86 protein-coding genes, 2 tRNA genes, 1 other RNA gene and 2 pseudogenes are annotated in these 107748 nt (G+C 55.7%); 34 read left to right on the top strand and 57 right to left on the bottom strand.

What is annotated here, in order from left to right; all coding sequences use genetic code 11:
* Positions 1 to 186 precede the first annotated feature (186 nt).
* The 9 genes from msrQ to mrcB form a co-directional block, all read right to left on the bottom strand.
* Entirely contained in the window at positions 187 to 801 is a 615-nt protein-coding gene (msrQ, locus tag GHN86_RS11275) for a protein-methionine-sulfoxide reductase heme-binding subunit MsrQ (RefSeq protein WP_153379523.1), read from the bottom strand.
* Positions 801 to 1814, bottom strand: coding sequence for a protein-methionine-sulfoxide reductase catalytic subunit MsrP (msrP, locus tag GHN86_RS11270; protein ID WP_153379525.1), 1014 nt, complete (start codon positions 1812 to 1814; stop codon positions 801 to 803). The genes msrQ and msrP overlap by 1 nt, the downstream gene beginning before the upstream one ends.
* A 63-nt stretch (positions 1815 to 1877) precedes the next feature.
* Complete coding sequence (pssA, locus tag GHN86_RS11265) at positions 1878 to 2735, bottom strand: CDP-diacylglycerol--serine O-phosphatidyltransferase (protein WP_153379527.1); 858 nt, start codon at positions 2733 to 2735, stop codon at positions 1878 to 1880.
* A gap of 142 nt (positions 2736 to 2877) precedes the next feature.
* Positions 2878 to 3894, bottom strand: coding sequence for a ketol-acid reductoisomerase (gene ilvC / locus GHN86_RS11260; protein WP_122783674.1), 1017 nt, complete (start codon positions 3892 to 3894; stop codon positions 2878 to 2880).
* 51 nt (positions 3895 to 3945) lie between these two features.
* Positions 3946 to 4437 (bottom strand): acetolactate synthase small subunit, encoded by a 492-nt coding sequence (ilvN, locus tag GHN86_RS11255; protein ID WP_019410366.1) that lies wholly within the window; start codon positions 4435 to 4437, stop codon positions 3946 to 3948.
* Positions 4438 to 4439: 2 nt separating this feature from the next.
* Positions 4440 to 6164, bottom strand: a complete 1725-nt coding sequence (locus GHN86_RS11250; protein ID WP_323369373.1) for an acetolactate synthase 3 large subunit — start codon at positions 6162 to 6164, stop codon at positions 4440 to 4442.
* A gap of 432 nt (positions 6165 to 6596) precedes the next feature.
* Positions 6597 to 6926: a YqcC family protein gene (locus GHN86_RS11245; protein ID WP_153379529.1), complete on the bottom strand. Its 330-nt coding sequence runs from the start codon at positions 6924 to 6926 to the stop codon at positions 6597 to 6599.
* Positions 6926 to 7663: a tetratricopeptide repeat protein gene (locus GHN86_RS11240; protein WP_323369374.1), complete on the bottom strand. Its 738-nt coding sequence runs from the start codon at positions 7661 to 7663 to the stop codon at positions 6926 to 6928. The genes GHN86_RS11245 and GHN86_RS11240 overlap by 1 nt, the downstream gene beginning before the upstream one ends.
* Positions 7664 to 7679: 16 nt before the next feature.
* Positions 7680 to 10004: a penicillin-binding protein 1B gene (gene mrcB / locus GHN86_RS11235; protein ID WP_153386603.1), complete on the bottom strand. Its 2325-nt coding sequence runs from the start codon at positions 10002 to 10004 to the stop codon at positions 7680 to 7682.
* 117 nt (positions 10005 to 10121) lie between these two features.
* On the opposite strand from mrcB, the gene GHN86_RS11230 reads away from it, so the two are divergent.
* From GHN86_RS11230 to GHN86_RS11220, 3 genes are all read left to right on the top strand, one after another.
* The gene (locus GHN86_RS11230) at positions 10122 to 11678 is read left to right on the top strand and encodes an AAA family ATPase (RefSeq protein ID WP_323369967.1); all 1557 of its coding nucleotides are present in this window, start codon (positions 10122 to 10124) and stop codon (positions 11676 to 11678) included.
* Positions 11679 to 11768: 90 nt separating this feature from the next.
* Positions 11769 to 12110, top strand: coding sequence for a pentapeptide repeat-containing protein (locus GHN86_RS11225; RefSeq protein ID WP_153379536.1), 342 nt, complete (start codon positions 11769 to 11771; stop codon positions 12108 to 12110).
* 250 nt (positions 12111 to 12360) lie between these two features.
* The gene (locus tag GHN86_RS11220) at positions 12361 to 12633 is read left to right on the top strand and encodes a TfoX/Sxy family protein (RefSeq protein ID WP_153379538.1); all 273 of its coding nucleotides are present in this window, start codon (positions 12361 to 12363) and stop codon (positions 12631 to 12633) included.
* Positions 12634 to 12864: 231 nt separating this feature from the next.
* Here the strand turns inward: GHN86_RS11220 and GHN86_RS11215 are convergent.
* From GHN86_RS11215 to GHN86_RS11205, 3 genes and pseudogenes are all read right to left on the bottom strand, one after another.
* A pseudogene (locus GHN86_RS11215) lies at positions 12865 to 13584 on the bottom strand (heme ABC transporter ATP-binding protein); the annotation flags it as partial.
* A gap of 47 nt (positions 13585 to 13631) precedes the next feature.
* A complete protein-coding gene (locus tag GHN86_RS11210) occupies positions 13632 to 14615 on the bottom strand; it encodes a FecCD family ABC transporter permease (RefSeq protein WP_194286235.1) in 984 nt (327 codons plus the stop codon).
* Between the two features lie 50 nt (positions 14616 to 14665).
* Positions 14666 to 15541, bottom strand: a complete 876-nt coding sequence (locus tag GHN86_RS11205) for a heme/hemin ABC transporter substrate-binding protein (RefSeq protein WP_153386597.1) — start codon at positions 15539 to 15541, stop codon at positions 14666 to 14668.
* 164 nt (positions 15542 to 15705) lie between these two features.
* Between GHN86_RS11205 and GHN86_RS11200 the strand changes: the two genes are divergently transcribed.
* Positions 15706 to 16044, top strand: a complete 339-nt coding sequence (locus GHN86_RS11200) for a Rieske (2Fe-2S) protein (protein WP_153386595.1) — start codon at positions 15706 to 15708, stop codon at positions 16042 to 16044.
* Here GHN86_RS11200 and sfsA read toward each other — a convergent pair.
* Positions 16027 to 16734: a DNA/RNA nuclease SfsA gene (gene sfsA / locus GHN86_RS11195; RefSeq protein WP_153386593.1), complete on the bottom strand. Its 708-nt coding sequence runs from the start codon at positions 16732 to 16734 to the stop codon at positions 16027 to 16029. The two genes, GHN86_RS11200 and sfsA, sit on opposite strands and share 18 nt — an antisense overlap.
* Positions 16734 to 17906 carry a pyridoxal phosphate-dependent aminotransferase gene (locus GHN86_RS11190; RefSeq protein ID WP_153386591.1) on the bottom strand — a complete coding sequence of 391 codons (1173 nt, stop codon included), beginning with the start codon at positions 17904 to 17906 and terminating at the stop codon, positions 16734 to 16736. Before GHN86_RS11190 ends, sfsA begins: the two co-directional genes overlap by 1 nt.
* Positions 17907 to 18229: 323 nt before the next feature.
* Here GHN86_RS11190 and dksA point away from each other — a divergent pair, with 323 nt between their 5' ends.
* From dksA to GHN86_RS11120, 14 genes are all read left to right on the top strand, one after another.
* Positions 18230 to 18670, top strand: coding sequence for an RNA polymerase-binding protein DksA (gene dksA / locus GHN86_RS11185; protein WP_153386589.1), 441 nt, complete (start codon positions 18230 to 18232; stop codon positions 18668 to 18670).
* Between the two features lie 171 nt (positions 18671 to 18841).
* Complete coding sequence (gene gluQRS, locus GHN86_RS11180; protein WP_153386587.1) at positions 18842 to 19729, top strand: tRNA glutamyl-Q(34) synthetase GluQRS; 888 nt, start codon at positions 18842 to 18844, stop codon at positions 19727 to 19729.
* A 76-nt stretch (positions 19730 to 19805) separates the two neighbouring features.
* Positions 19806 to 19982 (top strand): hypothetical protein, encoded by a 177-nt coding sequence (locus GHN86_RS11175; RefSeq protein ID WP_003176118.1) that lies wholly within the window; start codon positions 19806 to 19808, stop codon positions 19980 to 19982.
* Positions 19966 to 22920, top strand: coding sequence for a sensor histidine kinase (locus GHN86_RS11170; protein ID WP_194286233.1), 2955 nt, complete (start codon positions 19966 to 19968; stop codon positions 22918 to 22920). The genes GHN86_RS11175 and GHN86_RS11170 overlap by 17 nt, the downstream gene beginning before the upstream one ends.
* A 22-nt stretch (positions 22921 to 22942) precedes the next feature.
* Positions 22943 to 24376, top strand: a complete 1434-nt coding sequence (locus GHN86_RS11165) for a sigma-54-dependent transcriptional regulator (RefSeq protein WP_153379559.1) — start codon at positions 22943 to 22945, stop codon at positions 24374 to 24376.
* 743 nt (positions 24377 to 25119) lie between these two features.
* A complete protein-coding gene (locus tag GHN86_RS11160) occupies positions 25120 to 26514 on the top strand; it encodes a polynucleotide adenylyltransferase PcnB (protein ID WP_153386585.1) in 1395 nt (464 codons plus the stop codon).
* A gap of 3 nt (positions 26515 to 26517) precedes the next feature.
* Positions 26518 to 27000 carry a 2-amino-4-hydroxy-6-hydroxymethyldihydropteridine diphosphokinase gene (gene folK, locus GHN86_RS11155; RefSeq protein WP_153379563.1) on the top strand — a complete coding sequence of 161 codons (483 nt, stop codon included), beginning with the start codon at positions 26518 to 26520 and terminating at the stop codon, positions 26998 to 27000.
* 224 nt (positions 27001 to 27224) lie between these two features.
* Positions 27225 to 28025, top strand: coding sequence for a 3-methyl-2-oxobutanoate hydroxymethyltransferase (gene panB / locus GHN86_RS11150; RefSeq protein ID WP_153386583.1), 801 nt, complete (start codon positions 27225 to 27227; stop codon positions 28023 to 28025).
* Entirely contained in the window at positions 28022 to 28882 is an 861-nt protein-coding gene (panC, locus tag GHN86_RS11145; protein ID WP_153386580.1) for a pantoate--beta-alanine ligase, read from the top strand. Before panB ends, panC begins: the two co-directional genes overlap by 4 nt.
* 254 nt (positions 28883 to 29136) lie before the next feature.
* Positions 29137 to 30801 carry a glucose-6-phosphate isomerase gene (gene pgi / locus GHN86_RS11140; RefSeq protein ID WP_153379569.1) on the top strand — a complete coding sequence of 555 codons (1665 nt, stop codon included), beginning with the start codon at positions 29137 to 29139 and terminating at the stop codon, positions 30799 to 30801.
* Between the two features lie 53 nt (positions 30802 to 30854).
* Positions 30855 to 31724 (top strand): oxygenase MpaB family protein, encoded by an 870-nt coding sequence (locus tag GHN86_RS11135; protein ID WP_153379571.1) that lies wholly within the window; start codon positions 30855 to 30857, stop codon positions 31722 to 31724.
* Positions 31725 to 31803: 79 nt separating this feature from the next.
* A complete protein-coding gene (locus GHN86_RS11130) occupies positions 31804 to 32985 on the top strand; it encodes an acetyl-CoA C-acetyltransferase (protein WP_153386578.1) in 1182 nt (393 codons plus the stop codon).
* A 135-nt stretch (positions 32986 to 33120) separates the two neighbouring features.
* Positions 33121 to 34134 (top strand): class I SAM-dependent rRNA methyltransferase, encoded by a 1014-nt coding sequence (locus tag GHN86_RS11125; protein ID WP_153386576.1) that lies wholly within the window; start codon positions 33121 to 33123, stop codon positions 34132 to 34134.
* Positions 34135 to 34243: 109 nt separating this feature from the next.
* Positions 34244 to 37180, top strand: a complete 2937-nt coding sequence (locus tag GHN86_RS11120) for a DUF748 domain-containing protein (protein ID WP_153386574.1) — start codon at positions 34244 to 34246, stop codon at positions 37178 to 37180.
* Positions 37181 to 37433: 253 nt separating this feature from the next.
* On the opposite strand, the gene GHN86_RS11115 is transcribed toward GHN86_RS11120, so the two are convergent.
* From GHN86_RS11115 to rlmE, 16 genes are all read right to left on the bottom strand, one after another.
* A complete protein-coding gene (locus GHN86_RS11115; RefSeq protein ID WP_153379579.1) occupies positions 37434 to 37787 on the bottom strand; it encodes a BON domain-containing protein in 354 nt (117 codons plus the stop codon).
* 289 nt (positions 37788 to 38076) lie between these two features.
* On the bottom strand, positions 38077 to 40182 hold the full coding sequence (gene pnp / locus GHN86_RS11110) for a polyribonucleotide nucleotidyltransferase (protein ID WP_323369378.1): 2106 nt from the start codon (positions 40180 to 40182) through the stop codon (positions 38077 to 38079).
* A gap of 224 nt (positions 40183 to 40406) precedes the next feature.
* A complete protein-coding gene (gene rpsO / locus GHN86_RS11105; protein WP_122783702.1) occupies positions 40407 to 40676 on the bottom strand; it encodes a 30S ribosomal protein S15 in 270 nt (89 codons plus the stop codon).
* Positions 40677 to 40839: 163 nt separating this feature from the next.
* Positions 40840 to 41757 carry a tRNA pseudouridine(55) synthase TruB gene (gene truB, locus GHN86_RS11100; RefSeq protein ID WP_016783434.1) on the bottom strand — a complete coding sequence of 306 codons (918 nt, stop codon included), beginning with the start codon at positions 41755 to 41757 and terminating at the stop codon, positions 40840 to 40842.
* Positions 41758 to 41760: 3 nt separating this feature from the next.
* On the bottom strand, positions 41761 to 42162 hold the full coding sequence (rbfA, locus tag GHN86_RS11095; protein WP_048383699.1) for a 30S ribosome-binding factor RbfA: 402 nt from the start codon (positions 42160 to 42162) through the stop codon (positions 41761 to 41763).
* A gap of 158 nt (positions 42163 to 42320) precedes the next feature.
* Positions 42321 to 44825, bottom strand: a complete 2505-nt coding sequence (infB, locus tag GHN86_RS11090) for a translation initiation factor IF-2 (RefSeq protein ID WP_122783703.1) — start codon at positions 44823 to 44825, stop codon at positions 42321 to 42323.
* A 27-nt stretch (positions 44826 to 44852) separates the two neighbouring features.
* The gene (nusA, locus tag GHN86_RS11085) at positions 44853 to 46334 is read right to left on the bottom strand and encodes a transcription termination factor NusA (RefSeq protein ID WP_003439619.1); all 1482 of its coding nucleotides are present in this window, start codon (positions 46332 to 46334) and stop codon (positions 44853 to 44855) included.
* A gap of 47 nt (positions 46335 to 46381) precedes the next feature.
* Positions 46382 to 46840: a ribosome maturation factor RimP gene (rimP, locus tag GHN86_RS11080; protein WP_122783704.1), complete on the bottom strand. Its 459-nt coding sequence runs from the start codon at positions 46838 to 46840 to the stop codon at positions 46382 to 46384.
* Between the two features lie 141 nt (positions 46841 to 46981).
* Positions 46982 to 47058 (bottom strand) — tRNA-Met (locus GHN86_RS11075).
* A 96-nt stretch (positions 47059 to 47154) separates the two neighbouring features.
* Positions 47155 to 47240, bottom strand: a tRNA-Leu gene (locus GHN86_RS11070).
* A 29-nt stretch (positions 47241 to 47269) separates the two neighbouring features.
* On the bottom strand, positions 47270 to 47653 hold the full coding sequence (secG, locus tag GHN86_RS11065; protein ID WP_122783705.1) for a preprotein translocase subunit SecG: 384 nt from the start codon (positions 47651 to 47653) through the stop codon (positions 47270 to 47272).
* A 3-nt stretch (positions 47654 to 47656) separates the two neighbouring features.
* Positions 47657 to 48412 carry a triose-phosphate isomerase gene (gene tpiA, locus GHN86_RS11060; protein WP_153379581.1) on the bottom strand — a complete coding sequence of 252 codons (756 nt, stop codon included), beginning with the start codon at positions 48410 to 48412 and terminating at the stop codon, positions 47657 to 47659.
* Between the two features lie 66 nt (positions 48413 to 48478).
* A complete protein-coding gene (glmM, locus tag GHN86_RS11055) occupies positions 48479 to 49816 on the bottom strand; it encodes a phosphoglucosamine mutase (RefSeq protein WP_153379583.1) in 1338 nt (445 codons plus the stop codon).
* Between the two features lie 16 nt (positions 49817 to 49832).
* Complete coding sequence (gene folP, locus GHN86_RS11050) at positions 49833 to 50684, bottom strand: dihydropteroate synthase (RefSeq protein ID WP_153379585.1); 852 nt, start codon at positions 50682 to 50684, stop codon at positions 49833 to 49835.
* Between the two features lie 8 nt (positions 50685 to 50692).
* On the bottom strand, positions 50693 to 52600 hold the full coding sequence (ftsH, locus tag GHN86_RS11045) for an ATP-dependent zinc metalloprotease FtsH (RefSeq protein WP_153379587.1): 1908 nt from the start codon (positions 52598 to 52600) through the stop codon (positions 50693 to 50695).
* A gap of 190 nt (positions 52601 to 52790) precedes the next feature.
* Positions 52791 to 53441 (bottom strand): 23S rRNA (uridine(2552)-2'-O)-methyltransferase RlmE, encoded by a 651-nt coding sequence (gene rlmE / locus GHN86_RS11040; RefSeq protein WP_019410404.1) that lies wholly within the window; start codon positions 53439 to 53441, stop codon positions 52791 to 52793.
* 107 nt (positions 53442 to 53548) lie between these two features.
* On the opposite strand from rlmE, the gene yhbY reads away from it, so the two are divergent.
* Positions 53549 to 53857 (top strand): ribosome assembly RNA-binding protein YhbY, encoded by a 309-nt coding sequence (yhbY, locus tag GHN86_RS11035; RefSeq protein ID WP_153379589.1) that lies wholly within the window; start codon positions 53549 to 53551, stop codon positions 53855 to 53857.
* A 289-nt stretch (positions 53858 to 54146) separates the two neighbouring features.
* On the opposite strand, the gene greA is transcribed toward yhbY, so the two are convergent.
* The 7 genes from greA to grpE form a co-directional block, all read right to left on the bottom strand.
* Positions 54147 to 54623, bottom strand: coding sequence for a transcription elongation factor GreA (gene greA / locus GHN86_RS11030; RefSeq protein WP_153379591.1), 477 nt, complete (start codon positions 54621 to 54623; stop codon positions 54147 to 54149).
* Positions 54620 to 57841, bottom strand: a complete 3222-nt coding sequence (carB, locus tag GHN86_RS11025; protein WP_153379592.1) for a carbamoyl-phosphate synthase large subunit — start codon at positions 57839 to 57841, stop codon at positions 54620 to 54622. Before carB ends, greA begins: the two co-directional genes overlap by 4 nt.
* Positions 57842 to 57953: 112 nt before the next feature.
* Complete coding sequence (gene carA / locus GHN86_RS11020; protein WP_153379594.1) at positions 57954 to 59090, bottom strand: glutamine-hydrolyzing carbamoyl-phosphate synthase small subunit; 1137 nt, start codon at positions 59088 to 59090, stop codon at positions 57954 to 57956.
* 257 nt (positions 59091 to 59347) lie between these two features.
* A complete protein-coding gene (gene dapB / locus GHN86_RS11015) occupies positions 59348 to 60154 on the bottom strand; it encodes a 4-hydroxy-tetrahydrodipicolinate reductase (RefSeq protein WP_153386572.1) in 807 nt (268 codons plus the stop codon).
* Between the two features lie 10 nt (positions 60155 to 60164).
* The gene (gene dnaJ / locus GHN86_RS11010) at positions 60165 to 61289 is read right to left on the bottom strand and encodes a molecular chaperone DnaJ (RefSeq protein ID WP_153379599.1); all 1125 of its coding nucleotides are present in this window, start codon (positions 61287 to 61289) and stop codon (positions 60165 to 60167) included.
* Positions 61290 to 61611: 322 nt separating this feature from the next.
* The gene (dnaK, locus tag GHN86_RS11005) at positions 61612 to 63528 is read right to left on the bottom strand and encodes a molecular chaperone DnaK (RefSeq protein WP_153379601.1); all 1917 of its coding nucleotides are present in this window, start codon (positions 63526 to 63528) and stop codon (positions 61612 to 61614) included.
* Positions 63529 to 63628: 100 nt separating this feature from the next.
* Positions 63629 to 64195: a nucleotide exchange factor GrpE gene (grpE, locus tag GHN86_RS11000; RefSeq protein ID WP_153379603.1), complete on the bottom strand. Its 567-nt coding sequence runs from the start codon at positions 64193 to 64195 to the stop codon at positions 63629 to 63631.
* 252 nt (positions 64196 to 64447) lie between these two features.
* Between grpE and recN the strand changes: the two genes are divergently transcribed.
* The gene (recN, locus tag GHN86_RS10995; RefSeq protein ID WP_153379606.1) at positions 64448 to 66130 is read left to right on the top strand and encodes a DNA repair protein RecN; all 1683 of its coding nucleotides are present in this window, start codon (positions 64448 to 64450) and stop codon (positions 66128 to 66130) included.
* Between the two features lie 95 nt (positions 66131 to 66225).
* Here the strand turns inward: recN and fur are convergent, their stop codons facing one another.
* The gene (gene fur, locus GHN86_RS10990; protein ID WP_153379608.1) at positions 66226 to 66639 is read right to left on the bottom strand and encodes a ferric iron uptake transcriptional regulator; all 414 of its coding nucleotides are present in this window, start codon (positions 66637 to 66639) and stop codon (positions 66226 to 66228) included.
* Positions 66640 to 66737: 98 nt separating this feature from the next.
* Here fur and GHN86_RS10985 point away from each other — a divergent pair, with 98 nt between their 5' ends.
* Complete coding sequence (locus tag GHN86_RS10985) at positions 66738 to 67268, top strand: outer membrane protein assembly factor BamE (protein WP_153386570.1); 531 nt, start codon at positions 66738 to 66740, stop codon at positions 67266 to 67268.
* A 60-nt stretch (positions 67269 to 67328) separates the two neighbouring features.
* Here the strand turns inward: GHN86_RS10985 and GHN86_RS10980 are convergent, their stop codons facing one another.
* The 3 genes from GHN86_RS10980 to GHN86_RS10970 are packed head-to-tail and all read right to left on the bottom strand — an operon-like array spanning position 67329 to position 69484.
* A complete protein-coding gene (locus tag GHN86_RS10980; RefSeq protein ID WP_153379613.1) occupies positions 67329 to 67646 on the bottom strand; it encodes an RnfH family protein in 318 nt (105 codons plus the stop codon).
* Positions 67639 to 68073, bottom strand: a complete 435-nt coding sequence (locus GHN86_RS10975; protein WP_122783722.1) for a type II toxin-antitoxin system RatA family toxin — start codon at positions 68071 to 68073, stop codon at positions 67639 to 67641. Before GHN86_RS10975 ends, GHN86_RS10980 begins: the two co-directional genes overlap by 8 nt.
* A 7-nt stretch (positions 68074 to 68080) precedes the next feature.
* Entirely contained in the window at positions 68081 to 69484 is a 1404-nt protein-coding gene (locus tag GHN86_RS10970; RefSeq protein WP_153386568.1) for a sodium-dependent transporter, read from the bottom strand.
* Positions 69485 to 69624: 140 nt separating this feature from the next.
* Here GHN86_RS10970 and smpB point away from each other — a divergent pair, with 140 nt between their 5' ends.
* A complete protein-coding gene (gene smpB / locus GHN86_RS10965) occupies positions 69625 to 70107 on the top strand; it encodes an SsrA-binding protein SmpB (protein WP_016783457.1) in 483 nt (160 codons plus the stop codon).
* A 168-nt stretch (positions 70108 to 70275) separates the two neighbouring features.
* On the opposite strand, the gene GHN86_RS10960 is transcribed toward smpB, so the two are convergent.
* Entirely contained in the window at positions 70276 to 71043 is a 768-nt protein-coding gene (locus tag GHN86_RS10960; protein ID WP_153379617.1) for a GntR family transcriptional regulator, read from the bottom strand.
* 261 nt (positions 71044 to 71304) lie between these two features.
* On the opposite strand from GHN86_RS10960, the gene GHN86_RS10955 reads away from it, so the two are divergent.
* From GHN86_RS10955 to GHN86_RS10935, 5 genes are all read left to right on the top strand, one after another.
* The gene (locus GHN86_RS10955; protein ID WP_153379619.1) at positions 71305 to 72999 is read left to right on the top strand and encodes a lactate permease LctP family transporter; all 1695 of its coding nucleotides are present in this window, start codon (positions 71305 to 71307) and stop codon (positions 72997 to 72999) included.
* Between the two features lie 112 nt (positions 73000 to 73111).
* Positions 73112 to 73936 (top strand): (Fe-S)-binding protein, encoded by an 825-nt coding sequence (locus GHN86_RS10950; protein WP_153386566.1) that lies wholly within the window; start codon positions 73112 to 73114, stop codon positions 73934 to 73936.
* Complete coding sequence (locus tag GHN86_RS10945; RefSeq protein ID WP_153386564.1) at positions 73933 to 75393, top strand: LutB/LldF family L-lactate oxidation iron-sulfur protein; 1461 nt, start codon at positions 73933 to 73935, stop codon at positions 75391 to 75393. The genes GHN86_RS10950 and GHN86_RS10945 overlap by 4 nt, the downstream gene beginning before the upstream one ends.
* The gene (locus tag GHN86_RS10940) at positions 75390 to 76061 is read left to right on the top strand and encodes a LutC/YkgG family protein (protein ID WP_153379625.1); all 672 of its coding nucleotides are present in this window, start codon (positions 75390 to 75392) and stop codon (positions 76059 to 76061) included. The genes GHN86_RS10945 and GHN86_RS10940 overlap by 4 nt, the downstream gene beginning before the upstream one ends.
* Complete coding sequence (locus GHN86_RS10935; RefSeq protein ID WP_153386562.1) at positions 76058 to 78856, top strand: FAD-binding and (Fe-S)-binding domain-containing protein; 2799 nt, start codon at positions 76058 to 76060, stop codon at positions 78854 to 78856. Before GHN86_RS10940 ends, GHN86_RS10935 begins: the two co-directional genes overlap by 4 nt.
* A 56-nt stretch (positions 78857 to 78912) precedes the next feature.
* Here the strand turns inward: GHN86_RS10935 and GHN86_RS10930 are convergent, their stop codons facing one another.
* Positions 78913 to 79263 (bottom strand): DUF6124 family protein, encoded by a 351-nt coding sequence (locus GHN86_RS10930; protein WP_153379629.1) that lies wholly within the window; start codon positions 79261 to 79263, stop codon positions 78913 to 78915.
* A gap of 546 nt (positions 79264 to 79809) precedes the next feature.
* Between GHN86_RS10930 and GHN86_RS10925 the strand changes: the two genes are divergently transcribed.
* Together GHN86_RS10925 and ssrA are read left to right on the top strand one after the other, a co-directional pair.
* Positions 79810 to 80103 (top strand): hypothetical protein, encoded by a 294-nt coding sequence (locus GHN86_RS10925; RefSeq protein WP_153379631.1) that lies wholly within the window; start codon positions 79810 to 79812, stop codon positions 80101 to 80103.
* A gap of 76 nt (positions 80104 to 80179) precedes the next feature.
* Positions 80180 to 80571, top strand: a transfer-messenger RNA (tmRNA) gene (gene ssrA, locus GHN86_RS10920).
* 239 nt (positions 80572 to 80810) lie between these two features.
* Here ssrA and GHN86_RS10915 read toward each other — a convergent pair.
* The 9 genes and pseudogenes from GHN86_RS10915 to GHN86_RS10875 all read right to left on the bottom strand — a co-directional run bounded on the left by GHN86_RS10915 (position 80811) and on the right by GHN86_RS10875 (position 95972).
* Positions 80811 to 82496: an alpha-keto acid decarboxylase family protein gene (locus GHN86_RS10915; RefSeq protein ID WP_153386560.1), complete on the bottom strand. Its 1686-nt coding sequence runs from the start codon at positions 82494 to 82496 to the stop codon at positions 80811 to 80813.
* A 339-nt stretch (positions 82497 to 82835) separates the two neighbouring features.
* Complete coding sequence (pelG, locus tag GHN86_RS10910; RefSeq protein ID WP_153382470.1) at positions 82836 to 84209, bottom strand: exopolysaccharide Pel transporter PelG; 1374 nt, start codon at positions 84207 to 84209, stop codon at positions 82836 to 82838.
* Positions 84210 to 85724 (bottom strand): GT4 family glycosyltransferase PelF, encoded by a 1515-nt coding sequence (gene pelF / locus GHN86_RS10905; RefSeq protein WP_153386558.1) that lies wholly within the window; start codon positions 85722 to 85724, stop codon positions 84210 to 84212.
* Positions 85721 to 86710 carry a HEAT repeat domain-containing protein gene (locus GHN86_RS10900; protein ID WP_153382474.1) on the bottom strand — a complete coding sequence of 330 codons (990 nt, stop codon included), beginning with the start codon at positions 86708 to 86710 and terminating at the stop codon, positions 85721 to 85723. The genes pelF and GHN86_RS10900 overlap by 4 nt, the downstream gene beginning before the upstream one ends.
* Positions 86688 to 88055: a PelD GGDEF domain-containing protein gene (locus GHN86_RS10895; RefSeq protein WP_228389612.1), complete on the bottom strand. Its 1368-nt coding sequence runs from the start codon at positions 88053 to 88055 to the stop codon at positions 86688 to 86690. The genes GHN86_RS10900 and GHN86_RS10895 overlap by 23 nt, the downstream gene beginning before the upstream one ends.
* A 5-nt stretch (positions 88056 to 88060) precedes the next feature.
* Positions 88061 to 88579: a penicillin-binding protein activator LpoB gene (locus GHN86_RS10890; RefSeq protein ID WP_153382476.1), complete on the bottom strand. Its 519-nt coding sequence runs from the start codon at positions 88577 to 88579 to the stop codon at positions 88061 to 88063.
* A 28-nt stretch (positions 88580 to 88607) separates the two neighbouring features.
* Positions 88608 to 92185: pseudogene (locus GHN86_RS10885) on the bottom strand (tetratricopeptide repeat protein).
* Positions 92163 to 94976 (bottom strand): bifunctional glycoside hydrolase 114/ polysaccharide deacetylase family protein, encoded by a 2814-nt coding sequence (locus tag GHN86_RS10880; protein ID WP_153386556.1) that lies wholly within the window; start codon positions 94974 to 94976, stop codon positions 92163 to 92165. The pseudogene GHN86_RS10885 and the gene GHN86_RS10880 overlap by 23 nt, the downstream one beginning before the upstream one ends.
* A gap of 63 nt (positions 94977 to 95039) precedes the next feature.
* Positions 95040 to 95972, bottom strand: coding sequence for an NAD-dependent epimerase/dehydratase family protein (locus GHN86_RS10875; RefSeq protein ID WP_153386554.1), 933 nt, complete (start codon positions 95970 to 95972; stop codon positions 95040 to 95042).
* Positions 95973 to 96867: 895 nt separating this feature from the next.
* Between GHN86_RS10875 and GHN86_RS10870 the strand changes: the two genes are divergently transcribed.
* The 4 genes from GHN86_RS10870 to GHN86_RS10855 all read left to right on the top strand — a co-directional run bounded on the left by GHN86_RS10870 (position 96868) and on the right by GHN86_RS10855 (position 100524).
* Positions 96868 to 97341: a hypothetical protein gene (locus GHN86_RS10870; protein ID WP_153382484.1), complete on the top strand. Its 474-nt coding sequence runs from the start codon at positions 96868 to 96870 to the stop codon at positions 97339 to 97341.
* A gap of 96 nt (positions 97342 to 97437) precedes the next feature.
* On the top strand, positions 97438 to 98517 hold the full coding sequence (locus tag GHN86_RS10865) for a chemotaxis protein (protein WP_153386552.1): 1080 nt from the start codon (positions 97438 to 97440) through the stop codon (positions 98515 to 98517).
* Between the two features lie 76 nt (positions 98518 to 98593).
* Complete coding sequence (locus GHN86_RS10860; protein WP_153386550.1) at positions 98594 to 100216, top strand: hypothetical protein; 1623 nt, start codon at positions 98594 to 98596, stop codon at positions 100214 to 100216.
* Complete coding sequence (locus tag GHN86_RS10855; protein ID WP_153386547.1) at positions 100195 to 100524, top strand: YkgJ family cysteine cluster protein; 330 nt, start codon at positions 100195 to 100197, stop codon at positions 100522 to 100524. Before GHN86_RS10860 ends, GHN86_RS10855 begins: the two co-directional genes overlap by 22 nt.
* Positions 100525 to 100546: 22 nt before the next feature.
* On the opposite strand, the gene GHN86_RS10850 is transcribed toward GHN86_RS10855, so the two are convergent.
* Positions 100547 to 101422 (bottom strand): helix-turn-helix transcriptional regulator, encoded by an 876-nt coding sequence (locus GHN86_RS10850; protein WP_153386544.1) that lies wholly within the window; start codon positions 101420 to 101422, stop codon positions 100547 to 100549.
* A gap of 118 nt (positions 101423 to 101540) precedes the next feature.
* Between GHN86_RS10850 and GHN86_RS10845 the strand changes: the two genes are divergently transcribed.
* Positions 101541 to 101792: a hypothetical protein gene (locus GHN86_RS10845; protein ID WP_153383049.1), complete on the top strand. Its 252-nt coding sequence runs from the start codon at positions 101541 to 101543 to the stop codon at positions 101790 to 101792.
* Positions 101793 to 101965: 173 nt separating this feature from the next.
* Here GHN86_RS10845 and GHN86_RS10840 read toward each other — a convergent pair whose 3' ends face one another.
* From GHN86_RS10840 to GHN86_RS23410, 4 genes are all read right to left on the bottom strand, one after another.
* Positions 101966 to 102877, bottom strand: coding sequence for a transporter (locus tag GHN86_RS10840; protein ID WP_153386542.1), 912 nt, complete (start codon positions 102875 to 102877; stop codon positions 101966 to 101968).
* A gap of 64 nt (positions 102878 to 102941) precedes the next feature.
* The gene (locus GHN86_RS10835; protein ID WP_153386533.1) at positions 102942 to 104909 is read right to left on the bottom strand and encodes an alkyl/aryl-sulfatase; all 1968 of its coding nucleotides are present in this window, start codon (positions 104907 to 104909) and stop codon (positions 102942 to 102944) included.
* Positions 104910 to 105098: 189 nt separating this feature from the next.
* Complete coding sequence (locus tag GHN86_RS10830) at positions 105099 to 106313, bottom strand: hypothetical protein (protein ID WP_153386532.1); 1215 nt, start codon at positions 106311 to 106313, stop codon at positions 105099 to 105101.
* A partial coding sequence (locus GHN86_RS23410) for a hypothetical protein (protein WP_194286547.1) occupies positions 106310 to 107748 on the bottom strand: 1439 nt, incomplete at its 5' end. The genes GHN86_RS23410 and GHN86_RS10830, both read right to left, overlap by 4 nt.

The raw sequence follows: 107748 nt of genomic DNA, 5'->3' as shown, positions 1-107748 counted from the left end.
CGGGAGGCGAATTCTACAGCGTTACACGCTGCTGTCAACACCTCATTTCCTGCTTCGATGACTTGAAGCTGACACCGTCGAAAACCGTACAACTCATTGAATATCAAGGAGTTTTCCGTTTCGACTGCGCCGGAAGTGGGGCGAATTATAGGCCTTTATAATTCCGGGTCAAGCAGTAATCGCTGGTTAAGCTGCTGAATATGGTTTTTTCTTAAATACGCGCGGAATACGGCGCTTCACCGCAGGTATTCGCAAAGCTAGAAGACTGGTCCCTATAAATGCATAGATCGCCCACTCCTTGAGGTCAGCCCGCACAATCCAAAGCATATGCAACAAGCCCAACCCTAAAACCAAGTACACCAAACGATGCAGCTTTTTCCAACGCACGCCTAAACGTTTTTGACTGTAACGATTGGACGTTACAGCCAGTGCCAGCAGACAGAGGAACCCCAAGCTACCGACGATAATGTAGGGACGCTTGCTTAACTCCACACCTAGCTGCGACCAATCAAGCCCAAGAACAAAAAATAGGTAGGCACACAGATGCAGTACAACGTAAGCAAAGCACCACAAGCCAAGCTGTCGCCGAACAGCAATCCACCCTGTCCAGCCAGTAAGCTTATGCAAGGGTGTCATGCTTAAGGTCACCAGCAACAAGATCAGTGCGCCAAGCCCCAGTCGATCTACCAGCACCTTTCCTGGATCTGGCCCCAAGGCAAAACTCCAGGCCTCATACAACCAATACAAAGGCCAGATGCAAACAGTCATGAAAACGCAAAGCCGCCAGAGCAAAAGTCGCATCAATAGTTCTTCCGCAAATCTAATCCACTATATATAGAAGCGACTTCATCAGCGTAACCGTTGAACATTTGGGTATCACGCACGTTGGGACTGAAAAGGCTGCTCGGCAAACGCCGCTCACGCGCCTGCGTCCAACGCGGGTGGTCGACCTGAGGGTTTACGTTGGCATAAAAACCGTACTCATCCGCCGCGATACTCTGCCATGTGGTTTTCGGCTGCTCCTCAACCAGACTGATTCGCACAATCGATTTAACGCTTTTAAACCCATACTTCCAGGGCACGACCAAACGCAGAGGGGCTCCATTCTGATTGGGTAACTCTCGCCCATACATCCCCACCGCCAGAATTGCCAATGGATTCATGGCCTCGTCCAGTCGCAGCCCCTCCACATAAGGCCAGTCGATCAACGCAAAACCCGAGCGCTGACCTGGCATTATCTTGGGATCCTGCAACGTTTCAAAACGGATGTATTTTGCTTTGGATGTGGGCTCAACCTGTTTTAGCAAGGCCGATAACGGAAAGCCCATCCACGGAATCACCATTGACCACGCCTCCACGCAGCGCAATCGATAAATTCGCTCTTCCAACTGATAGGGCTTCATGAAGTCTTCCAGTGCGTACCGACCAGGCTTGCCGACCTCTCCATCCACTACCACCGTCCAAGGCTCCGTTTTCAGCGCCCCCGCATTTTGAGCAGGATCCCCTTTGTCGGTGCCAAATTCGTAAAAGTTGTTGTAGTGCGTGGCGTCCTTATAAGGAGTAATTGCTTCATCTTTTACCGTAACGGCCTGCCATTTGGTTTGAGCAAGCTTTTGGACAAACCAGCTGGGCGCTTTGCCCGGCTCGACATCAGCATATCTGACGGCCTCGTCAGCACTGGACCAACGTGGAAGTACGCCCACAGCCAAGCCTGCAAGCGAACTGCCCAATAATGAACGACGGGATAGATAGAAGGATTCAGGCGTTACGTCCGACTCTTTACTGTCGGACGCTTTAGGCAGCTTGATTAGCATGACAACTCCGTAGTATTGGAGGGCTGATGCACCAATAGACTACGGAGTATGGGAGAAATTACATCACCCGCGGCTTTTGTTACGACGTAAATGCAGCAAGTATTGAATAGGACCCGAAGCGGCATACGCCAAAAAAGCGATCAGCAGAATACGCGGGGGATCGCTAAACACAACGGCAAAGACCAACACCACCGCAAGGATGGCTACAAACGGAACTCGCCCCTTCAAGTCCAGCTCTTTAAAGCTGTTGTACTTGATATTGCTGACCATCAACATGCCAGCAGCTGCAACCAACAGGGCCACCAGGAAGGACATCTTGGACCCCTGGATTCCATAATCACTGAATGCCCAGACGATTCCAGCAACAACACCTGCGGCGGCCGGGCTCGCCAAGCCAATAAAATAGCGTTTATCGGCCGTGCCAACCTGGGTATTGAAACGCGCCAGACGCAAAGCGGCACCCGCGACATAGATAAAGGCAACCATCCAGCCCACCTTGCCCATATCACCCAATGCCCAGCCAAAAGCCAGCAATGCAGGAGCGACGCCAAAAGCGACCATATCGGACAAGGAATCATATTCAGCGCCAAAAGCGCTTTCAGTATTGGTCATACGAGCCACACGACCATCAAGGCCGTCCAACACCATCGCGACAAAAATAGCGATGGCAGCAAATGCAAAATACTTGCTTGCACCAGCAGCATCACCAGCGCTCATAGCACTTTGTGCGCTCATTGAGTTGATGATGGAGTAAAAACCAGCGAACAAGTTCGCCGTAGTGAAAAGGTTTGGCAGCAGATAGATACCACGATGCCGGACCTTACGGCCCTCAGCGTCATGCCCTTCTTCGACATGCTCATCGACAGGCAGCAGGCTATCGGCGTCTGAAGCCGCTTTTGGCTCTTCGGGACGTTCGCTCATGGACATTACCTTGCAACGATATGAAAAGTTTCGATAGAGGCTTGCGGCCAAGACTCACCCGCAAACGATCCTGCTTTATACCAGAAGCGGCCGCTGAAACGAAAAAACGCGGCCGAAGCCGCGTTCTCTTTACGCTTGAAACTTAGTTTTTTGCTTTATCTACGATCTTGTTCGCGCCGATCCAAGGCATCATCGAGCGCAGTTGCTCGCCGATAACCTCGATACCGTGGGCGGCGTTATTGCGACGCTTGGCGGTCATCGATGGATAGCCCGTAGCACCTTCAGAGATGAACATCTTCGCGTATTCACCATCTTGAATGCGCTTCAGTGCATTACGCATGGCTTGACGGGATTCAGCATTGATCACTTCTGGCCCGGTCACGTACTCACCGTACTCAGCGTTGTTGGAGATCGAGTAGTTCATGTTGGCGATACCGCCTTCGTACATGAGATCAACGATCAACTTCAACTCGTGAAGGCACTCGAAGTAAGCCATTTCTGGCGCGTAACCGGCTTCAACCAGAGTTTCAAAGCCTGCTTTAACCAGCTCAACAGTACCGCCACAAAGGACAGCCTGCTCACCGAACAAGTCAGTTTCAGTCTCATCCTTGAACGTCGTTTCGATAATGCCGGTGCGACCACCACCCACGCCCGAAGCGTAAGACAGTGCAACGTTCTTGGCATTGCCCGACGCATCCTGGTAGATAGCGATCAGATCTGGAATACCGCCGCCTTTTACGAACTCGGAACGAACGGTGTGACCGGGCGCTTTCGGCGCGATCATGATCACGTCGAGGTCGGCACGCGGAACAACTTGGTTGTAATGGATCGCAAAGCCGTGAGAGAAGGCCAGTGTCGCGCCTTGCTTGATGTTCGGCTCGATTTCATTCTTGTACAGCGAAGACTGGAACTCGTCCGGGGTCAGGATCATCACGATATCGGCAGCGGCAACAGCACTGGCAACGTCAGACACTTTCAGACCGTGAGCTTCGGCTTTGGCGACAGTCGGCGAACCTTTACGCAGACCAACAGTAACGTCCACGCCGGAATCTTTCAGGTTGCAGGCTTGAGCGTGACCCTGGGAGCCGTAACCAATGATGGCTACTTTTTTGCCCTGGATGATCGAAAGGTCGCAGTCTTTGTCGTAATAAACTTTCATGATTTTCCCTTATATATCCAGGCCATTCGGCCATGTACTACTTAATTAGAGTTAGATGCTGAGTACTTTGTCGCCACGAGCAATACCAGTGACGCCGCTACGCACGGTTTCCAGGATCGATGCAGTGCCAATCGACTGAATGAAACTGTCGAGCTTGTCGCTGGTACCTGTCAACTGCACTGTGTAAACACTGGCGCTTACGTCAACGATCTGTCCACGAAAAATATCCGTGGTGCGCTTGATCTCTGCACGCTGAGCGCCCGTCGCCTTGACCTTGACCAACATCAGTTCACGCTCGATGTGAGCACTCTCTGACAGGTCCACCAGCTTGACCACTTCAATCAGCTTGTTCAGGTTTTTAGTGATCTGCTCAATAACTTCGTCATGCCCCACCGTAGTCAGCGTCAGACGCGACAAAGTCGGGTCTTCCGTCGGCGCTACGGTCAAGCTTTCGATGTTGTAGTTACGCTGGGAGAACAACCCGACAACGCGAGACAGAGCACCGGGTTCATTTTCAAGAAGCAAAGAAATAATGTGCCGCATGATTAAGTACGCTCCGTCTTGCTGAGCCACATGTCGCGCATGGAGCCATCTTTGATCTGCATCGGATATACGTGCTCACTGGTATCAACCTGAATATCCAGGAACACCAGGCGATCTTTCATGGCGAAGGCTTCTTCCATCTTCGGCTTAAGGTCTTTCAGATCGGTGATCCGAATACCCACATGCCCATAGGCCTCAGCCAGCTTGACGAAGTCAGGCAGCGACTCCATATAAGAGTGCGAGTGACGGCTGCCGTAGTTCATGTCCTGCCACTGACGAACCATGCCTAGCACGCCGTTGTTCAAGCTGATAATTTTTACCGGCAGGTCATATTGCAGACACGTGGACAGTTCCTGAATATTCATTTGAATACTGCCCTCGCCCGTCACACACGCAACGTCAGCATCAGGGAAGTTCAGCTTCACACCCATCGCAGCCGGGAAACCAAAGCCCATCGTGCCCAGACCGCCTGAGTTGATCCAGCGATTAGGCTTGTTGAAACGGTAGTACTGAGCCGCAAACATCTGATGCTGCCCTACATCGGAAGTGACATACGCATCGCCTTTTGTCACTTCGCAGAGCATTTCGATCACAGCTTGAGGCTTGATCTTGCTGCCGTCACCTTTGTCATAAGGGAACAGGCCGCGATCACCGCGCCACTCATCAATCTGTTTCCACCAGTGGGCAACTGCCTCAGGATCAGGTTTTTCACCGATGTCCTTAAGGATGGCAACCATTTCGGTCATCACACTCTCTACAGGCCCAACAATGGGCACATCGGCCTTGATGGTTTTGGAGATGGATGCCGGATCAATATCGACATGAATAATTTTGGCATTCGGACAGAATTTGGACGGGCCATTGATAACACGGTCATCAAAGCGCGCACCGACTGCCAAAATGACATCAGCGTTATGCATGGTCATGTTGGCAGTAAAGCTGCCATGCATCCCCAGCATGCCAATGAACTGGCGGTCAGTGCCTGGGTAGGCACCCAACCCCATCAGCGTATTAGTCACTGGCACGTTGAGCATTTTTGCCAGCTCGGTCAGCGGCTCAGAACCGCCACCCAGGATAACGCCGCCCCCCGCGTAGAGAACCGGACGTTTGGCTGCCAAAAGCATTTCAACGGCTTTGCGGATTTGCCCCGAATGCCCACGAACCGCCGGACTGTAAGAGCGCAACTTGGCTTTCTTCGGGAAGACGTACTCGAACTTCTCAGCCGGGTTGGTCATATCTTTAGGGATATCGACAACCACCGGGCCGGGACGACCGGATTGCGCGAGATAGAAAGCTTTTTTCATCACCTCCGGGATTTCGGAGGCATGCTTGATCATAAAGCTGTGCTTCACGATCGGCCGGGAGATACCGATCATGTCGGTCTCTTGAAACGCATCGGTCCCGACCATGGTGCTAGGCACCTGACCGGAAATGATCACCATCGGAATGGAGTCCATATAGGCCGTAGCGATACCGGTAATGGCATTGGTTGCACCCGGCCCGGACGTGACCAGTACGACCCCGGCTTTACCGGTGGCACGGGCATAACCGTCAGCCATATGGGTTGCAGCCTGTTCGTGGCGAACCAGGATGTGGGTCACTTCCGGTTCTTTGAACAGCGCATCGTAAACATGAAGGAGAGCACCACCTGGGTACCCGTAGATATGTTTGACACCTTCGTCGCGCAAAAAGCGGACGAGCATCTCACCGCCAGATAAAAGCTCCACGTTGTTCACCTCTAAAACGCCAGAATACCGCTCACAAAAATACGAACGGGTCTTAATAGGTTTACTTCTCAGCAGAGCATGAGCGACGGTAGTCGCCGACTACGTCAGCACTGACTGAGCAAGTATTGGGAACTCCCCAAGTGTTGCGGGGTTTTCCCACCCAGCGCGAGGTAACGCGTTGCGGGTGTAACAAGTCGGCGCGGGTGTGCGCCTCATGGTCTGCTGAGAGGGTCTGCTTCTGGCAGTCCCTGTACAGCGGTCGTTGGATTCTTGTGTTTCAGCCTCTGCAAGTCAAGCAATAATTGCGCTTTTTTCCAACAAAGCGCATGAGAACTCATAAGAAGCGGGCTTGATGAGGGATAAAACGCGCGCGAATGGCGCAAAGCGGTAGAAATATGCGCTCGACTGCCGGAAAAACCGGCAGCCAGGCAATTAACGAGCGTCGACGATCAGTTGGTCGAACTTTTTCAGCGCAGTGCGCAACCCAAGGCTCTCGAGCGGGCGTTCGGCATACACCATTTCGGCCATTTCGAGGATCCCGGATGCATTGGGCAAAGGGAGATTGTGCTCAAGAATTTGCTTCATTCTGGTTAGAAAAATCCACTGCAGCCATTGGTGGAAATCCAGCGTGTCCACTGAAAAAGGCTCAACACTGCTCAAAGCTTCGGCACTGGGGGCAACATCATCCCACCAGCCCTGCACGCGCAATTCGCGCTCAATCAACAATAACTGGTCGGCAAGGGCCGCTATACGATCGTCCATCAGAGGCTTACCTTGGCTTTTTGACGCGCAGATGCAGCGCCGGCTGCATCACCTTGCTTTTCACGGGCCTGGGCAATCAAACCCCATAGACTCGCCTGCAGGTCGGGACGGCCACTGGCGAAGGTCAGACCGCGGCGGGCAAATTGCTCCGCCTGTGCAGCATCCCCTTGAGCCATGCGCACCTGAGCCAAACGATAAAGCACCTGCGGCTCACGAGGCGCTACTCGCTGAGCCCGCTCAAGGCTCGAAGAAGCGCCGTTCAAATCGCCACTGGATTGCTGTTGTTGCGCAGTTGTCAGCAGCGCCAGCACCGGCCCGTCCAATTGCTCATCGGCTGCCAGAGCACCACTGCTGGATGGGATTCCGCTGGGGCTTACAGGCGCCGGGGCCGTATAGGTCGTGCTCGGTGTGTAACTCCCCGTGCTGATCGGCGCGGAGGCCGGCCCAGGGGTAATCGGCCCCGGCGTAAAAGGTGCGCTGCTTATGGGAGTCGAAACAGCCGCCCCGCCCCCTGGGATCATCACAACGACTCCTGAGTCCTGAGGAATCGCTTGAGCCTGGGCGGCGCGAGTAGCCGTCGCCTGCGGATAATTACTGGCTGTGCGCTGAGCCGATACACGCTCATTGTTTGACACCGGCACACCCGAGTCGACCACAGGGATTGAACCCTGCGGCACACTCGCACAGCCATTAAGCAAAGCAAAGGCTGAAACAGCCGGAATCCACCACTTGTTCACGTCTAATCCTCTTTGCTTAATTCAACCAGCCCTTGACCCAATCCATCACAGCTTCACCCGGCGCAGGTTCCTGCGCGCCACAACTGGCACCAGCTGGCGGCTCACTGCCGCGAATATACGGCATCTGCACCGCACCCGGGCAGTTGGCATCAGAACCTTGACCTGTATGCGGATCAATCCAGGCTTGCACAATGTTATCCGGCTGCGGCATATCCAGAGGTAATGGGTCCGCTTTTTTCATAAAGCTGGTCCATACCTGCAAAGCACCGGTTGCCCCGGTAAACGGCGTTTTGCCGTTATCGTCGCGGCCCAGCCAGACAACGGCCAGCACATCCTGACTAAACCCGGCGAACCAGCTGTCCCGTGAGTCATTACTGGTACCTGTCTTACCTGCCACCGTGAGGCTTCTTGGCAGGACGTTATAGACCGAGCGCCCAGTACCCTCTCGCATCACATGCTGCATGGCATTCTGAATCAGAAAGATTGAAGCCGGGTCAAAACGCTGTTGGATCTGGAATGGATAGCGCTTGAGCGGCTCGCCTTCTGCCGTCAACACACTGCGAATACCGCGCATTGGTGTGTTGAAACCACCGTTGGCCAGCGTCTGATACATAGTCGCCACTTCAATAGGACTCAATGCACCAGCACCCAGCAACATGGAAGGAAACGCAGGAAACTCACGTTCAACGCCCAGCCGCGCCAGCGTTTTAAGCACATTGGGAACGCCGACTTCCTGCCCCAATCGAACGGTGCCCAAGTTGTAGGAGTTCATCATCGACTGGTACAGGAAAACTGTACCGTGCGAGCGGCGGTCATAATTCTGAGGTTTCCAGATTTGACCATCAGCACCTTTAACCGACAGGGGCTCATCTGACAGCCAACTGGTCAATGTGTACTGACTTGGACGCTCTAGAGCGGTCAAATAAACAGCCGGTTTGATCAACGAACCAATTGGACGCACGGCATCCAGCGCGCGGTTGAAGCCCGCATAGCCTTGCATGCGGCTTCCTATCAGTGCTTGAACCTCACCTGTTTCAGGATTGGTCACCACCATTGCAGCTTCAACTTCGTCCGAACCTTTGCGCCCGGACAAACGCTTAAAGGTTTCCCCTACGGCCGCTTCTGCCTTCATTTGCAGGATCGGGTCGAAACTGGTGAAGATTCGCAACCCTTCTTCAGTCAAGTCTTCGTCGCGATAATCCTCACGTAACTGGCGCTTGACCAAATCGAGGAAACCCGGGAATGAGCTGTCAGCCAAGCTGCCCCGCTTGGTCACGCCCAAAGGCATTTTCTTGGCGGCAGCGACTTGCTCCGCCGTAGCAACACCCTGCTGCTCCAGCAAGTCGAGCACCAGGTTACGACGTTCCAGAGCACGCTCCGGATAGCGACGAGGGTTGTAGGCCGAGGGACCTTTTACCATCCCTACCAATAAAGCCACTTGATGCAACTTGAGCTCAGCGAGTGGCTGGCTAAAGAAGAACTGGCTGGCCAGACCAAAACCATGAACTGCACGTTGACCGTCCTGACCAACGAACACTTCGTTCAGATATGCCTCAAGAATCTCACGCTTGTCGTAATGCAACTCAAGCAACAACGCCATCATTGCCTCGGTCAACTTGCGACTCAGGCTACGTTCATTTGTCAGGTAAAAGTTTTTGACCAACTGCTGAGTCAAGGTACTGCCGCCCTGGCGCATTTGCCCGGATGACGTATTGACCCACATGGCCCGGATGATCGACTTCGGCGACACACCAAAGTGGTGGTAGAAATCACGATCCTCAACGGTTACCAGCGTTTCAAGCAGGAATGGAGGCACTTGATCAATATTGATCAAAATGCGGTCTTCAAGGTTTTTAGGGTAAAGACCGCCTACCAGCAAAGGCTCAAGACGGACCACGGGCAGTTTTGTCCCGTTGGTCGACGACAGTTCTGCAACATAATCACCCGAGAATCGCACCCGTACAGGCTGTGCTTTTTCGGCCCCCTCATAAAACTGAAAACCACGGGTATTGAGATCAACTGTGTTGCCATTAACTGCTGCAACCCCGGGGCCATTGACTACGCTTTCGCGGCGATAGCCAAGCGCATCAAGCTCAGTCAGAAAGTCATTTTTGGCCAGTTTTTGGCCGACGAACAGCTCCAGCGGGCGCGCGTAAACCTTGGCAGGAATGGTCCAGCGCTTGCCAGAGAACTTTTCCTGAACAATGGCATCGAGGTACATGGCAAAACCTGCCAGTACAACCAGGCCTACCAGACTGAGCTTAAGAGCCCAGCCCAGCCAGCGCCGAGGGCTACCGGAAGGACGTTTGGAACGGGTGCGAGAAGATCGGGTTCGAGTCATGGCGCGAGATTATACGCACTTTGTTCATGTTCATCATGCGCAGCCCGGCGGTTTGCAGTACCGCTATCAGCAGCCATAATGGCGACCATTATTTTTCTAAACCTTGAAGGATCAACCGTGAGCCAGAACTTGATTACCGCCCTGAAAAACCCGGATCTCTACCCACACGAAGTCGATGGATTTCAGGTAATCGAGACGCACATTTCCTGGGTCATCCTCACCGGCTCCTATGCCTACAAGATGAAAAAACCGGTTAACTTCGGGTTTCTGGACTTCACCGATCTCACTGCTCGCGAGCATTTCTGCAAAGAAGAGCTACGCCTGAACCAGCGCTTGACCGAAGGCCTGTACCTTGAGGTATTGCCAATTACGGGTACAACCGAGGCACCTGTTTTGGGCGGCGAAGGAGCCGCCATTGAATACGTGTTGAAAATGCGTCAATTCCCGCAAAGCCAACTGCTGAGTACGCTGCAAGCCAACGGCGAACTAAATGCCGCTCATATTGATGAGATGGCCCAGCAGATTGCTCGCTTCCACGCTCATGCGCCTCATGTCCCTCTGGAACATTATCAAGGCACTCCTGAAGCTGTAATGGACCCTGTGCTGCAGAATTTCGAGCAAATTCGCCCGTTTCTTTCGGACAAAGCTGACCTGCAACAACTGGATGCACTCCAGGCCTGGGCACAAACGAGCTTTGAACGTCTAAAGCCGCTGCTAAAGAAGCGTAAGGCTGAAGGTTTTATCCGCGAATGCCATGGTGATATTCACTTGGGCAACGCCACCCTGATTGATGGCAAGGTGGTTATTTTCGACTGCATTGAATTCAATGAACCCTTCCGCTTCACCGACGTGTATGCCGACACAGCTTTTCTGGCCATGGACCTTGAGGATCGTGGTCTGAAATCCTTGGCCCGTCGGTTCGTCAGCCAGTACCTGGAACTGACCGAAGATTATGAAGGACTGGAGCTGCTGAACTTCTACAAAGCCTACCGCGCGCTGGTGCGCGCCAAAGTCAGCCTGTTCAGCATGCCTGCAGAAGCTAGCCCTGTTCAACGGGCCGCCACTCTTCGCCAATACCGCAACTATGCCAACTTGGCGGAGAGTTACAGCACCATCCCTTCCCGCTTTCTTGCAATTACCCACGGGGTGTCTGCTGTCGGCAAAAGTTCCGTATCCATGCGTCTTGTCGAGTCGTTGGGAGCGATCCGTATACGTTCTGATGTAGTTCGCAAGAAGCTGTTTGGTAATCAAGAGTCTGAAAATGCTGTAGGTGCAGGTATTTATAACGCTGAGGCTAGCGCTGTTACCTACACTAAACTTCACGAACTGGCTGGGATCGTCCTCCGTGCAGGTTTCCCGGTCGTACTCGATGCTACCTATCTCAAACGTGCGCAACGTGATGCCGCTGCGAAAGTAGCGGAAGCAACGGGGGTCCCTTGCCTGATACTGGACTGCACCGCCCCCGATGCCGTCATTGAAGGCTGGCTGGCCCATCGCAGAGCCATTGGCAATGATCCGTCCGATGCAACACTGGAAGTGGTCAAGGCTCAGCAGGCTAGCCGGGAACCGCTTGGGGCAGATGAAATCTTGCACAGCAAACGTGTTGAAACCCACAACAGTAAAAGCCTCGACAACCTGATTGCTGACATCCGTCAGCGCTTGCCAGGCCTGTAAGTGCGCGGGAGCGCCGTTAAACACTGCGATTTAACGGCGCTCTAAAAGCGATACTATAATGCCAGTATTGGCCACGTTGGAGTCTCCCTCATGAGTCACCCCTCATTACTGGCGTCAGCGCTTTACACACTGCTGCATGAAGACAACATCAGCGGGTTTAACCAACAGCGCCCTGATGGGCCAGTCGATATGCGCGGGGGAGATTTTCGAGGACTGGATCTGCGTGAGCTTAATGCGAACGCCATCGATTTTACTGATGGCTATTTCCGCTCAGCCGATCTGCGCGGTCTGGACTTACGCTCTGCCTGCATCGAAGGCGCCAGCCTGGCGCATGCACAAATCTCGGGCACATACTTTCCAGTGGAACTGACAGCCGATGAAATCCTCATGTCTGTTAATTTCGGGACACGTTTGCGCTACCGCACCCGGTAAGACAAATACGACACTTCGCCGCTTAAGCACATTCCGGATGGAAGTGCGTAAGCATGTTCGACGCAAGCCCTCTGCCTTCTACTTCCTTAGCGGGGCGCGACCTGTTATTTAGGTCAAAATTCATCTTATAACCCCACTCGCTTGTTCCAAAAACGACTAATAAGAAGCGTTATTCCTACCTGCCGCTACACTTCAGTAAAAATCGTTTCGCCCCGTAAACGCTGAGCTCACGCCGTCGCAAGGAGAGCTGATGAACGATGAACTTCAGCATTTGAAGAATCTTGGTAAAACGTCAGCGCAATGGCTTCACGCTGTAGGCATTCACAGCGCATCGGACTTGAAACGTCTGGGTGCCGTGGATGCTTACCGGGCGGTCAAGGCTCGAGGCTTCAGAGCCTCCAAGGTTTTACTGTATGCCATTGAGGGCGCATTGCTGGATGTGCACTGGAACGACATCCCCGCCGAGCGCAAAGAAGCGCTCAATCGGCAAGTCGATCATTTATCCACATTGCGAAAAGGCTGAACCAACTGTTTACAAGTTAGTGGAAGAAGCTAAAAACAGTTGTTGACATGGAAATGAGAATTGTTATGATTACGCCATCTGGTCGCGAGACCAGCCGATCTTCTGAAAGGCCCTTGGTTCGGACTCTCAGAAAATCTCCTCATCAGGCTAATCACGGTTATTTGACCCGGCTCTTGCCGGGTCTTTTTTTGCCTGTGACAAGAGCGCCCGCTCATCACTAAAGATTTTGCTTCAGCGCGCAATAATCAGCGGGTGGCCCAACTCAGGGTGCGGTTGTACCAGTACATCCAGTCCGAAGACGGCTTTGAGCAAGTCGGGTTGCAACACTGCCTGTGGGTTACCCAGTGCACAGGGGCGCCCCGCTTCCAGCAGTAACAAGCGATCGCAGTAACGCGCCGCCAGATTCAAGTCATGCAGAATGATCAGCACGGCCGCACCGCGATCAGCGAATGCTCGAATGGCTTTTAACGTCGTATGTTGATGCAAAGGGTCCAGCATGGAGGTTGGCTCATCCAGCAACAACGTTTGACCGCTCTGCCCGGGCCATAATTGCGCTAGCACGCGCGCCAAGTGAACCCGCTGACGTTCGCCACCTGATAACGCCAAATAGCTGCGACCCGCTAAATGCCCAACATCCGCAGTCTCCAGTGCGTCATGGATAATTTGTGCATCGCGCACCCGTCCTGTCTGATGAGGCAAGCGCCCCATACCCACCACCTCCTCCACTCGAAACGCAAAATCCAGCGTCGACGTTTGCGGTAAAACGGCCAATCGCTGTGCACGCTCAGGCCCTTTCCACAGATTCAGAGGTTGATCATCCAGCAACACCAGACCCTCTGTGGGAGCCAGCTCCCCGCACAAGGCCGCCAACAGTGTACTTTTACCCGCGCCGTTGGGTCCCAGCACCCCGAGGACCTCGCCCGCCCGCACCTCAAGGCAGACATCTGCCAACACAATTTTTTCACCGCGTCGGATTTGCAATTTGTCTGTGCGCAGCATCAGTGACGGCCTCGCAGCAGTAAATAGAGAAAAAAGGGCGCGCCCAGGAATGCAGTAACGATACCAATCGGCAATTCCGCCGGCGCTAAAGCCAGTCGTGCAATCAGGTCGGCACACAGCAACAGGGTTGCGCCCGCCAATACAGAAGCAGGCAGCAGCACTCGATGGTCAGGTCCTGCCAGCAGTCGTACCAGATGGGGCACTACCAACCCGATAAAGCTAATCATCCCGGCCGCAGCCACTGCTGCGCCGACCCCAAGTGCCGTACACAACACCAGTTCGCGCTTTAGCCCTTCCACATTGATCCCCAGATGACCAGCTTCGGACTCACCCAACAACAACGCATTCAGCGCCTTGGCGCGGCGCGGCAACCACAAGGCAACACCCGCAGTGACAACCAGCAATGGCCATAACCGCGCATAGCTGGCGCCATTAAGGCTTCCCAGGTTCCAAAATGTCAGCGTGCGCAGTGTCGCATCATCAGCCAGATAGGTGAAAAACCCTACAATAGAGCCCGCAAGCGCGGTTAGTGCGATCCCCGCCAGCAACATCACGCCTACATGGGTCTGACCATTACGACGACCGACGCGATACACCAGTGCGGTGACCGCCAGCCCCCCGACAAACGCACAAAACGACAGTAAGTAAGGGCCTAAAAATTCAGGCAGACCGCCCAGAGCGACGCCTCCTACAATCGCTATGGCCGCACCTAAAGAGGCACCGCTGGACACGCCTACCAAGGCCGGATCTGCCAATGGGTTGCGAAACAGTCCCTGCATGGCCACCCCTGACAGCGCCAGCACGCCGCCAACCGCCAGTCCCAGCAATGTCCGCGGCAAACGGATTTGCCCCAGTATCAACTCGGCCTGTTCCAACCCTTGGCCATGAATGGGCACTCCCATCAAACGCAGTGCCGCACGCAACGTATCAAATAAAGGCAAACTCACCGGCCCTAATGCCAGTGACAACCAAATGGTCAGCAAACACAGAGCACCCAACCCAATAAATAGCGAGCGAGGCTTAACCAATGTTCTCATGGGCTTGCCGGCGCCTTGGGATAAAACTCACCAGTCAACTGCTTCAAACTGCCCGGAAGGCGCGGACCTAACCCCCCGACCAGCAACGTGGGATCAAGCTCATAAATACGCCCTTCCTTGGCGGCCTTAAGCGACGCCAGAATCGGGTTTTCTTTCATCAATGCCTTTCTCGCGGGTTCGCCTGTGAGTGCGCGATCAGCAAACACCAGCACCTCAGGGTTCAGCCCTACCAGCGCCTCAACAGAAAACGGCTTATAGCCCGAATGCGTCGCCAAGTTGTGCCCACCGGCTTGGGTCAACAACCAGTCCGCTGCAGTGTCCTTGCCCGCGATCATCGGTTTACCGCCCGCATGGCCCAACAGCAACAGCACCCCGGGCGCGTCCTGATCGGCCTGAGCTAACTTGACCTGCTGCTGATGCAATTGCAGTTGCTGTTGGTAATCCGTAAACAGTTGTGCGGCGTGCGCCTCATCACCCAGCAGACGCCCTAAATGGGTGAGTGTCGCCTCAAGGCTTGCCAGATCAGGCTGAGCCGAGAACATCTCAACGGGAACCCCAGCTCCACGAATCTGCTCCAACACCGGCGGCGGCCCCATTTCATCCGTGCCTATCAAGACATCGGGTCTCAAGCTCAAGATGCCCTCTGCCGAAAGCTGGCGCTGGTAACCCACACTGGGTAGAGACTTCAGTGATTCAGGATGTTGGCTGGTAGTATCGACGCCAACCAATTTAGACTCCGCACCCAACGCACTGACCCACTCCGATAGTGCACCTCCTACACTGACCCAGCGTTGCGGTAAATCGTTAGCCAAACTCGCATGACTGATCACAAGGCCAGTACAAAGGGCAATCAGGTGGGTACTCAAGCGCATACAGAGATGATCCTTGATAAAGAGGGCACAACGGGCAAGGGGCGTGTCAGGCAACCAAACAGAACCTCGCAGAGCGAAGCGCTATTTGATAATTGTTTGCATTTGCACGTCAACCTATTAACCCGCCCCAATGTTAGCCACGGGTAAATTCATAGGGGACTGCAATGATTTTTTTATGCCTTTCAGAAGCACTGCGTGAAGGCACTGCCCGAGGTTTTGAACACAATGGCGTGCGCGTGCTGGCAGTGCGGCGCGAGGGGCAGGTGTATGTTTACAAAAATCGCTGCCCGCATCGTGGTGTTCCACTGGAGTGGCAACCGGATCAGTTTCTCGATCCCAGCGCCAGCTTGATCCAGTGCGCGACTCATGCCGCTTTATTTTTGATTGAGACCGGCGAGTGCGTTGCCGGCCCTTGCGCCGGGCAGTCTCTAACTGCCCTTGAATGCCGCGAGGATACACAAGGCATATGGGTTATAGACCCAGTTTCAGAGGAGAACGTCTAAGCGGCGATCAACCACAATTGCTTCCGGCGTCAAGCTGACCCCATACGCCAACACCTCTACTCCAGAGGCAATAGCCTCTCGCAGTGCGGCTGCATAGCCAGGGTCTATTTCTTCGGCCGGGCGTACTGCGTCGATACCGGTAAGATTGACGCAGTACAATTGCACCGCTCGCACACCTTGCCGGGCCAAACTGGCCAGTTCCCGCAAGTGCTTGGCGCCGCGCTGCGTTACGGCATCCGGGAATGCGGCTATGCGCGAGTTATCGAACCCTAGCGTCACGCTTTTTACCTCGACATAGGCAAAACCTTGCGGATACTCCAGGCGAAAATCAATCCGGCTATTTTCTTGCCCATAGGAAACTTCGCGCTTAAGTGCCGTAAACCCCTTAAGTTCGGTGATAACACCCGCCAGTAACGCCTCCTCAATCAAGCGATTGGCACGCCCGGTGTTGACGCAAGCAAGCCTTCCTTGTGGTGTTTCGCTGATTTCCCAGGTACCTGGAAGCTTGCGTTTAGGATCATTAGAGCGGCTGAACCAGACCTGCCCGCCTTCGACCATGCAATTGAACATCGACCCCGTATTAGGGCAATGAATGGTCATCAACTCGCCTTCAACTGTCTCGATATCCGCCAAAAATCGTTTATAACGTTTAAGCAAGCGACCCTCTTCCAAACCGGGAGAAAAGTGCATCAGCCCCTCCAGCTTTTCAAGCCACGGGCGATCCGCTCAACCGCTTCCTGAAGACGGTCCAGATTTTGCGTATATGCAAAACGTACGTGATGCCCAGATTGATAGCGCCCAAAATCCAGCCCCGGCGTAATGGCTACATGCTCTGTTTCAAGGAAATGCCGGCAAAAAGCAAACGCATCTCCGCCAAACGCGCTGATATCGGCATAGAGATAAAATGCCCCTTCAGGCTCTACCGCAATGCCAAAACCCAACTCGCGCAACGCGGGTAACAGAAAGTCGCGCCGACGACCGAACTCGGCCCTGCGCGCTTCAAGAATGGTCAATGTCTGCGGTTCAAAGCAGGCCAGCGCCGCGTACTGCGCCATGCTTGGCGCACTGATGTAGAGGTTTTGTGCGAGCTTTTCCAGATCAGCTACCGCCTCAGGTGGTGCGACCAGCCAGCCCAGCCTCCAGCCAGTCATGCCGAAATACTTGGAGAAGCTGTTGAGTACAAACGCGCTGTCATCCACCTCAAGCACGCTTGTAGCGTCACAACCGTACGTCAAGCCGTGATAGATCTCATCCACCACCAAATGCCCGTTACGAGCCTTGATAGCAGCCGATAACGAAGACAGCTCTTCAAGATTTAAAACAGTGCCGGTCGGGTTGGCCGGTGATGCGACCAATGCCCCTACACTGTCTTGATCCCAATAACGCTCGACCAGATCAGCCGTGAGTTGATAGCGCACATCAGGCCCTACCGGAACGAGCTGTGCGGCACCCTCAACAAGCCTCAGAAAATGCCTGTTACACGGGTAGCCGGGATCCGCCAGAAGCCAGTGCTTTCCCGGATCGACCAGCAGACTACTGGCTAAAAGTAGAGCCCCGGAACCACCCGGCGTGATCAGAATTCGCGACGCATCGATGTTCAAACCATAACGCTGGTGATAAAACCCCGAAATGGCTTCACGCAACTCTGGCAGGCCACGCGCTGCTGTATAGCGGGTTTTACCTGCCGCCAAAGCGGCCTGCCCGGCAGCAATGATGGGCTCAGCGGTGGTGAAGTCAGGCTCGCCTATTTCGAGGTGAATCACATCGTGCCCCGCCGCTTGCAACTCGTTGGCGCGGGCCAATAATGCCATGACATGGAACGGTTCGATTGCGCGACTGCGCGCACTGTAAGACTGAGCCATGAGCCTGCCTTTGTGGGTAAGCAAAAGCCGGATTCTACCCAAGCACTGTCACAAGAGAGAGTGAATTAGAGTCTTACACTGCACATGAGTAGAACCAAACGGCGCAAGCATTGGTCACAGCTCGACTAAAATTATTTATTCAGCCACTAATCTCAAGCATCACAGGCTCCAGACACAACCACTGGCGATAGCCCAGACAACAGGGAGTAGCGCGGCCCGATTTGATCTGGTAAGTTCGCCCGCTTGCAGCCGCAGGGCCGGCAGGTGTCGGTGATGTTGCAATCCTGCGCAATGGATTAGAAGAATGAGAGGCGGTCCATTTCATGTCCACACAAGCTAAGCAACAGAATAGTCAACTCAGCGGTTTCGAACCGTACGTTGAAACCAAGGGTGAAGAGTACATGAGCGAGCGCATGCGCAAGCACTTCACCACGATTCTGCAAAAGTGGAAACAGGACTTGATGCAGGAAGTTGACCGCACCGTTGATCACATGAAAGACGAAGCGGCGAACTTTCCTGACCCGGCCGACCGCGCTAGCCAGGAAGAGGAATTCAGCCTGGAACTGCGTGCCCGCGATCGCGAGCGCAAGCTGATCAAGAAAATCGACAAGACGCTGCAATTGATCGAAGACGAAGAATATGGCTGGTGTGAATCCTGCGGCGTCGAAATCGGCATTCGTCGACTTGAGGCCCGCCCTACTGCCGACATGTGCGTAGACTGCAAAACCTTGGCTGAAATCAAGGAAAAACAAGTCGGCAAGTAATCGTCGGCTTGACCAGATGGGGCGTGCGAACGCCCCATTTTTGTTTCTGAAATTTGGTTGCAGCACTCCGTAGCCGCTGCCGCAGGCTGCGATCAGGACCGAAGAGCCTTCAAAACAACTGGGCACAGCATCCCCATCGCAGCCTTCGGCAGCGGCTACAGGACTCTTGTCATGACCACCCCCTCTTACACCGGGCGCTTTGCCCCAACACCCAGTGGCCATTTGCACTTTGGCTCATTGGTTGCTGCCCTCGCCTCTTACCTTGATGCCCGATCGGTCGGTGGCCGCTGGTTGCTGCGAATGGAAGATCTGGACCCCCCGCGGGAAATGCCCGGCGCTCAAGCCGCCATCCTCAATGCATTGGAGCGGTACGGCTTCGAGTGGGACGGTGAACTGATCCGTCAAAGCGAACGCCACGAGGCGTATGCCCAAGTGCTTGATCGGTTGTTTAGCCAAGGGCTGGCCTATGCCTGCACCTGTTCGCGCAAACAACTTGAGGGCTATAACGGCATCTATCCCGGTTTTTGCCGCAACGCCGGGCACTCGATGGAGAACGCCGCTATTCGCTTACGCGTGCCCGAACTGGAATACGGGTTCAAAGACAGGGTTCAAGGCGAGTTTCGCCAGCACCTGGGCCGCGAAGTGGGTGACTTTGTGATTCGGCGCCGCGATGGGCTTTATGCCTACCAGTTGGCTGTGGTCCTTGACGATGCCTGGCAGGGCGTGACTGACATCGTGCGCGGGGCCGACTTACTGGACTCAACCCCGCGCCAGCTTTACCTGCAAGAACTGCTGGGATTATCACAGCCGCGCTACTTGCATGTGCCGCTGATCGTGCAACCCGATGGCCACAAGCTCGGCAAATCGTACCGCTCGCCGCCTCTGACGGTCGATCAAGCCACACCGCTGCTGCTTCGTGCCTTGCGCGCACTCGGTCAGAACACAGAGGACAGTCTTGAGCACGCCAGCCCGCGTGAAGTCCTCGATTGGGGCATCAAGCACTGGAATGCCGACTTGATCCCGCGCACGCTCACATTGGCTGAAGCACAATTACGCTGACACCTGTTGCAGGTTGTCAGCCATCCGTTACCATCGCCGCACGTTTCGAACATGCGGCCAGTAAAAGAGAGGGAGGATGTATATCTATAGATTGGTCCTGCTGCTGGTTGTGGGGATCTACCTGTTTTCCCCCGCCATCATGGATTGGTGGATCGATGCGACGGGTGCTTGGTACAGGCCTTATCTGCTTTGGCTGATTCTGATCGTTGTGACCTTTATTTTGCAGAGCCAAAAAGATGCCGATGAGCTTTAGCCTCACCCAGATGATTCTCATCAGCGCCGCCTACCTGGCGGTTCTGTTTGGCGTGGCCTGGATCAGTGAGCGCGGCATGATTCCGCGGTCAATCATTCGTCACCCGCTGACCTACACGTTGTCTCTGGGGGTGTACGCCAGCGCATGGGCTTTTTACGGCACGGTGGGGCTGGCTTACGAATATGGCTACGGCTTCCTCTCGAGCTACCTCGGCGTCTCCGGAGCATTTCTTCTGGCGCCCGTGCTTTTGTACCCCATTCTCAAAATCACCCGCACCTATCAGCTTTCATCACTGGCCGACCTTTTTGCCTTCCGCTTTCGCAGCACCTGGGCCGGGGCACTGACCACGATATTCATGTTGATTGGCGTCCTTCCACTACTGGCCCTGCAAATTCAGGCCGTCGCTGACTCCATCAGCATCCTCACCCGTGAGCCTGTGCAACACCGCGTGGCACTCAGCTTTTGCGCATTGATCACACTGTTCACGATTTTCTTCGGTTCAAGGCACATCGCCACTCGGGAAAAGCATGAAGGTCTGGTGTTTGCCATCGCCTTTGAGTCCGTGATCAAACTTATCGCAATCGGTGGCGTGGGCCTCTATGCGCTGTATGGCGTCTTCGATGGCCCGCAACAGCTCGAAGTGTGGTTACTGCAAAACCAGACAGCCCTCGCCGCCCTGCACACTCCGCTGCAAGAAGGGCCGTGGCGCACCTTGCTGTTAGTGTTTTTTGCATCGGCCATCGTGATGCCGCATATGTATCACATGACGTTCACTGAAAACCTCAATCCGCGCGGGCTGGTCAGCGCCAGTTGGGGCTTGCCGCTGTTCCTGCTACTGATGAGCCTGGCCGTGCCGCTGATTCTATGGGCAGGGCTCAAGCTGGGCGCCACCACCAATCCCGAATACTTCACCCTGGGCGTCGGTATAGCCGCCAACAGCAAGCCCCTGGCATTACTGGCTTATGTCGGCGGGCTGTCAGCTTCAAGCGGGCTGATCATCGTCACCACGCTGGCACTGTCAGGCATGGCACTGAACCATCTGGTTTTGCCGCTCTACCAGCCACCTGCCGAAGGCAATATCTACCGCTGGCTGAAATGGACCCGCCGCGCGCTGATTGTGGCCATCATCATGGCCGGCTACGGCTTTTACCTGCTGATGGGCGCTGAGCAGGATCTAGCCAACCTCGGCATTGTCGCGTTTGTCGCCACCTTGCAATTCCTGCCGGGGGTACTGTCGGTGCTGTACTGGCCAACGGCGAATCGACGCGGCTTTATTGCCGGGTTGCTGGCCGGGATTCTGGTGTGGATGGCCAGCATGCTGTTCCCACTGATCGGCAATTTTCAGGGCTTTTACATCCCGTGGTTGAACATGATCTACGTGCTGGACGATACCAGTTGGCACATGGCAGCCATCGCCTCACTCGCCGCAAACGTATTGATGTTTACGCTGATATCTCTGTTTACCAACGCCAGCCCCGAAGAGGCCAGCGCCGCCGAAGCCTGTGCAGTGGATAACGTTCGACGCCCGCAACGACGCGAATTACACGCCGCATCGCCACAAGAGTTTGCCACTCAACTCGCCAAACCTTTGGGGGCAAAAGCGGCGCAAAAAGAAGTCGAACAGGCCTTGCGAGACTTGTTTCTGCCCTTCGACGAGCGTCGCCCTTATGCATTGCGTCGCCTGCGCGACCGTATCGAAGCCAACCTTTCGGGCTTGATGGGGCCAAGCGTTGCTCAGGACATGGTTGAAACCTTCTTGCCTTACAAATCGAGCGGCGAAAGCTACGTCACTGAAGATATTCACTTCATCGAAAGTCGGCTCGAAGACTACCACTCTCGCCTGACCGGGCTGGCCGCTGAACTGGACGCCCTGCGCCGTTACCACCGGCAAACGCTGCAAGAGTTGCCGATGGGGGTGTGTTCGCTGGCCAAAGACCAGGAAATCCTGATGTGGAACAAAGCCATGGAGGAATTGACCGGCATTCCTGCACAGCGAGTGGTGGGTTCGCGCATGAGCACTCTGGGCAACCCGTGGCGAGAACTGCTGCAAGGGTTTATCGACTTGCCCGACGAGCACTTGCACAAGCAACACTTGGCGCTCGACGGTCAAACCCGCTGGCTGAACTTGCACAAGGCCGCCATCGACGAGCCGTTGGCACCGGGTAATAGCGGTTTGGTGTTACTGGTTGAAGACTTGACCGAGACTCAAATGCTCGAAGACAAACTGGTGCACTCCGAGCGCTTGGCCAGTATCGGCCGACTGGCGGCGGGGGTTGCGCATGAAATCGGCAACCCGGTCACGGGCATTGCCTGCCTGGCGCAAAACCTGCGCGAAGAGCGCGAAGACGATGAAGAGCTGACCGAAATCAGCAGCCAGATTCTTGAACAGACCAAGCGCATTTCGCGCATTGTGCAGTCCTTGATGAGCTTCGCCCACGCCGGTAGCCACCAACACAATGACGAACCCGTCTGTCTGGCTGAAGTGGCGCAGGACGCGATTGGCTTGCTGGCGTTGAACCGGCGCAATTTTGAAGTGCAGTTTTATAACCTGTGCGATCCCGACCACTGGGTCGAGGGCGACCCTCAGCGATTAGCGCAAGTGTTGATCAACCTGCTGTCGAACGCCCGGGATGCCTCGCCCGCTGGCAGTGCCGTCCGGGTTAAGAGTGAAGCCGGCGAACACACCATTGATCTGATCGTTGAAGACGAAGGCACTGGTATCCCGAAGAACATCATGGACCGATTATTCGAGCCGTTTTTCACCACCAAGGACCCCGGCGAAGGCACCGGTCTGGGCCTTGCACTGGTCTATTCCATCGTTGAAGAGCATTATGGACAAATCACCATCGACAGCCCGGCTGACATTCAAAGCCAACGCGGAACCCGTATTCGGGTCACACTGCCGCGTCATGTCGAAGCGACGTCCGCTGTGAACTGAGACCGTCGAGAGAACTGAATCAATGCCGCATATTTTGATCGTCGAAGATGAAACCATCATCCGCTCCGCACTGCGCCGCTTGCTGGAGCGCAACCAGTACCAGGTCAGCGAAGCGGGCTCGGTACAGGAAGCGCAAGAGCGTTTCAGTATTCCCTCGTTCGACTTGATTGTCAGCGATCTGCGATTACCCGGTGCGCCCGGTACAGAACTGATCAAACTTGGCCAAGGCAAGCCCGTGTTGATCATGACCAGCTATGCCAGCCTGCGTTCTGCCGTGGACTCCATGAAAATGGGCGCGGTGGATTACATCGCCAAGCCGTTTGACCACGACGAAATGCTGCAAGCCGTGGCACGCATCCTTCGAGATCGCCAAAGCGCTCAAAGCACGCCCGTCGAGCGCCCTGCCAAAGCCGGTAGCACAGACAAAAATACGGTGGATAACAGCAACGGTGAAATCGGCATCATCGGCTCCTGCCCGCCAATGCTGGACATGTACAACAAGATACGCAAAGTAGCGCCTACCGACTCCAATGTGCTGATTCAAGGCGAGTCGGGAACGGGTAAAGAGTTGGTAGCCCGTGCGTTGCACAACCTGTCGCGGCGCGCCAAAGCGCCGATGATTTCGGTCAACTGCGCGGCAATCCCCGAGTCCCTGATTGAATCAGAACTGTTCGGCCATGAGAAAGGCGCATTTACCGGCGCCAGCGCAGGTCGTGCCGGCCTCGTTGAAGCGGCCGATGGCGGCACATTGTTCCTCGACGAAATTGGCGAATTGCCGCTTGAGGCCCAGGCGCGTTTGTTGCGGGTGCTGCAAGAAGGTGAAATTCGTCGCGTAGGTTCGGTGCAATCACAAAAAGTGGATGTGCGCCTGATCGCGGCAACTCACCGCGATCTCAAGAGCCTGGCCAAGGTGGGTCAGTTCCGCGAAGACCTTTTCTACCGATTGCACGTCATCGCTCTGAAACTCCCCCCCTTGCGCGAACGCGGTTCAGACGTCATTGAAATTGCCCACGCCTTCCTCGCACGCCAAAGCGCGCGAGTAGGCCGTACCGACCTTAAGTTCGCCCCGGATGCAGAACGCGCCATTAGCCATTATTCGTGGCCCGGTAACGTTCGAGAGCTGGAGAACGCCATTGAGCGCGCGGTTATTTTGTGCGAAAACCCGGAAATCTCGGCCGACTTGCTGGGGATCGACATTGAGCTGGGCGACCTGCAAGACGATGACTTCATCGGTTTGGGCCCGCAGCACAGCATCAGCAGCGGTAACACCAGCCACGACCCCGCCGAAGACCTCTCTCTTGAAGACTACTTCCAGCACTTTGTGCTTGAACATCAAGACCACATGACTGAGACCGAACTGGCACGCAAACTGGGTGTGAGCCGTAAATGCCTGTGGGAGCGCCGTCAGCGGCTGGGCATTCCGCGTAGAAAAACCGGGGTTACCAGCGAAGGGTAACGCTCCAGGTAACACACAGATGTGTGAAAAAACTGTTACCGCACCTTAAAGACGTAACAAAAGCCGGGGCTTACGGTAACGAAGCTCCGGCTTTTTTTGGCCCAAGAAAAGACCAAACCCCGGAAAACCCCTTATTTTGCTGGTCCGTGCAAAAGTTGGCACGCACCCTGCTATATGTATTCGTACAAGAACAATAAGAATCACAGCAGCACACAATAAAAATAAGACGTATCGGCTCACGCATAACAAGAACAACACGGCGGAGGCGCAGCTAACTGATTGTTTTGGAGAGGCGTTGTTATTGGGGCTTGCCCCGCAGCCAGACAGAGAAGAACAAAAACTGCACTTAAAGCAGAACCTGAACTGGTTGGATCATTGATCACAGCAACACAGCGACCAAAGCAATCCGTTTGCTCTTATCTCCCGATTGGGAGGGTTACACAGGCAAAACCTTTGTAACCAGGGCACTTAACAAAAACAAAAAGCCCGCAACCAATAATAAAAATAGAGCATGCAACTACTTCTGGGGGAGCTTCGGCTCCTCTTGTAGTTTCTGACATTTAATAAATTCCCCCTGCCCTTCTACCTCGCGCTTCTTGCAGCTTTTTCTGTTTGCCGGTGACCGCTTCATCCGCAAGAACAGCTCAGCTTCCTACACCATCCCCTGACTAAATGCTAGAATCCCCGCCCATCATGCGGTCATTCTTCGTTTTGGCCGAACATTCCTTCAAACAGTGCATCCCATGCTGAAGAAGCTGTTCCAGTCACTCCGTACTCCCAAGCGTCGCACGCAACAACTGCGCAGCACCCCTGAAGTGCTCAATAGCAGCCAGCATTCGCTGCAACGCGCCCAGTTCAGCCGGTACGCGGTCAATATTGTTGAACGCCTGCAAAACGCCGGTTATCAGGCCTATTTGGTCGGCGGCTGCGTACGCGACATGCTGCTCAATATCACGCCTAAAGACTTCGACGTCGCCACCAGTGCAACGCCTGAGCAAGTGCGTGCCGAGTTTCGCAACGCGCGAATCATCGGCCGCCGTTTCAAACTGGTCCATATCCACTTTGGTCGCGAAATCATTGAAGTCGCGACATTCCGCGCCAATCATCCGCAAAACGACGAAGAGGAAGACAGCAATCAATCCTCGCGTAACGAAAGCGGGCGCATTTTGCGCGACAACGTGTACGGCACCCTGGAAGAAGACGCCCAGCGCCGTGACTTCACGATCAATGCCCTGTACTACGACCCGGTCAGTGAGCGCATCCTCGATTACGCCAACGGCGTACACGACATTCGCAATCACTTGCTACGGCTGATTGGCGATCCGCAACAGCGTTACCAGGAAGATCCGGTTCGCATGCTGCGAGCCGTGCGCTTTGCCGCCAAGCTCAACTTCGGCATCGAAAAGCACACGGCTGCGCCGATCCGTGAACTGGCACCTATGCTGCGCGAGATCCCTTCCGCACGTTTGTTCGAAGAAGTCCTCAAGCTGTTCCTCTCAGGTAACGCTTCTGACACCTTTGAAATGCTGGTCGACCTTGAGTTGTTCGATCCTTTGTTCCCGGCAAGCGCCGAAGCCTTGGAGAACAACCCGACGTACACCCACACCTTGATCAGCGAAGCCTTGCGTAACACCGACCTGCGGATCAAACAGGGCAAACCTGTTACCCCGGCATTCCTGTTTGCCGCACTGTTGTGGCCTGCCTTGCCGGCTCGCGTTCTACGCTTGCAAGACCAGGGCATGCCGCCTATTCCGGCCATGCAAGAAGCCGCGCACGAGCTGATCAGCGAACAATGCCAGCGCATCGCTATTCCCAAACGCTTCACGATGCCCATTCGCGAAATCTGGGACATGCAGGAACGGTTGCCACGGCGCAGTGGCAAACGTGCCGATATGCTTCTCGACAACCCGCGCTTCCGCGCCGGTTATGATTTCCTGCTGCTGCGCGAGAGCGCGGGAGAGCAGACTAACGGCCTTGGCGAATGGTGGACTGACTACCAGGATGCGAACGAAAGCGGACGCCGCGAAATGATTCGCGACCTGAGCAATGCCAAAGACGAAGGTGTTGGCCCAGCCCCCCGCAAACGCCGCCGTACCGGGGCAAACAAGCGTAAACGCAGCGCAGCCGCAGACGAGTAAATGATGGAACGCACCTACATTGGAATGGGCAGTAATCTGGCTGACCCCGCTGAGCAACTACGCAGTGCTGTCGAAGCGCTGGCACAGTTGCCTGACTCCCGCCTGGTGGGTGTATCTGCGTTCTATCAGAGTGATTCGCTGCTGGCGGGCCAGCCCCGCTATACCAATGCCGTAGCGGCCCTTGATACGGCAATGCCTCCTTTACAACTGCTCGATGCGCTGCAAGCCATAGAGTTGGGCCAGGGACGGGAACGGCATGAACGCTGGGGACCTCGCACACTGGATCTCGATATCCTGCTGTTCGGTGATCGACTGATCGACGAACCCCGCCTCAAGGTTCCGCACTACCATATGCAGGCCCGGCCTTTCGTGCTCTATCCACTGGCAGAAGTGGCACCCGCGTCACTGACGCTGGCCGATGGTCGCACCCTTGCTCAGCTCTTGAGCGACTGCCCATTTGTCGGGCTGGAACGTCTGTGCTCTTAAGCTGAATCGAATCAATAACGCCGGTAACACTGACCCGGTAACACCTGTAATTGACTTCCAGTGTGCTCGTCACGACTATAGGCATCCCGCTGCCGTCCAATGGACGGCGCAATGTGAAAAGCAGGCATCACAAGTACCCCTTAGAAGCGGTGCTCCTGCTTATACGATGAATCACACGCGTTACTCGCAGTGATTGTCACACTGCCTGACGAGGATCCTTTTTCATGCCGGCTATCACCCTCACCACCCTGCAAAGCCTTAAGCAAAAAGGTGAAAAAATCACCATGCTGACGTGCTATGACGCCACCTTTTCGCACGCTTGTAATCAAGCAGGTGTGGAAGTGCTACTGGTCGGCGACTCCTTGGGCATGGTTCTGCAAGGGCATGACAGCACACTGCCAGTTACCACCGCCGATATGGCGTACCACGTCGCGTGCGTCAAACGCGGCAATGAAGACGCGATGATTCTTGCCGACCTGCCCTTCATGGCCAATGCCACCCTTGAGCAAACCCTGAACAACAGCGCCAAGCTGATGCAAGCCGGGGCGCACATGGTCAAGGTCGAGGGTGCGGTCTGGCTTTCAGAGTCCATTCGCTTACTGACCGAACGCGGCATCCCTGTCTGCGCGCACATGGGCCTGACCCCGCAAACCGTCAATGTCCTGGGCGGTTATAAAGTGCAAGGCCGCAACGAAGCACAAGCCCGCCAGATGCGGGCCGATGCCATTGCACTGGAGCAAGCGGGCGCGGCCATGCTGCTGCTTGAGTGCGTGCCGAGCGAACTGGCCAAGGAAATTACACACGCGGTCAACATACCGGTGATCGGCATTGGCGCCGGCAGCGACACCGACGGTCAGGTTCTGGTGCTGCACGACATGCTCGGCTTGTCCCTGACCGGGCGCGCTCCCAAGTTCGTGAAAAACTTCATGGCAGGTCAACCCGATATTCAATCAGCACTCAGCGCTTATGTGACTGAAGTCAAAGCTGTCACCTTTCCTGGCACTGAACACGGATTCTCTGCATGAACACTGTTAAAACCGTTCGCGAATTGCGCGCGGCTGTCGCTCGCGCACGCAACGAAGGCAAGCAAATTGGCCTTGTTCCAACAATGGGCAACCTGCACAGCGGCCACGCGGCCTTAGTCACAACAGCCGCGCAACAGGCTGACTTCGTGGTGGCGAGCATCTTTGTTAACCCGCTGCAGTTTGGCGCCAACGAAGACCTCGACACCTATCCGCGCACCCTGGCCGCCGATCAGGAAAAACTCCTGCAAGCGGGTTGCCATTTGCTGTTTGCACCCACCGTTGAAGAAATGTACCCCAATGGCATGAACGGGCTGACCCGTGTGACTGCGGCACAACTCAGTAATGAGCTATGCGGTAGCCGTCGCCCTGGGCATTTCGACGGAGTGACTACGGTCGTCAGCAAGTTGTTCAATATGGTTCAGCCCGATCTGGCGATCTTCGGGCAAAAGGACTACCAGCAACTGGCAGTTATTCGCGCCATGGTTCAAGAACTGAACATGCCCGTGCAGATCATCAGCGAACCCACGGTACGGGCCGAAGACGGTTTGGCCCTGTCGTCTCGCAATGGCTATTTAAGCGAAGAGCAACGGGCTATTGCACCTGCGTTGTATCAACACTTGAAAGCAATGAGCGAAGCCATTCGTGCCGGCGAGCGAGACTACCCAAAATTGGTCAGCCAGCACTTGGAACACCTTCAAGCGCTCGGCTTTCGCCCGGACTACCTCGAAGTCCGTCACGCGCTGACTCTTCTTCCTGCACAGCCATCAGATCGTGACGTGGTGATTCTGATTGCTGCGTTTCTAGGCAACACCCGCTTGATCGATAACGTTCATCTCAATCTCGACAGCGGGCTTTAACACCGCGACTGAAAACAGAGGCCGACTAACCGGCACTCACACTGAAACGTTTCACCTTGCGTGACACCGCGGTGACAAAAGTTACCGCGAAGTGTCAGACAAAACCGAGACAGAAGTAGGTACTAGGTTTACTGTTGTCGCCCGGCTTGTAATCAAGCGTAGAAACAGACTCACCGAACACCTCACCCCTACGTGAAGGTTTCGGCGTTTTCAGTGTCCAAAAGGCAGTTCAAGCAAAAAGGATATTCGCAGCGATGGCGTACTACCGCACTCCTCATGACGTTACCGCTCTGCCCGCTTGGCAAGCGTTAAAACTCCACCGTGCAGACATGCAGCATTTCAGCATGCGCGATGCGTTCAACAGCAACCCCAAGCGTTTTGAAGACTTCACGCTGAGCAGCTGCGGGTTGTTTCTGGACTACTCGAAAAACCTGATTACCGATGAAACCCGCGATTTGCTGGTTGATCTGGCTAATGAGGTTGATCTTAAAGGGGCGATCAAATCGCTGTTTGAAGGCGAGATCGTTAACGCCTCCGAAGGTCGCCCGGCCTTGCACACCGCACTGCGCCGCCCTGTGGCCGACAAACTGTCGGTGAACGGCGTCAATATCATGCCCCAGGTGCATAAAGTCCTGAACCAGATGACCGAGCTGGTCGGGCGGATTCACGATGGCCTATGGCGCGGTTACACCGAAAAACCTATCACTGACATCGTCAACATCGGCATTGGCGGCTCATTCCTGGGCCCTGAGCTGGTGTCCGAAGCCCTGCTGTCTTACGCTCAAAAAGGCGTGCGCTGCCACTATCTGGCGAACATCGACGGCAGTGAGTTTCATGAACTGACTGCAAAACTTCGCGCCGAAACAACACTGTTTATCGTTTCGTCGAAGTCATTCAATACCCTCGAAACCTTGAAGAACGCTCAGGCTGCGCGCGCTTGGTATCTGGCGCAAGGTGGCTCTGAAGCCGAGCTGCATCGCCACTTTATCGCCGTATCGAGCAATAACGCAGCAGCGGTAGCCTTTGGTATTCGTGAAGAAAATATCTTCCCGATGTGGGATTGGGTCGGCGGTCGCTATTCGCTGTGGTCGGCGATTGGTTTGCCGATTGCACTGGCCATTGGCATGTCCAACTTCAAGGAGCTGCTGTCCGGCGCCTACAGCATGGACCAGCACTTCCAGAACGCTCCGTTCGAGCAAAACATGCCGGTATTGATGGCCTTGCTCGGCGTTTGGTATGGCAACTTCTGGGGTGCGCAAAGTCACGCCATCCTGCCGTACGATCACTACCTGCGTAACATCACCAAGCACCTGCAGCAGTTGGACATGGAATCCAACGGCAAGAGTGTGCGTCAGGACGGCACTCCGGTGTCGACCGACACAGGTCCGGTGATCTGGGGCGGCGTAGGTTGCAACGGCCAGCATGCGTATCACCAGTTGTTGCATCAAGGTACGCAGCTGATCCCGGCTGACTTTATCGTGCCGATTGTCAGTTTCAACCCGGTGTCCGACCATCATCAATGGCTGTATGCCAACTGCCTGTCGCAAAGCCAGGCACTGATGTTGGGCAAAACCCGCGAAGAAGCCGAAGCCGAGCTGCGCGACAAGGGCATGCTCGAAGAAGACATTCAAAAACTCGCGCCGCACAAGGTGATCCCGGGCAACCGCCCGAGCAACACCCTTGTAGTTGAACGCATCAGCCCGCGTCGCCTGGGCGCACTGGTGGCTTTGTACGAGCACAAAGTCTTCGTGCAAAGCGTGATCTGGGGCATCAACGCCTTTGATCAGTGGGGCGTTGAGCTAGGCAAGGAACTCGGCAAAGGCGTCTACAACCGCCTCACTGGCAGCCAGGAAGAACCTGCTGACGATGCCTCGACCCAAGGTCTGATCAACTACTTCCGCGGTCGTCATCGCGGTTGATTGATACCCGGCCAGTCTCAGTTCACGAGACTGGCCGGGACAACCGAGGCCTCATGGAACTCATCCGTCGCCCCATCGAACGCCAAATCATGAGCCTGACCGGCCTTTCGCTCGGCCAGCTCGATCTTGAAAATCCCAAAGGCGACCCCGGCCTGTTTGGCCCGGACTCCATCAGTTGGCAAGTGCATGGTGACTTCACCAGCATGCTGATTGGCGGCATCAGTGCTTTGATGCTGCAAGCCTTGCACCCACTGGCATTGGCCGGGGTGTGGGACCACTCCAATTTTCGTCAGGACATGCTGGGCCGGCTACGCCGTACCGGACAGTTTATTTCTGGCACAACCTTTGGCTCCACACAGGATGCCGACTGGCTGATCAACAAAGTACGGACTATTCACGAGCAGGTCACAGGAACAGGACTTGATGGCAAACCCTATGCGGCCAGCGATCCACACTTACTGACTTGGGTGCATGTGGCCGAAGTCAGCAACTTCCTCGCGGCTCATCTCAGGTATCGCAATCCGCATTTATCGAGCGCCGATCAAGATCGCTATTACGACGAAATAGCGTTGGTTGCTGAGCGCCTGGGCGCTACCGACGTGCCACGCTCTCGCCAGCAAATAGCGCAATACCTCAACGATATCCGTCCACAACTGCTGTGCGACGATCGCAGCCACGAAGTTATTCGCCTGCTGCTGAACGCACCCTCTCCAAGCCTTTTAGCCAAACCGTTTGGCGCACTGATGATGCAAGCCGGGATTGATCTGCTGCCAGACTGGGCCAGTGACCAATTAGGGCTGTATCAGCGCCCGCTCACTCGCACACTGGTACGGGCCGGTGTTAAAAGCACCGCACCGATACTGCGCTGGGCTGTACGCAATGGTTCAGTACAGCGTGCACGGCGGCGCATGGGACTTGACTAAAACCCGACCCTCGCCAATTTATGCCACCATACGTGCCTGATTCCGATGCTACACACCAATAACAATGAGGATTCGCGCAATGCAAGACGTCGTAATAGTTGCCGCCACCCGTACCGCCGTCGGCAGCTTTCAGGGCTCGCTGGCCCATGTTCCTGCTGTAGATCTGGGAGCAGCCGTCATTCGCCAGCTACTGGAACAAACCGGGCTGGACGGCGCTCAGGTTGATGAAGTGATCATGGGCCAAGTACTCACCGCCGGTGCCGGTCAAAACCCTGCGCGTCAGGCGGCAATCAAGGCCGGCCTGCCTTTCGCCGTACCGGCAATGACCCTGAACAAAGTCTGCGGCTCTGGCTTGAAAGCCTTGCACCTCGCGGCACAAGCCATCCGCTGTGGCGATGCCGACGTCATCATTGCTGGCGGCCAGGAAAACATGAGCCTGTCCAACTACATCGTCCCCGGTGCCCGCACGGGTCTGCGCATGGGCCACAGTCAAATCGTCGACACCATGATCAGCGACGGACTGTGGGACGCATTCAATGACTACCACATGGGTATCACCGCTGAGAACCTTGTGGATAAGTTCGGTATCAGCCGCCAGGAACAGGATGCATTTGCCGCCCAGTCCCAACAAAAAGCCATTGCGGCCATCGAAACCGGCCGCTTTGTCGATGAAATCACGCCGATTGTGATCCCTCAACGCAAAGGCGACCCCGTGTCGTTCGCGACCGATGAACAGCCACGCGCAGGCACGACGGCTGAATCGTTGGCCAAGCTGAAACCGGCCTTCAAAAAAGACGGTTCTGTTACCGCCGGCAACGCGTCCTCGCTCAACGATGGTGCGGCTGCCGTGCTGTTGATGAGTGCGACCAAAGCCAAGGCTCTGGGCTTGCCGGTGCTGGCTAAAGTCGCTGCATACGCCAACGCTGGCGTCGACCCGGCCATCATGGGCATCGGCCCTGTAGATGCTACTCGCAGGTGTCTGGCCAAGGCTGGCTGGAGCCTTGAACAGCTTGACCTGATCGAGGCCAACGAAGCGTTCGCCGCTCAGGCGCTGTCGGTCGGCAAAGAGCTTAATTGGGACGCGAATAAGGTCAACGTCAATGGCGGGGCCATTGCGATTGGCCACCCGATTGGTGCATCTGGGTGTCGTATTCTGGTGACCCTGGTTCACGAAATGATCAAGCGCGATGCCAAAAAAGGCTTAGCGACCTTGTGCATCGGCGGCGGCCAAGGTGTAGCAATGGCCATCGAACGCGATTAGATAAATCCCCTGTAGTTGCTGCCACAGGCTGCGAAGCTTTCCATTTGCACGGTTCTGCGACAGCGACTACAAAAGCCCGTTTAGACTCTGTTCTGTTAAACTGCCGCGCCTTATCTATCCCCCAAGGCGCATCGCATGTCTTCCTTGAATCAGGCGCTGCGCGCCGCCCTCGATAACCGTCACGATCTGCTGGCCGAACTGCATGCCCAGGGCACCGACTGCTATCGCCTGTTCCACGGCAGCCAGGAAGGCGCCGGGGGCCTGACCATCGACCGATACGGTCCGCAACTGCTGGTGCAAAGCTTTCATCAACGCCTTGAGCGCGATGACTTGTTGCAGTTGCATGACGCGATCAATCGTCATCTGGGACTCGATTTGTTGCTGGTATACAACGATCGCTCCCAAGGCAACTCGCGTATTGACCGTGAAGACACTGTTTATTGCGCCGATGATGCAGCGCTGCAAGACATGGTGGGGCACGAATGGGGTCTTAACTATCGCGTACGCGGGCGCCATGCAGGTCAAGATCCTCTGCTGTTCCTTGACCTGCGCAACGCACGCGGCTGGGTCAAACAACACAGCACCGGTAAAAGCGTACTTAACCTGTTTGCCTATACCTGCGGCGTTGGCCTGAGCGCCGCGGCCGGAGGCGCCAATGAAGTGTGCAATCTCGACTTTGCCGAGGGCAACCTTGCCGTGGGCCGTGAAAACGGTCTATTGAACCCTGAATTGAAAAAAATGAAGTTCGTGCAGTCCGATTACTTTGCCGCCATCCGCCAATTGGCAGGATTGCCCATCGTTCAGCGTCGTCACAAATTGCCCGCCTACCCACGGCTTGAGCAACGTGAATACGATCTTGTATTGCTCGATCCGCCTGCGTGGGCCAAGAGTGCGTTCGGCACTGTCGATCTTTTGCGCGATTATCAAAGCTTGCTTAAGCCCGCAGTCTTGACCACTGCGGCGGATGGCGTACTGATCTGCTGCAACAACCTGGCTAAAGTCAGCATGGATGATTGGCGTGAACAGGTACTGCGCTGCGCCGAGAAAGCCGGTCGCCCGGTTCGTGATTGGCAGGTGCTCAGCCCAGCGGCAGACTTTCCGTCATTGGATCATCAACCTCCATTAAAAACGCTGATTCTTCAGTTCTAAAACGTACAAACAAACTGCGCAAATCCTACGCATCACATGGCGTCCGTCTCGGAACCAGAAACGCGTGCCATACTCAAAGGCACTCTGACTGAAATAGACGACACCCCACATGCTCAAAGGATTGATCCGCACCCTTGTTGTTTTGTTGACGGCGATTGCCATCTATAGCCTGCTGGGCTTTTTGATTTTGCCCGGCATTGGCCTGCGCATCATCAATCAGCAGTTGGCCAATTACGCCACCGTACCCGCCAAACTCGATCGACTGGAGTTCAACCCGTTTACGCTGGAGTTGACCTTGTGGGGGTTTGGCGTCGGCGCGCCGGGTAAGGAGCAGGTGGGATTTGACCGGTTTTATGCCAACCTGCAAACAGACAGCCTGTGGACAAAAGCGTTGCACCTCGCTGATGTGCAACTGGACAAGCCAAAGACTGAAGTGCTGTTTAACAAAGACGGCACCCTGAACCTGACCCAACTGTTCAAATTGCCGGCCAGCGAACCGACACCCGCCAACCCTGACAGCAAACCTTTCCCGCTGCGCATTGACGCCATCAAACTGGCTGACGGCTACCTCCATTTCATCGATATGCGTCCTAGCGAGCCCATCGAATTTCTCTACGACTCGATGAATCTTGAGCTAAAAAATCTCAGCACCTTGCCCGAAGACAATGCCGACATGACCTTGGTGGCTAACGGCCCAGAAGGTGGTCGCATCGATTGGAGCGGCACGCTGAGCGTGGTGCCGATTGCCTCAATGGGCACACTCAAAGTGACCGACGGCAAGATGAAAGTCTGGTGGCCCTATGTGCGTGATGCGTTGCCTCTGGTACTGGAAGATGGCGTACTGAATTTCAGCACGGATTACACGCTGAACCTGGCTAAAGACACACAAATGGTCCTCAATAACGCGACCGCCAGTATTGCCCCCTTCAACATAAATGCTCCAGACGGACGTCCGCTGGCCAGGCTCGAACGGCTGGATGTCAGCGACACCACCGTAGACTTGGCCAAGCAACACGTCGTGGTCGGCAAGATCAACAGCAAAAATCTGGAAACGTGGGTCACTCGGGAAAAGGATGGCCAGCTCGACTGGCAGAAATTGTTTGCCAGTCATCCGTCCAAAGCTTCCAGAGCGGCGCACAAAGGCGTTGAACCGGTCACCGTCGAACCCCCTAAACCTGCTCCGGTAGCCCCGAGCAAGCCTTGGCAAGTGCTGCTTAAAGAGGTGCAACTACGCGACTATCGCGTTCATCTCGCCGATAACGAACCCAAAACACCCGTAGCTCTGGATATTGGGCCGATCAATGTTGATGTGAACAATTTCGACAGCCTTAACCAGTCGCCCTTCACCGTCAAACTCGATGCAGGCATAGGCAAACAAGGCAAGCTGACAGCCAGCGGTGACGTGAACCTCAACCCGGTGAGCGCTAAACTCAAGGTCACCACCCAAGACATCGACCTGCGTATCGCGCAAGCGTACATCGACCCATTTATTCGCCTCGAATTGCGAAGCGGTATGCTCGACAGCGATCTGACGGTTGACCTCAACAATATCGACCCTCTGGCCTTTACCGTCGACGGACGCGTACAGATCGACCAGTTGCACACACTCGATACCCTCAAGAATCGTGACTTTCTGAAATGGCAGCGCCTCAATCTGGAGGGGCTGAAGTACAAGCATGAAGACAGCCTGTCGATTGCCAGTGTCAAATTTGCGCAGCCATATGTGCGCTTTATGATCAACGATGACCGCACCACCAATATTGATGATCTGCTGATCCCCCAGCCAGCAACGAGTAGCAGCACCAAAACAACTGCCCAAACCACCAGCAATAAAAGCAAGCCTCTGGGCATTCACATCGGGGGTATTGCAATCAATGACGGCTCAGCCAACTTTGCCGACTTCAGCCTGACCCCCAATTTTGCTACGGCGATTCAACAACTCAATGGTCAGATTGGCACTATCGATAGCCGACAGGCCAAACCTGCCAGCGTGAATGTCGCCGGTAAGGTCGATCGCTATGCGCCCGTTACTATCAAAGGCAGCGTGAATCCATTCAATCCATTGGCCAGCCTTGATATTGCCACCAGCTTCAAACGGGTTGAGCTGACAACGTTGACCCCTTACTCGGGTAAGTTCGCCGGTTACCGCATCCGTAAGGGCCGTCTGAATCTGGACGTGCATTACTTGATTACCAAAGGGCAACTCAAAGCCCAGAACAAGCTGGTCGTGGAGCAATTGCAACTGGGTGAAAAGGTAGATAGTCCGGATGCCGTGGACCTGCCGATCAAACTGGCCATTGCTCTGCTTAAAGACACGAACGGCACGATCTCCATAGACCTGCCACTTACGGGTGACTTGAATAACCCGCAATTCAGCGTGATGCCTATCGTCTGGCAAACACTGCGCAATCTCGTACTGCGTGCTGTGCAGGCTCCGTTCAAGTTTATTGGCGGACTTATTAATGGCGGCGGTTCAGAAGACTTGGGCACCGTGTCCTTCGGTCCCGGGTCCAGCGAGCTGAGTGCAGATGCACAAAAAGCCCTCAATACGCTGGCCGAAGCCCTGAAAAAACGCCCTGCCCTGCGCCTGGAGATTGAAGGGACAGCAGCTCAAAGCAGCGATGGCCCACTGATTGCGAAAGACCGGCTTGAGCGCGAATACCAATACACCTATTACAAAATTCTTCAGCGCCGCGGTGAGAAAGTTCCCGCACAAGCCTCTCTGCTGGAAGTCCCGGATGACGAAAAAGCCCCACTGCTCGAAGGTATCTACCGCGCGCGCATGAAGCAGCAACCGCCTGCTGAATGGGCAGATCTGAGTCGTGAAGAGCGTGCCGCGAAAATGCGTGATGCTTTGATCGATTTCTGGAGCAAAAGCGAAATATTGCTACGGCAACTGGGGCAAGACCGAGCCAGCAGCATCAAGGACTACCTGGTAGATAAAGGCGGATTGGCAGATGACCGCGTGTACTTTATCGATGCCTCGCTGGGTGAGGCCGAGAGTGATGGGCGGGTGATTACACCGCTGCATCTGGACAGTGAGTAACCCCACTCAGTGCAGTTGCTGCCACACACTGTAATGAGGGGGATAAGCGCCCCTCTGAAGGCAACCTCATCGAAGCCTTCAGCAGCGATAATTCAACTAGCAACCCCCACACATAGAACAGCCCCCGACGCAGAACGTCGGGGGCTGTAATGACCACATCCGTGTGGTCGTCGCATGAACCTGATATGAAAGCCGCAGGCGTACTGCTTAAATCACCTGCTACGGCTTCCTCTGGCTCTACGAGTCAGAACTCTTACTCAGCTTTCAGGCCATCAGCCGAGACGGCTTTAACGCCCTTGATTTTCTTGGCAATTGCGACCGCGATTTCCTTCTGCGCATCAGTGATAGCTACAGTGGACGACAGGGAGACAACACCTTTGTTGGTTTCGACTTTAATGTCGCTACCTGGAATGCCTTTTTCGGTCAGCAGATCAGATTTTACTTTGGTGGTGATCCAAGTGTCAGAAGTAGCTTCCTTGGCTTTATCAACTTCGCCTGCAGCCACGGTCATTGGGGCTTGGGTGGTTGCTTGAGCAGCAAATGCAGCGTTGGCCATGGTCAGGGTCAGAGCGGTGGCAGTTGCAGCAGCGATAGCAAACTTCTTCATACGAGTAACTCCTGTCTTCTTTAGAATCTGCGCTGACTTGCAGCAGCAGGGTTATCAGTACTATTGCAGGGCACGTGCCAACTTTAAAAAAACAATAAACCCCATATAGATCAAAGACTTACATATTTCTATTTTTTTGTGAGTCGTGCAATTTGCAAGGCTCCGCTCAAATCTACATGCAAGTTGCGGCTTTCAGCTCATGGCACTTGGCCCTTAGGCGCTGGCTTTACTGCAGCCATAAAAAAAGGATCCCGAAGGATCCTTTTTTCAAAGCAGGCAAGCAGAGCGATTAAGCTTCCGATGCCTTGGCAGCAGCTACGTCCTTGATGGACAGCTTGATACGACCGCGGTTGTCCACGTCCAGTACCAGTACTTCGACTTCCTGACCTTCTTTCAGAATGTCAGTCACTTTCTCAACGCGCGCATCGCTCAGCATCGAGATGTGAACCAGGCCGTCTTTGCCTGGCAGGATGTTTACGAATGCGCCGAAATCGACGATGCGCTCAACCTTACCGATGTAGATTTTGCCGATCTCTGCTTCTGCAGTGATCCCAAGAACGCGCTGACGTGCAGCTTCAGCAGCTTCTTTGGATTCGCCGAAGATCTTGATCGAACCGTCGTCTTCGATATCGATCGAAGCTTTGGTTTCTTCGCAGATCGCTCGGATGGTCGCGCCACCTTTACCGATAACATCACGGATTTTGTCGGTGTCGATTTTCATCGCGATCATGGTCGGAGCGTTGGCCGACAGTTCGTTACGCGACTGACCAATGATCTGGTTCATCTGACCCAAGATGTTCAGGCGAGCGTCCAGGGCTTGGCCCAGTGCGATCTCCATGATTTCTTCGGTGATGCCTTTGATCTTGATGTCCATCTGCAGCGCGGTAACACCTTTAGCAGTACCCGCTACTTTGAAGTCCATGTCGCCCAAGTGGTCTTCGTCACCCAGGATGTCGGTCAGAACTGCGAATTTTTCGCCTTCTTTAACCAGACCCATGGCGATACCGGCAACCGGTGCCTTCATCGGAACACCAGCGTCCATCAGCGCCAACGAAGCACCGCAAACCGATGCCATCGAGCTGGAACCGTTGGACTCAGTGATTTCCGATACAACACGAATGGTGTACGGGAACACGTCAGCAGCAGGCAGCATAGCCTGAACCGAGCGACGAGCCAGACGGCCGTGGCCGATTTCACGACGGCCTGCACCGCCCATACGACCACACTCACCTACCGAGAACGGAGGGAAGTTGTAGTGCAGCATGAACGGGTCTTTTTTCTCGCCTTCCAGGGTGTCCAGCAGCTGTGCGTCACGGGCAGTACCCAGAGTAGCAACAACCAGCGCTTGAGTTTCGCCACGGGTGAACAGAGCCGAGCCGTGAGTCTTGGGCAGAACGCCAACTTCGATGTTCAAAGGGCGAACAGTTTTGGTGTCACGGCCATCGATACGCGGCTTGCCATTAACGATGTTTTCGCGAACGGTGCGGTATTCGATTTCGCCAAATGCAGCTTTGACATCGCTGGACGAAGGCTGGCCTTCTTCACCGGAGAACTTGGCTACAACCTGATCCTTCAGCTCGCCCAGACGTGCGTAACGGTCTGCCTTGACGGTGATGGTGTAAGCCTGAGAGATCGCTTCGCCGAACTCGGCACGGATAGCGCCCAGCAGTTCGGTGGCTTCTGGAGCAGCTACCCAGTCCCACGTTGGTTTGGCAGCTTCGGCAGCCAACTCTTTAACCGCCTGGATAACGACCTGGAACTCGTCGTGAGCGAACAGGACAGCACCCAGCATTTGGTCTTCGGTCAGCTCTTTAGCTTCCGATTCAACCATCAACACGGCTTCAGATGTACCGGCAACAACCATGTCCAGGCTCGAAGCAGCCAGCTGCTCGTAAGTCGGGTTCAGCAGGTAGCCAGTGCTTTCGTGGTAAGCAACGCGGGCAGCGCCGATTGGGCCATCGAAAGGAATACCGGAAATGGCCAATGCAGCCGAAGTACCGATCATAGCAGCGACGTCCGGATCGGTTTTCTTGCTGGTGGACAGAACGGTGCAGACAACCTGCACTTCGTTCATGAAGCCTTCTGGGAACAGCGGACGGATCGGACGATCGATCAGACGCGAGGTCAGGGTTTCTTTCTCGGAAGGGCGACCTTCACGCTTGAAGAAACCGCCTGGAATTTTACCGGCAGCGTAAGTTTTTTCTTGGTAGTGAACCGACAGAGGGAAGAAGCCCTTGCCTGGATCAGCTTGCTTGGCACCGACTACAGTCACTAACACGCTGACGTCGTCGTCAACGGTGACCAATACTGCGCCGGAAGCTTGACGGGCGATACGGCCAGTCTCGAGAGTAACGGTCGACTGACCGAACTGAAATTTTTTGATAACCGGGTTCACGGTGTCCTACCTTCTTTGTGGCTCTTGGGGAACGGGTTTCTTGCGAAAATCGTGTGCAACATCGGGTAATGACCCGACTCAAGATGCTTACGAAAACAGCCCGAGCGGCAAGCTTTCGTAAGAATCCGGGTAGCCCAGATAAAACTTGAGGCTGGAAGCCTGCCATGAGACTGCGGGAAACCCGCAGACACACGACAGACAACCAGCCTCTAGCAACATCGCTATTAGCGACGCAGACCCAGGCGAGCGATCAGCGCTTTGTAACGCTCAACGTTCTTGCCTTTCAGGTAATCCAGCAGCTTGCGACGCTGGTTTACCATGCGGATCAGACCACGACGGGAGTGGTGATCTTTGCTGTTAGCTTTGAAGTGACCTTGCAGCGTGTTGATGTTAAAGGTCAGCAGTGCAACCTGCACTTCTGGAGAACCTGTATCACCTGGAGCTTGCTGGTAGTCTTTTACGATTTCTGCTTTGTGTTCGATTGTCAGTGCCATGAGGCATTTCCTTTCAATTAGGGGTCTGCTTGCGAACAAGACAAATCCAATAGGCCGAGGACAAATCCTCGTATTTAAAAATGAGATGTGACCGTGCCTAATAACAGCCACCCTCGTTTCAGTCCGGCCCGGAACGATAACATCCCGGCCCAGCCTGTTCCGGTCATTCCGACCGAATCAGTCGACGCGGCGCGATACGCCCGTCTTCGCTCACTTCACCGATGCCGATAAAGCGACCGTTGTGATCTTGTACCCGCACCATGCCGAACTTCGGCGCATCGGGAGCGCGAACTGGCTGGCCATTGAGCCAATAGAACGCGCTAGCCTCCGAAAAGTGCAGCAACGGCCAATCCAGCAGACCACTGTCAGAAGGCATCAGGAAGCGGTCAACTGCTTCATTACCGCCCTCAGCATGCACCGCTTCCAGTTCTTCCAGCGTGACCGTTTGGGCCAGGCTAAAAGGACCCGCGTGCGTACGACGCAGTTCAGCAACGTATGCACCGCAGCCTAGTTGCTCACCAATATCTTCCACAAGGGTACGGATATAAGTGCCTTTGGTGCAGTCGACAGCCAAACGCGCAGTGTCGCCTTCGCTGGCCAGTAATTCGAGGCGGGTAATAGTAACAGAACGCGGTTCACGCTCCACCACTTCACCTGCACGTGCCAACTTGTAGAGAGGCTGGCCATCACGCTTGAGCGCAGAGTACATCGGCGGTATCTGACTGATTTGCCCACGAAATTTCGGCAATACAGCTTCAATATCGGCGCGACCAACGGTCACCGGGCGCGTCTGTAAAACCTCGCCTTCAGCATCAGCCGTTGTCGTGGTCTTGCCCAACTGCATCAAGGTTTCATAACCCTTGTCGGAATCGAGCAGGTATTGCGAAAACTTGGTGGCCTCACCAAAGCATAACGGCAAGACGCCACTAGCCAAAGGATCGAGACTACCGGTGTGCCCTGCCTTTTCAGCATTGAGCAGCCAGCGAACTTTCTGCAAAGCCGCGTTGGAGGTAAATCCAAGCGGTTTATCAAGCAGGATGATGCCACTGACGTTACGACGGATACGCTTGACCTGAGCCACCGGTTACTCCTTGGTGTCTTCGGGAGCGGTGGCTTCAGGATGCTGATTGTCTTCAGCCACTGCACGCTCGATCAAAGCGGACAGATGAGCACCACGTACGACACTTTCGTCATAGTGGAAATGCAACTGAGGAACGCTGCGCAGCTTCATTTCACGTGCCAGTTGCATGCGCAGGAAGCCCGCTGCGGAGTTCAGAACCTTGATGGTCTGAGCAATATCTTCAGCGTTGTCCTGCCCCATTACCGTGATAAAAATCTTCGCGTGACCAACGTCACGGCTGACTTCTACGGCAGTAATGGTGACCAGACCCACGCGCGGATCTTTGACTTCGCGACGGATCAGCTGAGCCAGCTCACGCTGCATCTGATCGCCGATACGTTGGGTACGGCTGTATTCTTTTGCCATGTCTTGTTACCTGTTACTCACCCATGGGAAACCCATGCGTTCTGAAAGCGGCAAACGCCCGGCCAGACAAAAGTCGGACCGGGCGTTGCGTTTAGAGTCCGGGAAGAGCGCGCTGCATCTGCATGCTGCGGCTCGTCCTGGCTCTTGAGGTTCGCGGTTTACAGGCTGCGAGCAACCTGAACCTTCTCGAACACTTCGATCTTGTCGCCGACTTTAACGTCGTTGTAGCTCTTGACGCCGATACCGCATTCCATGCCGGCACGCACTTCGGCAGCGTCATCTTTGAAGCGGCGCAGGGATTCCAGCTCGCCTTCGAAGATAACGATGTCGTCACGCAGTACGCGGATTGGACGGTTACGGTGTACAACACCTTCCAGCACCATACAGCCTGCGATTGCACCGAACTTAGGCGAACGGAACACGTCGCGGACTTCAGCAATGCCCAGGATATTCTCCCGAACGTCGCTGCCAAGCATGCCGGTAAGGGCTTTCTTGACGTCTTCGATGATGTCGTAGATGACGTTGTAGTAACGCATGTCCAGGCCTTCTTGCTCGACAATCTTACGAGCGCCTGCATCAGCACGCACGTTGAAGCCGAACAATACAGCGTTGGAAGCCAGTGCCAGGTTAGCGTCGCTTTCGGTGATACCACCGACGCCGCCGCCCACTACGCGCACTTGCACTTCGTCGTTACCCAGGCCACTGAGAGCGCCCTGCAAAGCTTCCAACGAACCACGGACGTCAGATTTGAGGACGATGTTAAGCGTCTTCTTCTCTTCCTGGCCCATGTTCTCGAAGATGTTTTCCAGCTTGCCTGCGTGAGCACGCGCCAGTTTCACTTCGCGGAACTTGCCTTGACGGAACAGGGCAACTTCACGCGCCTTCTTCTCGTCAGTCATCACGCTCATCTCGTCGCCAGCATCTGGCGTACCGTCCAGGCCGAGAATCTCGACAGGGATGGATGGACCGGCTTCCTTGATAGGCTTGCCGTTCTCATCGAGCATGGCACGGATGCGGCCGTAGTTGGAGCCGACCAGTACCATGTCGCCTTGGCGCAGAGTACCGTCTTGAACCAGAACGGTTGCAACAGGACCGCGGCCTTTGTCCAGACGGGACTCAACCACTACGCCACGGCCAGGAGCCGATGGAGTGGCTTTGAGTTCCAGAACTTCAGCTTGCAGCAATACGGCTTCGAGCAATTCGTCAACGCCAGTACCCATTTTCGCCGAGACCGAAACAAACGGAGTGTCACCACCCCACTCTTCCGACGTCACGCCGTGAACGGACAACTCGCTGCGGATGCGATCGAGATCAGCACCTGGCTTGTCGATTTTGTTCACTGCAACCACCAGCGGCACGCCAGCTGCTTTCGCATGCTGAACGGCTTCGATGGTCTGCGGCATTACACCGTCGTCTGCAGCCACAACCAGAATCACGATGTCAGTCGCCTTGGCACCACGTGCACGCATTGCGGTAAACGCAGCGTGACCCGGGGTATCGAGGAACGTGACCATGCCGCGCTCGGTTTCAACGTGGTATGCACCGATGTGCTGAGTAATACCACCGGCTTCGCCAGCAGCTACTTTGGCACGACGGATGTAGTCGAGCAGGGACGTTTTACCGTGGTCAACGTGGCCCATTACGGTCACAACCGGTGCACGGGAGAACGACTCGCCTTCAAACTTCAGGGACTCGGCCAAGGAATCTTCCAGGGCGTTGTCGCTGACCAAAGTCACTTTGTGGCCCAGTTCCTCAGCAACCAGTTGGGCAGTTTCCTGATCCAGTACTTGGTTGATGGTCGCTGGCGTACCCAGCTTGAACATGAACTTGATGACTTCAGCAGCCTTGACCGACATCTGCGCAGCCAAATCGCCAACAGTGATGGTCTCGCCGATCTGAACGTCACGAACCACAGGGCCGGTTGGGCTCTGGAAACCGTGAGCGTTACGTTTCTTCAGCTTGCCCTTGCCGCGGCCACCACGACGGAAGCTGTCGCTTTCTTCATCGGAAGTGCGCGGAGCAACACGTGGCGTCGGTGCTTTCTCTTTAACCGAAGCACGATGCGGAGCGTTCTTGCGATCGCCGTCGCTATTACCACGACGATTGTTATCATCGGCACGTGGCTTGTCCGGACGACGCTGTTCGTCACGCTTGCGTGCATCAGCAGGCGCTGGAGCAGGTGCAGCACTCGGAGCCGGAGCGGCTTGCACAGGTGCAGGCGCTGCGGCTGCCGGGGCAGCAGCTTGAGCAGGCTGACGGCGCGCTTCTTCTTCGGCGCGACGCTTGGACTCTTCTTCAGCCTTTTGGCGTGCAGCATTTTCTACTGCGCGGCGTTCATCCATCTCACGTTTGCGCTCGGCTTCAATTTCTTCCGGGCTGCGCTGTACGAAGACTTTCTTCTTGCGCACTTCAACGCTGATGCTTTTGCTGCCAGCAACACGCAGGGTGCTTGTGGTTTTACGCTGCAAAGTGATCTTGCGCGGTTCTTCCACTTTAGCCTTGTGGCTGCTTTTCAAGTGAGTCAGCAGAGCTTGCTTCTCACTGTCGGTTACATTCTGCTCGGCGGCGGTGTGCGGCAGACCTGCCTCACGCATCTGCTGCAACAGGCGCTCAACCGGTGTTTTGACCTCATCGGCCAGTTGTTTCACCGTGACTTGCGTCATGCATTTCTCTCCTCAGGCCGCGCCTAGTTACTCGAACCAATGGGCTCGGGCGGCCATGATCAACTTGCCGGCACGATCTGAGTCAATGCCGTCGATGTCGAGCAGATCGTCAATAGACTGCTCGGCCAGGTCTTCGCGGGTAATTACGCCGCGCACCGCCAGTTCCATCGCCAAATCCTTGTCCATACCCTCAAGCGAGAGCAGGTCTTCGGCCGGATGGGCGTCTGCCAGCTTTTCCTCAGTAGCGATGGCTTTAGTCAACAAACGATCCTTGGCTCGAGCGCGAAGCTCGTTGACGGTATCTTCGTCAAAGCCATCGATGTTGAGCATTTCCTCCACCGGTACGTAGGCAATCTCTTCCAGGCTGGTAAAGCCTTCATCAACCAGTACCTGCGCGAGGTCTTCATCAACTTCAAGCTCTTCGATGAAGTTACGCAGGATGTCGCCGGTTTCTGCTTGCTGTTTAGCCTGGATGTCCGATTCGGTCATCACGTTCAAGGTCCAGCCAGTCAACTGGCTAGCCAAACGTACGTTCTGACCGCCGCGACCAATCGCCTGGGCCAGATTGTCTGCGCCAACGGCGATGTCCATTGCATGGGCATCTTCGTCAACAATAATTGCCGCTACTTCAGCTGGCGACATTGCGTTGATCACGAACTGCGCCGGGTTGTCATCCCAAAGGACGATATCCACTCGCTCTCCGCCCAACTCACCCGATACTGCCTGGACGCGCGAACCGCGCATACCAATGCAAGCACCTTGCGGGTCAATGCGTTTATCTTTGGAGCGAACGGCTATTTTAGCGCGAGATCCAGGATCGCGGGAGGCCGCCATCACTTCGATCAGACCTTCGGAGATCTCTGGAACCTCAATACGGAACAGCTCGATCAACATCTCTGGCGCTGTACGCGACAAAATCAGTTGAGGACCGCGGTTCTCGGTACGAATTTCCTTGAGCAACGCGCGAAGGCGTACGCCAACACGGAAGGTTTCACGCGAGATGATGTCTTCACGGGCCAGCAACGCTTCAGCGTTGTTACCCAGATCAACGATCACATTGTCACGTGTCACCTTTTTAACGGTGCCCGAAATGATTTCGCCCAGACGCTCACGATAAGCATCGACTACTTGAGCACGCTCAGCTTCGCGGACTTTTTGCACAATGACCTGTTTGGCCGTTTGTGCAGCGATCCGACCGAATTCGATAGAATCGATTTTCTCTTCGATAATATCGCCAGCTACAGCGCCTGGCTGTTTCGCTTGGGCCTGGTCTACCGCCAACTCGATTGCTGGATCATCCAGATCTTCGTCTTCGACCACAGTCCAGCGACGGAAAGTCTCATAGTTACCGGTGTGGCGATTGATTTCCACACGCAGATCGACTTCGTCTTCAAAACGTTTTTTGGTCGCTGTGGCCAAAGCCAATTCCAGCGCCTCAAAAATAACGTTTGCCGGTACGCCCTTTTCATTGGACACCGACTCAACAACCAGCAGTACTTCTTTGCTCATCGTACGCCTCGCCTTTCGCAAGCCATTGGATCCGCGGGATCCGCGTCTCAGTCAAAACTGGGAATAATGTTGGCCTTGTCGATCATATCGATCGGCAACAGGAATTCATGGTCTTCAACCTGCACCACAATGTCCTGCTCTTCTACGCCGCGCAGAAGGCCCTGAAAGTTGCGTCGCCCTTCAAAAGGCGAGCGCAGCTTGATCTTCACTTGCTCACCGACAAATTGGGCAAACTGTTCGAGAGTGAACAGAGGGCGTTCCATGCCAGGAGAAGAAACTTCAAGGGTGTATTCAACAGCGATAGGATCTTCGACATCCAGAACGCCGCTGATTTGACGACTGACGATAGCGCAGTCATCCACCAGTACGCCGCCTTCCTTGTCGATATACACACGCAACATTGAATGGCGGCCTTGAGCCGAAAATTCAATACCCCAGCATTCATAGCCTAGGGCCACGACCACCGGGGCCAACAAGGCCTGCAACTCTTCTAGCTTGCTCGACACCTGAACCCCCTAGTGCATGTTTGTGCATGCTGTGCAAAATAAAAAAATGGGCGAAGCGCCCATCTCTGAAACGTCGTTGAATACCGACGCTATAAAGTGTCCAGTTAACAAAAAGCCCCTAATAAGGGGCTCCGCTAAAACTGGTTGCGGGAGCCGGATTTGAACCGACGACCTTCGGGTTATGAGCCCGACGAGCTACCAGACTGCTCCATCCCGCGACAAAGCTGGAGCGGAAGTATACGGTTGATCCTTTTCAGGGTCAATCCAACCTTCCACATACAAGAAAGCCCGCTACTGCGGGCATTCTTGATAATTGGTACCGAGAAGGGGACTCGAACCCCTACACCCTATGGGCACAACCACCTCAAGGTTGCGTGTCTACCAATTCCACCACCTCGGCAATACTACGTTTACATCATGAAACCCGTTTTACTTTTGCTCTTGAGCTGGAGGTACGTCAGTCGCAGGAGTTGCCGACTTTTGCTCTTCAAGCACCGGAACATCATCTGAAGCCGGCTTTTGCACTGGAACTTCCAACACCGCTGGATTTGGCAAACCTACTTGAGTCAGCTGTTCAGCTTTCTCTTTAGCAAAGTAACCTAACCCTAAGCTGGTTATGAAAAAACCTGCGGCAAGTATAGCAGTAAACTTACTAAGAAAGGTAGAGGAACCTTGGCTTCCGAACACAGTATTTGATGCACCTGCGCCGAAAGATGCTCCAGCATCCGCCCCTTTACCCTGTTGCAGCAGAACCAGGGCAATTACACCCAATGCTGTCAGCAGATGAAACACAGTTACGACGTTATCCAGCATTTCTCAGTTTCCTGCGGCACGAATGATCGCACCGAACTCATCTGCATTCAGGGAAGCCCCGCCAATGAGTCCCCCATCGATATCCGGCATGCTGAACAGTTCGACCGCATTGGCCGCCTTCACGCTGCCGCCGTATAGAAGCCGCACACCTTGTGCCACTTCAGAATTCTTTTGCGCCAGTTGTGCGCGAATGGCCGCATGCACATCTTGCGCCTGCTGTGGTGATGCGGTCAGCCCGGTGCCTATAGCCCAGACCGGCTCGTATGCAATCACAGCATTTACAAAAGCATCAATACCAAACTCGTCAATCACGGCATTCAGTTGACGCTCTACCACTTCCAGCGTTTGCCCCGCTTCGCGCTGCTCCAGGGTTTCACCTATGCACAACACCGGCGTCAAACCAGAGGCTTGAGCCGCTGCAAACTTGCGATTAAGTGTTTCATCCTGCTCACCCAGAATCAGGCGACGCTCCGAATGCCCCACAAGCACCAGCTTGCAACCTGCGTCCAACAACTGGCTCGAAGAAATCTCACCAGTCAAGGCACCCTGCTCCGACTTCACCGCAGCATCCTGAGCACCAACGTAAATTGGCGCGCCTTGCAAGCCATTGATAACACGATCAATAAACAGCTGAGGCGGGAAAACTGCAACATCAACATCGGTTGGCAAAGCTAAACCACGCAGACCGCTGATCAGCGCATCGACGCTGGCGCGGGTACCGTACATCTTCCAGTTACCAGCTACCATCATGCGACGCATGCTTTACCTCATCGGTCAAAGTGGGCGCAGATGTTACCCAACCACATCCGCGCTGGCAAGCCGAATTCAGGCACAAACTTCACTTACCAGTTTTGCAAGCTCTTCGGCATATCCGCGAACCATCGTTTCATCATCGCCTTCAACCATGACGCGCACTAACGGCTCGGTTCCAGACTTACGCAAAAGCACACGACCACGCCCTTGCATCGCTTCCGTTACCCGCGCGCACGCCTCTTTGACAGCAGGATGTTCCAACGGGTTAACACCCCCACCAAAACGGACATTGACCAGTACTTGCGGACATTTACGCAAAGCCTGTCGAGCTTGCGCCAACCCCTCACCGCGCCGACGCAAAGCCATCAACACCTGAAGCGCCGCGATTATGGCATCGCCGGTTGTGGTGTTTTGCAGACAGAGAATGTGACCGGAGTTCTCCCCACCAATCAGCCATTCACGCTCTTGCAGCTCAGCAATCACATAGCGGTCGCCGACATTGGCGCGCACAAAAGGAATCCCAAGATTGCCTAGCGCCAGTTCAAGCCCCAAATTGCTCATCAATGTGCCGACAACACCGCCTTGCAACTTGCCGCGCTCGTGCAAATCTCTGGCAATGATGAACAGCAACTCATCACCATCAACAATTGCACCCGTATGATCCACCATCAAGACCCGATCACCATCGCCATCAAAAGCAATGCCCAGGTCCGCACCCTCGGCCAGCACCGCCGCCTGCAATGACTCCATATGGGTTGAGCCACAGTTGTCGTTAATGTTCAAACCATTAGGCTGAGCCGATAAAACCGTGACTTGCGCACCCAACTCCTTAAACACACTGGGGGCAACTTTATAGGTAGCACCATGCGCACAATCCAGAACGATATTGAGATCGCTGAAATTGGTGCTGGTAGGGACACTGCTTTTGCAAAATTCGATATAGCGACCCGGGGCATCATTGATGCGTGACACCTTCCCGAGCTTGTCAGAATCAACGACCGTCATAGGAGCATCCAGCAACTCCTCGATCATCAACTCAACATCATCCGGGAGCTTGGTGCCATCACCCGAAAAGAACTTGATACCGTTGTCATCATGAGGATTGTGCGATGCACTGATCACAATACCCGCCTGCGCATGAAAAGTACGCGACAGGTAAGCAATGGCTGGCGTCGGCATTGGCCCCAGCAACATCACATCAGCACCGGCCGCAGACAAACCGGCTTCCAGGGCAGATTCAAACATGTAACCGGAAATCCGCGTATCCTTACCTACTAGAATTCGACAAGCCCCCTTACTGCGAAACGCCATGCCCGCAGCCCATCCCAACTTAAGCATAAAGTCTGGGGTGATCGGATAGACGCCGACCCGACCACGAATACCGTCGGTGCCAAAATACTTCTTTGTCATAACTACTCCATTATTTTTAGTCGGCGGACTCTACTGCTGCGATCATCCGTACCACATCAACTGTTTGGGCAACGTCATGAACACGTAAAATACGTGCCCCCTTGGTCATCGCCAATGCCGCTAGCGCCAGACTGCCGTAAAGGCGCTCTGCGACTGGCCGATTCAAAGCCTGACCAATCATACTTTTACGCGACACACCCACCAACAAAGGACGCCCTAGCGACAGCAAGGCATCCATATGCTTAAACAGGCTCAGATTATGCTGCAAGGTTTTGGCAAAACCAAAACCGGGATCAAGCACTATTCGGTCAGGCGCAATACCGGCCGCCGCACACTGCTGCATACGATCAACCAGAAAAGCCGAAACCTCACCTACTAAATCATCGTAATGCGGACTGTTCTGCATGTCTCCCGGCTCACCCAGCATGTGCATCAGGCACACAGGCAAACCTGTCGCCGCAGCCGCCTGCAAGGCACCGTCTCGGCGTAAAGATCGCACATCATTGATGAGACCTGCGCCAAGGCGGGCAACCTCAGTCATAACAATGGGTGCGGACGTATCGACCGAAATAATGACGTCCAGTTCGCGACTGATGCGCTCCACAACCGGGGCGACACGATCGAGCTCTTCCTGCTGAGAAACTGCCGGGGCGCCGGGCCGGGTTGACTCACCACCTACATCAACAAGAGTCGCACCAGCCAAGACCATCGATTCAGCATGGCGCAATGCAGCGTCCAGCGCTGCAAAGCGGCCACCATCGGAAAAGGAGTCGGGGGTTACATTGAGAATGCCCATCACGTGCGTATGGGCCAAATCAAGAACCCGGTTGCCGCAAGGCAACCGGGTTGAGGGCTGAACAGAGGTCATTTCAAGCCTTATTGATCAGCAGCCGGGCCGCCGATAGGTGTTTCAGGGCGTTCAGTCTTGTCGAGACTCGGCGTTGTCGGAGTTCCCGAACCACCATCCTCCCAATCGCGCGGCTCCCTAGGTGGACGTCCTGCCATGATGTCGTCGATTTGATCGGCATCGATCGTTTCGTACTTCATCAAGGCGTCGGCCATCGCATCCAGCTTGTCGCGATTTTCGGTCAGAATCTGTTTGGCGGTGTTGTAACAGTGATCAATGATGCTGCGCACTTCAGAGTCGATCAGCTTGGCTGTTTCACCCGAAACATTCGCACTCTGACCACCGCCACGCCCCAGATAAGACTCTTCGTCTTCGGCATACATCAGCGGCCCCAGCTTCTCGGACAGACCCCACTTGGTCACCATATTCCGAGCAATCTGACTGGCACGCATAATGTCGTTTGAGGCACCCGTCGTCACACCGTCAAAGCCCAAAGTCATCTCTTCGGCAATGCGACCGCCATAAAGCGAGCAGATCTGGCTGATAAGCGCACGTTTGGACAGGCTATAACGATCCTCTTCCGGCAAGAACATAGTGACGCCGAGTGCGCGACCACGCGGAATGATCGAGACCTTATAAACAGGGTCATGCTCAGGCACAACACGCCCAACGATAGCGTGACCTGCCTCATGGTAAGCCGTATTGCGCTTTTCTTTGTCAGACATAACCATCGATTTGCGCTCGGCACCCATCATGATTTTATCTTTAGCCAGCTCAAACTCTTTCATCTCAACAACACGCTTACCGGTGCGCGCCGCGAACAAAGATGCTTCGTTCACCAGGTTAGCCAGATCTGCACCCGAAAAACCCGGTGTACCACGTGCGATAACAGCCGGCTGGACGTCATCGCCCATCGGTACTTTTCGCATGTGGACTTTAAGAATTTGCTCGCGACCACGAATGTCAGGCAAGCCAACCACTACTTGACGATCAAATCGACCTGGACGCAACAGCGCAGGGTCAAGCACGTCAGGACGGTTGGTCGCGGCAATCACAATGATGCCGTCATTCATCTCGAAGCCATCCATCTCAACCAGTAACTGGTTCAGAGTTTGCTCGCGCTCATCATGACCACCGCCCATACCGTTACCACGGTGACGGCCAACAGCGTCAATCTCATCGATAAAGATGATGCAAGGCGCATGCTTTTTGGCTTGCTCAAACATGTCACGAACGCGGCTAGCACCGACACCCACGAACATTTCAACGAAGTCAGAACCCGAAATAGTGAAGAACGGAACCTTGGCTTCACCAGCAATGGCCTTGGCGATCAAGGTTTTACCGGTACCCGGCGGACCAACCATCAGTACACCACGAGGAATACGGCCGCCCAGACGCTGGAATTTACCCGGATCACGCAGGAACTCAACCAGCTCACCCACTTCTTCCTTGGCTTCGTCGCAGCCCGCTACGTCAGCCAGAGTCGTTTTGACCTGGTCTTCCGATAACAGGCGCGCCTTACTCTTACCAAAGCTCATCGGGCCGCCTTTACCGCCGGCACCGCCTTGCATTTGACGCATAAAGAACATGAAGACCGCGATAATCACCAAAATCGGGAAGCTCGCAACCAACAGTTGAGTCCAAATGCTTTGCTGCTCGGGCAACTTGCCCTCAACGGTCACATGGTTGTCTACCAGATCACCGATCAAACCGTTGTCCTGAATAGCCGGACGGATGGTTTTGAAGGTATCGCCATCACTGCGCTTGCCGGTAATCACGTAGCCATCAACGGCAACGCGTTCGACCTTGCCATCCTTAACTTGCTGGATGAAGTCGGAATAGTTGAGGGTTTGTGGCTCGTTTGGACTGGAGAAGTTGTTCATCACTGTCACCAGGACAGCTGCGATGATCAACCACAGGATCAGATTCTTTGCCATATCGTTCAATTAGCTACCCTCTGAAGCAAGCCCCGTTACTGAAGCGCGCTTCGCATGATATTCACCGGCATAACTTACTACATTGCCCACAACCCTTGTAGGCTCCGTCTGTAACCCTTTGTGAAACTTGACCACACAATATTCTTTATGTCGGCTCTGTAAAGCGATACAAAAAAAACTATCAGCCCGTTCAGAGACGCTCATCGCTGGCAGAACCCTCGATGCCACGGAAGCCACGTCCCAGTAAATACTGTTCACGAGATCGGTCTCGCGACGACGTAGGCTTACGCATTTGTACCTTATCAAACAGCTTTCGTATGTCTTTGTGGTATTGATCGAAGCCTTCACCCTGGAAAACCTTGATCAGAAAATCACCACCCGGACGCAACACACGCCCGGCCAGATCAAGCGCCAGCTCGCAGAGGAACATTGCACGAGGCATATCCACGGCTGCCAATCCACTCATATTGGGGGCCATATCGGAAATCACAAGGTCTACTTGCGTATTTCCGACCGCCTCAAGGATTTGAGCCAGCACCGCATCCTCAGTAAAGTCACCTTTGATGAAGGTCACATCAGGAATGCTGTCCATATCCAGAATATCGGATGCGATCAGACGTCCCTGACCGCCAATCAGACGACTGGTCACCTGCGACCATCCGCCTGGGGCTGCACCCAAGTCAATCACGGTCATGCCCGGACGAATCAGTCGATCGCGCTCTTGAATCTCCAGCAATTTATAGCTAGCTCGGGAACGGTACCCGTCTTTTTGCGCCATTTTGACGTACGGGTCGTTGAAATGCTCTTTCAGCCAGTTAAGGCTAGTCTTGGAACGGGCCACGGGCCACCTCAAAAAATATAAACGGGTCGTGATTAACCGGGCGGTCTCGGACTCGCTCGGGTAAACTGGCCGCCGCTTTTTACAAGATCAGACACAGGGGTCAGATTATGCCGCTCACTCAAGAGCAGAAGAAACAGTACAAATCCATTGGCCACCATCTGAAACCAGTATTGACTGTGGCTGACAATGGTTTGACTGAGGGTGTTTTAACCGAACTCGAACGCGCTTTGGGCGATCACGAGCTGATTAAAGTCAAAGTCAATATTCTGGATCGCGAATCCCGTTTGGCTGCCATTGCAGAACTCTGCAAGGCCGGCAAAGCGGAATTGGTACAGGTTATCGGCAAAATGGCGCTTCTGTACCGCAAAAACGTCAACGTTAACAAGCAACTGTCGAACATCCATCGATTCAAGTGATGCCGACAAGGGTCAAGAGTGCGCCTGGCGCACTCTGATACTCTTGGTCACAGCCTGTCACATCACTGCCCGCGCAACGCACCCGGCAGCTTCAGCACCTGACACACCACCATCCTCGAAAAAATGCTCGAAGCACTCAGACAACCACCTGACGTTTCGCCCAACATCGACGCCAGTCTATTCGACCAGCACCGCTAAACAATTCTGTGTAAAGCCAATGCAAGCTGCCAACCCGTAAAAACGGGTTAGCCGCCAAAACAACACGCCCGCACGAAGCGGGCGCTTTAACTCAGATGTGACGGACTTCGATGATCTCGTACTCAATGACACCGCCCGGCGTTTTCACCGCTACGACATCACCCTCTTCCTTGGCAATCAAGGCCCGAGCCAGTGGCGAACCCACTGAGATTTTGCCGAGTTTAAAGTCAGCCTCATCCTCGCCCACGATCTGATAAATCACCCTTTCGTCAGTTTCAACGTTGGCGATTTCAACCGTTGTACCGAAAATCACTTTGCCGGTATGAGGGATAGTCGTGACATCAATAATGACCGCGTTTTGCATGCGACCTTCGATATCACGGATACGCGCCTCAACCATACCCTGCTGCTCACGGGCAGCATGGTACTCAGCGTTTTCTTTCAAGTCACCCAACTCACGGGCCGTGCCGATATCCTGGCTCAGCTTGGGGCGAACAACCTTGGTCAAGTGTGCGTGTTCTTCTTCCAGGGCTTTCGCGCCCTGGACTGTCATTGGGTATTTGATCATGCCTTCAATCCTGCGTGTAGATCCTGCAAGCTGCGTACGGTTTTTTCAGGACCGAATTTAAGCGCTTCACAGATCGCTTCGCCAGCAGCAATGGTCGTTGTGCAGTAAATCTTATGCTGCAGCGCGTTGCGACGAATGGAATAAGAGTCAGCAATCGACTGACGACCTTCAGTGGTATTGATGATCAGGCTGACTTCGTCATTCTTGATCATGTCGACAACGTGTGGACGACCTTCTGTCACCTTGTTCACGCGACGAACCTTAAGACCGGCGGCCTCAATAAACTTGGCAGTACCCACTGTAGAAACGATTTCAAAGCCCAGATTGATCAGATCACGCGCGACACCTGCCACCAAAGGCTTGTCATCGTCACGCACGCTGATGAACGCAGTTCCACCTGTTGGAAGTACTTCGCTCGCACCCATTTGGGCCTTTGCAAATGCCTCACCAAAGGTATCACCCACGCCCATCACTTCACCGGTGGACTTCATCTCTGGGCCGAGAATCGGGTCAACACCCGGGAACTTGGCAAACGGGAAGACAGCCTCTTTCACACTATAGAAGTTAGGAATGATTTCTTTGGTGAAACCAATTTCCTTCAAGGTTTTACCAGCCATGACGCGTGCTGCGATCATTGCCAAGGAAACCCCGATGCACTTGGATACGAAAGGAACAGTACGCGAGGCACGCGGGTTCACTTCGATCACGTAGATGTCTTCGCCTTGCAGGGCCAGCTGCACGTTCATCAGGCCGACAACGCCCAACTCCAGAGCCATTTTCTTGACCTGTTCGCGCATTTCGTTCTGGATGTGCAGAGGCAAAGAGTACGGCGGCAGCGAGCACGCTGAGTCACCGGAGTGAACACCCGCCTGCTCGATATGCTGCATGATTGCGCCGATGACTACATCGGTGCCGTCGCATACCGCATCCACGTCCATTTCGATTGCGCAGTTCAGGAAGTGATCCAGCAGCACCGGGCTGTCATTGGACACTTTCACCGCATCACGCAGATAGCGCTTGAGTTCTTCTTCTTCGTAGACGATTTCCATCGCACGACCGCCCAACACGTAGGAAGGACGTACCACCAGCGGATAACCAATTTTGGTGGCTGCGCGAATGGCTTCGTCTTCGCTGCGCACTGTCGCGTTTGGCGGCTGACGCAGGTTCAAGCGTTCAACCATTTGCTGGAAACGCTCACGGTCTTCCGCACGGTCGATAGCATCAGGGCTGGTACCAATGATTGGCACACCTGCCTCTTCAAGAGCACGCGCCAGTTTCAGCGGAGTTTGGCCGCCGTACTGAACGATCACGCCTTTTGGCTTCTCGACACGAACGATTTCCAGCACGTCTTCCAGGGTTACGGATTCGAAGTACAGGCGATCAGAGGTATCGTAGTCAGTCGAAACAGTTTCCGGGTTGCAGTTGACCATGATGGTTTCATAACCATCGGCACGCAGCGCCAAAGCGGCATGAACGCAGCAGTAGTCAAACTCGATGCCTTGACCGATACGGTTCGGGCCACCGCCCAAGATCATGATCTTGTCACGATCCGAAGGGTTGGATTCGCACTCTTCCTCATAGGTGGAGTACATGTAAGCGGTATCAGTTGCGAACTCGGCCGCACAGGTATCAACGCGCTTGTAAACCGGGAACACTTCCAGCTTGTGACGATGGCGACGCAGATTTTTCTCGGTAACACCCAGCAGTACAGCCAGACGCGCATCCGAGAAGCCTTTACGCTTAAGGCGATACATCGCATCGCGATCAATTGAGGACAATGCCATCGTCTTGATCTTTTCTTCGTCCTTGATCAGATCTTCGATCTGCACCAGGAACCAAGGGTCAATCATATTCATGCCGAAGATATCTTCGACGGTCATGCCCGCACGGAACGCGTCAGCCACGTACCAAATACGCTCGGCGCCCGGCACCGTCAGCTCGCGCTTGAGTACGGCCATGCTTTCCGGATTGCTCAGATCAAGCTTTGGATCAAGACCGCTAACGCCTACTTCCAGACCGCGAAGGGCTTTTTGCAGGGATTCCTGGAAGGTTCGGCCGATAGCCATGACTTCACCTACCGACTTCATCTGTGTCGTCAGGCGCGCGTCAGCTTTCGGGAACTTCTCGAAAGCAAAACGAGGCAGCTTGGTCACAACATAGTCGATGGACGGCTCGAACGAGGCAGGCATCGCACCGCCGGTGATTTCGTTTTGCAACTCATCCAGGGTGTAACCGATGGCCAACTTGGCAGCGATGCGCGCGATCGGGAAACCGGTGGCTTTTGAAGCCAGCGCCGAAGACCGCGACACGCGCGGGTTCATCTCGATCACGACCATACGGCCAGTGTCTGGGCAAATACCGAACTGAACGTTGGAGCCGCCGGTCTCAACGCCGATCTCACGCAGTACCGCCAATGAGGCGTTACGCATGATCTGGTATTCCTTGTCCGTCAGGGTTTGCGCTGGCGCAACGGTGATCGAGTCACCCGTGTGCACACCCATCGGATCAAAGTTTTCAATCGAGCAAACGATGATGCAGTTGTCCTTTTTATCGCGGACAACCTCCATTTCATACTCTTTCCAACCAATCAGCGATTCGTCGATCAACAACTCTTTAGTCGGCGACAAGTCCAGACCGCGCGAGCAGATCTCTTCAAATTCTTCACGGTTGTAAGCAATACCGCCACCGGTGCCGCCCATGGTGAAAGACGGACGGATAATGCAGGGAAAGCCCAGCTTTTCGAGAACCGCATTGGCCTCTTCCATGCTGTGAGCGATACCCGAACGAGGGCAATCAAGACCGATAGACTTCATGGCCTTGTCGAAACGCGAACGATCTTCAGCCTTGTCGATGGTGTCGGCATTGGCGCCGATCATCTCTACGCCGAACTTCTCCAGAACGCCTTCGCGCTCCAGATCCAGTGCGCAGTTCAGAGCAGTCTGGCCACCCATGGTTGGCAACAGTGCGTCTGGACGCTCTTTTTCGATGATCTTGGCAACGGTCTGCCACTTGATCGGTTCAATATAGGTCGCGTCGGCCATGTCCGGGTCGGTCATGATAGTGGCCGGGTTGGAGTTAACCAGAATGACGCGATAACCCTCCTCGCGCAGAGCCTTGCAGGCCTGGGCGCCGGAGTAGTCGAATTCACAGGCCTGGCCGATAACGATCGGGCCAGCGCCGAGAATCAGGATGCTTTTAATGTCTGTACGTTTTGGCATGGGTTTGTCACTCAAATCCGCAGGTCAGTCGGCAAGCCGTCGATCAAGATGCTGAAGCGCCCGAGGGGCCACCGAAATTCGGGGCCATCATCGGATCGCAAAGGAGCATTGATCAGCGGCGCTTGGCCATCTCATTGATGAAGCGATCGAACAGAGGTGCCACGTCGTTCGGGCCCGGGCTGGCTTCAGGGTGACCCTGGAAGCTGAAAGCGCTTTTGTCGGTCAGCTCGATACCCTGCAGGGTGCCGTCGAACAGCGACTTGTGAATCGCACGCACATTGCCTGGCAAGGTGGCTTCATCCACCGCAAAACCGTGGTTCTGGCTGGTGATCATGACAACGCCGGTGTCCAGATCCTGAACCGGATGGTTAGCACCATGGTGGCCATGACCCATTTTCACGGTCTTGGCGCCTGAAGCCAGTGCCAGCAGCTGATGGCCCAAGCAAATACCAAACACCGGAATCTCGGTAGTCAGCACCTCCTGAATCGCCTTGATTGCGTAGTCGCAAGGCTCAGGATCACCCGGACCGTTGGACAAGAACACGCCATCAGGATTCAGCGCCAGTACATCACTGGCCGGCGTCTGTGCCGGAACCACGGTCACGCGGCAACCGCGCTCAACCAGCATGCGCAGGATGTTCCACTTAACGCCATAGTCGTAGGCCACAACGTGGTAAGGCAGCTCGCTGGCTTCGATTGTCGGGTGACTGTCTGTCGCCAGGTTCCAGACGCTGGAACGCCACTCGTAGGCTTTATCGGTCGTAACGACTTTCGCCAGGTCCATGCCTTTAAGGCCAGGGAAACCACGTGCAGCGGCAATGGCAGCTTCATCAGAGATGTTGTCGCCAGCCATGATGCAGCCGTTTTGTGCGCCTTTCTCACGCAGAATGCGTGTCAGGCGACGCGTGTCGATACCCGCGATTGCCACCACATTGTTGGCTTTCAGGTAGTCGGACAACGACATTGTGTTACGCCAGTTGCTGGCAACCAGCGGCAGATCACGGATTACCAAACCTGCGGACCAAACACGATCAGACTCGGCGTCTTCCGGCGTAGTACCGGTATTGCCGACATGCGGGTAAGTCAGGGTCACGATTTGCTGAGCGTAGGAAGGATCCGTCAGGATCTCCTGGTAGCCAGTCATTGCGGTGTTAAACACCACCTCACCAACGGTTTGACCGTCGGAACCAATGGCTTCGCCGCGAAAAATGCTGCCATCAGCGAGGGCGAGTATGGCTTGCTTAGTCAAGAAGACCTCCCGTAAATAAAGCCTGAAAGGGCGATCGCAGGTTGTAAAAAAGCGGAGTGACGTATGGACACGTCACTCCGCTTCTTCATCGAATTATCTGCGCGCTTTTAGTGGACACACTAAAGCTGTAGCTTACAGAAAAAGGCTTTTTTGGTCTACCGCTAAAGAGCCGAAAAGGCCGAGGAATGCGACAGGAGATCGCTTAGCGGTTAAAAATCGAGCTGTTGGTAGCAACAGCCCGATTTTACAGAGGCATTTCAACGCAGGTCGAGCACATCCTGCATGTCAAACAAGCCAGGTTCGCGACCCTTCAGCCAAAGCGCAGCGCGAACTGCGCCCTTGGCAAAGGTCATGCGACTGGAAGCTTTGTGGGTTATTTCAAGGCGCTCACCTTCAGTCGCGAACAGCACCGTATGATCACCGACCACATCGCCTCCACGCACAGTGGCGAAACCAATAGTTTCGCGCTCACGCGCGCCGGTATGCCCTTCCCGACCATAGACCGCAACCTTTTGCAGGTCACGCCCCAATGCATCGGCAATCACCTCGCCCATGCGCAGGGCAGTGCCCGAAGGCGCGTCGATTTTATGACGGTGATGCGCCTCGATGATTTCGATGTCCGCATCCTCACCCATCACCCGGGCAGCCATATCCAGCAACTTGAGCGACAAATTGACGCCAACGCTGAAGTTCGCCGCAAAAACGATCGGAATGTCTTTGCCAGCTTCGGCGAGCAATTGCTTTTGCGCCGGGCTCAGCCCTGTCGTACCAATGACCATCGCTTTGCCTGACTGACGGCAAATCTCCAGGTTTTTCAGCATAACCTCGGGCAACGTGAAGTCGATCAATACATCGAAATCATCCACAACCGCCTGCAAATCAGACGACAGCGGAACACCCAGTTGACCCTGAGAGACCAATTCACCGGCATCAGCACCGATCAACGAACTACCCGGGCGAACAATCGCAGCGGTCAGGCCGCACAGCGGCGAACGCTGCTGGACCGCATCGATCAGGGTTTTACCCATGCGCCCGGCAGCGCCCATTACAGCTATACGTCGCATGCCTCGCCCCTTATAAGTCGCCGAAGAAGCGCTTCACGCCTTCGAACCAGCCCGTTGCGTTAGGCGAGTGACTGCTGTCACCTTCCAGCGTGGAACGAAACTCTTCCATCAGCTCACGCTGACGTCGATTCAATTTAACCGGTGTTTCAACAACAACACGGCACATCAAATCACCAGCACCACCACCACGAACAGGCGCTACACCCTTACCGCGAATACGGAACTGCTTACCGCTTTGCGTACCCTCAGGCACTTTCAACTTGACCCGACCATCAAGCGTCGGCACTTCAAGTTCCGCCCCTAACGCTGCATCAGCGAAATTGATCGGCACTTCACAGAACAGATGCTTGCCGTCGCGCTGGAAAATCGCGTGCTCGCGCACCTCGATCACCACGTAAAGATCACCCGCAGGCCCACCTTGTACGCCAGCTTCGCCTTCGCCCGACAGACGAATCCGATCACCCGTATCGACGCCCGCAGGCACTTTGACTGAAAGGGTTTTGTATTCTTCTACGCGGCCTTCGCCACGGCAGCTGTCGCAAGGATCGGAAATGATCTTGCCCTGACCATGACAGCGCGGACAGGTCTGCTGCACAGCGAAGAAACCTTGCTGCATACGCACCTGACCAATACCACCACAGGTCGTACAGGTAACAGGCGAAGAACCCTTCTTGGCGCCAGAACCGTCACACGGCTTGCAATTAACCAGTGTCGGAACACGAATATTGACCGTGGTACCGCGCACAGCCTCTTCCAGATCCAGCTCCAACGTATAGCGCAAATCGCTACCACGCTGAGCGCCGCCCCGGGAGCCGCCACGACCACCACCAAAAAAATCACTGAACACATCGCCAAAAATATCGGAGAAGTTCTGCCCGCCAAATCCGGCTCCACCGCCACCCATTTGTGGATCGATGCCAGCATGACCATATTGATCATAGGCCGCACGTTTGCTGGCGTCCGACAGGACTTCGTATGCTTCGTTCGCTTCTTTGAACAGCTCTTCTGAAGCCTTGTCATCCGGATTACGGTCCGGGTGATGCTTCATTGCCAGACGTCGGTATGCCTTCTTCAACTCCACCTCAGTGGAAGTACGCTCGACACCCAATATTTCGTAATAATCGCGCTTTGCCATAATTCTTTGCACTCTCAAGGACGTTCGGCAAAACCCTCCCGAGCCTCACCAAACCCGCCAAATCCGATAGAGATCAGACTCGACTCACGTCTTTTTCAACGATATTGGTTTCTGATTAACGGCCAATGCACTGACCGACAGGAGCGGTGACTTGCGGGCGGAAAACAATAAATTCTCCCGACCCAACCGCCAACATCCGACCTTGTCGCATGCTGTAAAAATTCCTCTACTCCAGACACGCCAACGCGGGAGCAAGCTCCCGCGCGGCGACATCCTACCAGTCACCGCTTATGCGCGGTCAACCGGCCGACAAACAAGCTAATTACTTGTTGTCTTTTACTTCTTCGAACTCAGCATCGACAACGTCGTCTGCTTTTTCAGCCGAATCAGCTGGCTTGGCCGCTGCGTCTGCCGGGTTCGCTTGCTCGGCGTACATCTTCTGAGCAACTGGAGCAGACACTTTGGACAGCTCTTCAACCTTGGCTTCGATAGCCGCTTTGTCGTCGCCTTTTACGGCGGCTTCAAGAGCTACTACTGCAGCTTCGATTGCAGCTTTCTCTTCCTCGGTCACCTTGTCACCAGCATCCGCGACCATTTTGCGAGTCGAGTGAACCAGTGCGTCACCTTGGTTGCGGGCAGCAGCCAGCTCTTCGAACTTGCGGTCTTCCTCAGCGTTGATCTCGGCATCGCGAACCATCTGAGCAATTTCTTCCTCGGACAGACCGGAGTTGGCCTTGATCACGATCGACTGCGACTTGCCGGTCGCCTTGTCTTTCGCGCTCACGTTCAAGATACCGTTGGCATCGATGTCAAAGGTTACTTCGATCTGAGGCACGCCACGTGGAGCAGGTGGAATGTCAGCCAGGTCGAACTTGCCCAACGACTTGTTCTGAGCCGCTTGCTTACGCTCACCTTGCAGCACGTGAATGGTCACAGCGCCCTGGTTATCATCAGCAGTCGAGAACACTTGCGATTTCTTGGTAGGAATCGTGGTGTTTTTCTCGATCAGAGCAGTCATGACACCGCCCATGGTTTCGATACCCAGAGTCAGCGGGCTCACGTCCAGCAGCAGAACGTCTTTAACATCACCGGCCAATACCGCGCCCTGGATAGCAGCACCCATTGCAACAGCTTCGTCCGGGTTCACGTCTTTACGTGCTTCTTTGCCGAAGAACTCGGTCACCAGCTTTTGAACCAGCGGCATACGAGTCTGACCACCGACCAGAATCACGTCGTTGATTTTCGACACATCGATACCTGCGTCTTTCAACGCGATACGGCAAGGCTCGATGGTGCGTTGAACCAGGTCTTCAACCAGCGATTCCAACTTGGCGCGCGAAATTTTCACGTTCAAGTGCTTAGGACCGGTGGCATCTGCAGTGATGTAAGGCAGATTCACGTCAGTCGACTGGCTCGAAGACAGTTCGATTTTGGCTTTTTCAGCAGCTTCTTTCAGACGCTGCATAGCCAGCGGGTCACCTTTAAGGTTCATGCCGCTTTCTTTCTTGAACTCGTCAACCAGGTAGTCGATCAGACGAATGTCGAAGTCTTCACCACCCAGGAACGTGTCACCGTTGGTTGCCAGCACTTCAAACTGATGCTCGCCATCCACTTCGGCAATTTCGATTACCGACACGTCGAAAGTACCGCCACCCAAGTCATAAACGATGACAGTGTGGTCGCCTTTCGCTTTATCCATACCGTAAGCCAGAGCAGCAGCGGTTGGTTCGTTGATGATGCGTTTTACGTCCAGACCCGCGATACGGCCGGCGTCTTTGGTCGCCTGACGCTGGCTGTCGTTGAAGTAGGCCGGAACGGTAATAACCGCCTCAGTCACTGGCTCGCCGAGATAGTCTTCGGCGGTTTTCTTCATTTTTTTCAGAATTTCAGCCGAGATTTGTGGCGGAGCCATTTTCTGGCCGTTCACTTCAACCCACGCATCGCCGTTATCAGCCTTGACGATTTTGTAAGGCACCATCTGAATGTCTTTCTGTACAACTTCTTCGTCAAAACGACGACCGATCAGACGCTTCACCGCATACAGGGTGTTGTGCGGATTGGTCACTGCCTGACGCTTGGCCGATTGGCCAACCAGAATTTCGCCATCGTTGGCGTACGCAACGATCGACGGCGTAGTGCGCGCGCCTTCGGCGTTTTCGATAACTTTTGCTTTACCGTTTTCCAGAACCGAAACACACGAGTTAGTGGTCCCGAGGTCAATACCGATAATTTTGCCCATGTTGACTCTCCCTAAATTTGAATTTTGTTGCCGCAGCAGTAATGACCAACTGCGGCACTGCTTAACGCTTGACTTCTAAATGGGGGCCTTGCAGCCGATTTCAAGCCTGCTCGTCAATCGAAGGCGAAACCGGCGCTGGCGCCTTGCTGACTACAACCATCGCCGGGCGCAGTAAGCGACCATTGAGCTGATAGCCCTTTTGAAACACCTTGAGCACACTGTTTGGCTCCAGGTCAGCACTTTCCTGCATGGCCATAGCCTGATGATGCTCGGCATTAAAGGGCTCACCATGCGGATCGATCGCTTCCAACTGATAACGCTTCAGAGTGTCCTGGAACATTTTCAGGGTCAGCTCAATCCCTTCGCGCATCGGACGGATGTTTTCGTCGTCCGGGCTGGACAGCTCAAGGCCGCGCTCAAGACTGTCGATCACTGGCAAAAGGTCGCCAGCGAATTTTTCCAACGCAAATTTATGTGCTTTCTCGACGTCCTGTTCAGCGCGGCGGCGAACGTTCTGCAGATCAGCAGCGACACGCAAAGCCTGATCATGAGCGGCTGCCAGTTGCTCTTCGAGCGACTGAACACGGGCCACCAGATCTTCACCACCGGCGTCGGCGGCCTGATTAGCCTCTTGGTTTTGCGTATCCATAGTCTGTTCGTCTGCCATAGATTTCTCCTTTCAAACTTTGTCCGCGAGCTCGACTCGCGCTTCTGCCAAGGTATATGGGGTCGCAAATTTCAGGTTCAAGAGCCACAACGCACTAACAATACGTCTTTGTCCTGCCCGCAATCCCCATCCAAAAATCAAAACGCGCTAAAAAATCACAAAACCCAAGCAAATCGTACTAAACACAGCCATTGTCAGCACGAAACAAAACACTGTATAAATAACCAGACATTACGTTTTGGAGCAGCTCCTATGCTGGTGCACCTGTCCGTTCATAACTACGCCATCGTTGAACATCTCGATCTTGAACTGGATCGCGGGATGAGTGTAATCACTGGCGAGACCGGTGCTGGCAAATCGATCATGCTTGATGCCTTAGGCCTCACATTGGGAGACCGCGCCGACAGTGGCGTAGTTCGCCCGGGCGCCGATAAAGCGGACATCCTTGCCACCTTCGACCTGCAAGATATTCCCGAAGCACGTGCCTGGCTTGCCGACAGAGACCTGGAAAGTGATGGCCCATGCATTCTGCGCCGCGTGATCACGACCGAAGGGCGTTCGCGCAGCTATATCAACGGCACGCCCTGCCCTCAAGGCGACCTGAAAGCCTTGGGTGAGTTGTTGATTGATATTCACAGTCAGCATGAGCACCAATCGCTGCTGAAACCTGACACCCATCGTCGCTTGCTGGACGAGTATGCGGGTGCCACCGACCTGTCCCGTCAGGTTCAACTGGCTGCACAACGGTGGCGCCAAACGCGACAGGAACTCGAACACCTCACCAACTCTGGCGATGAACAACGCGCGCGTCATCAGCTATTGAGCTATCAGCTTGAAGAGCTGGAAACTCTGTCGTTGGGTGAAAACGAACTGGAAGAGCTGGAGCAGGAACACAAGAACCTGACCAATGCCGAAACCTTGCTCACGATCTGCCGCCAAGTGGTTGAACAGTGCAGCGAAAATGACTCCGGTAACGTCCTTAATGCATTGACGGTCAGCCTGAACCGACTGTCGAGCATCAACAACAGCTCCGGCTCACTGAGCGAAGCCACTGACCTGCTGGCCAGTGCACAAATCCAGGTCGAAGAAGCCGTAGGCGAACTCAACCGTTTCCTTGATCATTTTGATGCTGATCCGGGACGGTTGCAGTATCTGGAAGAGCGCCTCGACACCATCTATACCCTCGCGCGCAAACATCGCGTGCAGCCGAACGATGTGCCCGCTTTACAACAACGACTGCTGGATGAGCTCGAAAGCCTCAATGCCAACGATGAGTCCATCGAACGTCTGGCCAACGAACTGACTGCCTATACCCGCCACTATCAAGAATGTGCACGCGAACTCAGCAACCTTCGAGGCCAGGCCGCTACCTGCCTGAGCAGCGCAGTTGAAGAAGAAATTCAGCGACTGGGCATGCCCGGCGGGCGTTTCTTGATCGAGCTGCGGCCGCAGGCCAGCGCTGACCCGATGCCACATGGCCTGGAGCAAGTAGAGTTACTGGTCAGTGCCAACCCCGGCCAGCCTCTTAAAGCGCTGGCTAAAGTAGCGTCGGGTGGCGAGCTGTCACGCATCAGCCTCGCCATCCAGGTCATCACCGCGCAAACCTCACGGGTGCCGACCCTGGTATTTGACGAGGTTGACGTCGGCATTGGCGGCCCGACGGCTGAAATCGTGGGCCAACTATTACGCCGACTCGGCGAACGCGGCCAAGTGCTCACCGTCACTCACTTGCCGCAAGTGGCTGCGCAATGCCATCAGCATCTATTTGTACACAAGGTTCGAGAGAGCGACACCACTCGCACCGCGGTGTCGAAGCTGAGCAAGAAAGAGCGCATAGAAGAAGTTGCACGCATGCTTGGCGGCATCGACCTGACCAAGGAATCGTTGGCGCATGCCAAGAAAATGGTGGTTACTGCAAAAATTCTTGCAGCTTAGCGACGAACGGTAGCAAAAGCCGCCAGCCAGACAGCACAAAGGCGACCCTTGGGTCGCCTTTGTTGGTTTCGCGAACCGAAATTCGCGCTACAGACTTATTTTGTTTTCTTGCGCACGTACAAAACAAGATTGTGATCCACCAGCTCAACACCGTGTTTAGCAGCGATGGCATGTTGCAGTTTTTCGATGTCTTCGTCGAAAAATTCGATCACTTCGCCGCTGTCCACATTGACCATGTGGTCGTGATGGCCACCATCGGCATCAGCCAATTCGAAGACTGCATGACCGCCATCAAAATTGTGGCGAATCACCAGCCCTGCGGACTCAAACTGAGTCAGTACACGGTAAACCGTGGCCAGTCCTACGTCCTCACCAGCGGTCATGAGTGCCTTGTAAACATCCTCGGCGCTCATGTGACGCTGCTCGGCAGAGTCAAGCATTTGCAGGATTTTGACTCGTGGCAGAGTCACCTTCAGTCCGGCTTTACGGAGTTCGCTATTTTCAACCATGGTTAGCTTTCTCGCGGAAGCCGCTTCGCAGCTTCTATTAATACGGGTATGATCGGCGTTTACGTTGTCCCAGCCAAGATAGTGGAAGTCGCCCACCGATGCAAAACACCAAGCTCTTGCTAACCAGTTTCACCTTTGTGGGACTGCTCGCACTCGCCGGTTGTTCATTCCCCGGGGTTTACAAAATCGACATCCAACAGGGCAATGTCGTCACGCAGGACATGATAAACCAGTTACGCCCGGGAATGACCCGCCGGCAAGTGCGGTTTATTATGGGCAACGCCCTGCTGACCGATACATTCCACCCTGATCGCTGGGATTATTTGTATAGCCTGCAGCCCGGCGGCGGTGAGCGCCAACAAGAACGCATCAGTGTGTTCTTCAACGAAAATGACCAGCTCGTTAGCTTGTCAGGCGACTTCAAGCCAGGCGTAAGCCGTGACGAAGCCATTCTCGGCAAGGACGGCGCCACCAATGTGGTTGAGCCGGCAGCGCCTGACGCGCCTGCTGAAGAGAAGAGCGAAGTTCCTGCCAAGCCGGGTTCGCTGCTCGATCAAATCCAGAAGGACGTCGACGGCGTCGAAACGGTACCCGTTCCGACTCCAGAGCCTCTGGATACCGACGAATAATTATCGTTCGGTACAAAAAAGCCCGGCATGCCGGGCTTTTTGTTGCCTGAGAAAACGCTCTTACACCTGACTCTGACGCTTGGCTTCGGCCGCTTTAGCGGCCCGTTGGCGGCGTATTTCTTTTGGGTCTGCCAACAGCGGGCGGTAAATCTCGATGCGCTCCCCCGCCTGCAACACCTGATTTTGCGGATCCGCCACCTGCTTACCAAAGATACCCACAGGGCAGCTTGTCAGATCAAGCTCAGGAAACTCATTTCCAATGCCCGAAGCCAGCAACGCAGCGCGCACGCTTGTTCCCTGCGCAACGGTAAAAGCCAGCAAACGCTGTCGATCAATCGCCGCATACACCACTTCGACGTCAATCAACGAATCAACCATAGAGCTGTTTGGCTCGCTGACAAAACGCATCCACTAACGTATTGGCCGCCTGATTGAACAAAGGCCCCAGCGTCGCCTTGACCAGCGGCCCGGCGTAATCGAAGGTCATGTCCAGACTGATCTTGCAGGCCTTCTCACCCAAAGGCTTGAACACCCAGAGACCATGCAATTGCTTGAAAGGCCCCTCTTCCAGGTTCATTTCAATGGATTGTCCCGGCACCAAGGTATTGCGCGTTACAAAGTGCTGGCTCAGCCCGGCCTTGGCCACGCCCAGACTGGCACGCATCAGCACATCAGACTTTTCGATCAGCTCGACGGAGGAACACCACGGCAGAAAATCCGGGTAATGCTCTACATCGTTAACCAGGTCATAAAGCGCTTGCGCCGGATAAGGCAGCAAAGCAGAGCGTTGGATATGGGTAGTCATGTCAGCGTTATTTCCACAGCTGGGCGGCAAACACAATCAGAATGCCGAGTGGCGCCACATAGCGCATCAAAAAAAGTGTCAAGGCGAACAGCACCGGGCTGCGCATCGACAATTCGTCGCGTACCGCGCCACGCCCCATGATCCAGCCTGCAAAGACCACAAAGCACAGCCCGCCCAAAGGCAACATGATACGCGAGGTGAAGAAATCCACGACACCAAAGAAGTCGAGGCCGCTCGCAGCGCCCCACTGATACAGGTGAAAACCTGAGTCTTCACTCACAAAGAACTTGGCTTGTTTCCAGATGTTGAAGGAAAACACCGTGCCCAGCCCCACAAACCAGCAACTGAACGCCAACCAGAACGTTACCCATAAGCGTCGAACCTTGGTTCGTTCGACCAGATAAGCCACCATCGGCTCAAGCAATGAAATTGCCGAGCTCCAGGCCGCCACGGCCACCAACACAAAGAACACCACGCCCATAAGCTGCCCAAACGCCACATTGCCAAAGGCAAACGGCAAGGTCACAAACATCAGACCGGGCCCTTCACTAGGGTTCAATCCCGAAGCAAAAACAATTGGAAACAATGCCAGCCCGGCGAGCAATGAGACAAACGTATCGATCAACGCCACACCGACCACAGTCCCGGAGATTGAAGCGTTCTTGGGCATATACGCACCATAGATCATGATCGATCCAACGCCCACACTCAGAGAAAAGAACGCGTGCCCCATGGCTGCGAGCAAACCATCGAGCACCCGATCTGGGTTGAAGTCGAACATAAAATGCACGCCTTCCATAAAATGCCCCGTGGTCATGCTGTAACCCAGCAGCACCAGCAGCAGCACAAACAGAATGGGCATCATGATCCGCAGGCTGCGCTCAAGCCCCGCCACCACCCCTTTGGCAATCACATACGCCGACAACAGCATAAAGGCCGTGTGCCAGAACGTCAGACGCCACGGGTCAGCGATCACACTCCCGAAGTAAGCACCGACCTGATCTGCCGTCGCGCCCTGAAAATCGCCCTTGCCCATATTGATGATGTAATCGAGCGACCAGCCGCCCACCACACTATAGAAAGACAAAATCAGTAATGCCGTGATCATCCCGGCAAAGGCGCCCCACGACCAACGCGCCGAATGCCCGGCCTCGACCGCCAGCACCTTCAAGGCATTCGCCGGGCTCAGCTGCGCCCGCCGACCAATCAAGGTTTCGGCCAGCATGACCGGCACACCAATCAGCGCGATACAGGCCAAGAACACCAGCACAAAGGCGCCGCCACCATAGACGCCGACCATGTAAGGGAATTTCCAGATACTGCCCAAACCCACGGCAGAACCGGTCGCAGCGAGAATAAAGACCCAACGGCTTGCCCAACTGCCGTGGACAGAAACCTTGTCTGTCGACATCGTTACTACGCCCAACCACTAAAAAAAGAGGGCGCATTGTCCGGGAATCACCCTACCGGCTCAAGCGCGCTGTCCTGCACACGTAATCTCGTTGCATGACCGTAGCCGACACGCTCGCAACTGCCTATAATGCCGGCCCTATGGCTAAACAGAAGAAACACCCCACAGGGACCATCGCGCAGAATAAAAAAGCGCGACACGATTACTTCATCGAACATCGGTTCGAGGCTGGTCTGGTCCTGGCCGGCTGGGAAGTAAAAAGTCTGCGTGCAGGCAAGGCACAGCTGGTCGACAGCTACGTGCTGCTCAAGGACGGAGAAGCATGGTTGCTTGGCAGCCATATCGCCCCCCTGACGACCGCCAGCACCCACGTTATCGCCGACCCTACGCGCAGTCGCAAACTGCTGCTTAACAAGCGCGAGCTTGAAAAGCTGTTTGCCTCGGTGCAGCAAAAGGGTTACGCCTGCGTCTGCCTCTCGCTTTACTGGAGCAAGCACTTGATCAAGTGCGAAATTGCCCTGGGTAAAGGCAAGAAGGAATACGACAAGCGCCACACCGAGCGCGAACGCGATTCCGATCGCGAGCTACAACGCGCGGTGCGTAACAAGGGTAAGGAAGACTAGTTTCCGAGCGCCCCCGCACCTCGTAGCAGCTGACGAGCCTGCGAGGCTGCGTTCGGTCGCGAAGCGATCGTAAATGCTAGAAACGCGACCTGCCACTAAGGTCTCGCTAACCGGCTTTACGACGACTACGTCGCCGAACGCAGCCTTCGGCAGCTGCTACGTATTGAATCACAGCCCATTACGCCGCTCTGCCCGCGCCATGCGCTGCACTTCCTGACGCACTTCTTCCAATACTTCCTGCACATACACCAGATGCCGACTCGCCACTTCACGCGCGTCTTCTGCACGCCCTTCGATAATGGCCAGATACAACTCGCGATGCTGACTGATCAGCATGTCGCGCGTTTCGCTGCGCTGCTTGTACATGCCGCCAATGTTAGTCACCACGTTGCGCTTGAGCAGGTCAAATAGCCCGCGAATCGTGTGTAACAACACGGCGTTATGACTGGCTTCGGCAATCGCCAAGTGAAAGCTGGCATCCGCCTCACCCTCCTCGGCCCGGCCCACTTCATCAACCCGCGCATAACAATCCTGCAATCGCTCGAACGCCAGACGCAAACGCTCGCGATCCATCTCCGTGGCGCGCAACGCTGCGTAATACGCGCACGACGCCTCCAGCGTATGACGGAACTCAAGCAGGTCTCGCTGCGCTTCAGGGTTACTTTCGAGCAATTGCAACAACGGGTCGCTGAACGTCGAACCCAGCGAAGTCGCTACATAGTTACCCCCGCCCTGGCGACTGACCAGCAAGCCCTTGGCCGCCAGTTTTTGAATCGCCTCACGTAACGACGGCCGCGATACACCGAACTGTTCAGCTAACGCACGCTCAGCCGGCAAACGCTCGCCCGACTTCAAGGTGCCCTCAAGGATCATGCCCTCAAGCTGCTCGACAATATCGTCCGACAAACGGCGCTGACGGATTTGATCAAACCCCATAACTACTCTCCATCCTCCCAACCATGCGTCGGGGGGCCGCTATTCTCGCCGATTGACGCGCCTTATACACCCATCAGAAAAACCGCACCGCACCGCATCAGATGCGCCGACAACGAATATATCGACGAAAGATTTAGCAGCGGCAAATTGACACACACCACACGAGGCTTCTAACCTAGCGAACAGTGATTGTAAATTGGTATTACCAATTATCCAATAGCACTGATGGCATTGACCAATAACAATTAGGGGCCACCCCATATGCAAACCTGGCAACAGCTCTATAGTCCGCTCGGCAGTCTTGGCTGGTCCGCACTCGCGGCCGTCATTCCGATTGTGTTTTTCTTCCTGGCACTGGCCGTGTTCCGTCTCAAAGGGCATGTGGCCGGCAGCATTACCCTTGCCCTGTCGATTCTGGTGGCCATCTTTGCCTTCCAGATGCCGGTCGACATGGCCATCGCAGCAGCGGGCTATGGATTTGCCTACGGCCTTTGGCCCATTGCATGGATCATCGTGGCCGCGGTGTTCCTCTACAAATTGACCGTAAAAAGCGGCCAATTCGAAATTATTCGCAGCTCCGTGCTTTCGATCACTGACGACCAACGCCTGCAAGTGCTGCTGATCGGCTTCTGCTTTGGTGCCTTCCTTGAAGGTGCAGCGGGTTTCGGCGCGCCTGTCGCCATCACTGCCGCATTGCTCGTAGGCCTGGGTTTCAACCCGCTGTACGCCGCTGGCCTGTGCCTGATCGCCAACACCGCTCCAGTTGCCTTTGGTGCCTTGGGCATCCCGATCATCGTGGCGGGTCAAGTGACCGGCATCGACGCGTTTAAAATCGGTGCAATGGCCGGTCGCCAACTGCCGCTGTTGTCGCTGTTCGTGCCGTTCTGGCTGGTCTTCATGATGGACGGCCTGCGTGGTGTACGTGAAACCTGGCCCGCAGCGCTGGTGGCGGGTTTGAGCTTTGCCATCACTCAATACTACACCTCGAACTACATTGGCCCTGAACTGCCGGACATCACCTCGGCGCTGGCCAGCCTGATCAGCCTGACCCTGTTCCTGAAAATCTGGCAGCCAAAACGCACCGCAGGTGCCCAGATTGCTGGCGTCAGCTCTGACGTAATCGTGACCGCCAGCGCAGGAGGCTTTGGCAAACCGACCAACCTGATGTCGTCGCCTTACAGCCTGATGCAGATCCTCAAAGCCTGGTCGCCGTTCCTGATCCTGACCGTACTGGTCACCATCTGGACCCTAAAACCGTTCAAGGCACTGTTCTCACCCGGTGGATCGATGTACGGCTGGGTATTCAACTTTGCGATCCCGCACCTTGATCAACTGGTGATCAAGACCGCCCCCATCGTTAACGCTCCGACCGCCATTGCAGCGGTGTTCAAGCTAGATCCGATTTCGGCCACCGGCACGGCGATTTTCTTCTCGGCGCTGATCTCGATGATGATCTTGAAAATCGATTTCAAAACTGGTCTGACCACTTTGAAAGAGACCTTCTACGAACTGCGTTGGCCGATCCTGTCCATCGGCATGGTGCTGGCCTTTGCTTTCGTCACCAACTACTCCGGCATGTCCTCGACGATGGCACTGGTGTTGGCGGGTACTGGCGCTGCGTTCCCGTTCTTCTCGCCGTTCCTCGGCTGGTTGGGCGTATTCCTGACCGGCTCGGACACCTCATCCAACGCCCTGTTCAGTTCGTTGCAAGCCACCACCGCGCACCAGATCGGCGTCAGCGACACCCTGATGGTGGCCGCCAACACCAGCGGCGGCGTGACCGGCAAGATGATTTCCCCGCAATCCATCGCCGTAGCCTGTGCGGCCACTGGCCTGGTGGGCAAAGAATCCGACCTGTTCCGCTTCACCCTCAAGCACAGCCTGTTCTTCGCCACCATCGTCGGCCTGATCACCCTGGCCCAAGCCTATTGGTTTACCGGCATGCTGGTGCACTGATAAGGACTATGGTTACTGCACGTTAATGGCGCCGGGGCACTCCCCGGCGTCAGTAATTCACGACCCGGTCCACTCGCGTGGACATATAACCGGGACCACCCGGAGACGCCTGATGAGCGAGCTTTTTTACAACGCCGTGCCGAATGCGACCCGTGTCGCCCCGCCCTTGCCTGCCCCCCGTCACTACCCCGCGCAAAAACCGCGCAAGGTCTATCTGTTCGGCACCTGCGTGGTCGACCTGTTCTTCCCCGAAGCCGGGATGGACGCCATTCACCTGATCGAACGTGAAGGCATTGAAGTCGTTTACCCTCAAGGCCAAAGCTGCTGCGGCCAACCGGCCTACACCTCGGGTTACACCGAACAGGCTCGGGAAGTGGCCCGCTCGCAACTGGCCCTGTTTGCCGAAGACTACCCGGTGGTCGTGCCCTCCGGTTCCTGCGCCGGCATGTTGCGCGAGCACTACGAAGACCTGTTCAAAGACGAGCCCGAGACCTTGAAAAAGGTCCACGTATTGGCTGAACGCACCTTTGAACTCACCGAATTCCTGTTGTTTGTGTGCAAGGTGCAATTCAAGGACCACGGCGCTCCGGTCAAGGTCGCGCTGCACACCTCCTGCTCGGCCCGCCGCGAAATGAACACCCACCTGCACGGCCGCGAAATGCTCGCACAACTGAGCAATGTCGAACGCATTGACCACAGCCACGAAAGTGAATGCTGCGGTTTCGGCGGGACATTCAGCGTGCGCATGCCGGATATTTCCGGCGCGATGGTCGCCGACAAGACCCGCGCCCTGATTGAAACTGGCGCGCATCAAGTGCTGACCGCTGACTGCGGCTGCCTGATGAACATCAACGGCTCGCTGGAAAAACAGAAACAAGCCCTGCGCGGCCAGCATCTGGCCAGTTTCCTGTGGCAGCGCACCGGAGGTGAGCAATGAGCACCAGCACACTGATTTCTACCGTTGCCGTGGAAGAAGACTTCCGCGAGCGCGCCCATGAGGCGTTAGCCGACCCGCAATTGCGAAACAACTTTCGCAGCGCCATGGACTCTCTGATGACCAAGCGCGCCGTGGCCTTCAGCGACGCCCATGAGCGCGAGCATTTGCGCGCACTGGGCAACGCTATCCGCGCCCGCGCCTTGTCCAAACTGCCCGACTTGCTGGAGCGACTGGAAGCTAACCTGACCCGCAATGGCGTGCAGGTGCATTGGGCAGAGACCGTTGAAGAAGCCAATGAAATCGTCATGTCCATCGCTCGTCGCCGCGCCGCCAAACAGGTGATCAAAGGCAAGTCGATGGTCAGCGAAGAGATGGAGATGAACCACGTGCTCGGCGCCCAAGGCATTGAATGCCTGGAATCCGACATGGGCGAGTACATCGTTCAGCTCGATAACGAAAAACCGTCCCACATCATCATGCCCGCCATCCACAAGAACGCCGGGCAAGTGGCCGATTTGTTTCACGAAAAACTCGGCGTCGAGTACACCAAAGACGTCGACCAACTGATCCAGATTGGCCGCCGTGTACTGCGGCAGAAATTCTTCGAAGCCGACATCGGCGTGTCCGGTGTCAACTTCGCCGTGGCCGAAACCGGCACCCTGCTGCTGGTCGAGAATGAAGGCAATGGCCGCATGTCGACCACTGTGCCGCCTGTGCATATCGCCGTCACCGGCATCGAAAAAGTCGTCGAAAATCTGCGCGATGTCGTGCCGCTGGTATCACTGCTGACCCGCTCAGCCCTCGGCCAGCCGATTACCACCTACGTCAATATGATCTCCGGCCCGCGCAAACCCGGCGAGCTGGACGGCCCCGAAGAAGTGCATCTGGTGCTGCTCGACAACGGCCGCAGCCAGGCATTTGCCGACAGCGAATTGCGCCAGACCCTCAATTGCATTCGCTGCGGCGCCTGCATGAACCACTGCCCGGTGTACACCCGTATCGGCGGCCATGCCTACGGCGAGGTTTACCCCGGTCCGATTGGCGCCATCATCACGCCGCACATGGTGGGCCTGAACAAAGTACCGGATCACCCAAGCGCTTCCTCACTGTGCGGCGCGTGCGGCGAAGTGTGCCCGGTAAAAATTCCGATCCCGGCACTGCTGCGCCGCCTGCGCGAAGAAAACGTCAAATCGCCCGACACCGTACCCCGCATCATGCGCGGTCAAGGCAGCAAGTACTCACGCAAAGAGCGCCTGATCTGGAACATGTGGGCCAAGCTCAACAGCTCGCCCGCCCTGTATCGCGTCTTCCTCAAGGCTGCCACTCGCTTGCGCGCACTGACGCCGAGCAAGGTCGGCCCTTGGACGCAAAACCACAGCGCACCTAAACCCGCCGCCCGTTCGTTGCACGACATGGCCCGTGAACATTTGGCGAAGAAGTCGGGAGACCCGCGATGAGCGCTAAGCAAAATATCCTGAATAAATTGCGTAATAGCCTGACAGGCACCACACCCGTGGCGGACAACTTTGACGAAGTGCTGGTCACTGAGCCATGGACTTACAGCGCCGAGCAGCGCATCCCACAACTGCGCAAATTGATGGAAGCGGTGCACACCGAAATCCACCTCAGCACCGAACAGGACTGGCCCGCGCTACTGGCGCAACTGGTTACCGACCGGCAACTGCCCAGCCTGCTGATTGCCCCAACCACCCCACATGGGCAAAAAGTCGCCGCGCACTGGGCGCAACATCCCGCATTGCCCGCACTTAAAGCCTACGACCGCCCGGTCGAAGAATGGAAAGCCGAGTTGTTCAACGACACCCCGGCCAGCCTGACCACCACCTTGGGCGCTATTGCCGCGACCGGCAGCCTGATTCTGTGGCCGACACCCGAAGAACCGCGCCTGATGAGTCTGGTTCCGCCGGTGCATTTCGCCCTGCTCAAGGCCAGTCAAATCCGCGACAACTTCTATCAAGTGCAACGGGAGATGAACTGGACCGCAGGCATGCCAACCAATGCACTGCTGGTGTCCGGCCCGTCGAAAACCGCCGACATCGAACAAGTACTGGCATACGGCGCCCACGGCCCGAAAGATCTGGTGGTTTTGATTCTGGAGGACGCATGAGCCTGCCCGCTGCCTTTGTGCGTGACGCCGAACGGCTGATCCCGCCAGACCGCCGCTTTACCGATGCGCTGTCGACACTGGCCTTCGGCACAGACGCCAGCTTTTATCGGCTGATCCCCAAGCTGGTGATTCGCGTCGAGTCTGAGGACGAAGTGGTCGAACTGCTGCACCTTGCGCGACGCGATCAGGTGTCGGTGACCTTTCGTGCCGCAGGCACCAGCCTGTCGGGCCAAGCCATCAGTGACTCCGTACTGATCGTGCTGGGCGACAACTGGAACGGCAAAGAAATTCGTGGCCAGGGCACGCAAATCCGCCTGCAACCTGGCGTGATCGGCGCGCAGGCCAATGCCTGGCTGGCGCCCTTTGGACGCAAGATCGGCCCTGACCCGGCCTCGATCAACGCCTGCAAAATCGGCGGCATCGTCGCCAACAATGCCAGCGGCATGTGCTGCGGTACGGCGCAAAACACCTATCACACCCTGGCCGGCATGCGCGTGGTATTGGCCGACGGCACCCGTGTCGACACCGAAGACGCGGCCAGCGTCGCGGCCTTTCGCCAAAGCCAGAGCGCACTGCTCGATCAGCTTGGGACGTTAGCCCGAGAAACCCGCGCCAACGCCGAACTGGCGGCCAAAATTCGCCATAAATACCGTCTGAAAAACACCACTGGCCTGTCACTCAACGCCCTTGTGGATTTTGACGAGCCGCTGGATATTCTCAGCCATTTGTTGGTGGGGTCCGAAGGCACACTGGGTTTTATCAGTTCGGTGACTTACGACACTGTGATTGATCACCCGAACAAAGCCTCGGCACTGATTGTCTTCCCCGACGTCGAAACCTGCTGCAACGCCGTGACCGTCCTCAAAAGCCAACCGGTGTCTGCCGTCGAATTGCTGGACCGGCGTAGCCTGCGCTCGGTGCAGGACAAACCCGGGATGCCGGCTTTCGTACAGCAATTGTCGGCCAATGCCTGCGCCCTGCTGATCGAATCCCGCGCCGCCACTCAGACCTTATTGCACGAACAACTGGCGCACATCATGGCCTCACTGGCCAGTTTCCCGGTTGAGAAGCAAGTCGACTTCACTGAAGACCCGAAAGAAAACGCCAAGCTGTGGGCCATCCGCAAAGACACCTTTCCAGCCGTCGGCGCGGTGCGTAAGACCGGTACGACCGTCATCATCGAAGACGTGACCTTCCCGGTGGAACAACTGGCCATCGGTGTCAATCGCCTGATCGGGCTGTTCGAAAAACACCACTATGACGAAGCGATCCTGTTCGGCCACGCGCTCGAAGGCAATTTGCACTTTGTCTTCACCCAAGGGTTCAACAACCCCGAAGAAGTGGCCCGTTACCAGGCGTTTATGGACGATGTGGCGCAACTGGTGGCCGTGGAGTTCGGCGGTTCGCTCAAGGCCGAACACGGCACCGGGCGCAACATGGCCCCCTTTGTTGAGCTGGAATGGGGCAGCGACGCCTACCAATTGATGTGGGCACTCAAACGCCTGCTTGACCCGCAAGGCATTCTCAACCCCGACGTGGTGCTCAGTGAAGACCCGCACATCCACCTCAAACACCTCAAGCCGATGCCAGCGGCGGACGAGATTGTGGACAAGTGCATTGAATGCGGTTTCTGCGAGCCGGTGTGCCCGTCCAAAGGGCTGACCCTCAGCCCGCGCCAGCGCATCGTGATCTGGCGTGATATTCAGGCGAAAAAGCGCGCCGGTGTGGACACCCGAGAACTGGAAGAAGCCTACGCCTACCAGGGCATTGATACCTGCGCGGCAACCGGGTTATGCGCCCAGCGCTGCCCGGTCGGCATCAATACAGGGGAGTTGGTCAAGAAACTGCGCGCCCGCGACGCCAGTCACCTCAAAACCGCCGATTGGCTGGGCAATCACTTTGCTACCACGCTGCAAGGTGCACGCTTCACCCTGCATGTAGCCAATGGTGCGCGCATGATGTTGGGCGCGCCGCGTCTGGCGAAGATCTCGTCGGCATTGACCAAAGCCAGCAAAGGCCGCGTGCCGTTATGGACCAATGCCATGCCGCAGCCTGAGCGGGCGATTCGCTTTACCCCACCGGTTAAAGATGCACGGCCACGCGTGGTGTATCTGGCAGCCTGCGTGTCGCGCGTGATGGGCCCGGCGGCGGGCGACAAAGAGCAAATGTCGTTGCTGGACAAAACCCGTGGTCTGCTGGAAAAAGCCGGTTACCAAGTGGTTTTCCCCGAGCACATGGACAGTTTGTGCTGCGGCCAGCCATTCGCCTCCAAAGGCTACACCGAGCAAGCTGAGCACAAACGTCAGGAGTTGATCGGCGCCCTGCTGCACGCCAGCCGTGGCGGACTTGACCCGATCTATTGCGACACCAGCCCCTGCACCTTGCGTTTGGTGCAAGACCTCGGTGAATCGCGCCTTGATCTGTACGACCCGGTGCGTTTCATTCGTACGCACCTTGTGGATAAGTTGACATTCACCCCCCAAACCGCACCGATTGCCGTGCATGTCACCTGCAGCACCCAGCATCTGGGCGAAAGTCAGGCGTTGATCGACATTGCGCGGTTGTGCAGCACGCACGTGGTCATACCCGAAGGGATTCATTGTTGCGGCTTTGCCGGTGATAAAGGCTTCACCACGCCGGAACTGAATGCGCATTCACTGCGCACATTGAAAGATGCGGTTAAGGAGTGCAGCGAAGGCATCTCCACCAGCCGTACCTGTGAGATTGGCCTGAGCCAACACGGCGGCATTGATTATCACGGGCTGGTCTACCTGGTGGATCGGGTAACGCGTTAAGGGGCTGCCACATCGAGAGGTTTGACGCGCCTGTCGCCAAGCAGGCGCGTGCTGCATCAGTGCGTTATCAAACCGTCCAGCGATTTATCGACATACGCCTTGGCCAGCTCCACCAAATGCGTCACCGACAACACCAGGTCGCGCTGCAACCCGCTCAAACCCTTCCCCGCCTCACTGGCCGAAGCACCCGCGCAGCGCAACAAGTCTGACGCTTGGGCCAAAGCCGCTTCTAAATCGACACTGTCGGGAATGGCATACGTGACCGTGGCCACCTGCCGTGGAGGCTTAAAGTCGAGCAAGTAATAATCAAGGGCGCGATTGGCGGCGGCACGGTCCAATAACTGTGCAACACACGGAGCAGCAGCCTGCGGGGCAAACACAGGTGGATCGGGGGTGATTTTTTTCATGTCGTAACTCCAGATGCATTCAAGGAGCTGCCATTGCTCGCGACTAAACGAATGGGTGGCAGCCGTACGCAGGTTAGTCGACCGGTGCATCTGGAAACCGGCGCGCCCAAAGGCGCCCTGCGCACGGCCACCATAACGCGGGGCCGAAAAAAAGCGCCTCACGGAGGGTGGCGCTGATGCGCCAGATGGCAATCCGGGCGACTAAACCCGACCGCTGATGAGCAGCGATGGGCCGAGACTATGCCCCGAAATGAACTGGCACAAGCGAACGGGAGTTTCTCGGAAGTTTCACCAGATGGAAAGCGACTCGTCGTACGAAACGGCTGATTTTAAGGCTCGCCCTCATCCTCGTTGCCGAAAACGGCTGCGCAAAAGGCCTCAGTATTTGCCCTGTTTTAGGGCGCAAAAAATAATCCTCAATGATGGCTCAATGAGAGCAGAACTCCTGATCCCGGCTATAGTCAATAGGCTTAAGGCCCCGTATCCGGGGCATATAACCGAGCCTGGAGAAACCGGGCCTATCATGAGCACAAGGAGTTTTCCCCTATGAAACGTTCCGCATTTGCTGGTTTGTTCATTTGCGCTGCGATGTTGGCTTCTCCGGTATTTGCGGCCACAGATGTTCCCGCGAAAGGTGATTTGTGCGCCATCAATTTGGCAAAGATTAATGATGCAATGGCAACGTCTGGTCAAACGAGTGAAAACACCGACACCAATCTCCAGAAGGAAATTGCCAAGGCCAAGGCTTATCACGAAAGCGGCAAAAGCAAAGAGTGCATTGACGTGACCAGCCAAGTGCTTCAAAAGCTTCAAAATATCAACAAAGGTGGTCAAGGCTAAAACCTTCTACAAGGTTGCCCTTTAGCATGGGTTAGGCGTAGACTGCGCAGCTTGCTGGTTACATACAGCAAGCACTGGGGCCGTTTAGGATTCGACGCCGGTTGCGAAACTCTAGGTGCATGCCGAGTTGGTAACAGAACTCGTAAATCCACTGTTGCAACTTTCTATAGTTGCCAATGACGAAACCTACGAGGGTCAAGCTCTCGCAGCGTAAGCTGCCTTAGCCATCCTCCTGGTACCTTCGGGTCCAGCAATCACTAGGGGATGCCTGTAAACCTGAAGTGATTGTCATATAGAACAGGATCGCCGTGCAGTACGTTGTGGACGAAGCGGCTAAAACTTACACAACTCGCCCAAAGCACCCTGCCCTTCGGGTCGCTGAGGGTTAACTTAATAGATACGGCTAAGCATGTAGTACCGACAGCGGAGTACTGGCGGACGGGGGTTCAAATCCCCCCGGCTCCACCAATTTGTCTTCCCGGGAAGACCCAGAAAAGCCGTAAAGCCTAGAGAAATCGAAGCTTTACGGCTTTTTTATTGCCCGCGTTTTCCCACCTGATCCCAGGGCCTGTTCGCCACAACCTACATAGGGCTACTCGACTCGTAGCCACTATGTAGGCAATGGATTGCTCTTTTTTGCAGCGTGGGGCTTTGCATACGTCGACTACGCAAGTTCGCTATGACGACGCGCACAAACGCTGTGTATCTCAGCGGTCAGGCATGGGTGGACGGGCGTTTGCAATCGCAACCTGATGGCCCCAAGACAGCAATTCGGGCGAGCAGTCGTCCCGTTCTATGACGCATTCGATCAGAGTAGGTCCGTCACTGTTGGCGAGCGCTGTCTCAATGGCCTTCGCCAGTTCGCCGCCTGTGGTGGCTCGAAGGCCCCGACCTTTACCATCTTTTGCATTGAAGGCATCAATGAGACCCGCGTAGTCCCAATTCTTAATATTGTTATAGGGGCCGTCGTGGATTTCGACCTCAATCGTATAGCCACTGTTATTGATCAAGAAAATGATCACAGGTAGCTTGCGTCGGATCATTTGCGCCACTTCCTGCGCTGTCAGCTGGAATGACCCGTCGCCGACAAGTGTTATGACGCGCCGCTTGGGCGCGCCGACCGCATACCCAAAGGAAGATGGCACCGACCAACCGATATGCCCCCATTGCATTTCAATCTCAAAACGCGCGCCGCCAGGTAAGGCCAGTTTCATCCCGTTGAACCACGAATCGCCAGTTTCAGCAAAGACGGTCGTCTGGGCATTAACCATCGGGCCCAACTGCCGCACAATTTCCGCACGCATAAGCCTGGCGCTGGGGTCTGCTGCCTTTTGGACAGTCGGCTGTGGTCGCTGGCGCTCATACTCGACTCTGGTTGAATCACGTTTCACGACCTTCTTGGCCAATGCCGAAAGAAAATCGCGCAGGTGGATGCGACCGAAATCGTGACCTTCGAAATAGGCGCGCTCGATGTCGGCGTTGAGCACGTTTGCGCCAGCAGGTATAGCTGTCCAACCCACTGTTGCGTAGTCATTTAGCACTGTCCCGATTGCGACCACGCCATCGGCCCAATCGACGATCTCGCGCGCTCCCGGCGAACTCACCTCACCCCAATAAATGCCGGCAAATTGCGGGTGATCCTCGGGGAAAAAACTTTTGGCGGCGGCCATGACGACTACTGCACAACCAAGGGCATTGGCAAGGTCTACCGCTGCACTCTCGGCGCCTGCAGCGCGCAATTTGCTACCGATCAATATCACCGGTTTTTGTTTGCTTGCCATGAACGCAGCCGCAGCGCTGACCGCCGCTTCCAGCGTCTCAGCGTCACTGGGCTCCGGACACAAGACTGCACTTATGGGGCCAGGAGCGGCGCAAGGTTGATTCGAGAGATTGCAGGCGATCTCAATATAGGCAGGCTTTCTCGCTCTTAATGCCGAGCGAATGGCGTGATCGATCAGTGCTGGCGCATCGATAGCCGAAGTAATCGATACTGCAGCACAGGTGATGCGCTTTGCCATTTCGAGTTGGTAGGTAAAATCATGCGTGCCGATGGTGTGGTGGAGTATGTGCTGCGAACCATTGTCATTGCTGTTGGGTGCGCCCGAGATCAGGATCACGGGCAGGTTTTCCGCGTAGGCGCCTGCAAGTGCATCAAACGCTGATATAGCACCGACGTTGTAGGTCACTACCGCAGCTGCCGCACCGTTTGCCCGCGCATAACCTTCAGCGCTGAAACCGCAGTTCAGCTCATTGGAGCAATAGACCTGAACCATGTCTTTGTTGCTCAGTAGCTGGTCGAGTAGTGCGAGGTTATAGTCACCCGCCACCGCGAAATGGTGTTTGAGACCGATTTGCGAAAGGCGTGCGGCTAAATAACTTCCGACTGTATACATTGACTGCTCTCTTGGGGGCAGGACGATAACCCCACGCTGGGATTTGAGAAGCCATCGAATGATTGGCTTTCAGAGAGTAGGTCTAAAAAGAGGGGTGTCAAGCTGCGGCCAGTGGCTAGAAATCTGCTCATTAACCACCCGCAAAATCGTGCGCGACCTCGGCCATTCCTTGCCTGACTTCGCTTTGCCCAAGGAGAATCCGCCCCCTCCTGCCAGACTCAACCAAGGCCAGCTATTTCCAGTCTCTAGAACAGCAATAGTGGAACGTCCTGTGCGCTGCGGTCAGCGGCGATTGGAACGGTCTGACACTCCCCTGCACCGTTCCGCCCGCCCACCCCGTCACCGCGATGAAAGCATAAAGGTGTCGTACTCCAAATCCTGTAGTGCCGTGCTCAGTCTGTGCAACCCCAACAAGACGCAAATCAGCAGCGAGAGGGTGAAGCCGTAACCGAAGAAGCTTGGGCCCAGGTACATGCTCAGTAGCGTCAATGCGCCGTTCAACACCGCAAACAGTACGCACAGTTCAAGCACCACGGTGCGTTTGTCGAGGTAGAAGAACACGTTGAGCAGCGCCATGAATACCACCTGAATGCTGACGCCGATCAGATCGATGTAGAACAGTGGCAGGTAGTAGCTGGAGATGCCCAGCCATTCGAGCAAGCGCGGGGCGAACAGGAACAGCAGCACCACCGTAAGCCCCTGCACTTTGCAAATTTCCAGCAGGCCCTGGCGAATCGACAAGGTCATCTCGGTTTTCAACTGACCAATATGCTGCAACGTTTCGCCGTCGCGAATGGCCCGGAACAACCGGTCGTACCATTCGGCGAAGTCGGTTTCAATGCGCACCAGGAACACCGCCATGCCGGGGATGATCGCCAGGTAGGCGAGGAAGATCGGCAGGTCGTAGAGGATCGAGGCGCGCAATGGGCCCACGATGGCGTGGGAGGTGCCAGGGTTGAACCAGAACAGAAACTTGTCGATCCAGATGCCGCAGTTGTAGAAGAAGCCGGTGGCCAGCAGGCTGAGAAAGACCTGGCGACGCTGGAGGAAGTCGAAGGCGATGAGTTTTTCCGCACGGTATTCGCGCAAGATGTCGTAGAGAAACAGGAACAGCAGCGTGCTGTGCCCGATCAACAAGGCCAGCAACAGGCCCGGCATCTGCAGGAAGCTGAGCAGGTACGCGCTCGCTACCATCAGCGTGTAGCCCACCAGCATGACCAGCAAAATGCGGTTATAGGCTTTCATCCCCGAGAGGAAGATGATCACCAGCCACAAGTTGCACAGCACCACAAAATTCGACAGCACCAGCACCCGATAGATCAGCGGCTGGTCGAACAGCAAGCCCAGCACGATGATGCCCAGTACACCGGCCGCGATGGTGACGAGCAGCAAAATGCCCAGCAGGTTGGGCAGAATCTGATCGTATTTTTTCTCAAACAAGCGGTCCGACACGAACCGGGTGAAGAACAGTTGCAAGCCCCCGGTGAGGATCAGCGAGGTGGCCATCAGGTAGGTCACCGTGACCAGAAACTGTCCAACCAGAACGTTGGGCAACAACAAGCCCAGGCTGATAATCCCCACCAACATGACGCTGATGATCGATAACACCCACGGACCGGAGCTGATCAAGCCGGCATACACGTAAGCGTGCAAGGTCGCCGTGTAGGAGTCGCGCGAAAGGATTTTGCGCAGTTCGAAGCCAATACCGGCCATTTAACTGTTCTCCATGGCAGCTTTATACAAGTCGCGATAACGCTGCAGCATCAAGGCTTCGGTGTAATAACGAGTGACTCGCAGCAAGCCGCTGGCCTGTGCGGCCTTCCAGCGTTGCGGGTTGCGTAGCAGCTCAAGAATGGCGGCAGACGTGGCCTGTGGGTCAGCAATGGCCACCACGTTACCGGCAAGCCCAAGGTCGCGATCCTCAGCGTTGGCGCCTTCGATCAGTTCTCGGCATGAACCCACGTCACTGGAAACCACCGGCGTACCCGCGGCCCAGGCTTCGAGTATCACCAGCGGCTGCGCTTCACTGATCGAGGTCAGTACCATCAACCCCAACTGGGGCAGGATGTCCTGAATGCGCTGGAAGCCAAGGAAATGCACTTTGCCCTCCAGACCCAGACTGGCCATCAGGCTGCGGCATTCGCTGACATATTCCGGGTCTTCTTCTTCGGGCCCTACAATCCAGCCCTCCGCCTCAGGCATAGCGCTGATCACACCACGCATCGCCCGCAGGAACGTTTTGACGTCTTTGATCGGCACCACTCGCCCAATCAGGCCTACCACCGGATTGATGCCCGGGGCTCGGGCTTGCAGGGCTGCGGTCCATTGAGGAAGGTCGATGCCGTTGGGAATGATCTGCGTGCGGGCGGGGTCAGCGCCGTCTTTGATCTGCCGCTGACGGTTGCCGTCGTACAACGCGATGATGTTATCGGCGCTGTTGTAGGTCAGTTGGCCAATGCGCTCGAAGAAGCGCACCCACAACGTACGGATGTAACCAGAACCGGCGTCCAGGCTGCTGTTCAGCGCTTGACCGGAGCTCTCGGCGATCCAGCTGGCCTGGGCCAGGTCGATCTTGCGCTCTTTGGTGTAAATCCCATGCTCGCTCAGCAGATAGGTGCAGTTCCAGCGCTGTTTGAGAATGCAGCCCAGGAACCCGGCGTAACCGGTGGAAATCGAATGCAGCACTCGCGCACGGGGCATGTTGCGCGATGCCTCGGCGAGCATCAGCAACGGCGATTGCATCGAGCGCAGTGTCCAGAAATAGTTGACGAAGGACGGGTCGGCACAATGCTGCCGATAACCCTCGCTCAACACCTCCCAACTGGCGCGGCTGCGCAATACGTCGTCAAGGGTCATGTGGCCCTGCGCCATGCGTTCGAGCATGCGCTCGCCCAATGGGCGGGCGGGCGCATCCGGGTGATGCAGGAAGCGGTACAAATCTTCAAGCTGCTGCTGATCGGCCTTGCGGGGTTCACCCCGCATTTGGGTCAGACGCGTTGCGTCTTCGAGAAACACCTCTTCGATGTGGACGACATTCGACGGCACTTCGTATCGACGCTCTGAATACGCCGAACGTTGCCCGCCGATGAACATCACCGAAAAGGTTAAATCCGGCAAACCGAGAATCATTTGATGAATCCAGCTCGATACTCCGCCACGCACGTACGGCCAAGTGCCTTCGAGCAGCAGACAGATGTCGGCCGTCACGGCCTCTTCCTTGTGGTTCATGTCCAACTCCTCACCAGCTCGGCAAAACGGGGACGCTGACGGGTTTTCTCGGGAAGTTTGGCGAGCAATTGGGGGATTTCATGGTAACGACCGGCCTCGAATGCCAGCTCCGCGTGAAAGGGCAGCACCTGAGCAGCGCCCATGCCGTTCTCCTGAGCCTGATGCAACAGCACTTCGGCGCGTTCGACATCCCCTCGCTCCAGCGCAATGCGCCCGGCCAATAAATACAGCTCACCGCCCTCGCCCGCTTGTAAGCCTTTTTCGGCATGTTCACTGGCCTGATTAAGTACGTGCTCCAGCACACTGCCTTGCGCCAGGCCAAGGTACGCCAGCTCCCAATACCAACGCGCCAGCGTGGCATGCAGCGCACCTGCGCTTTTGGCCGTCACACCGGACAACTCACCCAGTGCATTCTGAATGTGTGAGTTGATGTCGCTTTCCTGCTTGTCGAGCATGGAGTACGCCAGCAGCCGCACGTCATCGCTGGGATCGCCCAGCGCCAGCTTGAGGATCGGCACCGCATCCTTGCCGGGCATGCGCCGGGTTGCCAGCAATGCAGCCAGCCGCTGATCCGGGTCCGGCGCGTGACGCAGCACGTCCTGCAAACCGCCATCGGCAAAAATGGGTGAGTGGTGCTGCAACTGCGCGCGAAACGGCAGGCTCGGAATTCCGACAGCTTGCCAGGCTTGCTTATTACGTTTGCGCGGCAGGTAAAGCGCGGGGAATATCGCTGCGACCACCCCAATAGTGCCGATGACCGGCACAAAGAAGGCCAGGCTGAAAATAAACAGCGGGCTCCACGGCAACGGCATACGGTAGCGTTCCGGCAATAACAGCCATACCGCTGCGCACAGCAATACACACGCCAACCCATGGCTGAGGGTGAACACCAGCAATTGTTGTAACTGAGGCGCCTCAAGCCACAAACTGGCCCAACTGCCCGCCTCCAGTAACAAAGCCCCGCTAAACAGCCACTTGCTGATCATTCAGGCCACACTCGTTGAACAGGAAGTTACGCAGCCCGTTGCGATCACAGCCAGGCTCCAGATTAAAAGGCAAGACCCGCACGCCCAGACTTTGCATGTCACTCTCAATCCCGAAGTGCTCATGCAACAACACATTGATGCGCGCCAGATAACCTTCGGTGCCTTGTGGGCTGGTCAACGGCAACAGCACCAGCAGCAGATGGTTATCACGGTTGTTACGCACCGGCAGGTGCAGGTCCAGACCCCGCTGGCTGCGCTCAAGCAGTCGCGTCAGTTCATCGTTGTGACGGGTCAACTCAAACGCAAACAGCCCGGCAGGCAGTGTGTGTTGCTCAACGTCCATCAGCGATCGTTTGAGTTGCAAGGTGAATTGCTGGGCATCGGCGTCAGGCAGTTGCAGCACGTGCGGATCACGGCGCATCAAGTCGGCAATGTGTCCGCCCAGCAGCGCCAACAGGCTCAGGGTACGGTCCTGAAAGGCGAAAAAAGGCATCTGTCTGACCGCCAGAATCGCCAGCAAGCGACCCTCGGCGTCGATCAACGGAATGCACGCCTGCAAGGATGAAAACTGCGAGTAATTACCCGAATCGATCAGCTCCTGACGCACGCTGACCAGCTCGCCGCGCTCAAGGCACAATTTGACCAGACCGTCTTCGGTGCCCAGCGGTCCCATCACGCCGATCATTGCCAAGGGCTCTGGCAAGACATTCTCTTCACGCTCGTCAACACGGTACAACCCGGCCATGCGCAAGGCGCCGTACTGACCCAGTATTGCCACGATCGGCTCTGCCAGCGCGCTCAGTGCATCGCCCGCGTCCGGCAGCAAGCGCAGGTTTGCGCGCAAGCCCAATAAGGAACTGCGCAGGCTCTGGTCGCTACCGGCTACGCGTTGTTCCAGTAAATCGTGGGAAACCCGCAGGATTTGGTGAGCGCGAGTGAACTCGTCCAGACGGTACTGACGATATTCGTTGGCCATTTGCAGCCGCTCAAGGCGGCGCATCCACAAGTCGCGAACCTCGCCCACCAGCATGCCGCAGACCAGAACGCCGACGATAAACGACGGTTCCAGCTCGGCGTAACCTTCAAGCCCCCGATAGCGCAGGACCAACACCGCCAACACCAACAAAGCGGCACTGACCAGACCGCGTACAAAACCGTAACGCACACCTACCAGCAGCGGCGCCAGAATCGGCCAAGGGAAACCCGCGTGCATCTGCAACGGGTCTTCAGGCGTTAACCACAGCCCGAGGCCGATGGCCAAACCCGTCACCAATATCGTTTCCAGCCAAGACACCGGGCCGCTGGCGCGTGGCGCCAGGCTGTAATCCATGTGTGGAGAGTTCATTGCATTCACTCGAATCGAAGGGCGCCAACAAGTTTATCGAGCACCGTTTGAGCAGTACCCGCGAGGCTTTCACGGGACCAACCGGCGCGCGCGCCGCTTTTGCTCCAGAGCACTTGACCGGTACGGGCTTCGAGCACACGCAGGCTGATACCTACCGCCGGCTCACCGTCCAGACCGTTCTTGTATTGCCACTCTTCAACGCTACCGGCGACCACATAATCAAGCTTTTGCTGACGCGCCCAATCGAGGGCCACGGCCAAACGCTCGCTGTCATCCATCAAGGCTTGCTCGCCCTGAGTGCTGGCCGGGTAAACCTGAGGACGCAGGCCGTGCTCGCTGAGCACACTGAGCAAAATCTGCTCGCTGCGCTCACCGGCCTGCGGGGTCTGCGAATAGTTGACCATTGGCACAATGCCCCACTGCGCATCGCGCGACAGTTTCGGGCTGGCATCGTTGGTGAAGCTGGCGCAGCCGGCGACGAACAGGACGGCCATGGCCAAACCCAAATTACGAATTACTTGCATCGGTATTTCTCCCGTAGACATTCCATGATCAGCGTCCAAAACGCACGCCGTAGCTCACACCCAGAGTTCCACCAGCTTTACCGTCCCCACCTTGTGGTGCGGATTGGTAGCCGAAGGTCAGGGCCAGTTCGTCATCACCCAGCACTTCGAAGCCGATCCCGGTGTTGATGCCGTAGTTAAATGTTTGATCAAACCATTGCCAGCCCGCGGTCACGTCTACCAGCCAGGTGTACTGTGGCTTGGTGCGTACCAGCGCACCCGGAATTCCCCGGCGCCAGGAGCTGCCCACATAGAGTTGGCCGTAGCGGCTTTGCAGCAGGTCGCTGGCGACTACGTTGACGGGGTCATCCGAACCCTTGACGTTGGTCACCGCGCCGCCATTTGCGAAGGCCAGATAATCCAGCGTGGGGTTCTTCACATTGTTGTGCTGGTAATCGACACCGCTGCGCACGGTCCAGTTAGGCCCGGCGAATTCCAGCGTGTGGTTGAGTTCAAGCTTGAATGCCTGACCAGTGCCGAGGTTGTCACCGGCACGGGTTGAAAAGGATTTTTGCGCCACTTCCCAACTGAGCTGATCGCGGGCGGTCAGGCCATGGCGACCCCCTACCCACACAGCGTCGTGTTGACCGAAGGCGCGCATCAGCCCGCTTTCCTCACTCTTGCGGTGCCAATCCAAACCAAGTTCGATGACATGACTTGGGGTCAATTGCCAGCTGCGGGAAATGCCCAAGCCGTTGCGGTCATCGTCTTTGCGCTGGCTGGTGTCGGCGAACAGTTTATAGCTGCCACTTTCCACCGAACGCTGCAAGGTCAGCGCTGCGTTACGCTCTTCGCCAATTCGCGAAGACTTGATGGTGTCTCCACTGTATTTGCCTTGCTCCACCTCCAGATTGGCGTACCAGTTGTCACCCAGGTTATGGGCGATCTGCAGGCGTGGGCCACTGAAATCGAGGCCGCCATAATCCTGTTCCTGCCAGGAAATCTGAGCGCCTTGTGGTGTAGCTTCATGGATTTCCACAGCCTGAAGTCGCAATTGCTCGCGCACCGCCATAGGCTGATCGTCGCCGAGCGCGGACAAGCTGACGTCGAGCGCTTCACCCAGACGGCCCAGACGACTGAGGGCCTGAGCACGCTGCGCCGGGTTCAAGTCGGTTCTTGCCAGCAACGCTTCAATCTGCTCTTTATTACGGCTGCGCAGCGCCTCTTCAATGAGCTCATATCGTTCGACCTTCAGGCCCTGACTGCGCGCCCATTCCAGCCACTGGTCTTTCTGCGATTGCTGATTGGTCGCATCGAGACTCGCCAGCAAACGCCCAAACCACAGGTTAAGCATGGCCGGCGAACCATCCTTCCACTTCGACACTTCGCGCAGCGCTTTGCCGGGTGAATAGCTGCTCGCCATCAGGCGTAACCAGGTCGCGTAACGCTGTGACGACGGTTGAATGTTTTCCCCTTCGGGGCTGCGCAGCAATTTCAAACGCAGACGCTGAGCGGCGTCCACATATCCGGCGCTTTCGAGTGCATCGGCATACGCCGCCTGCACCAGCCAGTCATTCGGGCTGGTCTTGAGGTACATCCGGTACCAGGCCAACGCTTCGCTATCACGCCCCAGCATTTGGCTGGCACTGGCGAACGGCAACCACAAAATACGGTCTGCACGCGCCTGCGCCCGCCATTGAGTAATCAGCGGTTTGAGTTTGCCGATATTGGCCTGATCGATGTAAAGCCAGACCAGACGCTCGCGGAACAGATTGTCGTCAGGGAAACGCTCCAGGCCCAGCAAATACAGGCGCTCGGCCTCTTCGCCTTGCCCTTCGTTAAAGGCCAACGCGCCGCGTACTGCCAGCACCTGCGCCTGCTCATAGGCGTTCGGGTACTGCTCGGCCTCTTTGAGCAGTGCAACGACTTGTGGCCAGTCCTGCAACTCCTGCGCTTGCTGCAAGGCTTCGACCAGACGTTGCGGATTTTTGCCATGCTTCCAACTGGCAACCATCAATGCCAGAGCACGCTGAGGATCGCGGGTGCGATACAGGGTGATCAGTTGGCTTTCGTCGCCACTGGTTAGCTTGCCGTCGAGGGCGAGCATTTTTTCCAGCGACACGCGCAAGTCTTCATCGCGTTCCAGGTCCCACGCCACAGAAGCCCGAGCGCGCCAGTAATCCGAGTCAACGATCTCTTCGTCGGCAGCTTGCACCACACCCCATGCCGCTTCGTAATCGAACAGCTTCAGGTACGTGTTGGCCCAATCGACCTGCTCTGTGGTGGTCAGTTTGAAACGTTTCGAATAATTCTGATAAACCTCGGCCTTGGCCGCGAACTGTCCGGTATTTTCAAGGCTCTGCAACAGGCGCGACCATGCCAGACGATGCATCGGATAGGTGCGCAAGTAGGCACGCAACCACGCTTGAGCTTCGGCGGGCGTGCCGCGCGATTCATGCCCGTAGATCAGCGCATCAAGCTCGACATTGGTGAGCATGCGCTGGTGCATGATGTCGCCCAGCAACGGAATTGATCGATCAAAGTCGAACTGCTGACTCGCCAGATGCCACGCGTGTTCGCGAGTCGCCGGGTCTTCTTTGAGCGCCAGCAGTTGAATCCAGTACCCCAGTGCCACCGGGTTATTGCCTGCCACTCACCAAGATGCGCCATTTGCTCAAGCAGCGCCTGATCGTCGGGGTGATCAACCACTAGCTGCTGGCCGGTTTCCCATGCGCCAGCGAGATCACCAATGGCCAGGCGCACGTGGAACGCTTTCAACGCGATATGGGGATTGTCCGGCTGCAACACTTGCCATTGGTTGAGCACGCGCTGGGCCAGAGCGAAACGCTTGTTCGCCACTGCGACATCGACACCCTGTTCCAGCCACGCCGCATCGGTTTGCGGGTTGTTGAGCAGCGGCAATTCGTCGGACAGCACTTGGGCGGCACCGTCTCCTTGACCCGCAGACAACAGGCCATTGAACGCCAGTTGCGCATATTTGCGCCGCTCGGCGGCCTCTTGACTGTCACGTCTGAGCTGCAAATAGATCTGCGCAGCACGCCCCGGCTGTTCGGCCGCCATGTACCACTGCGCAGCGGCTTCGAGTGACTCGTTATGCAGCGCGGGGTCACGGTCGGCAATCTCTTCGTAGACACCGGCGGCAAACGCCGGAGCCTGTAAAGTCAGCGCCAGTTTCGCCAGTTTCTGCAACAGAGGAACCGGCAGCTTGCGGTGGTCGAAGCTATTCAAACGCTCCATCAACGCTTGCTGAGCAATCAGATCGTTACTTTTTGCCGCGACCAGTGAATCCAGTTCAATCCGGTAGTACGCCTGGGTTTCCGGCTGCGGTTTGGGCCAGGCCTCCAAATGTTGACGGGCCTTGGTGTACTCACCCAGACGAATCAACAGGTCGACCAGCTGGATACGCAAATGATCGTCATCCGGGTGGGCTGACAGTAACAACTCGGCATAGTTGGCCGAGACGGCATCCGGCTCACGGCCATCGGGCTGGAACACTTCTTCGCGCTGGAACGTCGTCCAGAGCAGGCCCCCTACCGCCACCGCTACCACCGCCAATGCCCAGGGGTTGAGCAGGCGGCTATTTTTAGTTACAGACGAGCTGGCCATTACTCACCTGCTTCATGGGTAATTGAAAAGTCCACAGACCGGCAGATGCCTTGCCTGTAAAACGCTGTCCATCCACTTCCACCCGGCAAGGACTTGCCGAGCGTACCGAGAAGGTCAGATCGAACTGACCGGCAAAGGAAAAGTTCACACGCTGATCATCCAGGTAACGCCATTCCAGCAACGGCAAATTGGCTTCCTCAAGCGCCGGTCTGCCGTCCCGATCAGGTCGCAGAACCAGCAACGCGCGGTCGCTGCTCAAGTGCACATAGCGGCCTTGGGGCAAATCGCGTACGCCGGCAATGCCTTGTGAGCGCGACAGATCCGGCCAGCCCATTTGCGAATCGAGACGAACGGTGCGCAACCCGTCCATGCCGCGAATTTGCCACGCACCGTCGGCGGTGCGCGCCATGCTGGCCTGGTACAAGCCATGCAAACGGTCGAGGTAGTCGCTCATCCACATTGACATGGGGTGCTGCTCGCGCATAAACCCGTAGATGTCATGCATCGCCTTGATCGACGCCTGCTTGGTGCTCGAATAAAAGTGGTAGTAGAGGTTCAGACCGCGCAGACGGCGTGGGCTGTCTGTCAGTTGAAAGGTATCGATCACCTCGTGAAAACCGTAGTACGGGCCTTTCCACAGGTTGGTGTACAAGTTCTCGTTAATGATCGGCGCGTAGTATTGCAAGCCACCTTCGGTGGGCCGCAGCAGCGGGTTCAGGCCGGTCAACGACGGATTGGCCTTGGTCATCATGGTCTCGGCGCCGTTGACGTTTTTCAGCCCGGCATCGTAGGCCAGCTTGAGTGTCGCCGCCGATGGCAAGGCGTCACCCGGCCAGAACACCATCTTCACCGGTTTTTCGGGGGTGGTCAGGTGTTCATTGATGTAGTCCCGGGAGCCAAAAATCTCCCGCTGAAAATCAATCTTGTCGTAACCCGGTATCGCCATGTTCAAGCCATATTCGGGCTTGAAATTCTCGCGCTTCATGGCCTTCTCTGGTTGCATGAAAAACGGATGGCTAAAGGTGTGGGTCGCTACTTCAACTTTCGGGTTGGCAAAAATTTCACGGGCGATTGGCTCCAGCTCACGGGCCAGATACGGGTACATGCCGCGCGGTGAAATTTCTCCTTCGACGATCGATACCGAGGTCAGAAACGGGTTGGGCTTAATGAAATCTTCAAGCGTGTGCCGACCCGCGTAGGGGGTGCCACGCACCTCAGCACGGGACGGGAAGCCGTCGCCATCAATATGGACCGTTGCAATTCGACGGCCGTTTTCCGTGGTGGTGTCCGGACGCGGCTGCACCGGCAGGTGCAAACTGGCCTGAAGAAACGCAAACGGATCAAGAATCCAGCGGCTGCGCTCGTTGTTCACTTCAAGGATATAAGGTGCAAGTGCAAGCCCACCCCATTCGCCCACCACCACCGGGGTGTAGACCTGCCCGGCGGCGTTGGTCAGCGATAAAACGGGCGTCGGCCCGTTTGGCAGCACTGAAACGGCAGTCAGGTCGCGCGACCTGGGCATCACCGGTGCTTCAAACGCACCGATCAGCGTTTTGTCCTGATGGGTAATGGTCAATGCCTGAATGCCTGGCGACACATCGCGTTCCAGACCAAAACGCTTGAGCAGAACGTTGTCTTCGATGGGCAACCCGCCGAAAAACACCACCGGGACCTGTTCGTCGAGTCGCTCGCCAATCCAGCGGTTGAACGCCGGGCTGTCCTGTGGAGGGCCGCTGGTCATCCAGGTCACGACACCGGCATACAGACCGCTGAACGCGTAGCTGGGCATGGCGCTGGTGGTGGGCAGGTAATCGACGCGATAACCCAGGTATTCCAGCAAACCGCCGAGCAAACTGTGGCCAGCGTTATCCGCCAAATCACCTTCGCGTGGATCGTAAACCAGCGCAATGCGCCGAGGCTGAATTTCAATGCTGCTGATGCCCATCGAGTTCAGGTCGGGCGTGCCAATGTAGGGGATGAAGCCTTCCTCACGCAGACGCTTGGCCAGCTTGCGTGCTTCTTCGCGACGCTCTGGCGGCAAGTAGTCAATGGCGACCAAAGGAATGCCTTTGGCACGCAAGGGTTGCAGGAAAGTCTCGAGCCATTGGCGATCGGATTCAGACACTGGACGGTAACGCTTGGTGGACGCATCCCAACCGGCGTGAATGGACTCAACCGCAACCGCTGCCGGCACGCCGTCGAGATCGGGCAGGACTTCAAAACCTCGATTGAAAAACAGTTTCAGCGTGGGTTCGCGCTGGTGCAGTTCACGCAGGAAACTGGCGAGGGCGACACGCTGAGATTCACGCGAGGCTTCGGGCAGCAACTGAAAACTGTCGAGCGTATCGAGGAACAGGCCGCTATAGCCCTGAGCTTGAAGGTCCTTGGCAGCGCCGAACAAATGTTCGCGCCAGGCGGGTGCCGACAAGTCCATGACTTGACTGTCCCACGAGTCATTGCGCACAGGGCTGACGGCTTGATTCAAACCGGCCTTCTCAATTTCAGCCTTGGTACCGCTGAATTCGCCCACGGACAAGTAAGCGAATGGCTGGCTGCCTAACTTGCGCAGGGTTTTGACGTCGCCCCGGGTCATGTGTCCCGGCTCGACCACCGACCAGTCGAACTGGGCCAACTCGGGAATCGGCGGTTGGTCTGCGTACCAAAAAGCCACGCTGGTGGGTTGAGGTAATGATGCAGCCTGCACGGCCGGAACGCTGACAAACAGCGCCATTGCAGCTAACAGCCGTTTAGCGGCCGAGCGCAGACGCGTCCTGCGAAAAACAATTTCCATAACTCACTCTTAAAGGAAACGAACCGGAACAGCCTGCACACTGAAGGTGTGGAATCGGCGGGATTACAAACTGCGCAAAAGCTGTGCTAGACCGTCGCCAATCGAGGTCGGAGCCGCAAGCTTGAAGCGCTCAAGCAAGCGCGAATTGTTGGCGCGCGAGTGGCGGATGTCGCCCTGACGTGCCGCCTGATAGGTCACTGCCATAGGCGTGCCCGTGGCGTCGGCCAGTTCAGCGATCAAGTCATTGAGGCTGGTAGAGCGACTGAGCCCGACATTCACCGCGCCGGGTTTCGGGTCGCTCGCTTCTACAGCCTGAACCAGGATGCTGACCAAGTCCTTTACGTAAACAAAGTCACGGGTCTGTTGGCCGTCGCCGAAAATCGCCACGGGCTTTTGCGAAATCGCACGCTCGGTGAAGATGCTGATCACACCGGAGTACGGAGAGGAAGGATCCTGGCGCGGGCCGAAGATGTTGAAAAAACGCAGGATTACCGGCTCAAGACCATGCTCACGACGGTAAAAATCCAGATAGTACTCGCTGGACAACTTGTCGCTGGCATAAGGGGTCAACGGTGATTTAGGGGTGTCCTCGTCGATCGCCGAGCCTTCACCATTGTTGCCATAAATCGCAGCGCTGGAAGCGAACACCACACGCTTGATCCCGGCGTTCAACATGTGTTCGCACACGTTGAGGGTGCCCACAAAGTTGCTTTGATGGGTGGCGACCGGGTCATCCACTGACGCTTGCACTGAAGCCACCGCCGCCAAGTGCACGACTGCGCTGCAATCGCGCATAGCCTCTTCGACAACCGCACTGTCCGCAACATCACCGACAATCAGGTTCAAATGGCCATTACCTACCGGCAAATTGCCGACCTTACCGGTCGACAAGTTGTCCAGCACTCGGACTTTGTAGCCCTTGGCCAGCAATGCTTCAACGAGATGAGAGCCAATAAAGCCCGCACCGCCGGTGACCAGAATTCGTCCATCAAGCATTAGTTCTTCCTGAAGTTCAGCGGATACTGTCGTTAAAAACCGCTGGCAATGGCTTTGTTAAATTGTTGTTAAGCCTTGTATCGCGCTTAACGCATATCGCTCTACTACGCGCATGACCGTAATTAAATAGAGAGAAAACTCTAAATAAAAATTGGCCATGCCGAAAGAAGATTGATGGCGCTAGGCCACTAAATCGCCGCAGATAATGTGAGAATGGACAGTAACTGTCAATAGTTTGTCAAAATAACCGCCATACGGTACAAAACCCGAACAGTCGCCACTTTTTTGACGTCATTAAGTTATTGATTCGTTAACTTTACTTTTTATCGACTAAAACGTTTCCGCTATGGGCATCACACTCTATGGCACTGTCGCTGACATTAACTTAGCGTTAGTCCTTATCCCATAAGTCCTGTGCTCTAAATGGCATGTCTTAGCAACCGTACTTTGGTATTAAGCTCACACTTGCTCGGGACAGTGCTTAGACCGTAATGACTGCTGAGCACTGTTTGAGCCATTGACCAAAATGACAAATAAGCAAGGGCCGCTACTTATACACAGTGTTCCTTAACGCAGCCTAAACGGCGCTCTTGCACCCGAATTTTAAAACCCAACTTATTCAAGAATCCGCCCAACCTGACGATTCGCAGACAACCGGTTTAATTGTGCAAGACGGGATGCCACGACGGTTTCATTTAGCCTTCCCTGCGCGCCCCTTAAAGCCGTAAAGCCTGGAGAAAGCAAAGCTTTACGGCTTTTTATTGCCCGGGTTTTCCCACCTCGCCACCCACATTCCAAACTGACGAACGGTATTTAATTTGGCACCACCATTGCACTGATGGCTTATAGCCATATACTGCCGCTCAAATTTTTTTGTTTGAACAGGGAGCGATCCATGGGCGTCAAGGTGTATGAAGGTGTTGTAGAGCGTACGAGTAACGCGACCGTCTTGAACGGAAGAGTCACCCGCTACGAGTTCATCGAAATCGGCGGCCAGCGCGTGATGAATGTGCAAGCAAGCAACCTGATCGACACGTTTATCAACGTGGGCGATGACATTGCCATTGGCTGTGAAAAGGGCTGGTTTGGCCCGCATAAGGTGTGCGCGATACGCGAACCTAACGGACGAATCACCAAAGAAAATCTGGCCGCCTTCATCATCGTCGCACTGATCATGTTCGGCTGCGGCATTGTGTTGGCATTGATTCCCATGGTCCTCGCCTTCGGCTTTATGTCCCCCGGGACTGTGGTGACCCTTTGGGTGGGTTTCGCAGCAGGTTTGGCCTATCTGGTGATGAAAAACCTGTTCAAGGCACGCAACGCATTAGACGCGCTGCCAAGCAAGAAACCCGTCGTTCAGCCCGCCTGATAACGCTGAGCCGCCGTGAGCAGTCGCTGCTCGGCGGCCATTGATCCTCTATTACCCCCACTCGAATTCAGATCATCGATCAAAAAGGATATTGATATGCCGCTTCCACTCATTCTGGGTGCTGCCGCCTTGGTCAGTGCCGCCTACGGTGCCAAGAAAGGCTACGACGGTTACCAGAAACACTCGGAAGCCGACGATGTCGTCAATGCAGCCAAGCTGCGTTATGACAATCAGAAAGCGTCTTTTGATACGCAGGAAGACAAAACCACATCCGCCCTTGTGGTCCTGGGCAAAAAAGAGCTGCTGATCGGCCAGCGTTTTGATGAGTTCAAGACGTTGGCGGATAAGTTGCTTTTGCAACTTAATAGCGGGCGCCAGGACAAGCTGGTCATCAATATCCCTAAGCATAAGCTGCAGACCATCGAGAGCTACAGCTATACGGCTATCGGCGTGCTGGGCTCGGCAGCAGGGGCTGGGGCTGCGGGGGCTGCGGCAGGCTTTGCGGTGTATGGCGGCGTGATGGCCTTGGGTGCGGCGTCCACCGGCACGGCCATCTCGTCACTGGCGGGGGTTGCCGCAACCAACGCCACCTTGGCCGCGCTGGGCGGCGGCTCACTGGCAACAGGTGGCATGGGCATGGCGGGCGGTACGGCTATTTTGGGCGCAGCAGTGGCCGGGCCTGTCATCGCGATCGCTGGCTGGGCTTATAACAGCCATGGTGAAGAAGCGCTAAAGAACGCTCGCAAGATCAATCTTGAAGTGAACCAGGCCGTCGACAAGTTGGCGAGGGCGATCATCCAGCTGGGTAAAACCTACACCTATGCTCACAGCATCTGGGACACACTGAACACGCTGTTCGACACCTTCAATGAATACTTTGAAGGCCTCAAGAGCATGGAATATGTGCTCAAGGACGCGAAAAGCCGCAATGCCGATGTGCAGGTGGAACTGGCCAAGTTCAGCGACTCAATCATGCGCAATGTCGAAAACGGATATGCCTTGGCCGCGATCATGGTCAACATCATCACCACCCCGTTGTTCAAAGTAAAAAAAGCCAATGGCCAAGTGGTCACGGACAAAGACGGTGTGCCGGTCATGGAAACAGACGCTTACGACTCGATGATTTTGAACAGCAGCAAGCTGGATGAAGTGCTGCGCGAAGCCAAAGCCGCTTAACCCCGTAGAGATTACGTTTGAAGGGAGGATGCCTGTCTCTCCCTTTTACCGACTGCCTTCGTTTATGGACGCCATCATGCACGCTGCTGCGCAGGATTACCCTTGGGCCGAAGAGCTCGAGAAGACTATGGTCACCAGCCTTGTCACGAGTTTTGGTCTGGATTTTCTTCTTTTCAAGGACAAGGTCGGCGGGAATGTAGACACCACCCTGAATGTGCGCAAAGGCATTTGGGGCACCGAGCAAGAAAAGCTGCGCTATGAGCAGCGTGGGGATTACGACTCTACGCCCTACCATCAGCACAAGAATTACAAAGCCACCGGCAAGGATGACAAGGCCAGCCATAAAGAAGGCGTCCTGCATGACCCCTACCGCAACACCACGCTGGGGGCGGGGGAGTCGCGAAATCTGGACCATGTGATCAGCGCCAAGGAAATTCATGACGACGCGGCACGCGTGCTGGCCGGACAGGACGGTGTGGCGTTAGCCAATCAGGACAGCAACCTGCAATCGACCCATGAGACGGTCAATAAATCGAAGAAACAAACCTCTATTGATGACTACTTGAGCAAGCTGCCTACTCTCATCAGCCAGCATGAAGCCACGCTGACCAGAGACACGGCACGCCTGAACGCGGCACCGCGCACTACACCCGAGCAGATTCACAAGGCTCAGATGCTTGAGGACAAAATCCGCAAGAATCAGGACAAAATCCGCGAGCTCAAGGCCATCGACCCCGAACAAATGCGCAAGCGCGATAAAGCCGCCCGCCAGCCTTACGACCAGCAGATCGATCACGCGTACTACACCAGCAGCAAGTTCTTCAAGCAGACGGCTTCTGCCTCGGGCCTGGCTGGCGTCGCGATGGGCACCCGGCAGATGCTGGGGCTGGTCATGGCTGAAGTGTGGTTTGAACTGCGCGACCAACTGCCTGCGATGCTGGAGAAGATCAAAGACAAATTTGACCTTGAAGGGTTTATCAGCAGCATCAACACCACCTTGCAAGGCATCTGGCAACGGGTTCAAGCACGCTTTCAGGACTTTCTGATTGCGTTTAAAGACGGGGTTTTCGCCGGTGTTCTGGGCAGCTTGACCACGACACTGTTCAACATTCTGGCGACCACTCAAGCCCTGGCCATCAAGATCATTCGCGAGATCTGGGGGCAACTGGTCAGCGCCATCAAACTGCTGATTTTCAATCCCGAGCAGTTGGCATTTGTGGACCTGTGCAAAGCCGTGACGTCGCTGCTGTCCATTGGCTCGGCAACGGTGGTGGGTTCAGTGGCTTATGCTCAACTGTTGCCCTTTTGCAGTTTCCCGTTCGGTGGCGAGCTGGCGGCGTTTGCCAGTGCGCTGGTGACGGGCGTGGTCACGCTGGGGTTGAATTACTTCATGCTGCACAGCCCCGTGGCCCTGAAACTCTGGGTATTTATCGCGTCGGTCATGCCCCATGCCGGCATGCTCCACAACTTTCAGGCCATCAACACCGAGCTGGATCGCTACCTGGGCGAGCTGAACGCGCTGGAGTTCAATCTGGATGCGGATGAGCTGGAGGATTTTTCTCGGGAATTGATGGCGTGTAACGACGAACTGCAGCGCAGTTCGGTGCTAAGGGCAGAAGTGGAAAAGCGCAATATTGCGCTTCCTTTCGAGATGGGTAACGCCGCCAGCACGCGCTCATGGCTGGCGTCGCTGGCCTAGCCTTGAACACCTTTCCCTGCACCCAATGCGGCCTGTGTTGCCAGAATGTCCATCTGGCGGCTGAAACCCGATACCTCGATCGCGGCGATGGTACCTGCACGCATTACAGTGAGTTAACCACAGGGTGTTCGATCTACGCTGAGCGACCCGACATTTGCCGGGTCGATCGGCAGTTCGCACTGAATTACGCGCAACAGTACAGTTGGCAGACGTTCGTGGAGCTCAACCTTCAGGTCTGCCGTCTTCTGGCTGAACAGGCCGCAGTGCCTGCTCAGCGGATTCGGCTGGTAGACGATCCCGATCTTTGAAAATGGACGATTCAGGCAGGCCTCAGTCGTACAGCCAGGGTTTAAGTTCCTTCAAGTTGGCCACCACAATTTGCTGCGCCTCGGGCCGCGGGTTCAGATTTTTCGGGTCGATCTGGTATCGGTGCAGGATGTATTTGACTAACGCCTGTCGGCTGGGGATTTCCAGCTTGCCGTCGATCATCCCGAAGTCGGTCTGAATAATGTCTTTTTGCGCCGGGTTCAGGCGCTCATCCGGAGTGATGATGACGCAGACTTTATTGTTCCAGTCATCATCGCCTGCGATACCGTTCTGCGTCTCATCGTCACGTAACTCGGGAACCCCGCGCAAACGACTGAGTACGAAGTCGCGGTAGCTGCGGTTTTTCTCGCAATAGGCCCGCACGTGCCATCTCATGCCGGTGTAGATCAAGGTGTGTGGCGCAATGGTGCGCCCTTCTGGCTCGGGCGCGTTAAGCGACACATAGTCAATGTCCAGCCTCAAACGTTCACGGCAGGCCTTGAGCAGCGGGCGCAATATTTCCGGTTTGATGGAGCGGTCAGGCACTTGCAGGACTTTGGTGTGGGCATAGGCCAACGCCAGCCCTTCGACATGCGGCATGCGCGTATGGGTCTGATTCAGCAGGTGTAAATACGCGCTGGCGCTGTCTTCGATAAACCGTGGCTCGAACCGCTCGGTGGGGACATAGCCCTTGATCTGTTTGTCATATGTAAGATTTTCAGGCGCATGTTCATTGATGTAGGTGTTGATGTCTTTGGAGGCCTGCTGACGACTGATGCCAAAGCTCTGGATCAAGTGCCCCGTCGTCAGGCGCCCTTCCCACCAGGCAACGGTTTCGATCAAACGATAGCGAAGTGCCAGATCCCATCGAACCTGTTTGAGCTGTTGCTCGCGTTTCATGGCCTCTCCATGTGCGTGATTTGTTTACCTGTATAAGTCTACATTCTATACGTGTCGTAAATCACTACATATCATTGTGCCACTTCGGAACTCATCGAAGCATAAAAAGGATGAACACATGACAACGTCGGAAGTGGTGTCAGCAGGCGCTTTGCTGGTGATGGTAGTGGTCGCATTGGTGCTGTTGATTCAGTACCTGAAGCTACAGGACATCTGGCAGATCATTGTTGACTGCAAAACCGCTAACCGCTGGGCAAAGATCTGGGAAGTGGAGAATAAAGAGCTGCGCTCGGCACTGCGCGCCGAAAAGGAACAGGTCGGTCAATTGCAAAGAAAAGTGGCGTTGTTGGAGGCGTTGGTTCCTGCTTAAAGGCGCGTTAGGCGCCCTCCTCTGAAAGCCAATGCCATAACGCCTGCTCATCGTACTCACGAAGAGGCGGCGTTATGGCCCTCCAGACTCTTACGAGCGACACGCCTCGCCTCACTCCACTGCGCCAGTTTGCGGTTGTACAGACTGTGACCCTTTGCGGGTATTTACGCCCTTCACCACACGTACTGCATTCGCACCGTCCAGGTATTCACATCAGGCGAACCGCTACGTTCGGCAACCGTATCGGAGTAGGCAATCAACCCGCCGAACTGGGGCGATAGCATAAAGCCCAGGCTGGCACCCACGACTGTGTTCTCCTGCTTGTTGTCTTGATTGACGCCGTTGATTTTGGTTTCACCTCCTGTGCTGTAGGTGGTGTCCAGCGATGCCCACAACGCCCGATTGAAGGTGTAACTGTAGTGGCCTTCAATGGCAAACAGCGCCTTCTGTTCCAGTTTGTTATCCCCCAGATAGTCATCGTTATCGCCAAACAGCGACACATAGGTGTTTAGCTCAAGCCACGTGGGGCCGATGGGTGTGCCGAATGCCAGTTCGGGTTTGAACACCCAGCGATTGGCGCCGATATTGATGACCCGGTTTTTGTCGTAATCGCCAGTGGGGGTCGTCACCCACAACGCGCCCGTCAGAAACGTTTCCGGCTGCCAGTTGGCAAATTGCTCCTGACTCAGCGCAGGCCCACCGAACACGTTATGCACCAGAACCACCTGAGTGTCGCCGGTGCCACCGTTATGTTTGGTGCCATCGAAGAACCGGGCATTGTCAAAGGACGCGCTGACATCGGCATAGGGCTGGATGATTTGTATCGCTGAGTTGCGGCCATCAACTGCAAATGAACGGGCATAACGCAGAAGGTAGAGGTCGCCCTTGAGCGATAACCCGTCGATGGGCAACGAGGTGTCTATCGGTGTGTTGGAGTCGATCCGGTTGTAATAACCAAAAATCATGTTCAGGTCAGTCGGCAGGTTTTGCCAGTCGCGGGCGTTGTCCGCATGCACCGCGACGGATGACAAACCCACGGTAAAGCCAAGCAGCGTAGCGCTGCACGTGCGTGAGCGAAGGCCCATTGTGCGTCTCCCCTGTGAGTGTATGAGCAAACCCCGGCAACGGTTGCCGGGGTTTCAGTCAGCGTCAGGGAGTGACAATGTCGAACATGGTCGGGAAGGTATCCAGCAACCCCAGCAGTTCCTTGATTTTTTCCGGGTCGCCTTCCACTTTCGCTTTGCCCGCTTCGATTTCCTTGTCCAGTGTCGCCCCGCCCATCATCAGCCCCGCAAAGCCTTCCTTGTCTACGGTGAGGGTCGCGTCAGGCTTATCGAAGACTTTGTCTTTGGTGTAAATCACTACACCATTACGCAGCTCTATCGCGTAGTTTTCGCCATCGGGCTGCTTCCAGTTAAGCAACAGGTGTTTGCCGATGGCTTTCGGGCCATTGAGGCGCACACCCAGGTAATCGAGCATCAGGTCAGGACTCATGGCCGCCACCATGTCGGCACTGGAGGTGGAGATGCCCGGCACATTTGGCACGCCGTTACGCAGCTCATAAGCGCCCATCAGATACTCGTTACGCCAGGTCGGGTTTTCGGTCTGGTAGCCCAGTTGCTCGAACGCATCGGCTTGCAGGTTGCGGGCTGTCTGGTTGGTCGGGTCGGCAAACACCACGTGCTTGAGGACCTCGGCCGCCCAGCGGTAATCACCCTGAGCAATCGACTCCTTGGCCTTGGCGATAATCGCGTCGGCACCGCCCATGAACTCGACGTACTTCTTGCCCGCTTCAACCGGCGGTAACGGGTGCAGGTTGGCCGGGTTGCTGTCATACCAGCCCAGATAACGTTGGTAGATGGCCTTGGCGTTGTGGTTCACCGAACCGTAGTAACCCCGGTTGTGCCACTGCTTGCCGGTGCTGTCCGGCAATTGCAGTTGCTCGGCAATCTCGTTCATGGTCAGCCCTTTGTTCGCCAGATTCAGCGACTGATCATGGATGTACTTGAACATGTCGCGCTGATCACCGAGGAAGCTGACGATGCGTTCCTGACCCCACATTGGCCAGTGGTGTTGGGCAATGACCACATCCACCTGATCGCCGTAAGTGTTGATCGCCTGATTGAGGGTTTTCCACCAGTTGGCCGCGTTGCGCACTTGGGCGCCGCGCAAGGTGTAGAGGTTATGCAGGGTATGGGTGGCGTCTTCAGCGGTGTTGAGCATTTTGAACTGCGGGAACCAGATGAGCATTTCTGAGGGGGCTTCGGTGCCCGGCGCCATCTGGAATTCCATCTCAACACCATCGACGTTGAGTTTCTCGCCGGTTTTGGAAATGGTGTCGGTCGGAGGAATGAGCGTGAACGTGCCCATTGAGGTGGTCTTGCCCAGCCCCGCATCCAGCTGGCCGCGAACACTGCGCGGCAGCAAGGCGCCGTACTGATAAAGCGTGCGACGGCTCATGGCGTTGCCGGCCAGCACGTTCTCGCTCACGGCTTCTTCCAGGAAGCCCTCTGGCGCAATGATCTTGACCTTGCCGGACTTCACATCGTCTTCGCTGACGATGCCTTTGACACCCCCATAGTGGTCGGCGTGACTGTGGGTGTAGATCACCGCCTTCACCGGCTTTTTCGGACGGTTTTTGTAGTAGAGGTCGAGACCGGCTTTGGCCACTTCAGCCGTAACCAGCGGGTCGATAATGATCAGACCATTGTCCGACTCGATAATGGTCATGTTGGACAGGTCGAAGCCGCGAATCTGATAGACCTTATCGGTCACTTTGAACAGGCCATTATTCAAGTTCAGTTCAGCAATGCGCCACAGGCTGGGATTCACCGTATCCGGCGCTTCGCCTTTAATGAAGTCATAGCTGGTCAAGTCCCACGCGGTCTGGCCTTTGGCATCTTTGATGGTCATCGGCACCAGCGTTTCGATAAAGCCTTTTTTGGCGTCCTCGAAGTCCTGTTTATCCGCGAAAGGCAACTCTTTAAGGACTGCTGCGTTGGCCTGACGGGTTTGTTCACTCGCGTCTTTCGGCGCTTCTTTAGGTGCCTCGTCAGCGAAGGCCAGCACACTGTTGAAACCTAACGCCAAGACCAATAACTGAGAACTGAACTTCATCGGAACACTCCTGTGAGATGAATTCGTACGACTCTTTTTGTTGTTGGGACTTTAATGCGGGCAGCCGCAAGCGACCGTGGGTGGAGCATAGACGTAAGGAGATATTTCGCAGGATGAAGCGAATGGACGCCGACAGCAGGTAGAAAGCGGGGGGATGAAGCCCGGCAAGCCGGGCTTCAGGGGCAGCAATCAGTTGGTTTCGAGGGTGTAGCTTTTGCTCACAAACAGCCCGGCGAACAAGGATTTGTCCTCCTTGAAGGTGTAGTCCTCAGTGAACTTGCCTTCGCTGACCAATTTCTGGGCGATGCCACACTCGGAGTCGTTGTGCTTTTTCGCCTTGGCGCCAAAGTCGTTCTGGTAGCCCGAAAGCCCTGTCTGTTCACAGTAACCTTCGAAGTCCTGACGTTTGGTGGCGCTCTGGTATTCCTTGAAACCGTCTTCCAGTTGATCAAAACCTTTATAGGTCAACGAGTAGTTGGCCACTTTGGCTTTGCGGGCAAAGTTTGCGGCGGCATCCGCCAGCACCGACTGCCCCATGGACGTGCTGTAAGCGCCCATGATGAAGCCGCTGTACGCCCCTTTGAGCAACTCCTGCACGTCATCCAGTGGCGGCAAAGTGGCAAATTCAGCTTCGCGGGTAATGCGGCCGGTCTCGCTGCCGTCATTGCGGTGCACCACGACAAACTTCATCTTGCCTTCACCGTCGTCCGAGCGTTTAAGCGTGAAGTCCAGATCAACCTTGACCCCGACATCGCCCGTCGCGGTGCTCAGGAACGCCCCGGCAAAAGGCAGACGAGACACGATGTTGCTGCCCCACGAGTAGTTGGAGTTGACCACTCGCCCATTGGCGTCCAGTTCGGCACGGGGTTGGATTTCATCCGCCACTTCCGAGACCAGCACCACTTCGGAGCCCGCGTGGGAGATGTACGGGTTGGCCATGTCCAGACCTTTGAGCTGGACGCGAATTTCGCCATCCTTGCTGTCACCGGAGCGGCTGATTTTCAGAGAGTCGGCCTTCAGGTACACGCCCCCGGCATTACCACCGCCGGTGCTGGCGTTGAGCAGGTAACGCGACCACCCTGCCAGCCCGGTTTCATTGGATGCACCATTGGCACCGCCGAGCAACGACAACATGCCTTTGAGGAAGCCTTGCGCACCGTTGGTTTGCGCCGCGACCAGACGGATTTCAGGCTCGTCCACGGTGAGGTTGCCGGAGAAGATGGAGTAGGAAACATCCCCTTCGTTCAGCACGTCCGTAAGAAAGAATTGCTCTTTCAGGTCTTCGTAATAGCCCAGTGTTTTCTTTTTACCGGCGCTCGACATCATCGACGCCGTCACCCCGAAGACCACCACAACGGCGGCCGCAACGGCGATGATCGTTTGTTTCTTGTTCAACGCTTTCATAGGGACGAGGCCTCAACTTGGGCAGATGCTTGCTGCCAGGCATTCACAAACTGCTGGGAGACGTCAGGGGTCCAGCTGAAGTCGATTCCGGCGTTCGGAAACTCCTTGGCCAGCACCACACCGAAGGACACGCGGTCCGCGCAGTGATCCTGTGCACACGCCTCGGGGATGCCCGCCGAGTACACGCGGTAAGTTGGAATAGCACGGCCATCCACCAGCGGCACGTAAGGCGTCATGTTGGCGGCATAAAGCACGTACCACTGCTCTTCCAGATCGGTTTCAGCCTGCACACGGCCTTTGCGCGGGAAGTCGATGTCATAGAAATCGCCCCGTTTGCCGGTGACGTGGATCATCATCGGTTCAGCAGATTTGGAGCTCGACGGGTTGAGCAGCACCATCGGTGCCGGGAACGCCACTTTGATCCCGGCCATTTGCGCCAGCGCTTCAGTTTCGCGACCTTCAAAAGCCTTCATGCCGTTTTTCAACTGCTCGTACCGCTCCAGAATGCGGGCGTGCAAGCGGGCTTGTTGTTCCAACTGACGACGGGCTTCGCGCACGCGCAATTCTTCACGGCGTTGGCTGTAGTTGGTGCCTTCGCGTACATCAAAGTAAAACTCGCCGCGGTTTTCACCCATTCGCGTGCGCACGATTTTCAGGTCGTCGCTGGAGCTGTAACCCTCTGGATAGAGCGTGTCCAGGTTCTTGGCGATAAACAGGTTGTTCACCCGCGCGGTGGTCGGCGAGAGGGTTTTGATCAGCTGGAAAATCTCGGTCACGGCCTGCTTGTACTGGACGGGGTCCAGGGCAAACGCTTCGTTCGTTGTGACCGCCACGTAGTACGGGTCGCTGTTGAACGGTGTCAGCACGCGGTAGCGCGAGCGATCAAACGCCAGGTAGACCTTCATGCTGCGGGCCGGGATTTCACCCAGCTCGAACAAGGCCTGATCGGCATTGGGGCTCAGGTACGACAGCGCCTTGCCTTTGACCACAGAGGCCGTCGACTGACCGAACATCAGGCCACTCGGGTGGACGTAGGCGCGGTTCCAGGAGTCGCCGCGGTAGGTGTTGGGGATCGACCAGCGCAACTTGTCGAACTCACCTTCGGCGTACCCGGAGGCTGCGCAAGGCATGGCCGGGGACGAGGCAAACGCGATACTCGGGTCGCTGGAATCCATGGCGGTTTTGCTGAGCAGCCACTTACAGCCTGCGCCGTCAGTGATCGTCATCAGGTTTTTGTTGCCCACGACCAGCGGACGGCCGAAATCAGCCGTAGGGGCTGCGGCAATGGCTGCTTTGGGCGCTTGTGGCGCGACAACAGCAGGCTCGATGCTGACCGGCGCGACCACGGGCGCCGGAGTCGGCGCAGGCGCGGCAACGGGAGCAGGCGCTTGAGCGACAACCGGGGGCGCTACCGGTGCGGGTGCTTGAGCTACCG

Origin of the sequence: Pseudomonas helleri, assembly GCF_009600315.1 — a bacterium.
Classification (GTDB): Bacteria; Pseudomonadota; Gammaproteobacteria; order Pseudomonadales; family Pseudomonadaceae; genus Aquipseudomonas; species Aquipseudomonas helleri_A.
Note: the sequence above shows the minus strand (reverse complement) of the source record. Positions and strands in the feature narration are given on the sequence as shown.

Coding starts and splice junctions, on each gene's coding strand:
- folK (WP_153379563.1), top strand. CDS start 26,518: ATGGAACGCACCTACATTGGAATGGGCAGTAATCTGGCTGACCCCGCT.
- GHN86_RS11245 (WP_153379529.1), bottom strand. CDS start 6,926: ATGGACGATCGTATAGCGGCCCTTGCCGACCAGTTATTGTTGATTGAG.
- GHN86_RS10855 (WP_153386547.1), top strand. CDS start 100,195: ATGGCTGGCGTCGCTGGCCTAGCCTTGAACACCTTTCCCTGCACCCAA.
- GHN86_RS10845 (WP_153383049.1), top strand. CDS start 101,541: ATGACAACGTCGGAAGTGGTGTCAGCAGGCGCTTTGCTGGTGATGGTA.
- GHN86_RS10935 (WP_153386562.1), top strand. CDS start 76,058: ATGAGCCTGCCCGCTGCCTTTGTGCGTGACGCCGAACGGCTGATCCCG.
- mrcB (WP_153386603.1), bottom strand. CDS start 10,004: ATGACTCGAACCCGATCTTCTCGCACCCGTTCCAAACGTCCTTCCGGT.
- GHN86_RS10960 (WP_153379617.1), bottom strand. CDS start 71,043: ATGGGGTTTGATCAAATCCGTCAGCGCCGTTTGTCGGACGATATTGTC.
- GHN86_RS11130 (WP_153386578.1), top strand. CDS start 31,804: ATGCAAGACGTCGTAATAGTTGCCGCCACCCGTACCGCCGTCGGCAGC.
- GHN86_RS11190 (WP_153386591.1), bottom strand. CDS start 17,906: ATGGCTCAGTCTTACAGTGCGCGCAGTCGCGCAATCGAACCGTTCCAT.
- GHN86_RS11125 (WP_153386576.1), top strand. CDS start 33,121: ATGTCTTCCTTGAATCAGGCGCTGCGCGCCGCCCTCGATAACCGTCAC.
- GHN86_RS10930 (WP_153379629.1), bottom strand. CDS start 79,263: ATGAAAAAAATCACCCCCGATCCACCTGTGTTTGCCCCGCAGGCTGCT.
- panC (WP_153386580.1), top strand. CDS start 28,022: ATGAACACTGTTAAAACCGTTCGCGAATTGCGCGCGGCTGTCGCTCGC.
- GHN86_RS11225 (WP_153379536.1), top strand. CDS start 11,769: ATGAGTCACCCCTCATTACTGGCGTCAGCGCTTTACACACTGCTGCAT.
- GHN86_RS11120 (WP_153386574.1), top strand. CDS start 34,244: ATGCTCAAAGGATTGATCCGCACCCTTGTTGTTTTGTTGACGGCGATT.
- GHN86_RS10945 (WP_153386564.1), top strand. CDS start 73,933: ATGAGCACCAGCACACTGATTTCTACCGTTGCCGTGGAAGAAGACTTC.
- pelF (WP_153386558.1), bottom strand. CDS start 85,724: ATGAACCACAAGGAAGAGGCCGTGACGGCCGACATCTGTCTGCTGCTC.
- GHN86_RS10835 (WP_153386533.1), bottom strand. CDS start 104,909: ATGAAGTTCAGTTCTCAGTTATTGGTCTTGGCGTTAGGTTTCAACAGT.
- GHN86_RS10955 (WP_153379619.1), top strand. CDS start 71,305: ATGCAAACCTGGCAACAGCTCTATAGTCCGCTCGGCAGTCTTGGCTGG.
- glmM (WP_153379583.1), bottom strand. CDS start 49,816: ATGACAAAGAAGTATTTTGGCACCGACGGTATTCGTGGTCGGGTCGGC.
- fur (WP_153379608.1), bottom strand. CDS start 66,639: ATGGTTGAAAATAGCGAACTCCGTAAAGCCGGACTGAAGGTGACTCTG.
- GHN86_RS10895 (WP_228389612.1), bottom strand. CDS start 88,055: ATGAACTCTCCACACATGGATTACAGCCTGGCGCCACGCGCCAGCGGC.
- GHN86_RS11165 (WP_153379559.1), top strand. CDS start 22,943: ATGCCGCATATTTTGATCGTCGAAGATGAAACCATCATCCGCTCCGCA.
- ilvN (WP_019410366.1), bottom strand. CDS start 4,437: ATGCGGCACATTATTTCTTTGCTTCTTGAAAATGAACCCGGTGCTCTG.
- nusA (WP_003439619.1), bottom strand. CDS start 46,334: ATGAGCAAAGAAGTACTGCTGGTTGTTGAGTCGGTGTCCAATGAAAAG.
- GHN86_RS10875 (WP_153386554.1), bottom strand. CDS start 95,972: ATGCTTGATGGACGAATTCTGGTCACCGGCGGTGCGGGCTTTATTGGC.
- GHN86_RS10900 (WP_153382474.1), bottom strand. CDS start 86,710: ATGATCAGCAAGTGGCTGTTTAGCGGGGCTTTGTTACTGGAGGCGGGC.
- GHN86_RS11200 (WP_153386595.1), top strand. CDS start 15,706: ATGATTTTTTTATGCCTTTCAGAAGCACTGCGTGAAGGCACTGCCCGA.
- GHN86_RS10840 (WP_153386542.1), bottom strand. CDS start 102,877: ATGGGCCTTCGCTCACGCACGTGCAGCGCTACGCTGCTTGGCTTTACC.
- GHN86_RS11135 (WP_153379571.1), top strand. CDS start 30,855: ATGGAACTCATCCGTCGCCCCATCGAACGCCAAATCATGAGCCTGACC.
- GHN86_RS10870 (WP_153382484.1), top strand. CDS start 96,868: ATGGGCGTCAAGGTGTATGAAGGTGTTGTAGAGCGTACGAGTAACGCG.
- dnaK (WP_153379601.1), bottom strand. CDS start 63,528: ATGGGCAAAATTATCGGTATTGACCTCGGGACCACTAACTCGTGTGTT.
- GHN86_RS10950 (WP_153386566.1), top strand. CDS start 73,112: ATGAGCGAGCTTTTTTACAACGCCGTGCCGAATGCGACCCGTGTCGCC.
- msrQ (WP_153379523.1), bottom strand. CDS start 801: ATGCGACTTTTGCTCTGGCGGCTTTGCGTTTTCATGACTGTTTGCATC.
- GHN86_RS11220 (WP_153379538.1), top strand. CDS start 12,361: ATGAACGATGAACTTCAGCATTTGAAGAATCTTGGTAAAACGTCAGCG.
- GHN86_RS11170 (WP_194286233.1), top strand. CDS start 19,966: ATGCCGATGAGCTTTAGCCTCACCCAGATGATTCTCATCAGCGCCGCC.
- GHN86_RS10830 (WP_153386532.1), bottom strand. CDS start 106,313: ATGAAAGCGTTGAACAAGAAACAAACGATCATCGCCGTTGCGGCCGCC.
- dapB (WP_153386572.1), bottom strand. CDS start 60,154: ATGCGACGTATAGCTGTAATGGGCGCTGCCGGGCGCATGGGTAAAACC.
- infB (WP_122783703.1), bottom strand. CDS start 44,825: ATGACGCAAGTCACGGTGAAACAACTGGCCGATGAGGTCAAAACACCG.
- panB (WP_153386583.1), top strand. CDS start 27,225: ATGCCGGCTATCACCCTCACCACCCTGCAAAGCCTTAAGCAAAAAGGT.
- ilvC (WP_122783674.1), bottom strand. CDS start 3,894: ATGAAAGTTTATTACGACAAAGACTGCGACCTTTCGATCATCCAGGGC.
- secG (WP_122783705.1), bottom strand. CDS start 47,653: ATGCTGGATAACGTCGTAACTGTGTTTCATCTGCTGACAGCATTGGGT.
- gluQRS (WP_153386587.1), top strand. CDS start 18,842: ATGACCACCCCCTCTTACACCGGGCGCTTTGCCCCAACACCCAGTGGC.
- GHN86_RS10970 (WP_153386568.1), bottom strand. CDS start 69,484: ATGTCGACAGACAAGGTTTCTGTCCACGGCAGTTGGGCAAGCCGTTGG.
- rbfA (WP_048383699.1), bottom strand. CDS start 42,162: ATGGCAAAAGAATACAGCCGTACCCAACGTATCGGCGATCAGATGCAG.
- yhbY (WP_153379589.1), top strand. CDS start 53,549: ATGCCGCTCACTCAAGAGCAGAAGAAACAGTACAAATCCATTGGCCAC.
- dnaJ (WP_153379599.1), bottom strand. CDS start 61,289: ATGGCAAAGCGCGATTATTACGAAATATTGGGTGTCGAGCGTACTTCC.
- GHN86_RS10880 (WP_153386556.1), bottom strand. CDS start 94,976: ATGGAAATTGTTTTTCGCAGGACGCGTCTGCGCTCGGCCGCTAAACGG.
- GHN86_RS10860 (WP_153386550.1), top strand. CDS start 98,594: ATGCACGCTGCTGCGCAGGATTACCCTTGGGCCGAAGAGCTCGAGAAG.
- tpiA (WP_153379581.1), bottom strand. CDS start 48,412: ATGCGTCGCATGATGGTAGCTGGTAACTGGAAGATGTACGGTACCCGC.
- GHN86_RS11160 (WP_153386585.1), top strand. CDS start 25,120: ATGCTGAAGAAGCTGTTCCAGTCACTCCGTACTCCCAAGCGTCGCACG.
- smpB (WP_016783457.1), top strand. CDS start 69,625: ATGGCTAAACAGAAGAAACACCCCACAGGGACCATCGCGCAGAATAAA.
- carB (WP_153379592.1), bottom strand. CDS start 57,841: ATGCCAAAACGTACAGACATTAAAAGCATCCTGATTCTCGGCGCTGGC.
- GHN86_RS10975 (WP_122783722.1), bottom strand. CDS start 68,073: ATGACTACCCATATCCAACGCTCTGCTTTGCTGCCTTATCCGGCGCAA.
- grpE (WP_153379603.1), bottom strand. CDS start 64,195: ATGGCAGACGAACAGACTATGGATACGCAAAACCAAGAGGCTAATCAG.
- dksA (WP_153386589.1), top strand. CDS start 18,230: ATGTCCACACAAGCTAAGCAACAGAATAGTCAACTCAGCGGTTTCGAA.
- folP (WP_153379585.1), bottom strand. CDS start 50,684: ATGACCTCTGTTCAGCCCTCAACCCGGTTGCCTTGCGGCAACCGGGTT.
- GHN86_RS11115 (WP_153379579.1), bottom strand. CDS start 37,787: ATGAAGAAGTTTGCTATCGCTGCTGCAACTGCCACCGCTCTGACCCTG.
- greA (WP_153379591.1), bottom strand. CDS start 54,623: ATGATCAAATACCCAATGACAGTCCAGGGCGCGAAAGCCCTGGAAGAA.
- GHN86_RS10865 (WP_153386552.1), top strand. CDS start 97,438: ATGCCGCTTCCACTCATTCTGGGTGCTGCCGCCTTGGTCAGTGCCGCC.
- GHN86_RS10915 (WP_153386560.1), bottom strand. CDS start 82,496: ATGTATACAGTCGGAAGTTATTTAGCCGCACGCCTTTCGCAAATCGGT.
- GHN86_RS10850 (WP_153386544.1), bottom strand. CDS start 101,422: ATGAAACGCGAGCAACAGCTCAAACAGGTTCGATGGGATCTGGCACTT.
- rpsO (WP_122783702.1), bottom strand. CDS start 40,676: ATGGCACTGACAATCGAACACAAAGCAGAAATCGTAAAAGACTACCAG.
- GHN86_RS10890 (WP_153382476.1), bottom strand. CDS start 88,579: ATGCAAGTAATTCGTAATTTGGGTTTGGCCATGGCCGTCCTGTTCGTC.
- GHN86_RS10980 (WP_153379613.1), bottom strand. CDS start 67,646: ATGGTTGATTCGTTGATTGACGTCGAAGTGGTGTATGCGGCGATTGAT.
- ftsH (WP_153379587.1), bottom strand. CDS start 52,600: ATGGCAAAGAATCTGATCCTGTGGTTGATCATCGCAGCTGTCCTGGTG.
- recN (WP_153379606.1), top strand. CDS start 64,448: ATGCTGGTGCACCTGTCCGTTCATAACTACGCCATCGTTGAACATCTC.
- pelG (WP_153382470.1), bottom strand. CDS start 84,209: ATGGCCGGTATTGGCTTCGAACTGCGCAAAATCCTTTCGCGCGACTCC.
- msrP (WP_153379525.1), bottom strand. CDS start 1,814: ATGCTAATCAAGCTGCCTAAAGCGTCCGACAGTAAAGAGTCGGACGTA.
- GHN86_RS11205 (WP_153386597.1), bottom strand. CDS start 15,541: ATGCGCTTGAGTACCCACCTGATTGCCCTTTGTACTGGCCTTGTGATC.
- pgi (WP_153379569.1), top strand. CDS start 29,137: ATGGCGTACTACCGCACTCCTCATGACGTTACCGCTCTGCCCGCTTGG.
- GHN86_RS10985 (WP_153386570.1), top strand. CDS start 66,738: ATGCAAAACACCAAGCTCTTGCTAACCAGTTTCACCTTTGTGGGACTG.
- GHN86_RS10940 (WP_153379625.1), top strand. CDS start 75,390: ATGAGCGCTAAGCAAAATATCCTGAATAAATTGCGTAATAGCCTGACA.
- GHN86_RS11175 (WP_003176118.1), top strand. CDS start 19,806: ATGTATATCTATAGATTGGTCCTGCTGCTGGTTGTGGGGATCTACCTG.
- GHN86_RS10925 (WP_153379631.1), top strand. CDS start 79,810: ATGAAACGTTCCGCATTTGCTGGTTTGTTCATTTGCGCTGCGATGTTG.
- sfsA (WP_153386593.1), bottom strand. CDS start 16,734: ATGCACTTTTCTCCCGGTTTGGAAGAGGGTCGCTTGCTTAAACGTTAT.
- pssA (WP_153379527.1), bottom strand. CDS start 2,735: ATGAGCGAACGTCCCGAAGAGCCAAAAGCGGCTTCAGACGCCGATAGC.